Genomic DNA, 113,299 nt, shown 5'->3' with positions numbered 1-113,299 from the left:
ACCATGTCGTAGGTGTCGTCGCGCATCAGGACGTGGGTGAAGCTCACCCCCAGTCGGGCTGCCGTCTCCAATTCCTGTGCGCTGAACAGGAATCCGCCGTCGCCGGAGATCGACACCACGTGGTCTTCCGGTCGCACCAGGGCGGCCGCGATGGCCCAGGGCAGCGCCACGCCCAGGGTCTGCTGTCCGTTGGAGAACAGCAGCCGGCGCGGGGCGTAGGCGCGCAGGTGGCGGGCGGTGTAGATGTAGTTCGATCCGATGTCGCAGGCCACGGTGGTCTCATCGTCGATGAGCTCGCGGATCGCCAGTACGAGTGCGGCGGGGTTGACGCCGGCCTCGGTGTCGGGGCTGGCGGCGGCGTCCTCGTCGATGGCGGACAGCGCGGTTCGTTGCTCGGCGACGACCGCTGCCGCCGTCTCGGATAGAGCAAGCCCGGCGAGCCCAGGGATGAGGGCCCGCACGGTGGCGTCGATGTCGCCGCGCAGTTCGAGCGCGGGCTGATAGTGCGTATCGATGTCCGCGGCGATCTCGTCGAGGTGGATCAGGGTGCGGGCCGGGGCGTCGTTCCACAACCGCGGGTCATACTCGACAGGGTCGAAGCCCACCGCCACGACGACGTCGGCGCGCTCGAGCAGGATGTCACCGGGCTGATTGCGGAACAGTCCGACCCGACCGAGGTAGTGCTCCTCGAGGGTCCTCGACACCACTCCGGCCGCCTGGAAGGTCTCGACCACCGGGAGCTCGGTGACGCTGAGCAGGTCCCGCAGCGCCGCGCAAGCACCGGGGTCGGCCCCACGCATGCCGACCAGCACGACCGGGAACCGGGCCGCGCGGATCAGGTCGGCCGCCTGCGAGATCTGTTCGGGCGCAGCGGCACCCAGCCGTGCGGCCGGGGTCGGCGCGGCGATCGTGGCGGTGGTGGCTTCGGCGGCGACGTCGGCGGGGATCACCACCGCGGCAGCACCGTGCGGCACGGTGGTGGCCGCGCGTAGCGCATTGGTGATCGCCTCGGATGTGTTGTCCGGGTGCGTGATCTCGCCGGTGTACTTCGTGACCGTGGCCAGCAGTGCGGCGGCGTTCATCGATTGGTGGGTCCGCTTGAGGCGGTCGTCGCGGCCGACCGATCCGCAGATCGCGATCATCGGGTCCTGTTCGGTGTTCGCGGTGACCAGGGCGGTAGCCAGATTCGTCGTGCCCGGGCCGGATGTCACCAGTGCCACGCCAGGGATGCCGGTGAGCCGGCCCACGGCGGCGGCCATGAACCCGGCATTCTGTTCGTGGCGGCACACCACCAACTGCGGCCCGCCGTCGCGCAGCGCGTCGAAGACCGCGTCGATCTTGGCTCCCGGGATGCCGAAGATGTAGCGCACCCCGAATGCCGACAGGGTATCGACCACCCGCTGCGCGGAACGTGTTGTCGTCGTGTCCATCTCATCCCCCTTCGGTCCGGCGGATCTGTCCGTCGGCGTCGATATCGGTCAGGTCGGCCTGTTCGAACTGCGGGGTCCGCGGCAGGCTCAGGTGTAGCTCCGAGCCGACGCCGACCTCGACGGTGCCGCGCAGCAACCGGTAATCCAGCGCGTGGCCGCCGCGGGTGCGGCCGGCGTCGATGAAGTGCGCGTGATAACCGGCCACCGAAATGCCCTGTACCCACTGCGGCATCCGGAACCCGCCGAGCGTTCCGCTGATGTCGGTGAAGGCCACCTCATGCTGATCGCGGGTGGCCTCGGTGAACGGCCGGTAGGGCGGCTGTTGCCGGCTGACCGTGCGGGTGCGCATCGTCTCGAACTCACCGGTGACCCGGACCGTCACCATCAGGTTGGGGCTGCCCACCGCGGCGTCGACGAGGGCGGTGAGCTGGGCGCGATCGTGTGGCTGGGCCACCTCGATGGTCTGCTGGGGCCGGAATCGGGTCACCACCGCGAAGGGAACGAGTTCGTCCGCGCTCGCCAGGGCAGCGCTGCCATCCGAACGCAGCTGGTAACACGCCGCGTCGAGCATCAACAGTTCCCCGTCGAGACCGTTGAAGGTGCCCAGGCCGAAATCCCCGTGGCCCAACAACTCCCGGATCCTCACGTCACCGTCGTAGATGCCGCCCAGCAGGGCTTCCATCGTGGCGACCTGGTAGATCTCGCTGATCTCGTCGGGACCCATGCGTCCATCCTGCCGAAGTCCCGCGCGCGGGGCGTCGACGCTAACCCCCAACCAGGCTTCCGGCGACCACCATTGCGCGACGGCGGCCGGCCTGGTAGGCGGTGGCCCGGGTCAGCGGGTGACGAACGCGACGACGGCTCGGCTGAAAGCGTCGTTGTCGTCGCCGGCGGCGGTGTGGCCGGCGTCGGCGAGCTCGACGAACTCCGCCCGCGGCACCTTGGCCAGGAAGTCGGCGACACCCTCACTGCTGACCACGTCGGAGAGCTTGCCGCGGATCAGCAGAATCGGAATGGTCAGGTTCACCGCAGCCTGCTCGAGGCGATCCACGTGGACGAACGGGTCGTCCTGGTCGGAGGGTGCGGTGAGAAACGCCGGATCCCAGTGCCAGTACCACCGGCCGTTGCGGTGCCGGAGGTTCTTCTTCAGGCCGTCGAGGTTCTTCGGACGTCGGCGGTGGGGGAGGTAGGCGGCGATGGCGTCGGCGGCCTCTTCCAGCGTGTCGAACCCATGGACGTGGCTGAACATGAAGTCGCGGATGCGGGCGGTGCCCTCGTGCTCGACCCGGGGCACGACGTCGACGAGGACGAGTTTGGTCACCGCGTCCGGGCCCGCCTTCTCGGCCACCGCGATCCCCGTCAGGCCGCCCATGCTGGCCCCGATCAACACCACCGGGCGGTCGATCTGCTCGAGCACCAGCAGCACGTCGGCGCACAGGGTGTCGACGGTGTATTCGCCGTTGGGCGCGCGGTCGCTGTCACCATGGCCGCGGGCGTCGAGCGCGACTACATGGAAACCGGCCTCGGCCAGCACCTGACCGGTGTTCTTCCAGGAGAAGCGGTTCTGCCCGCCGCCGTGCAGCATCAGGATCGTGGGGCGTTCGGCCGCGGCGGGCGCCCCGCGGTTCCACTCGTCGGCCACCAGGGCGAGATCCTTGTCGCCGCGGAACTCGACGGTCTGCGGACCGCTCTTCGTGCTGCTCACGGGCATCCTCTCGGCCGAACCTGGAAAGCACGTTACCGGTCTGCCGCACCGCTGTGCGTCTGGGGCGCCGGCTGTGCGTCCAGGGCGGGATTGGCACGAAAACGCCACCGTGGAGGCACAGCGGATGCCGTCACCGCACAGTCGGCGGAGTCAACCCGTGACCGCTCTCACAGCGGCTACCGGTAGCCTTTCGCCCCAGTGCGGGTGAAACGGCCCGTAGCGCCGCAGAGGAGAGATATGGCTGACGAGCCTGCCGTGCCCGAGGACGAGGCCGGCACCGCAGTCGACGCCGAAGCCGAAGCTGCCGACGACGCCGACGAGATTGTGGACGACGAGATCGTGGAGGAGACGGCGGCCGACGATGCGCCGAAGGAAGCCGCCGCGAAATCGGAGCGGTCCCACGTCCGGCTGGCGCTGATCGTCGGGGTGGCGGTCGTCGTCGCCCTGGGTGCGCTGACCGGCTGGCTGGGCTACCGGGCCTATGAGGCCCGTGCGGCAGACCAACTCGACGAGTTGCTGGTCGGCGCCGGTCGCCAGGGTGCTATCAACCTGACCACCATCGACTTCGAGCATGCCGACGCCGACGTGGCGCGCATCCTCGACTCGGCGACCGACCAGTTTTACGATGACTTCGCCAAGCGGTCCCAACCCTTCGTCGACGTCGTCAAGCAGGCGCAGTCCAAGTCGGTGGGCACCGTCACCGAGGCCGGGCTGGAGTCGGTGACCGGTAACGAGGGTCAGGTGCTGGTGGCGGTCACCGTCCAGACGTCCAATCGTGGTGCGCTCCAGCAACAACCGCGGTCATGGCGGATGCGGCTGACTGTCAAGAAGACCGGCAATGATGAAGCGAAGGTCGCAAAAGTGGAGTTCGTACCGTGACGACTGACGACAAGCCCGAAACTCCCGATCCCGAGGTCGTCGAGGCGGAGACGACCGCGGTCGAGCTCACCGACAGCGAACCGGTCGACACCCCGGCCGCGGCGCCGAAGCAGGGTTTTAGCCTGGCCCGCGCGGTGGCTTTCGGGGTGCTGCCGCTCCTGGCGCTGCTGCTGGCCGCCGGGGCGGGGTACTTGAAGTGGCAGGACTCCTCGCGCCGGGACGCCGACACCGCCCGCAGCCAGTCCGTTCAGGCCGCCAAGGATTCCACCGTCGCGCTGCTGAGCTACAAGCCCGACACCGTCGAGAAGGATCTCGGTGCGGCACGCGACCGGCTGACCGGGAGCTTCCTGGACGCCTACACCCAACTGGTGAACACCGTCGTCATCCCCGGCGCCAAGGAGAAGAAGATCTCCGCGGTGGCGCAGGTGCCCGCCGCCGCATCGGTGTCGGCCAAGCCCGACCACGCGGTGGTGCTGCTGTTCGTGGACCAGACCGTCGTCGTCGGTTCCGACGCGCCGACCAACACCGCCTCCAGCGTCCGGGTGACCCTGGAAAAGGTCGGCGACCGCTGGTTGATTTCGGGGTTCGATCCGATCTAGGAGGGGGCCCGATATGACCGAGCCACGCTGGATTGAGGTCTCGGCACCGGCAGTGCAGCTCCGGGCACTCACCTGGGGGCCCACTGACGGCCCGATCGCCCTGTGCCTGCACGGTTTTCCCGACACCGCGTGGGGGTTCCGGAGGCTGGCGCCGCATCTGGTCGCCGCAGGATACCGGGTCATCGCCCCCTTCATGCGCGGCTACGTGCCGTCGTCGATTCCCACCGACGGCAGCTACCACATCGGGGCGCTGATGGATGACGCACTGCAGGTGCGCGCCGCCAGCGAGCCCACCGACCGCGACATCGTCATCGGCCACGACTGGGGTGCCATCGCCGCGATCGGGCTGGCCGCGATGCCCGACAGCCCGTTCGCCAAGGCGGTCATCATGTCGGTGCCGCCGTCGGCGGCGCTGCACCCGTCCGACGGCCCGGTGGCCAACCGCGGCCGCCTGCTCCGGCTGCTGCCCGCCCAGGTTCTGCGCAGCTGGTACATCAGCTACTTCCAGTTGCCGGTGCTGCCGGAACGCTCGCCGTCCTGGATCGTGCCGCTGCTGTGGCGGCGCTGGTCGCCCGGGTACGACGCGGCCGAGGACCTGCGCCACGTCGACGCCGCGATCGGTTCCCCGCAGCGTTGGCGCGCGGCGCTGGGCCCCTACCGGGCGACCATCCGCAATACCCGCCCGCCGGCGCGCTACGCCGAGCTGCACCGTTGGTGGACCGAACCGCCGCGGCTGCCCACCCTGTACCTGCACGGAAACGACGATGGTTGTATGACACCGGAATTCACGCCGTGGGTGTGCGACGTGCTGCCAGCCGGCAGTGACGTTGCGATCGTGGAGCACGCCGGGCATTTTCTGCAGCTCGAGCAGCCCGACGCGGTGAGCCGGCGGATCGTGGATTTCCTGGGCGCTACTTCTTGAGCCCGGGGTGGGTGCGGGCCAGCAGCGGCAGCAGCAGCCGCCGCGGCGCCAGGTGATACACCGCGGAGGCGGCCCGGTTGAGCCGTCCCGGCACCACCACCGCTCGGCCCGCGGCCAGCCCGTCGACCCCTGCTCTGGCGACGTCTCGTGCGGACACCCACAGCGGCTTGGGTAACGCGGCCTCGGCGTCGGCGGTGGAGAACCCCGCGGCCTCGCCGAATCCGGTGTGTACCGGGCCGGGGCACAGCGCGGTGGCGGTGACGCCGCTGGGCTTGAGTTCCTCGCCGAGAGCGTGGGTGTAGGACAACACGAAGGCTTTGGCCGCGCCGTAGACGGCCTGCCCCGGCAGCGGCCCGAAGGCGGCCACCGAGGCGACGTTAAGCACCGCCCCGCGCCGCCGGCCGGCCATGGCGCCCACGAAGCGGGTGCACAGATCGACCACGGCGGCCACGTCGACCTCGATCACGTTGAGTTCGGCTTCGGGGTCGGCGGCGGCCACCGGCCCCATGGTCGTCAGCCCCGCGTTGTTGACCAGGATGTCGATCTCCAGGCCGAGCCCGGCTACCCGCTCGGGTAGGGCGGCACGGTCGGCTGGTCGTGAAAGGTCGCTCACCACAACCGAACTGGATCCGGGCAGGTCGGCTGCGAGTGCTTCGAGCTGGTCGCCACGGCGGGCCACCAGCACCACGTGGTGTCCGCGCGCCGACAATTCCCGGGCGATCTCGGCGCCGATGCCCGACGAGGCGCCGGTGATCAACGCGGCACGGTTGGGGCCGGGGGACGGCAGCACGGTTGCCAGCCTAGGACAATGACCGGCATGCCTGCCAGCAGAGCCATGACGGCGGTGGACGCGCAGATGCTGTGGATGTCGGCCACGATTCCCAACGACCAGTTCCTGCTGTATGCCTTCGGCGGTGCGCTCGACGACCCCGACGCTGCTGCCGACGAGCTGCGCCTGCGGGCCCGAGCCCGCGACGAGCTGCGTCTTCGGGTGGTCGAGCAGGGTGCACTGCGCTACCCGCGCTGGCACCGCGGTGCTGTCGGCGACGACCAGTTCGCGGTGCATGCGAGCGGGGGAGTGGACTGGGCCGGCTGCCTGGACGCGACGACGAGGTTGGCGCACGATCAACTCGACCTTCACCAGATGAGCTGGCGCGCACATATTTTCCCCCGGGTCACCGGTGTCCCGGGGGTGGACGGCACCGGTTCGGTGGTGGTGGTGCAGATCGGCCATGCGCTCGGGGATGGTAACCGCTCGGCAGCGCTGGCCGGTGCGTTGCTCGGCCGCACCCGGCCGGTGCCGGTGCCTGCCGGGACCCGGCGCGGGTTCCTGCCGGTGCGCGCGGTCGAGGCCGCGCGCGCTCACCGTCAGCTGGTCCGCGACATCGAGGCCGGCATCATCGCGCCGCCGATGCCGCCGCGCCCGGTGCTCAGCGTCAATCAACGACCCCGCGCCATCCCGGCGATCCGGACGATTGCGCTGCGTCGCGACCAGTTGGGTGGGCCCACGGTGACCGTCGCGGCACTGGTGATGATCGCCGAGGCGTTGGCCGGCTATCTTCGCCGCCGCGACGAGGACACGTCCCGGCTGGGTGCCGAGGTTCCGATGGCGGGCGAGCCGGTGGCTTTCGCCCACAACAATTTTCGCAACGTCGGGATCGGCCTGTACCCGGAGCTGGACCGAGCCCGGCGCGCAGCGGCCATCGCCGCCGAGCTGTCCGTGCAGCGCCGCCGCGGACAGCATGCGGCGATGCGTACGTCGGCGGCCGCTTTCGCGGCGGTGCCCGCACCCCTGTTGCGCTGGGGGGTGCGTCAGTTCGATCCCGACGCCCGCTCGCACAACGTCACCGGCAACACCGTGGTGTCCAGCGTGAACCGCGGGCCGGCGGATCTTTCGGTGGGCGGCCGGCCGGTGGTGCTCACCGCCGGATTTCCCGGGCTGTCCCCGATGATGAGCCTGACCCACGGCGTGCACGGCATCGGCGAGACGATCGCGCTCAGCGTGCACGCCGACCCGGACACTGTTGACGTCGACGACTATCTCGCCGGGTTGCGGGCCGCGCTAGGTTTACCTGCGTGACTGCTTACGACGTGGGATTGCTCATCATCCGGTTGGTGCTCGGCCTTACGATGGCCGCCCACGGCTACAACAAATTCTTCGGCGGCGGGCGGATCGCGGGAACCGCAGGCTGGTTCGACAGTATCGGGATGAAGCCGGGCGCCTTCCACGCCCGAGTGGCGGCGAGCACCGAGCTGGCCGCAGGGCTGGGCCTGGCGGCGGGCTTGCTCACCCCGGTCCCGGCTGCCGGGTTCGTGGCGCTGATGGTGGTCGCGGCCTGGACTGTCCACCGGCACAACGGGTTCTTCATCGTCAAGGAAGGCTGGGAGTACAACCTGGTGCTGGCCGCCTCGGCCGTTGCGATCGCCGCGACGGGTGCGGGACGGCTGAGCCTGGACTACGCCCTGTTCTCCGGCACCGCGTGCTACGACCTGTTGCACGGCTGGTCGGGCTTGGCCATCGCGGTGGGTCTGGGCCTGGGCGGCGGCATCGGCCAGCTGGCGATCTTCTACCGCCCGCCCGCCCAGGCCTGAGCCATCCGCGGGGAATTTGCTTCCGCAAGACTAGAACACGTTCTAGTCTTGCGCGCATGGGATTTCTGAAGCAAGAAACGCCCGTCCTCGACTTCGAGACGTGGAGCCAAGGCACGCGTGCGGAGAAGATCAAGCCGATGGCGCGGCACTGGGCCGAGGTGGGCTTCGGAACGCCGGTCGCCCTGCACTTGTTCTACGTCGTGAAAATCCTGCTCTACATTTTCATCGGCGCGCTGTTCGGTCTGGCGACCAAAGGTATCGACGGGCTGACCAACATCGGTTCGTGGTGGTCGGAACCGATCGTGTTCGAGAAGGCCGTCCTGTACACGATGCTGTTCGAGGTCGTCGGCCTCGGGTGCGGCTTCGGACCGCTCAACAACCGGTTCTTCCCACCGATGGGTTCGATCCTGTACTGGTTGCGGCCCAAGACGATCCGGCTGCCACCGTGGCCCAACCGGGTGCCGTTGACCAAGGGGGATGCCCGCGGTCCGGTCGACGTCGCGCTCTACGCGGCGCTGATCGTGATGCTGGTGGTGGCGCTGTTCTCCGACGGCACCGGACCCATTCCGGAGCTGGGCACCACCGTGGGCCTGCTGCCGAGCTGGCAGATCGTCGCGGTCCTGGTGTTGCTGGCGCTGGCCGGCCTGCGCGACAAGGTGATCTTCCTGGCCGCCCGCGGCGAGGTGTACGGCGCCTTCGCCGTCGCTTTCCTGTTCGCCGGGGCCGACATCATCGTGGCCGCCAAGCTGGTGTGCATGGTGATCTGGATCGGCGCGGCGATCTCCAAGCTCACCCGGCACTTCCCGTTCGTCATCTCCACGATGATGTCCAACAGCCCCGTGATGCGCCCGAAATTCCTTAAGCGGATGTTCTTCGCCCGCTTCCCCGACGATCTTCGGCCCGGGCGGATGTCACACGTGCTGGCACACATCAGCACGGCCATCGAGGCGCTGGTGCCGCTGGCGCTGTTCTTCTCCCATGGCGGATGGCCGACGGCGATCGCCGCCTTCGTGATGGTCTGCTTCCATCTGGGGATCCTGTCGTCCATCCCGATGGGCGTGCCGCTGGAGTGGAACGTCTTCATGATCTTCTCGGTGCTGTCGCTGTTCGTCGCGCACGCCCAGATCGGCATCACCGACATCACCTCGCCCTGGCCGATCCTGCTGTTCCTGGTGCTGGCCGGCACCGTCACGCTCGGGAACCTGTTCCCGCGCAAGGTTTCCTTTCTTCCGGGCATGCGCTACTACGCCGGTAACTGGGACACCACGCTGTGGTGCATCAAGCCCTCCGCCGAGGCGAAGATCGAACAGAACCTGGTCTCGATCGCCAACATGCCGGCCGCCCAGCTGGAGAAGTTCTACGGCAGCAAGGAGGCCGCCCAGATCCCGATCTACATGGGCTATGCGTTCCGGGCGTTCAACACCCACGGCAAGGCGTTGTTCACCCTCGCCCACCGCGCGATGGCCGGACAGAACGAAGACGACTACTCGATCACCGACGGCGAACGCATCTGCAGCATGGCCATCGGCTGGAACTTCGGCGACGGGCATATGCACAACGAGCAGCTCATCGCGGCGATGCAGCAGCGCTGCCACTTCGAACCGGGCGAGGTCAGGATCGTGCTGCTCGACGCCCAGCCGATCCATCGGCAGCGCCAGGAGTACCGGCTCGTCGACGCCGCCACCGGCCAGTTCGAGACCGGCTACGTCGCCGTCGCCGACATGGTCACCCGTCAGCCCTGGGACGACACCCTTCCGGTGCACGTCACCAGCGGTCAGTAAGCGACTAACCGAACGGTTGGTTGACCCCGCTGCGCGGCAGGCCGAGGGCCGGTGCTAAGAATCGAAGACCAACTATTCATCTCACCCAAGGAGAAGGCCGATGGCTGAAGCGGTCATTGTCGAGGCTGTACGTTCGCCAGTCGGAAAGCGCAACGGCGCACTGTCCGGAGTGCACCCCGCCGAGCTGTCGGCCCAGGTGCTCAATGGTCTGGTCGAGCGGGCCGGTGTCGATCCAGCCCTGATCGACGATGTCATCTGGGGTTGCGTCATGCAGGCAGGCGAGCAGGCCCTCGACATCGCCCGCACCGCGGCGCTGACCGCGGGCTGGCCCGAAACCGTTGCCGGCGTGACCGTCGACCGCCAATGCGGTTCAAGCCAGCAGTCGCTGAACTTCGCGGTGGCCGGCGTCATCGCCGGTCACTACGACGTCGTCGTCGCCGGTGGCGTCGAGTCGATGTCGCGGACCCCGATGGGCGCATCGCTGGCCAACGGCGGCTACCCCTACGCGGAGAGCTTCAAGGCGCGCTACGCCAAGACCCCGAACCAGGGTGTCGGCGCCGAGATGGTCGCCGAACAGTGGGGCTTCAGCCGAACCGAGCTCGACGAGTTCTCCCTGCGCTCGCACGAAAAGGCCGCTGCCGCGCAAGACGCCGGTGCGTTCAAGGATCAGATCGTCGGCATCAAGACCAAGGACGCCGACGGTAACGACACCGTGGTGCTCGAGGACGGCGGTATCCGCCGCGGTGGCACCATCGAGTCGATGGCAAAGATCAAGCCGGCGTTCTCCGAGGACGGCGTGATCCACGCCGGCAACTCCTCGCAGATCTCGGACGGTTCGGCCGCACTGCTGATCATGTCGGCAGAGAAGGCCAAGGATCTGGGCCTCGAGCCGCTGGCCAAGGTGCACACCGCGACGTTGGCCGGTGCCGATCCGGTCATCATGCTGACCGCGCCGATCCCGGCCACCCAGAAGGCCCTCAAGAAGTCCGGCCTGACCGTCGACGACATCGGTGTCTTCGAGGTCAACGAGGCGTTCGCGCCGGTTCCGATGGCCTGGCTCAAGGACATCGGCGCCGACGAGAAGAAGCTCAACCCCAACGGTGGCGCGATTGCGCTCGGCCACCCGCTGGGCGGCTCGGGCGCCCGCATCCTCACCACGCTGCTTTACCACATGCGGGACAACAACATCCAGTACGGCCTGCAGACGATGTGTGAGGGCGGCGGCCAGGCCAACGCCACCATCCTCGAGCTGCTCTAGTGTCAGACGTGCAAGCCCCCGCCGCTCTCTACGAGCGGCGGGGCAACGTCGCGCTGATCACCATCAACCGGCCTGAGGCCCGCAACGCGGTCAACGGTGCGGTGAGCACCGCCCTTGGCGATGCCCTGCAGCAGGCGCAGGACGACGCCGAGGTGTGGGCGGTGGTGATCACCGGTGCCGGTGACAAGTCGTTCTGCGCCGGCGCCGATCTGAAGGCAATCTCGCGGCGGGAGAACATCTTCCACCCCCAACACCCGGAGTGGGGATTTGCCGGCTACGTGCGGCACTTCATCGACAAGCCCACCATTGCCGCGGTGAACGGCACCGCGCTGGGCGGCGGCACCGAGCTGGCGCTGGCCAGCGACCTCGTCGTCGCGCAGCAGAGCGCCACGTTCGGGCTGCCCGAGGTCAAACGCGGTCTGGTGGCCGCGGCCGGCGGTGTGTTCCGCATCGTCGAGCAGCTGCCGCGCAAGGTGGCCATGCAGTTGTTGTTCACCGGTGAACCGATCACCGCCGCCGAGGCGCTGCGGTGGGGCCTGATCAACGAGGTCGTGCCCGACGGCACCGCGGTGGACGCCGCGCTGGCTCTGGCGCAGCGGATCACCGTCAACGCGCCGCTGGCCGTGCAGGCCAGCAAGCGTGTCGCGGCCGGTGTCGATGACGGGACCATCACCGCCGACGAAGCCGGCTGGACCCGCACCATGCGCGAGATCGGACCGCTGATGAAGTCCGCCGATGCCAAGGAGGGCCCGCTGGCCTTCGCCGAGAAACGTCAACCGGTCTGGCAGGCGCGCTGACTAGGCGGTGTCAGACGTCGGTCCGGATCGCTGTCGCGACCGCGCCCGGAGCTTCCGACTGCGGGTAGTGGCCGACACCGTCGAGCTCGATCACCCGGCCGCGCGGCAGGAGCCGGGTCGCCGCTTGCAGGACATGTTGGCCTGACACCGGATCGGCAAGACCCCAGACCAGCTGCAGCGGGCCGTCCCAGGCGGCAAGAGCCGACTCCCACCGCTGGTGATGGCGCGCCCGCTCGGTGTTGTAGCGGATGAGCAGGTGAGCTTCTACTCGAACTTCGAGTCCAAGGACGAGTTGTTCGTTGCCCTGCTCGGCCGCCATCTCGACGCTGAGGTCGAGACCCTGGGCCGAGCCCTCGAACGGATCGCCACCGCCGAAGATCTCGCACCGGCGATCGAGCGGCGGTACCGCGTTCTGGGCGAGGACCCCAGCTGGTGTCTGCTGACCACCGAGTTTCAGCTGTATGCGATGCGCGGCGGCAGGATGGCCGAGGAGTTCGCGGCCATCTACGAGTCCTACCGGCAGCGCCTGGGCAGCCTCATCGAGACCCACTTCGACCGCCTGGGAATTGCGTCGACCCTGACCCCCTACGAGTTCGGCGTCGCCCAACTGGCGCTGTCGCACGGTCTTGCCCTGCAGCGTGCGGCCAACAACACCCTGGCATCCACCCTGCCGGCGCGGGCACTGGCCACGTTCGTCCGTGGCGCGTTGGCCGAGGGTTCCGGCCGGCGCTGAACTAGGCGCTCGGCCCGGCGGAACTCGGCGCGGCGGAAGGCGGCGCCGCGGAGGTCGGCGTCGTTTCGGTGGTCGACGTAGTGGTGGTCGACGTGGTGGTCGACGTGGGCTTCGTGTTGGGCTGCGGCGCATCGGCCGGGTTGAGCACGGTGTCGATCATGTAGATGTAGGCGCCGCGGGCGGTGTAGTTGCACACCACCTTCGCGGTGTCATTGATCTTGATGTCACCGCCCTTGCCGGTCACCGAGATGGTGCGGCCGTCCTGCGTCGGCATCTTGCCGTCAACATCGTCGGGGCCGAGATAGCCCAGCACCATGTGGTAGTAGAGCGTCGGCAGCAGCACCGCCGGGTCGTTCTTGAGCTGGTCCAGGGTGGCCGGATCCAGCTTGGCGAACGCGTCGTTGGTCGGGGCGAAGACCACGTAGGGGCCGCCGTCGAGGACGCTGGTGACGTTGACGGCCGGGTTCAGCTTTCCGGAGATTGCCGCGCTGAAGGTGCTCAGGTCCGGGTTCGCGGCGATGGCCTCCGAGGCCGGCTGATTGCCCATGCTGGCGAACGAGCCGGTGCCGGTGGGCACCTTGCTCTTGTAGGCGTCGCAGCCCGGACCCTGCGGGTCGGGCAGCTGGCTCATGCTGGGTACCGGGATCCCGGAGGTCGTCGTCGGCGCCGCCGGGGTGGTGGTGGTCGTGCTGGGATCGGCGTAGGCCTGCACGGCTGTCGGAATAGCGACGGCGATCGCGGCGAGGGCAGCGGCAACACCGAGGGTCTTGGTACGAGTGCTCACTTCGGCTCCTTGAGTCTTCCGTGGAGTGGGCATGTCGCGGGTCCCCGGGTGCCGCGACGCCGGACGAATCGTACTGGCAGCAAAGCGTCAGGCTCAAAACGAGGCCGGAAAGGCCAGCTCAGAGCCCCGGGCGTCGGACACGCCAGCACAATGCCGCTGCGACGACACACAGGGCGGCAGCCAGCCGGAACGCCAGGTCGTAGGTGCCCTGCACATCGCGAAGCCAGCCCGCACCGGCCGCGGCCACCGCGGCGCCGAGCTGGTGAGCGGCGAACACCCAGCCGAACACAATGGGGGAGCGCGAGCCGAAGTACTCGCGGCACAACACAATCGTCGGCGGCACCGTCGCCACCCAGTCCAGCCCGTAGAAGAGGATGAACACCCAGGTACCCGGCTCGGCGTGCGGGGAAAGCAGTGTCGGCAACACCATCAGCGAGACGCCGCGGCCGAGGTAGTAGACCACCAGCAACAGCCGGGGATCGACCCGGTCGGTGAGCCAGCCGGACAGCACCGTTCCGGCGACATCGAGGATGCCGACGGTCGCCAGCAGCCCGGCCGCGACGGTGGTGGGCATCCCGTGGTCATTGGCCGCCGGGATGAAGTGGGTGCCGATCAGGCCGTTGGTGGTCATGCCGCAGATCGCGAAACTGCCGGCCAGCAGCCAGAACGCCGGGACGCGCGCGCCGATGCGCAGTCCGTCGACGGCGGCGCGGAAACTCGACGCGGCAACGAGCTGCGGTGCACCTGCGGTGGTCGCTCCATAGGGCAGCAGACCCTTGTCCGCGGGGTAGTTGCGCATGAGCAGCAGCACCGGCGGCACCACGGCCAGCGCCGCGCCGGCGACGATCAGTGCGGCCCACCGCCAGCCGTGCCGTGTGGTCACCTCGGCGACAACGGGCAGGAAGATCAGCTGCCCGGTCGCGCTGGCCGCGGTGAGCACACCGGTGACCAGTCCCCGACGCTGTTCGAACCAGCGGACCGCGATGGTGGCGACGAAGCCCATCGAGATCGCCCCGGTGCCGGCACCGACCAGCACACCCCACAGCAGCACCAGCTGCCAGCTCGCGGTCATCAGCACGCTGGCCGCCGAACCCGTCGCGATGAGCACCAGCGCTGCGGCCAGGACCGGGCGCACCCCGAATCGGTCCATCAGGGCGGCGGCGAACGGAGCCGTCAGCCCGAACAGCGTCATGTTCACCGACATGGCCAACCCGACGGCACCGTGTGACCAGCCGAACTCGTGGTGCAGCGGATTCATCATCACGCCGGGCACCGAGCGGAAGCCGGCCGCTCCGAGGATCGCCACGAAGCTGACGCCCGCCACCACCCAGGCCCAGTGCAGGCCGGTACGGGTGGGCGGGGTCGTTGAGGTGGACGTGGATGTCACCGGACCACTCTGTCGGATCGCCCACCGCATCAGCTAGTGGCAAGAGAGACACTATCCGTCAAAAACATGCCACACTGACGTATGCATCGGGTGGCGGTCCTGCTGGTGGAGCCGGTGGTCGGATTCGACGCGGGCATCGCTCCCACACTCTTCGGCGCGGCCGCCGACGCCGACGGCACATCGCTCTACGACGTGGTGACCTGTGGGCTGCACCGCGGTCCGGTCGCCACGACGAACGGCTACGCGATAGTGCCCGCGGCTGGTCCGGAGGTACTGGCGACCGCCGATACCGTCGTCGTTCCCGGCACCCGGTATCGGCCCGCCCGCACCGACGGGGTGCTGGAACCGCACCTCGCACGGGCACTGGCCTCGATCCGGCCCGGCACGCGGTTGGTGTCGATCTGCACCGGGGCGTTTGTGCTGGCCGCCGCCGGGATCCTCGACGGCAGGCCCGCCACCACACACTGGCGTTTCGCCGACGACCTGCGTGCGCTACATCCCCAGGTCCGGCTCGACGAGAACGTGTTGTTCGTCGACGACGGCGACGTGCTCACCTCGGCTGGGCTGGCCGCCGGAATCGACTTGTGCCTGCACATCATTCGGCGTGACCACGGTGCCTGGGTGGCCAATGACGTGGCGCGGTACTGCGTGGTGCCGCCGTGGCGGGAAGGGGGACAGGCCCAGTTCATCGAGCGGCGGGCGCCCACGGATGACGCGTCGACCGCGGCCACCCGGCAATGGGCGCTCGACCACCTCGACGAGCCACTGTCGATCGAGCAACTGGCCCGGCATGCCCGGATGAGCGAGCGCACCTTCTCCCGCCGATTCCGTGACGAGACCGGGCAGTCACCGGGGGCGTGGGTTCGCACCCGGCGGGTGGAGCTGGCGCGGGAACTGCTGGAGACCGCAGACCTGCCCGTCGACGAGGTGGCCCGCCGCGCGGGCCTGGGCTCCGGCGGCAACCTCCGTCACCACCTGCGTCGCGGTCTGGGGATGTCACCGTCGAGCTACCGCAAGGTGTTCCAGGGCGCCTGAACCCGCCCGCCTACGATGACGGCCATGGCTGAGCCACTGATCATGTCCGTTGCCGGACGCGCCCCCCAACTTCACCCCGAGTCCTGGGTCGCCCCCAATGCGGCGGTGATCGGCCGGGTCGTGCTCGGCTCGCGGGTCAGCGTCTGGTACTCGGCGACGCTGCGCGCCGAGGCCGAGTCGATCGACGTCGGCGCGGGCAGCAACATCCAGGACGGGGCCACCGTGCACGTCGACCCGGGCTTCCCGGCCCGGATCGGCAGCGGCGTGACGGTCGGACACAACGCGGTGCTGCACGGGTGCACGGTCGAGGACGGCGCCCTGGTCGGGATGGGCGCGATCGTCCTCAACGGCGCGGTGATCGGGGCAGGTTCGATCGTCGCGGCCGGTGCGGTGGTGCCGCAGGGCATGGTCGTGCCCCCCGGCTCGCTGGTGGCCGGGGTGCCGGCCAAGGTCCGGCGTGAGCTCAGCGACGACGAACTGGCCGGCAACCGCACCAACGCCGCGGTCTACGAACACCTCATCGACCTGCATCGCGCCAGTGAGGGACCCATCTCACAGTGACGTCAGGTTTGCGTCACCTCCAGACGGCCGATATTTCGTACCGTGGAGTCAATGCGGATGCTGGTCACCGGTGCTACCGGATATGTCGGTTCCCGACTGGTGGCCGCGCTGGTCGACCGGGGGCACGACGTTGTCGCTGCCACCCGCGACCCGGAGAAGCTCGGCCGCTTCGGCTGGTGTGACGACGTGACCGCGGTTCTCCTCGACGCCGACGACCCGTCCTCGGTCGAATCGGCCTTCGCGGTCGCCGGGCCCTTCGACATCGTCTACTACCTGGTGCACGCCATCGGCCAGCCCGACTTCCGCGACCGCGATAACGCCGCCGCCGCCAACCTGGTGGCGGTAGCCGCGGCGACCGGTGTGCGGCGCATCGTCTACCTCGGCGGGTTCGTCCCCGACGGCGAGGCGCTGTCCGAGCACCTGGCCGGCCGCGCCGAGGTCGCCTCGGCGCTCGACGTCGACGGCGGGCCCGAACTGGTCTGGCTGGGTGCGGCGGTCATCATCGGCGCCGGGTCGACGTCCTTCGAGATGGTGCGCTACGTCGGCGACCGGTTCTGGCTGATTCCGTTGCCGCCGTGGGCGGACAACGACATCGACCCGATCTCGATCCGCGACGTGCTCTACTACCTGCTCGCCGCCGCGGACGCCGACCGCGTGCCGCCCGGCGGGTACGACATCGTCGGGCCTGCCACGACCACCTACCGCGAGTTGCTGCAGACCTATGTCGACGCCGCCGGTGAACTCCGCGCGGGCTTGCCGGTACGCGACATCGTGCCGCGCAGCATCGTGGCGCGGGTGGCGGGTCTGGCCGTGCCGGTGCCCACCGGACTGGCCGCTGATCTGATCGCGTCGCTGGATCATCCGATGACCGCCTCCGGCACCGTGCTGGCCGACCATGTGCCCGATCCGCCCGGCGGGCTCACCGAACTCGAGGACGCCGTCGCCGCGGCGGTGCTGAGCCCACCGGCACGGCCGGTGGACGAACTGGCCGACCCGCACCACCTGGCCGACAGCGATCCGGTCTGGGCGGGCGGGGACGCGTTGCGGCTGCGGCGGCTAGCCGCAGCGGTGACTCCGGTGGCCGCGTGGCCGGCGTTGCGCATGCTCGACGCGGTGCCCGGCCCGCTGGCCGGCGTCCTGCGCACCGGCCTGGATCTGCTGTTGAAGGCCCGCCGGCCATGACCGTGCTCACCGAGATCCGTGCGGCGGCAGCCAAAGTTGCCGTGCCGCACCAGGAATGGCCGTCAGTGGTGCGGCGGCGCCGCATCGTGGTGTGCGTCGTGATGGTTGTCGGTGCGGCCTTGCTCGGCTACTCGCTGACCCGCACCCCCGGCGACACGACGTTCTACTGGTTGACGCTGGGTCTGGCGGCGGTGTGGGCGCTGGGCACGGTGCTGTCCGGCCCGGTGCATCTGGGTTGTATCCGGTGGCGGGGGCGCAACCAACGCCCGGTCGTCACCGGGCTTGCGGTTGGGCTGGCGCTCGGTGGCGTGTTCGTGGTGGGCGGTCTGGCGGCTCGGGAGATCGGGCCGGTGGCCGAGCGGATCACCCGGGTGTTGGAGTTCGCCAACCACGGCAGTCTGGTTCTGGTCGTGGTGATCACGTTGGTCAACGGTTTCGCCGAGGAGTTGTTCTTTCGCGGCGCCCTCTACACCGCCCTGGGTGGGTTCCACCCGGTCGTGATCTCCACGGCGCTCTACGCGGTGGTCACCTCGGCCAGCGGCAACCCGATGCTGGGGTTCGCCGCCATCATCCTCGGCACGGTATGTGCGTGGGAACGCCGAGCCACCGGCGGAGTGCTGGCACCCGTGCTCACCCACGTGGTGTGGGGTCTGATCATGGTGCTGGCACTGCCGCCGATGTTCTGGGGTTAGCGCAGCGGGTGGGCGATCTCGTCGCGCGGCATGCGGGCCGCGATGAGTGCGATCGCGGCCAGTAGCACCGGCGCGATGCCGGCCACGGCGAAGATGAGCTCGATCGGCACCACCTTGGACAGTGGGCCGGCGACCGCCATCGACACCGGCATGAACGCCAGCGAGACGAAGAAATCCAGGCTCGACACCCGGCCCAGCATCTGTGCCGGCACACGGCGCTGTAGCAGCGTGCCCCAGATGACACCCGCCCCCTCGGCCAGACCGACGACAAACAGGGCGATGAGCATCAGGGGCAGGGAGGACGTCGTGCCGACGATCACGAACGGCAGCGAGCCCACGCCCCACATCGTCATCATCACAGTGAGGTAGCGCCGCGGCAGTGGTCGTGAGGACACCGCGACCGCGCCGATCGCACTACCCAACCCGAACGCGGCGAGCATCAGGCCGTACACCTGCTCACCATGGGCGAACCGGCCGCGGGCGATGAACGGCAGTAGCACCTCGATCGGGCCCATCGCCAGGAACACCCAACAGCTGGCGAACAGCAGCGTCCAGCGCAGCCACGGGGTGCGCACCACGAAGCGCAGGCCGTCGCGCAGATCGGTGAGCACGTGCGGCTTTTCGCGCTCGACGGTCATGTGCTCGCCGTGTCCCGGGCGCATCGCCACCAGCAAGACCAGTCCGATCACCATGAGCACGGTCACCGTCACCGAACCCAGTGCGGGGAAGGTGAGCCCGATCAGCGCACCGGCCGCGGCGGGACCGATGGCCTGCTGCAGGGTCGGGCGGATCGCACCCTCGAGGCCGTTGGCGGCCAGCAGGTGTTCGGGCGGCAGGATGCGCGGCAGGTACGAGTTGTAGGCGGGGAAGAAGAAGGCCGCGCCGATGCCGAGAACCGTTGCAGCGACGGCCATATGCCATAGTTGGAGCTTGCCGACCAGGCCCAGGACGGCCACCGCGCCGGTCGCGACGGCGTTGGCGGCCTCGACGGCGATGATGACGGCGCGCTGCGGAACCCGGTCGGCCACGATGCCGCCGACCAGGATGAAGGCCAGCATGCCGCCGGCGAGGCAGGTGGCGACCAGGGACAGTGCTGCGGGATCGTCGGCCAGGGCGATCACCTGAAGCGCCATCACGACGGTCCACATGCCTTCGGCGAACAGGAACAGCGACATCGCCGCGATGAGCAGACGGAATTCGCGGAATTCGAACGGTGCGAGCACGCGCCAGCGGCCGGTGGTCGGCACCGGCTCGCCGATGTCGCAGGGCGTGCTCATGGCCTCGATGCTCCCTGACCGAAGGGGCCACGTCCAACGAATTTCGAGCGCCGAGACTGTAGTCAGTACAGTCAGGGCTAAGAGTCAGTGAAGCTCGGCGACCGGTGCTCCTGGAATGCCTTGGTGCCCTCGCGAAAATCCTTCGACGCCAGCAAGATCAGCTGCCCTTCGCTCTCGCGGGTGATGGCGGCATCCAGCTCGGTGAGGGTCGCGGCGTTGATCGCCTGCTTGGTCTTGCGCAGCGCGAGGGCCGGACCGGACACTAGCTTGTCGATCACCGCCGCCACCGCGGCATCGAGATCCTCGGCCGGATGGACCGCGCTCACCAACCCGAAGTCGTAGGCCTGCATGGCCGAAACCCGTTCTGCCAGAAGCGCCATCCGCATCGCGCGGATCCGGCCGACGGCAGCGGCCACCAACGCCGAGGCACCCCCGTCGGGCATCAACCCGATCTTGGTGAAGGCGAGCAGGAAGAAGGCCTTCTCCGAAGCCACCACGACGTCGCAGACCAGCGCCAGTGACACGCCCACCCCGGCGACGGGCCCCTGCACCACCGCCACCACCGGCTTGGGCAGGTTCGCGATTGCGCGCACCGCCCGGTTGGCCTCGATCAACACGTCGTCCTCGGCCGCGGACGCATCCGGGTGGCTGTCGGCACTGATGTCGGCACCCGAGCTGAACCCGCGTCCGGCCCCGCCGAGTCGCACCACGCGCACCCGCGGGTCGTCGGCGGCGCGGTCCAGGGTGTCGGCCAGTGTCCCCAGCATCGGCGCGGTCAGGGCGTTCAGGCTCTCGGGGCGGTTCAGCGTCACCGACAGCACTCCGTCGTCGAGCGATGCCGTCAGCTCGGGGATACCTGCATACGTATCGGTGGTCGTCATGGGCTGCACCTTAAGCGTCGACGGGGGCCCGGCCCGCGGAGGGGCGGCACGGGTGTAAATAGTAGAGCGGCGATCAATCAACTGGAGGGTAGGGAACTATGGCGGGACCACTGCACGGTTTGCGCGTCGTCGAATTGGCCGGTATCGGCCCGGGCCCACACGCGGCGATGATCCTCGGTGACCTGGGCGCAGACGTCGTGCGGATCGAGCGGCCCGGCAAGGGGCCGGGCATCCCGACCAAGGCCAGCAACGACTACCTGATGCGCAACCGCCGCTCGGTGGCCGCCAACCTCAAGGGTGAGCAGGACCGCGAACTCGTGCTCGGACTGATCGCCAAGGCCGACGTGCTCATCGAGGGCTACCGTCCCGGTGTCACCGAGCGTCTGGGTCTGGGGCCCGAGGACTGCGCCAAGGTCAACGACCGCCTTATCTACGCGCGGATGACCGGCTGGGGCCAGACCGGCCCACGCAGCCAGCAAGCCGGCCATGACATCAACTACATCTCGCTCAACGGCGTGCTGCATGCCGTCGGGCGGGTCAACGAGCGCCCGGTTCCGCCGCTGAACCTCGTCGGCGACTTCGGCGGCGGGTCGATGTTCCTGCTCGTCGGCATCCTGGCCGCGCTGTGGGAGCGGGAGCGCTCCGGGGTGGGCCAGGTCGTCGATGCCGCGATGGTCGACGGTTCCAGCGTGCTGGCCACCATGATGTGGGCGTTCCGGCACATGGGCATGTGGAGCGACGTGCGCGGCACCAACATGCTCGACACCGGTGCGCCGTACTACGACACCTACGAGTGTTCCGACGGGCGCCACGTCGCGGTCGGCTCGATCGAGCCGCAGTTCTACGCCGAGCTGCTGGACAAGCTCGGCCTGGCCGGTGCCGACCTGCCTGACCAGAACGACATCACCCGTTGGCCCGAGCTGCGGGCCATCCTCACCGCGAAGTTCGCCGAGCACGACCGCGACCACTGGGCCGGGGTGTTCGCGGGTAGCGACGCCTGCGTCACCCCGGTGCTGTCGTTCGCCGAGGTGGAGTCCGAGCCGCACAACACCGAGCGCAACACCTTCTACTCCGAGAACGGCTCGCTGTTCCCGGCGCCTGCTCCCCGGTTCTCTCGCACGGTGCCCGATGCGCCGACCGCGCCGGGCGTTCCGGGAGCCGACACCGAGGCCGTCCTCCGCGACTGGGTATAGTCCCCAACCAACCAGTAGGTCGACCAACCGAAAGGAAGCACATTCGTGGAGATCAAGGACGCCGTAGCCGTTGTCACCGGTGGTGCCTCGGGCCTGGGCCTGGCCACCACCAAACGACTGCTCGACGCCGGGGCATCGGTCGTCGTCATCGACCTCAAGGGCGAAGAAGTGGTGGCCCAGCTTGGTGATCGCGCGAAGTTCGTCGCGGCCAACGTCACCGACGAGGAGTCGGTCGGCAAGGCGCTCGATATCGCCGAGTCGCTGGGCCCGGTGCGCATCAACGTCAACTGCGCGGGCATCGGCAACGCCATCAAGACGCTGGGCAAGGACGGCCCATTCCCGCTCGACCAGTTCAAGAAGGTCGTCGAGGTCAACCTGATCGGCACGTTCAACGTGCTGCGCCTTACCGCCGAGCGGATCGCCAAGACCGACCCGATCGGCGAGGAGCGGGGCGTCATCATCAACACCGCGTCGGTCGCGGCGTTCGACGGACAGATCGGCCAGGCCGCCTACTCGGCGTCCAAGGGTGGCGTGGTGGGGATGACCCTGCCGATCGCGCGCGACCTGTCGCGCAGCCTGATCCGCGTCGTCACCATCGCCCCCGGTCTGTTCAAGACCCCGCTGCTCGGCTCGCTTCCCGAAGAGGCGCAGAAGTCACTGGGCCAGCAGGTGCCGCACCCCGCCCGCCTCGGCGACCCCGACGAATACGGTGCCCTGGCGGTGCACATCGTGGAGAACGCGATGCTCAATGGCGAGGTGATCCGCCTCGACGGCGCGATCCGCATGGCTCCGCGGTAACCGGGGCCGACATGACGATCACGACCAAATTCACCGAGGTCTTCGGGGTCGAGCACCCCATCGCCCAGGGTGGTATGCAGTGGGTGGGACGCGCGGAACTCGTTGCCGCCGTTGCCAATGCGGGTGCGCTCGGCTTCATCACGGCGCTGACTCAGCCGACCCCGGCGGATCTGGCCAACGAGATTGCTCGCACTCGTGAGCTCACCGACAAGCCGTTCGGGGTGAACCTGACGATCCTGCCCTCGATCAACCCGCCGCCCTATGACGAGTATCGGCAGGTGATCGTCGACTCGGGCATCAAGATCGTGGAGACCGCGGGCTCCAACCCGGCGCCGCATCTGCCGATGTTCCACGACAACGGCATCAAGGTGCTGCACAAGTGCACCTCGGTGCGCCACGCCGTCAAGGCGCAGAGCCTGGGTGTGGACGGCATCAGCATCGACGGTTTCGAGTGCGCGGGGCATCCGGGCGAGGACGACGTCCCGGGCCTGGTGCTGATCCCGGCGGCCGCCGACAAGATCGAGATCCCGATGATCGCCTCCGGCGGGTTCGCCGACGCCCGCGGTCTGGTGGCCGCGCTGGCGCTGGGCGCCGACGGCATCAACATGGGCAGCCGGTTCATGTGCACTTCTGAGTCCTGCATCCATCAGAACGTCAAGGACGCGATCGTGGCCGGCAACGAGTTGGGCACCGAGCTGATCTTCCGCAGCCTGCACAACACCGCTCGGGTGGCCTCCAACGTGGTCTCCCGTGAGGTCGTGGAGATCCTCAAGGGCGGCGGTCAGTTCGAGGACGTCAAGGATCTGGTCGCCGGAGTGCGCGGCCGGCGGGTGTTCGACGAGGGCGATGTCGATGCCGGCATCTGGACCGTCGGCACCGCGATGGGCCTGATCAACGACATCCCGACGGTCGCCGAGCTGGTCAGCCGCATCGTCAACGAGGCCGAAGAGATCATCAGCGGGCGGCTGGCCGCGATGCTCGCGCCGAGCCAAGACGCAAAAGTGCCCGCCTGATCCCAGGCGGGCACCGCTCACGCACATCAACCCCGGAGGGCGCCTCGCCGCAGTTACGCGGCGGTGGCGCCCGTCGGCGTTGTGCTCAGCTGGCGTTGGCGAGCGGGGGGAGATCCTCGAACTGCTCCGAGGTGTCACCCTCCACCAACAAGTCGCCGTGATAGAGCGCGTCGAAGTCGACTTTGATGACATCGGCACTGGTGTCGTCGATCCACATACTCAGGACTCTATGGGTAACCATTAAGGATTCATTGAGTCACGTTTCGGAAAACCCTGGCAATTCTTACTCCCGAGTCAGGTCGGCCACCGCCGCGCCAGACGTCACGCTTGCGTCATTGATTCCCCGACGTCCGGCCGACCACTGCCGGGAAGGATGGAACCGTGCTGCAAACCATCGCTCACCTGGCCATTCGCGCGCCGAAGCGAATCGTCGGCATCGCGGTGCTGGTGATGGTGGCAACCGCGGTGTTCGGTATCCCGGTGGCCGGCAGCCTCTCGGCGGGCGGCTTCGTCGACCCGACCTCGGAAAGCAGTCACGCCGCGCGGCTGCTCGACCAGAAGTTCGGCCAAAGCGATCAGCAGTTGCTCATCACCGTCACAGACTCGGCCGGTGCCACCGGCCCCGCGGCGCGAGCCGTCGCCACCGGGATCGTCGGCACCTTGTCGGAATCGCCGCATGTGATCAGCGTCAGCTCGGCGTGGACGTCGCCGCCGGCCGCGGCGGGGGAGCTGCTGAGCAAGGACGGCAAGACCGGACTGATCGTCGCGCTCCTGAGGGGCGGGGAGAATAACGCCCAGAAGTACGCCAAGGCGCTGGCCAACCAGGTCGTCCGGGACAGCGGCGGCGTCACTGTTCGAGCCGGCGGCACCGCGATGATCTACTCGCAGATCACCGAACAGACGATGCGCGATCTGGTGCTGATGGAGTCCATCGCGGTGCCGTTGAGCTTCGTGGTTCTGGTCTGGGTGTTCGGCGGACTGCTCGCCGCCGCACTGCCTCTGGCGGTCGGGCTGATGGCGATCGTGGGCTCGCTGGCGGTGTTGCGGTTGATCACCTTCTTCACCGACGTGTCCATCTTCGGGCTCAACATCACCACCGCGTTGGGCCTGGCGCTGGCGATCGACTACACGCTGCTGATTCTCAGCCGCTACCGCGACGAGATCGCCGCCGGTGCCGACCGCCAGAGCGCACTGGTGCGCACCATGGCCACCGCCGGTCGTACGGTGCTGTTCTCGGCGACCACGGTGGCGTTGTCGATGGCGGCGATGATCCTGTTCCCGATGTACTTTCTGAAGTCCTTCGCCTATGCGGGCATCGCCACCGTCACATTCGCTGCGGCTGCCGCCGTGATCGTCACCCCGGCGGCCATCGTCTTGCTGGGTGACCGACTGGACTCGTTCGACCTTCGCCGGCTGCTGCGCAGAATGTTCAACCGGCCGGAGCCCGCTGCCAAGCCGCTGACTGCGCTGTTCTGGTACCGGTCGACGAAATTCGTTATGCGGCGGTCGATTCCGATTGGCACCGCGATCATTGTGCTGCTGCTGTTGCTCGGTGCGCCGTTCCTGCGGGTGCAGTTCGGCAACCCCGACGACCGGGTGCTGCCCAAGAGCGCTTCCACCCACCAGGTCGGCGATCAACTGCGCACCGATTTCGCCAGCAACTTCAACACCGCCGTGGCCATGGTGATCCCCGACGCGGACGGCATCACCCCGGCCGCGATGGAGCGCTACGCCGCCGACCTGTCCCGGGTGCCCGACGTCTCGCTGGTCTCCGCGCCCACCGCCACGTTCGTCGACGGCCGCAACGTCGGCCCGCCATCGGCGCCTGCGGCCGTCGCCGACGGCAGCGCCTTCCTGACCGTGCGCAGCACCACCACATTGTTCTCGGCGGCCTCCAAAGCCCAGCTGGACGCGTTGCACGCGGTGCCGCCACCGGCCGGCCACGACGTCCTGATCGGCGGCGGCGCCCAGACCAACCGTGACAGCGTGCAGGCCATCACCTCGCGAATGCCGTTGGTACTGGGCCTGATCGGGGTGATCACCTTCGCGCTGCTGTTCTTGCTGACCGGCAGCGTGGTGTTGCCACTCAAGGCGCTAATACTCAACGTGCTCTCGTTGTCGGCGGCATTCGGTGCTCTGGTGTGGATTTTCCAGGAGGGTCACCTGGGTGCCTTCGGCACCACCCCGACCGGCACGCTGGAAGCCAATATGCCGGTTCTGCTGTTCTGCATAGCCTTCGGGTTGTCGATGGACTACGAGGTGTTCCTGGTCGCCCGGATCCGCGAATACTGGCTGGCGTCCGGAGCCGCTGGGCCGGCGACATCGGGCCGAGCGAAAACCCGTGCCGACAACGACGAGAGCGTGGCACTGGGGTTGGCCCGCACCGGGCGGGTGGTCACCGCCGCCGCGCTGATCATGTCGATCGCCTTCGCCGCCCTGATGGCCGCGCAGGTGTCGTTCATGCGCCTATTCGGGGTGGGCCTGACGCTGGCCGTCCTCGTCGATGCCACCCTGGTGCGGATGGCACTGCTGCCGGCGTTCATGCACGTGATGGGCCGATGGAACTGGTGGGCGCCCACACCGTTGGCGCGCCTGCACGAGCGGATCGGGCTCAGCGAAGGGCCGCCGCAGCCGACGGCGGCCGGTGTCGCCGCGTCCGGCGGGACGCCACCGGTTGTGACGGTGTGACTAGGCTGGTTCCGCGGCAGGAAGGACACCACGGACATGGCAGCACAGACCTTCGATCACCCGTTGTTCGCGCGGATCTGGACGGTGATGTCCGCTCACGAATCCAGGGCCATGCGTGAGCTGCGGCGGGAAAACCTCGCCGGGCTCAGCGGCCGGGTGCTGGAGGTTGGCGCGGGCACCGGAACGAACTTCGCGTTCTATCCCGAGACGGTCAGTGCGGTCATCGCGCTCGAACCCGAGACCCGGCTGGCACCGCTGGCCATCGATGCCGCCGCGGCGGCACCGGTACCGGTCACCGTGCTGGAGTCCACGATCGAAACGATGCCGGACACCGAACCCTTCGACGCGGTGGTGTGCTCGCTGGTGCTGTGCTCGGTCGAAGACCCCGACGGGGTTCTACGCCAACTCCATTCGGTGCTCAAACCCGGTGGCGAGCTGCGCTACTTCGAGCACATCGCCACCGGCGGCTGGCGCGGCGGGCTGCAGCGGGTGGCCGACGCGACGATCTGGCCGCGGATAGCCGGAAACTGCCACACCCACCGCGACACCGAACATGCCATCGCCGGCGCCGGTTTCGCCATCGACACCGCGCGGCGCGAGGCAACCTTCCCGGCGTGGGTTCCGCTGCCGGTGCAGGAGGTCGCGCTGGGGCGGGCCCGCAAGGGCGACTAGCCTTCCAGCAGGGCGGGTAGCTCCTGCAGCAGACGCGGCAGGGCGGTGCTCGCCGACTCCCTGATCGAGATCGTCGCATTGGCCGTCAGCGGGGTCGCCTCCGGGTTGACCTCCACCACGACGGCGCCGCGGGCCAGTGCCACCTCGGGCAGTCCGGCCGCCGGGTAGACGATGCCGGAGGTGCCGACCACCACCAGGACGTCGGAGGTGGCCACCGCCTCTACCGCGGCCTGCCACGGCTCATCGGGCAGCTGTTCGCCGAACCACACGATGCCGGGACGGATCAGCCCGCCGCATTCGCAGCTCGGCGGCATCTTCTCCAGTTCGGGTTCGGGCATGTCGGGCAGCGGGCCGTGGTAACGGGATCCGCAGGTGTCACACCAGAACTCGGCGAGACTGCCGTGCAGGTGGTGCACCGGTCTGCTGCCGGCTCGCTCGTGCAAGTCGTCGACGTTCTGGGTGATCACGGTGACCTCGGCGCAGTCCTGCCAGGCCGCCACCGCTCGGTGACCGTCGTTGGGCGTCGTCTGGTCGACCAGGTGGTGACGCCACAGGTACCACGCCCACACCCGTTCGGGATGGCTTTGCCAGCCCTCGGTACTGGACAGTTCGTAGGGGTCGTACTTGGCCCACAAACCGGTCTTGTCGTCGCGAAATGTCGGCACCCCGCTTTCGGCGGAGATCCCTGCTCCGCTGAGCACCGCAATACGCACATCCACCAAAATAGCCGGTCTAGGCGATACTTAGCGTGTGTCGGAGTTGGGGGATTGGTTGCGCGTGGATGGGCAGGCGGCGCGGCCGCTGTTCGACCAGCTGAGAACACAGGTCATCGACAGCGTCCGGGATGGGCGGTTGCCGCCGGGCACCCGGTTGCCGACGGTGCGGGAGCTGGCCGGTCAGCTGGGGCTGGCGGTGAACACCGTGGCGCGTGCCTACCGGGAGCTCGAGACCGCCGGCATCGTCGAAACCCGGGGCCGGTTCGGCACCTTTGTGGCACGTGCCGACCCGGCCGACGCCGCGATGGCCGCGGCGGCCAACGCCTACGTGGAGGCCGCCCGCGCGCTCGGCCTCGCCAAGCACGAGGCCATGCGGTATCTGGACTCGGCGTTCGGCTAAGACGTCAGCCGAATTCCAGCAGGGTGTAAGACCCGCGCAGATTCCTGACCGGGTGAAAACCCCATACCGCCGGAAACACCTTCTGGAAGAAGAAGCCGCGGCCCGTGGGCATCGGGATGTCGTGCACGGCCTTCACGCCGGGCATGGTGTTGGCCAGGGCGGCTAATTGGTCGGCGGTCAGGCTGAACGGCATGGGCGGCACCCGGTAGTGCTTGGATGACCGCAGACCCTTCGGGGCGAGCTTCTTGACCAGCACCGGCGGCAGGTCGAAGAACATCTGGCCGCCGGGAAAACGCTTGGCGCACTGGGTGATCAGATCCATCGCGTCATGCGGCTGCAGATACATCAGCAGGCCTTCGGCGGTGATGAACACGCCGTTGGAGCTGTCCACCTGATCCATCCAGCTGTAGTCGAGGGCGGATTGCGCCAGGTTCGTGATCCGCGGTGAGGACGGCAGCAGGCGCTCACGCAGCTCGATCACCGGGGGCAGGTCCACCGACACCCAACGAAACTGGGGATCGGCCAGCGCGTCGTTCACCCGCCAGAAGCTGGTCTGAAAGCCCTCGGCGAGCGCGACCACGGTGGCCGTGGGGTGCGCGCTCAGATACCGCACCGCGCAACCGTCGACGGCTAATGAGCGCAGCGCCATCTCCTGGCCCTTGCGGCCGAATTTGTCGAAGTCGAAATCGATCGAGTCCACCAGCTCGATGGCCATCGGATCGTGCAGGATGGCGCCCGGCAGGCCGGCCTGATGGGCGCGACCGTTGAGCGTCAGCAGCGCGGTCTCGGAGACACCACCGAGCTGGCTGGCGTCGATCTTGGGGCTGTTCATGTCAGTACCTTCGCTAGGGTGCGCAGATTACGGGTCGTGGTCGACGACTTGTAGCGCTTCTTGCCCATCGTCTTGCCGATGGACGAATCCAGTGTGGACGACTTGGGCACCTGCCAGTACAGGACGCCGTCGCCGCGGGCGATCTTCTCGTCGGGCCCGGCGTCGTCGGCCAGCGCCGCGAGTTCATCGAGAACCGCCGGATCGCTGACGAAGGTGACATACGAGTGGTGGCCCTCGACCTCGGGGGAGAACGGGTAGTCCGCGGCGATGGTGCGCACGGTGTCGAGGTCGTACACCAGCACCCACGCCTCGTAGCCGAACGCATCGCGCAGCGCCGCTTCGGCCTTCGTGCGCACCGAGGCCCTCGTACCGTCGGCGTCGAGGAGGACGTTGCCGCTGGCCAGGATGGTGCGCACGTTGTCGAACCCGGCGTCGGTCAGGGCCGCGGCGACGTCGGCCATCTTCAGGGTCACCCCGCCGACGTTGACTCCGCGCAGGAAAGCCGCGTAGCGCGTCATGTCGCCGATCTTAGAGCGGTCAGGCACGGGGGTCGTGGACCTGATCCGGCACCGAACTCGCGGCTTTCCTCGTGAATCGGGGTCATTCAGCCGCGCGAACTGGGCGGACATACAGCGGGTAGCAGTCCGATGGCGGTGGCCATCGCGCTTTGGTTTTGGCAGGCCGTTTGGCCGGAGTCGGGTGGGGTGTTTGCGCCTTGGGTGGCTGGGCAGCGGGTGGGTTGTAGGCCGATGGCGGTGGGCATGGCGCTTTGGTTTTGGCAGGCCGTGCTGCCGGAGTCGGGTGGGGTGTTCGGGCCTTGGGTGGCTGGGCAGCGGGTGGGTTGTAGGCCGATGGCGGTGGGCATGGCGCTTTGGTTTTGGCAGGCGGTGCCGCCGGAGTCGGGTGGGGTGTTCGGGCCTTGGGTGGCCGGGCAGCGGGTGGGTTGTAGGCCGATGGCGACGGGCATGGCGCTTTGGTTCTGGCAGGCCGTGCTGCCGGAATCTGGTGGGCTGTTCGTCGTTTGACTGGCGTCCGGAGCGGAGCCAGACGATCCGGTCCCGTTCTGACCTGTGCCCTGCGAGTTGTCGGCGCTCGGAGTGGAGTCAGACGATCCGGTCCCGTTCTGATCTGTGCCCTGCGAGTTGTCGGCGCTCGGAGTGGAGTCAGACGATCCGGTCCCGTTCTGACTGGCGTCGCCGGCTTTCGGTGCGGTGGTGGTGCACGGCGGCGGGTTGTAACCACCGCGCTGAAAGCAGTCGGCAACGACGGTACCGGTCGGCGGGACGGCGTGGACGACGCTGAACCCGACCGCGACGAGCAGTGCCGACGCGAGCGCGCACCGGCTCCAAACATGCTGTCGTGTCGGCAACTTCGCCATCATGCGGCTCGGACGGGCATCCTGGACACCATCGGTGGTTCAGTTATCGTCCGGCTGGCCGGTTCGACTGGGGCAGAGACGTCTCAGGACATGCATAGCGCTGTGGGATGGCAGCCATCTCGGGTTCCGTTTCGATTGCTCGGCGTGGGTGGCCGCTCGATTATGCCCGGACCTGGGGTTGAGTGCGTGTCGGGCGCCGATGAAGGCCGCCATCGGAACCTGACGCCGGCCACGAGGCCAGCCTCGACTTCACCGCGTAGGCTCGAGACCATGGCGCGTCAGGTGTTCGACGACAAACTTCTGGCGGTGATCGCGGGCAACTCCCTGGGTGTTCTGGCGACCATCAAAGGCGACGGCCGCCCGCAGCTGTCGAACGTGACCTACCACTTCGACCCGCGCACCCTCGTCGTACAAGTCTCGATCACCGAGCCGCGGGCCAAGACCCGCAATCTGCGCCGCGATCCCCGTGCCTCGATCCTGGTCTCCTCCGACGACGGCTGGTCCTATGCAGTGGCCGAGGGCAACGCGATCCTGAGCCCGCCCGCGGCCGCGCCGGACGATGACACCGTCGAGGCGCTGATCGCCCTCTACCGCAATGTCGCCGGGGAGCATCCGGACTGGGACGACTATCGCCGGGCCATGGTCACCGACCGGCGCGTGCTGCTGACCCTGCCGATTTCGCACGTGTACGGGATGCCGCCGGGTATCCGCTGAAAAGCTCACGACGTTCGGCCGGACGGCGGGATAGGCTTCCGCCATGGCCAACGACGAGTCCGACCCGCAGGACGACGACACCAAGCGCAAGTTTCGGGAAGCGCTGGAACGCAAGAAGGCGAAGTCGGCCGGCTCAACCGGGCATAAGGACGCGGGGAACAAGCAGCCGCGCGCCCACGGCCCGGTGGAGAGTCGCCGGGAGTTCCGCCGGAAGAGCGGTTAGCCGGAAAGCCCTGCTGCAACGCGTCTTCCGGCCAGTGGCTAACGCGGTGGGTTCCCCGTTCAGCTGACGGTGCGCAACAGTTCGGCGGTGGCGTTCCATAGCCGTGCCTCACGATCCCGGTCATGGGCGATCGGAAGCACGTCACGTTCCTTGTTCTTGATCACGAAGGCACCGTCGCGTAGCCGTGCCCATCGGTCGTCGAGCACGATCGACGCCAGTGCCGCACCGGATCGCTTCGGCGTGGAGACACCGGGCAGCCGTTCGATGATTCGCCCGACCTGCTGGACCGCAGGCCCGTGGTCGCGCCCCAGGCCGGTGCCCGGCATGAACCCAGGTTCGAAGACGGCGACGTTGACCCCTGTTGGTGCGTGTCGCTGCAGCGCGTGGGCGAAGTAGAGGATGGCGAGTTTTGAATTCGAGTACGCGGTGCCGCTGCGTTTGATAGACGGTGAAACATCAGCGGCATCGGGGCGCGCCAGCTCTGTCGGGTCGCGCCAATCGGCCGGTGCGACGCTGAGAATTTTGCGGAATATGTTCTGGTGGTAGGTGTTCGATCCGAGCAGCACGACCCGTGCCGGGGTGGCCAGTGAGCCGAGCAGGTCACCGATGAGTTGGGCATGCGCCAGGTAGTTCACGGCGAAGGTCAGCTCGAATCCATCAGCGGAAGCCTTACGGGTGTCGGCGACCGTCACACCGGCATTGGCCACCAGGCCCCGCAGCGGCGGCACAGCGCCGCTGCCGACCAGCTCCTTGACACGCTTCCCCGCCGCCCGGACATCAGCCAACCGGGCCAGATCACAACCGATCTCGAACACCCCGGCGCCCGCGGACCGGACCTGGGTGGCCACCTCGGTCAGGGCCGGGCCGGCTCGACCAACCAACAGCAGGTCCGGCCGCTCGCCTGCCGAGCGATCGGCCATCGCCAGCGCGGTGGCGCGGCCCAGGCCTCCGGTCGGGCCGGTGATCAGCACGGCGCCAGCAGAACTCGGGTTCATTGACCACTCCTTGGATTCCTTGATCGCCGACCCGCTCGGCGGTGCCGGGGGCGGGACCCAATAGTGGCCGCATCGGCGGGGATCACCCAGGGCCCCGGTTGTCGTAGGACTGACAGGGCCAGGTCGACGAGGTCCGGGTCGTGCAAGAGTGAGGCGGTGGACCCATCGGAGTTCGGCCGGCTGGTACGACACCGCCGCGATGGCGTGGCGCCCGCGGCGGTCGGCATCTCGGTCGGTGGGCGACGGCGGGCAACGGGTTTGCGCCGTGAGGAGCTCGCTGCCCTGGCCGGGATCTCCGTCGACTACCTGACCCGACTCGAGCAGGGACGGGCCAGATCACCGTCGGTACAAGTCGTGGAAGCACTCGGCCGCGCGTTGCGGGTTTCCGATTCCGACCGTGATCTGCTGTTCCGCCTGGCCGGACACATCACCCCCGGCCGCGAATTGGTGTCCGCACGCATCACCCCCAGCGTGCAGCGCTTGCTCGACCGTCTGGCCAATACACCCGTCGTGGTCTACGACGCCATGTGGACCCTGATTGTGGCCAACGCGCCCTACGACGCACTGATGGGTCCGACCACCAGTTGGACAGGGATCGAACGCAATGCCTTGTGGCGCCAACTCGTCGGACCCGGCACCCGAGCGGTGCACACGGCCGAGGAATTGGCCGACCAGCAGGCTGAACTGATTGCCGACCTGCGTCTGACGGCCGCCCGGTATCCCGCAGATCCTCGACTGCAGGCGTTGATCAAGGAATTGTCGGCGCAGAGCCCGCGCTTCGTTGAATGCTGGACATCCCAGCCGCCGCGACGTCACGAAGACTACGGCCGACACAAAGTCATTGCCCACCCCGACGTCGGGCCGATCACACTGGCCTGCGACACACTCATCGTCGCCGCCGACGACTTGCGGATCATGATCTACACCGCGGAATCCGGAAGCGACGACGCCGCCCGCCTCGATCTGGCACTCGTCCTCGGCACCCAGTCCCTAGCCGAATAAGCCGGGTTCCGCTCGGGTTGTGGTCCGCGACTCCTGCCACAGGATCGCTGCCAGGCAGCCCAGCGCCAACACGCCGACGGCAGTCGCGAACACGGTGCCGGCGGTGCGAAGCCCCCACGCCTGGGCGGCGAATCCCTCGCCGATGACCGGGATGGAGATGGCGATGTAGGCCACCACGAAGTAGGTCGAGCTGACTTCCGCCCGCCGCTGCGCGGGGGTGCACTCGGCGACCGCGGCCAAGCCACGGCTGAAGCTGATGCCTTGCCCAACGCCGGAGACCACCGCGGCGGCGATCAACCCGGCCAGCGACGAATAGTGCAGGGCCACAGCCAGAACGCCCATGCCGGCGGTGAGGATCGCGCAGCCCAGCGCGACCGCGCGGCGCGCCGGGATCCGGGCACCGCCGATCTGGGCGATCGCTGAGGCGCCGAAGATGGAACCGGCCATCAACCCGGCCAGGGCGTGGTCACCGATCCCGATGACGTTGGTCAGCAGCGACGGTGCCACCGAGGTGAACAGGCCGGTGACCGCGAAGCCGGCGAACGCGGCAAGGGCGGCGGTGACGAACACCGGGCGCACGGCAGGTGGCACCGAAAGACGTTGCAAACCAAGCTTCCCGGATCGACTCGAGGTTTCTGGGACCAGCACGATGGCGATCGTGGCCACCACAACCAGCACAATGTGGACCGCGAAGGCCAGCGTCAGCGGAGCGGGGGCGTACTGGGCCAGGATTCCAGCCACGACCGGTCCAGCGCCCAGGCCGCCGATGTTGGCGATCGTGGCCACAGCGGGGGCACGGGTACGCCAGCGCGGCGGCGCGGCTTCGATGACCGCCGCGGTCGCGGTTCCGGTGAACAGACCGGCCGACAATCCGGACAGCACCCGACCGACGAGCAGCTGTGGCACCGAGTCGGCGGCCAGGAACACCACGGCGCTGGCCAGTGCGCAGACGGCGCCGGCCAGCAGCACCGGCCGTCGGCCGATGGCATCCGACCAGCTGCCGAACACCAGCAGGGCCACCAAGACCCCACCGGCGTAGGTCGCGTAGATCACCGTCGTGGTCAGGACCGAGAAGTGCATCTGCGCCGAGTACAGCGCGTACAGCGGGGTGGGCAGGGTGGTGCCCAGCATGATCACGACGAACGCGTACGCCAGCAGGGCGAAGGCGAAGTCTCGCCGGGTGCGGGTCACGTGGCCCGACCGGTCAGGAGCCGAGCGAGCTGGGGTCATGTCGTCGTCAACGTCATCGGCACGGCTCCACCATTCCCGCACTCGGCGAGATCCTCACCTCATTTAATGGTGGGTGGCCTTCTCCGCACCCACACCGGTCAGCGAGCGGACCTCCATCTCGGCGTTGAGCTCCGGGTCGCCGGAGTCCGAGGACGTCAGCGTTCCGACGATGCCGAGGATGAACGCCAGCGGAATCGACACGATGCCGGGGTTGGCCAGCGGGAACCAGTCGAAGTTTGCGCCGGGGATCATCGCGGTCTTGTTGCCCGAGACGGCCGGGGAGAACACGATCAGCACCAGGCAGCTGATCAGGCCGCCGTACATGCTCCACAGCGCGCCGCGGGTGTTGAACCGCTTCCAGTACAGCGAGTAGACGATCGTCGGCAGGTTGGCCGAGGCCGCGACGGCGAACGCGAGCGCCACCAGGAAGGCGACGTTCTGGCCGTTGGCCAGGATGCCCAGGCCGATGGCGGCCACGCCGAGCACCACCGCGGTGATCCGCGATACCCGCACCTGCTCGTCCTCGGTCACCTTGTGGCCCTTGAGCACACTGGCGTAGACGTCGTGGGCGAACGACGCCGAGGCGGTGATCGTCAGGCCCGCCACCACGGCCAGGATGGTCGCGAAGGCCACCGCCGAGATGATGCCGAGCAGGATCACCCCGCCGAGTTCGAAAGCCAGCAGCGGCGCCGCGGAGTTCTGCCCGCCGGGTGCCTTCAGAATGCGGTCCGGTCCGACGATGGCGGCCGCGCCGTAGCCCAGCGCCAGGGTGAACAGGTAGAAGGCACCGATCAGGGCGATTGCCCACACCACCGAGCGCCGCGCCTCCTTGGCGGTGGGCACCGTGTAGAAGCGCATCAGCACATGCGGCAAGCCTGCGGTGCCCAGCACAAGCGCCAGGCCCAGCGACAGGAGGTTGATCTTCGAGGTGGTCGACGCGCCGTACTGGGCGCCGGGGGCCAGCACGTCGCGGCTGGCGACGCCCTTGGTGGTGGCCTGGTGCACCATGTTCTGCGCCGAGCCGAGGATCTCGGAGAAGTTCAGCCCAAACTTGGCCAGTACCAGCGCGGTCATGACCGCCGCACCGGCGATCAGCAGCACTGCCTTGATGATCTGCACCCACGTGGTGCCCTTCATGCCACCGACGAGCACGTAGACGATCATCAGCACGCCGACGACCGCGATCACCAATGACTGGGCACTGCGGCTATGGACGTCGAGCAGCAGCGCCACCAGCCCGCCGGCCCCGGCCATCTGTGCCAGCAGATAGAACAGCGACACCGTCATCGTCGAGGTGGCCGCTGCCAGGCGCACCGGGCGTTGTTTGAGCCGGAAGCTCAGCACGTCGGCCATGGTGAATTTGCCCGTGTTGCGGAGCAATTCGGCCACCAGCAGCAGCGCCACCAGCCAGGCGACCAGGAAGCCGATCGAGTAGAGGAAGCCGTCGTAGCCGTATACCGCGATCGCCCCGGCGATGCCCAGGAAGCTCGCCGCAGAAAGGTAGTCGCCGGCGATGGCGATGCCGTTTTGCGGGCCGGAGAACGCGTGGCCGGCGGTGAAGAACTCGGTGGCGTTGGTGTTGGAACGGCCGGCCCGGATCACGATGAACAGCGTGATCAGGACGAAGCCGACGAAGATGCTGATGTTGATGACGGGATTGCCGATCCGGGTGCTTTCGGCCAGCAGCGTGGTCATCGCGCGGTGCCTTCCATCTCGGCGCGAATCGCTTCTGCGCGCGGGTCGAGATCGCGGTTGGCGAACCGCACGTACAGCCCGGTGATCAGGAACGTCGTCACGAACTGGCCCAGCCCGAGGAGCAGCCCGACGTTGACGTTGCCCCACACCTTGGTGGCCATGAAGTCGTGGGCGAACGCCCCCAGCAGGACATAGAGGGCGTACCAGATCAGGAAGAACGCCGTGGTGGGGAACACGAACCGGCGCAGGGTGCGGCGCAGGTCCTGGAACTCGGGGCTGGCCTGTACGGCCAGGTACTGGGCACCGCTGGGGTGGGTCTCCCGCGGCGGGATGTCTGTTGAGGGCACCGGCGCGCTCCTAGCGTTCAGGGGTTGTGAACTGGGATCGATCTCACAGCGTATTGAGAGGTGCGTCACAGCCCTAGGGCCTGCGAGGTGAAATGTCGCAGCGTGCGGTGAACGGTCGCCGCCCGGCGCTGAACGGTTGCCCGATCCCCGGGGTCAGCCGGTTCGATCCCCGGGTCAGCCGCGCGGCACCCGCTCCACGCCCATGCCCAGTCGCTCCGGGACATGCATCCGGGCGAAGATGCGGGCAACGTCGGGGGGCACACCCGCCGGCGAGAGCCGGCTGGCCACGATCATGGTGGCGAACGCCAGTGGCACGGTCAGCGCGGCGGGGTAACCCAGCAGCGTGGCTGCCCAACCGCCGAGTGCGTCGTCATCGACCCAGCCGGTGATCGCGACCAGGATCGCCAGCCCCGAGGCGAGCGCACCGACCACCAGACCCGCGATAGCGCCCGCGGCGGACAGTCCGCGCCACCAGATCCCGAGTATCAACAGCGGGCACAACGTGGAGGCCGCCACCGCGAATGCCAGCCCCACGCCCCGGGACAGTTCCAACACCGGGGCGATGAGCGACAACGGAAGCGGGATGAGCCCGCCGATGAGGGCGGCCAGCCGGAAATCGCGAACCCGACCGCGCAACACGTCGGTCGCCAGCGCACCGGCGATGCTGACCAGCAGTCCCGACGACGTCGCCAGGAACGCCGCGATCGCACCCGCGGCGACCAGTGCGCCCACCAGTTGGCCCGGCAGACCGCCGATGGCCGCCGACGGCAGCAGCAGCACCGCCGCGTCGGCCTTCCCGGTGACGAGCAGCTGTGGCACATAGAGCCGGGCCAGCACCCCGAGCAGGGCGGGGAACAGGTAGAACACCGACAGTAGGGCGATCACCGCCAAGGCGGTGCGCCGCGCCGCGCGCCCATCGGGGTTGGTGTAGAAGCGCACCAGTACATGGGGCAGGCCCATGGCCCCGAGGAAGGTGGCCACCATGATCGAAAACACTTGGTAGAGCGGATGTTTTCCGCCGAGCCCGCCGCCGGAGGCGATCCATGTGGACCCACGTGCCGGCGCGCCGGTCACCACCGGGGTGTGGGCTCCGGCGGCCAGCGTGAGGGTGGTTCCCCGGGCCAGCTGGTACTGGCCGGGCCCGGGTAGTGCGCCGCTGTGGCCCGGTCCGTTGACCGTCACCCCGGTGGCGTCGCCGACCGAGACCACCACGTCGGTTTCGACGGTCACGGTGGTGGTCGCCTCCACGGTGGGCGGCAGCGGCCCGCCCAGGTCGGCCCGGTGCGCACCGGACAGGGCCAGCATGAGCGCGGGCACCGCGACGGCGGTCAGCTTCAGCCAGTACTGGAACGCCTGCACGAACGTGATCGAGCGCATCCCACCACCGACGACGTTGACGATCACGATCGCACAGACGGCCAGCGGGCCGATCCAGACCGGCACGCCCAGAAGCGCTTTGAGGGCCAGCCCGGCGCCCTGATATTGCGGTACCAGGTAGAGCACACAGATGGTGACCACCACCAGCATCGCCACCTGGCGAACCCGCGCCGAGCCCAGCCGGAACTCGGCGAAGTCGGGCACCGTGTAGGCGCCGGACCGGCGCAACGGTGCCGCGACGAACAGCAGCAGCCCCAGGTAGCCGGCGGTGAAACCCACCGGGTACCACAGTGCGTCGGCGCCGTACTTGGCGATCAGGCCGGCAACGCCGAGAAAGGAAGCGGCGGAAAGATATTCACCGGAGATCGCGGCGGCGTTCCAGTTCGGGCCGACGGTGCGGGAAGCCACCAGGAAATCGGAGGTGGTGCGCGACAGCCGAACCCCGTAGGCGCCGACGGCGACGGTCGCCACCGCGGCGGCCAGCAACCCGCCGGCCGTCAGGGCCGTGGCGGTGCTCACCGGGGCCCGTCATCGTCGACCACCCCGATGAAGTCGCGTTCGCCCTGTTCGGCCAGCCGGATGTAGAGCCGGCCGACGCCGTAGAGCGCCGGGTAGACCAGCACCGCCAGGGTCAGCCAGTTCAGTCGCACCCCGAACACCGTGGCGCCGGACAGCTCGGGAAAGACAGCGTTGATCAAGGGGAGCGCGACCATCCCGCCGGCCACCACCGCGGCCAGCCGCAGCGCCAGCCCGAGCTGGGCCCGCACCAGGCCGCGGACCAGTGCGTCGCCGACCTCGGTCTGCTCCTGCACCTCGACGCGGGTGTGCACCGCGCGTGTGCCGCGCCGGTGGGCGAGGACCACCCGCTGGCGTTGTGGGCGTCCCGGTCTAGTCATTGCCGCCGCCGGGCTTGAAGGTTCGCATCGGATCCCGGATCAACCGGTCGCGCAGCTCGCGGGCCTGACGCCGGCTGACCGGCAACTCGACAGGCGGTGAGCTGCCGTTCGCCCGCAGCCGCACCATGGTCGCGGTCCCGGAGGTGCGCAACCCGGTGACCATGGTCAGCGCGACCAGATAGGACCGGTGCACGCGCTGGAAGCCGCGGCTGCGCCAGCGATCCTCCAATGTGCTCAACGGAATTCGCACCAGATGCGAACCGGACGTGGCGTGCAGCCGGGCATAGTCACCCTCGGCCTCCACCCATCCGATGGTGTCGCAGCGCACCAGTTTGGTCACCCCGCCGAGTTCGACGGGGATGGTTTCGGCCGCCGGTTCCTCCGGCTGCTGCGTCGGCTCCGCTGCCCGGGCGGCCACCACGCGCCGGATGGCTTCGTCGAGGCGCTCCTTGCGGATCGGCTTGAGTAGATAGTCCAGTGCACCGACCTCGAAGGCGGCCAGCGCCTTGTCGTCGTGCGCGGTGACGAACACCACCGCCGGTGGCCGCGCGAAATTGCCCAACAGGCTGGCCAGTTCCAGCCCGGACAGGCCCGGCATGTTGATGTCGAGGAAGATCGCGTCGATGGTGCGCTCATTGATGATGCGCAGGGCCGAGGTCGCGTCACCGGCGCCGACGACTTCGGCGACGTCGGGATGCTCGCCGAGCAGATAGGTCAGCTCGTCGAGGGCGGGGGCTTCGTCGTCGACCGCCAGCACCCAGAGCTGCGTTGCCATCGCCACCTCCGCTACGCGCGCACACCCGCCCGGAACTTGGGCACCCGCATGATCACCTTCGTACCTGCCTCCGGGGCGGTCTCGACCACCAGACCGTAGTCGTTGCCGAACGCGGCGCGCAGACGATGGTCGACATTGCTCAGACCGACGTGGGCGGCCTGCTCCCCGTCGCCCAGGACGTCGCCGTGCCCGGACCGCAGGATCTCCGGGTCCATGCCGATCCCGTCGTCCTCGACGCTGATCACACAGTCGGAACCTTCGTTGCGAGCGACGATTTCGATCGATCCGCCCTGGCGGCCAGCCAGGCCGTGACGTACCGCGTTCTCGACAAGGGGCTGCAGGGCCAGGAACGGCACGACGACGGTGAGCACCTCGGGGGCGATCTGCAGGGTCACCGTCAGGTTGGTGCCGAAGCGGGCGCGCTCCAGGGTCAGGTAGCGGTCGATATTGCGCAGTTCGTCGGCCAGCACCGTGTACGGGCCCGCGGAGCGGAACGAATAGCGGGTGAAATCGGCGAACTCCAGGATCAGGTCGCGGGCGCGGTCGGGGTCGGTACGAACGAACGAGGCGATGGTGGTCAGCGCGTTGTAGATGAAGTGCGGGCTGATCTGGGCGCGCAGGGCCAGCACCTCGGCTCGGTCGAGGCGGGCCCGGGACGCGTCGAGTTCGGCGAGTTCGAGCTGACTGGCGGCATAGCGGGCGACCTCGGCGATGGCGCCCAGCATGCCGGGCGAGGGTTCGTCGGTGCTCACCACGGCCAGCACACCGATGACTGCGCCGTCGTCATCGAGCAGCGGCTGGGCCACCACCGCGGGGGTCTGGTCGCGGGCTAACACCCGGCGCTGGCCGGTGATCGACTCCCGGGCCAGGTGGTGACAGGTCTCTAAGGCTCTCGGCGTCCACAGCGGCGCCTCGGGCGGGTCGAAGGCCAGCAACGTCCCATCGCTGCCGTAGAGCGCGACCCCGTCGGAGCCGGTCAGGCCGCGCAGGTGGGGGGCGGCGCCGGCGGCGGAGTCGGCGTCGAGCCCCTTGCGCAGCGAACGGGCCGCCTGCGCGGCGGTGTGCAGGGCGGCGTGCACCGTGCGCTCGGCCGGGGTGGTGACCACCCGACGGGTCAGCACCGCGACGGTGCCGATGATCAGTGCCACCGCCGCCAGCGCGACCGCCAACGTGAGCGCGACCGCACCCGACATCTTCCTCTCCTATCCTGCCGCGACCATTGTCGTTCCTGGCTGCGCGCCTAAGATGTCGCCATGGCGCGCCTACAGCTCACCCAGGATCCCGCGTCCGACGAGCTGTTGAGTGAGGATCCGTTCGCCCTGTTGACCGGGATGTTGCTCGATCAGCAGATTCCCATGGAGACGGCGTTCGCCGGACCGCGCAAGATCGTCGAGCGCATCGGGGGGATCGACCCGCGGACCATCGCCGACTACGACCCGGATGGATTCGCCGAGATGTTTGCGAAAACGCCTGCGGTTCATCGCTTTCCGGGTTCGATGTCCAAGCGCGTACAGGATCTTGCCCGGACCATCACCGACGAGTATGGCGGCGACACCGCCCGGCTGTGGCTGGACGGCGACCCCGACGGGGCCGAGGTGCTGCGCCGGCTCAAGGCCCTGCCCGGGTTCGGAGAGCAGAAGGCAAAGATCTTCCTGGCCCTGCTGGGCAAGCAGTACGGGGTGACGCCGACAGGCTGGCGGGAAGCGGCCGGTGACTACGGCAAGGCCGGCACTCACATGTCGATCGCCGATGTGGTCGACAAGGGGTCGCTGGACGAGGTACGGGCGTACAAGAAGAAGATGAAGGCGGCCGCTAAGGCCCGATGACTGGAGGCAGCATGAAAACCCACATCAATTGTCCGTGTGGCGAGGCGATCAGCGCCAAGGACGAGGACGAACTCGTCGACCTCACCAAGGCTCATCTGGCCGCGGCGCATCCCGGCATGGACTACGGCCGGGATGAAATCCTGTTCATGGCCTACTGAGCCGGCAGGCTAGGACACGCCGACAGCGGCCTCCAGTTCCGCCAGGGCTATTTCGGTCAGCGGAATGAGTTCGTCGATGTCGGCCACCACATCGCGGTCGGCCACATAGCCGACCCCGATCCGGTCGGCATACGAGCAGACCGTCACGTTGAGCGCCATCCCGTCGTAGACCACCGACACCGGATAGATCTCGTCGACCCGCGCGCCGTTGAAGTACATCTGCTCGGGCGGGCCGGGAACGTTGGAGATCGGCAGGTTGTAGCTGGGCGGCACCCACGACGTCAATGGCAGTTGCGGAAGCAGCACCGTCGGCCCGATAGCCGGCATCAGTACCACCAGGTTCGCGCCCGGTCCCTGCGCCGCGACCTGATGCTTGACGTTGTCCATCGCGTGGTGGATCAGGCTCAGCCGCTGCGCGGCGTCGTCGATGTTGGTGCCCAGCGGGCACAGTCCGAGACCGAATTGGTTGCCGTGCTCGTCGGCCGCGGCCGAATCCCGGTCCCGCACCGTCACCGGGCAGATCGCCACCAGGGACTGGCGGGGCAGCTCGTCCTGCTCGGCCAGCCAGCCCCGCACCACCCCCGAGACCACCGCTGTCACCACGTCGTTGCCGGTCACGCCGGCAACCTGCTGGACGGCCCGAATTCGCTTGCGGTCCAGACTTGTTGCCGCGACCGCCCGGTGCGGCCCCAGCTTGGTGTTGAAGCGGGTGTGCGGCGCCCCGAACGGCGGCGCGACACTCCGGGTGGTCAGGCTGCCGACGATAGTGGCCAATTCGCCGGCCGCCACATGGCGGGCCAGGTTCAGACCCGACAACGCGGTTCCCGCGATGCCGCGCACCACCGACAGTGGGTTGGGCAGCCGACTCGAGCGGCTCGGTGCGGGCGGATCGTGGGGTGCCGACGCGGCGTAGAACGGTGGCATCGAGCGCTGGGCGGGATCGGTGCTCAGCGAGTCGCCGATCAGCTGCAAGCCCGCCACACCGTCGACGAGGATGTGGTGCACCTTCAGGTAGAGGGCGAACCGGCCGCCTTTGAGGCCGTCGATCGTGTAGGCCATCCACAGCGGTGCCGAGCGGTCGAGCCGCTCGGCGTGCAACTGGGAGATCAGCTCCCAGAGTGCTTCGGTGCCCGAACCCCGCGGCAGCGTCCGCCGCTGCAGGTGGTGGCGCAGGTCGAGATCGTCGACATCGCGCCACACCCACATGCCGCCGGTATCCACCCCGCGGTGCGGGCGACGTCGCAGGCGGGGGTCGATCTCGTCACCCGCGGTCAGGCTCTGCTCATACAGGTCGTCGACGAAGGCCTGGCTCTTGACACCCTTCGGCGGGCTCATGATCAGCACCGCGGCGACATGCATCGGACTCGACAGCAGTTCGCCGGTGAGCATCAACGCATCGATGGGGTCGAGCGTCTCCATGCCGAACCCACCCTTCGCCGGGCTTGGGATCTCTCAGACTAACGCGGCGGCCGGGGGTTTCAGGGCACGACGGTCGAACCGATGGTCGGCATGAAGGTGCACTGCTTGTCCACGGTGGTCACCTGGCCGAAGATCGTCGACATGATGCTGCCCGAGCCGGTGTCGGCGATGGCGGTCAGTGTGGTCGGGCCCTGCGGGTTGATGCCCGGATTGGGCTTCAACGTCGCACTTCCCGACTTCCCGGTGGTCAGATTGACCCAGGTGACGTTCAGCGGGAGCTTCTGCTCGGCGGCCGGCGCGGGGGTGCCGACGGCGGTGAAGACGTAGGCCGTCTGGCCCGGACCCGGTCCGGGCGTCGGGATCTTCGCAGGCCCGGCGACCGACAGCGCGGTCGCGATGACGTTTCCGCCGTCCTGGAGGCAGCCGTTGCTGATCGACGGGTACATGAAGTCCTGGGTCGGCGGGGTGGCCGGGTCGTAGTTGGGCGCGGCCGCGGCCGCGGGGGCGGGTGCTGGTGTCGCGACGTTGATCGAGTTGCCGGCCGGCGTCGCAGCCGGGGTCACCGACGTCACCGGGGTCGGGACCTCGGGCATTGCGTCGGGCACCGGACCGACGGCGTGCGCCGGGTCGATGCCGGTGGGCAGATGCGCGTCGGCGCCGGGAACGGCGCCGGGGACGCCAGCGTCGGGCAGATGTTGGGGCAGGGGGACGGGGCCGTTTCCGGTACCGGGCGTCATCAGCGGCGTTGTGCCGTGTGCGACGCCGGCCAAGGCCTGCGCGGCGGGGGGAACCGACGCTGGCATTGCGGCCGACGGGCCGGCGGCCCCGCCCTCCTGCACGAACTTGGTGACCTGCTCGGCCAGCGCCGCCGAACCGGCCGGCGTGGTGGCGTTACCGGCCAGCTGCGACGCTGCCGCGAGCAACAGCGACTGCGCCGATGAGGGGTTCCCCGCCGCCTGCTGGATGATCGGGCTCAGGCTCTGCACGGCGTCGAGGCCAGGAAGTTGCCCAGGATCCAGCGGAATCGTCGGGTCGGCGAACGCAGCCGGGCTCGACACCAGGCTGGTCGACACGACGACTGCGGCGGTGGTCAGCAGAAGAGCCAACTTGGCGATCTGCGGCACGGTGAACTCCCTCATCGGGTGGTGGGTGGTCAGGGCAGGGCGGACAGCGGCAACAGCTGGCCGAGACCAGCACCACCCGGGGTGGTCGGAGCAATCGCCGGGTTGCTGGCTGGCGGAACCCCGGCCGGCCCGGCTACCGGAGCGGGCAGCGGGGCGACCGGCGGGTTGCCGACGGCCAGGCTGTCGCCGACCTGTACCGGGAACGGCATCCCCGACGGGGTCAGGTTCGCCAGGTCACCGGGCACGCCGAGCTGGTTCAACAGCGGGATGATCGGTCCGGCCAGGCCACCGCTCGCTGCGGGGGCAACGGGTGCGGTGGCGGGCGCGCCGGGCAGCGCCGGGGAGGCCGGGGCACCGGCGATCGGCGAGACCGGCATGGTGGCCGGCGCACCGGCGAGCGACGACGCGCCGCCGAGTGCGGTCGCGGCGGTCTGCAGCAGCGCCGCGGCGCTGGCGGGATTCGTGGCGAATTGCTCCAACATGCTCAGCCCGGGCACGCCGGGAACAGCCGGCGACACCCCGGGGTCGGCTGCCGCCGACGGGCTCAGTGCGAGCGCGGCCGAGCACAGGCCGGCGGCCGCAATCGCGTTGGCGGCGAACAACTTTGTGATACGTGGCATGGTTATCCCAATCCCTCGAGTGCAGGTCTGAACCCGAAGGTAGTCCGTTACTAGAGTTACTCAAGTGACACGTGTGGTGGTTATTCAACCGTTACGGACGTGATGGCCAACGGTGATGCGCGGGCTTGAGTGGCCGGCCGGGGATTGGGCGCGCTGGCGTGCGGCAGCCGCACGTCAGCGCGCCGAAGTTGTGGGCGTCGCTACAGTCGCACCGTGGACACGAGCGCCTCGGTGGCCCGGCGAGCCTGGCTGGCGCCGGTGTTGCTCACCGCCAGCGTGGCCGCCCGGCTGGCCTGGACCTACCTGGTGCCCAACGGAGCCAACTTCGTCGACCTGCATGTCTACCTCGGCGGGGCAGGGGCCCTCGACCATCCGGGCACGCTCTACTCCTACGTCTACGCCGACCAGACGCCTGACTTCCCGCTGCCGTTCACCTACCCGCCGTTCGCGGCTCTGCTGTTCTACCCGCTGCACCTGTTGCCGTTCGGCGTCGTGGCGTTCGGCTGGCAGCTCGGAATCGTTGCGGCGCTCTACGGCGTGGTGCGGGTCAGTCAGCGGTTGCTCGGCGTGCCCGCCGGGGACGGCCACCGCCTCGCGATGCTGTGGACCGCCGTCGCCATCTGGATCGAGCCACTGCGCAGCAATTTCGACTATGGCCAGATCAACGTCGTTCTCGTGCTGGGCGTGTTGTGCGCGGCCTACAGCAGCCGGTGGTGGCTGTCGGGTCTGCTGGTGGGCCTGGCCGCCGGAGTCAAACTGACCCCGGCCATCACCGGGCTGTACTTCCTGGGCATGCGCCGATGGGCGGCGGCGGTGTTCTCGGCGGTGGTCTTCGTCGCCACGGTCGGTGTGTCCGTCGTGGTGATCGGCCAGCAGGCCCGCTACTACTTCACCGATCTGCTCGGCGACGCCGGCCGGATCGGGCCGATCGGAACGTCGTTCAACCAGTCGTGGCGCGGCGCCCTGTCGCGCATCCTCGGCCACGACGCGGGCTACGGACCGCTGGTTCTGGCCGCGATCGCGGTGACCGCGGTGCTGGCGCTGCTGGCTTGGCGAGCGCTGGGCGGCGACCGGCTCGGCTCACTGCTGGTGGTGCAACTGTTCGGCCTGTCAATCTCGCCGATTTCGTGGACGCATCACTGGGTGTGGTTGGTGCCGTTGATGATCTGGCTTCTGAACGGGCCGTGGCGGACACGTCCGGGCGCGCGCTGGCTCGGGTGGGGTTGGCTCGTGCTGACGCTCATCGGCGTGCCATGGCTGCTCAGCTTCGCCCAGCCGACGATCTGGCAGATCGACCGGCCGTGGTACCTGGCGTGGGCCGGCCTGATCTACCTGGTGGCCACGTTGGCGACGTTGGCCTGGATCGTGGCTACGGGTCGCCGACAACCCCGACCCCGCCTTCGGAGTGCGTGACGAGGACGAAAGTGGCTGTCCGCCAGTGGATGTCCCAGTGCAGCCGAACGGTCACTGGTCGAGGCGCCACCGTGGCAAGATCGGGCCCCAGAAATCACGACGAGTGAATTCCTAGCGAATAACGGTGCGCTAGCCGCTAAGTATCCTTATGCTGCTTGACGTCTTGTCTGTGCTCCATTGCGACAAGGGCAGCGACATTCAGCTAACAACGAGGGGATCCCAGATGCGCCTGACCGATGATTCCAAGGGTGGCCAGCGGCGCACGGCGGTTTCCGGTTGGTTGCGGGCACTGCCCGTGGAGTTCGGGGGGCTGGCAGTACTGAAGCCCGACGTCCGTGCCGCCACCTGGATCGGCGCGTCGGCGATCGCCCTGGGCATCGGCGCCGCTCTCGCCTCCACACCCGCGGTGGCCTCCGCGGACTCGACCGGGTCGGCAGGGGCGGCGGGGTCTGCTTCCAGCGGCGCGTCGAAGTCGACGGGGCATCACAGCCCGTCGCGTTCGGGAGCCCAGTCCGCACGCAAGGTGTCGGCCGCGGCCGCGGCCGCGGCCGCCAAGAGTGATACCGCCAAAGTCTCTGCCGCGGGGACGGTTTCGGCGACGTCGACCGCGTCGGCGACCTCAACCGCATCAGTGGCCAAGACACCGAAGTCGGCAGCGGTGGCCAACCCTTTGCAGTCCGCGGTGAGCTTCTTCTTCGGCGACGGCACCGCCAGCCATCCCAATGGCGGGATCATCATCGGTAACGGCTACTCGTGGACCGATGAAACGTGCGATTCCGGATCGGCCTGCAACGGCGGCAACGGCGGGATCCTCGGCAATGGCGGTAACGGCTACAACGGCGGAAATGGCGGCTCGGCCGGCTGGTTCGGCAATGGCGGCGACGGCGGCGCCGGAATCGACGGCAGCAAGGGCGGCAACGGCGGAGCCGGGGGGCTGATCCGCGGCAACGGCGGCAACGGTGGCGCAGGAAGCGAAACTACGAGCGGAACAATGGGTTCTGCCGGTGGTCGTGGTGGTTCGGCCGGGCTGGTCGGCAATGGCGGAGACGGAGGGGCCGGCGGCCGCTTCTCGCCGTTGGACAATGAGGTCGAGGGCTCCACCGGTGGTGCTGGCGGGGTCGGTGGCACCGGGGGTTTGTGGTACGGCAACGGTGGGCACGGCGGTGCCGGCGGGGACGCGGTCCCCGAGGGTGGCACCGGTGGGAGCGGTGGTCGAGGTGGCAGCACCGGACTGTTGTCGGTATTCGGAACCGCCGGCAATGGTGGATCCGGCGGTCGCGGCTATACCGGTGGGGCCGGCGGCAGTGGTGGCTCCGGTGGGGTGTTCGCGCTGTTCACCAACGGGGGTGCCGGGGGTGACGGTGGGGAAGGTCCGATTGGCGGCGCGGGCGGTCACGGCGGCACCGGGGGTCTGTGGTCGGGTAACGGCGGTAACGGCGGTAACGGCGGCCAGGGCGGTGGCAACGGCGGTAACGGCGGCAGCGCCGGGGTGTTGTCGGTCTTCGGATCAGGCGGCGACGGAGGTAACGGAGGTACCGGTGCCACCGGCGCAGCCGGCCTCCAGGGCAGTGCTGCACACCCCGACGGCGGAACCGGCAGCGTCGGTGGGGCCGGTGGCTCCGGCGGCGCCGGGGGCAATGGGAGTTGGGTCTTCGGCTTAGGTGGTTCCGGCGGCTTCGGTGGCAGCGGCGGCAACGGCGGTAACGGCGGCAATGGCCTGCAAGGTGCCAATGGCGAGGACGACGGCAGCGACGGTGATCCTGGCGCCAAGGGTGGTGACGGTGGCGCCGGTGGGGCCGGTGGCGCCCGCGGCGGCGACGCCGGCACAGGCAAATACTTCTTCCTGATCAGTGCGAACGGCAGCGCCGGTGCCAGTGGTGCGGGCGGCAATGGCGGAACCGGTGGCAATGGCGGTTGGGGCGGCGCCGCAGACGGTGATGACGCCGCCGGTGGCGCCGGCGGGGCCGGCGGCAATGGTGGCGACGGCGGCACCGGCGGTGCCGCGAACAATGCCGCCGGGGCTGGCGAGGGCGGCAACGGCGGCGCCGGTGGGATCGGCGGCACCAGCGGGGCCAGTGGCAGCAATGTCACCGGCACCACCGGTGGGGCCGGTGGCAACGGTGGGTTGGGCGGCAGCGGCGGCAGCGGGTCGACGGCCAAGGCCGGTGCCAGCGGTGGCGTTGGCGGCGCCGGCGGTCAAGGTGGTGCGGGTGGCGCAGGTGACGAGGGTGGCACCGGCGGAGTCGGTGGCAACGGCGGTGGTGGCGGCGCAGGTGGCGCCGGTGGTGGCGGCGGTGGTTTCGGCGGCGCGGGGGGTGAAGGCGGCGACGGCGGTACCGGCAGCAACGAGGACAACAACGGCGAGGACGGTGACGACGGCACCGCGGGCAGCCAGGGGACCCCGGGTACGGCGTCGTCCGTGACGGCGTCGGCAGCGGCGGGCACCCCCGTCGGCGCTCTCAGCGCGGAATCGCGATCAGTAAGCGCGTCGGCGTCGGAGTCATTGGCCTCGACCCTGGAGACGTGGTGGTCTGGACTCGCCAACGAGCTGTCGTACATCTTCTTCAACCGATCCCCAAGTGCGTCGCCCACGCAGGGCCCGCAGGCCGAATCCGGCAAGGCGATCAGCGGCCAGATCAACGGCCAGAGCAACAACGCTTACGACGTCACCTACTCGGTGGTGAGCGGGCCGAAGTACGGCACCCTCGATCTGGACGAGGAGACCGGCGAGTACACCTATACGCCCGACCCGAGCCTTGTCGAGCCCGGAATCACCGACCACTTCACGATCGCCGTCGACAATGGTGCCGGGGCAGCACTGTCCGGTGAGTTGGGAATGGTGCAAAATGCGCTGCACGCGTTAGCGATTCAGCTGGGGCTGGCCCAGGCCGATACCACCGATGTGGCGGTCACCGTCGCGGTGACCGGCGACGGGGTCTACGGCGATCTGGAGAACAGCAAGTGGTGGTATTCCCAGAGTTACAACAACTGCATTCTGGTGGCCGCGACCATGGCCATCGGCCAGGTCACCGGCGTGGCGCCGACCGAGGCCGACATCACCGACCGGGCGAAGGTCACTAACAGCGTCGTCGTCCCTGGAGAGAAGATGTACCTCAGCCAGAACATCGACCAGGGAGCCCGCACCGGCGATGTCGAGGTGCTGATGAACAGGTACTACAACGTGTCGGCCAGCACCAAGACCTACGACGACACCCCCGAGGCGGGTCGGACGGCTCTGGCTGACCTGGAGGCGACCCTGGCCAAGGGCGACGCGGCGATGGTCGCCGTCAACAGTGAAATCCTCTACACCCAACTCGAAGCGGAGAACCCTTCGGGAGTACCCCACTACACCTCCGCCGGTCATTCTGTGGTGGTGATTGCCGTGGATCTCAAGCTCGGCTTGGTCTACGTCAACGACAGTGGCCTCTGGGAAAACGAGGAGGGGAAAGGTATGGGGGTATCGATCACCACCTTCATGTCCGCCTGGCAGACCGATGGGTACGAGCTGACCACAGTCGCGGCCAAGTCCTGAGCGTGTGAGTTGGGTGAGGATCGTGGCTACTGGTTGCCGACAATCTCGTTGATCTCGCGGGCCATGTCCACATCCTTGTCGGTGATCCCGCCTTCGGAATGCGTGACGAGGACGAAAGTGACTGTCCGCCAGCGGATGTCGATATCGGGGTGGTGATCTTTGCGCTCGGCGGCCTCGGCGACGCGGCGGACCGCGTCGATGCCGTCGAGGAACGAGGGAAGCTTCACCGAGCGCCGCAGTGCGCCGTCGGCATATTCCCAGCCGGCTAAGTTTCTTACGAATGTGTCAATTTCGTCGTCGCTCAAGATGCCCATGCGCCCAGTGTCCTCCTTCTTGTTCGTGTCGAGAGTGGGCGACGTGGCTAATTAGCGGATTAGTCGGTTTCCATGTACACGACAGTTAATTAGCTTTATGCTCCTTTCGGCATAGCAGGGTCGGAGCATCGCACCAGCGAGGGCTGTTGCGACGGCGGGGGGGTTAGAGCATGGGTTCTGTTCGCATGTCCACGCAAGGGGCTCGCATTTCGAGCACGCGGGACGTCGGAGTCGAATTACGCACGCTGCCAGTCAAATTCGGTGGACTGGGGGTAGCCAAGTCATCGCCGTCGGGTCACGCCCGGCTGGTCACGTGGGTCGGTGCCTCGGCCATCGCCCTGGGCATCGGCGCCGCTCTGGCCGCCACGCCGGCGACAGCCTCCGCGGACGCGACCGGTTCGGCTGACGCGGGATCGAGCAGTGCGACAGCCAAGGGTGCGGCAAAGGCGACGGGCAGTCATCGGACGACAACCCCACGACCGTCGAGCACGGTTTCCTCGTCGGGATCAGACGGAGCCGCTCCGGCAGCTGCCGCGACCGTTAATCGCGCTGTCTCCGGACATGGTTCGCGATCGTCGGTAAATCGGATTCACGCCCCGAGCGCGTTGAGTGCCGCCACCGTGGACAGCGATACCCAAACGGCGGACTCGGTCACCCCGCCGACCGCCGTGAAGAAGGCGACGACCGCTTCGGCAGTCGGCGCCATACCGGACTTCGGCCCGCTGGTCGGTTTCTTCATCGGCAACGGCACCGCCGACCATCCCAACGGCGGCATCATCATCGGCAACGGCTACTCATGGACCGCCGAGACGTGCGACGCGGGCGCCGCGTGCAAGGGCGGCAACGGCGGCTTGCTCGGTAACGGCGGCAACGGATTCAACGGCGGAAACGGTGGCGCCGCCGGCTGGTTCGGCAACGGCGGCGACGGCGGCGACGGGGTGGCCCTGGTTAACGGCGGCCGCGGCGGCAACGGCGGCGCGGGCGGGCTCATCAGCGGCAACGGCGGTTATGGCGGTGCCGGCGTGGCGCTCGTGACCACGGGGGCCACCGGGGGTGCCGGTGGCTCGGCCGGGTTGTTCGGCGACGGTGGCGGCGGCGGCGCCGGTGGAGCAGCCGCGAACAGCGTGATCCACGGCGGCACCGGCGGTACCGGCGGGCGCGGTGGCAACGGTGGCTTGCTGACCGGCAGTGGCGGCGCCGGCGGTGGCGGCGGGGCGGCGATTCCCGAGGACGGTACCGGCGGCACCGGCGGTAGCGGCGGCAATACGGGCTTGTTGTCGTTCTGGGGTACTGGCGGCGAGGGCGGGTTCGGTGGCAACGCCGCTAACGGCGGCCGGGGCGGCGACGGCGGCAGCGGCGGAACATTCTCGCTGTTCGCCAACGGTGGCAAGGGCGGTGAGGGCGGTAACAGCCCCCTACAGGGCTACGGGAGCTACCACGGTGGGCATGGCGGCAACGGGGGCACGGGCGGCCTCTGGAGCGGTAACGGTGGCGAGGGCGGTAATGGCGGCAACGGCGGCGGTGATGGCGGCAACGGCGGCAACGTCGGGTTGCTCTCGGTGCTCGGCGCCGGCGGTGGCGGCGGTGATGGCGGCGTCGGTCAGGCCGGCACCCCAGGCAGTAACGGCGTGGTCGATCGCATTCAGGGACTTGACGGCGACCCCGGTGGTCAGGGCGGCTCCGGCGGCAACGGTGGGGCGGGCAGTTTTGTCCTAGGCACCGGCGGCAATGGAGGCAACGGTGGATCCGGGGGCGACGGCGGCAGCGGCGGCAAGGGTTACAACAACGGAGATTCCGATACGACCACCTCTGGTAACGGCAAACCTGGTGGCGACGGAGGCAACGGCGCTCGTGGTGGCGATGGTGGCGCCCTCGGCGGTAGTGGGGGGGCGGGCCGGTACTTCTTCGCGATTCCGTCGAACGGACTGACTGGCAGCGCTGGTGCGGGCGGCGCGGGCGGTGCCGGCGGAGAGGGCGGAGTTGGCGGGGCGGCCACCGCGGTCAATGCGGTTGGCGGCCTTGGCGGCTCGGGTGGAGACGGCGGTGCCGGTGGTAACGGTGGAGCTGCGACAGACGTCAGTCCCGCCGGTGAGGGCGGACGAGGCGGCGTCGGCGGCGCCGGAGCTGCCGGTGGCACAGGAACCCGGACCGGCGGTGAAGGTGGTGCCGGCGGAGACGGTGGCGGTGGCGGCGCGGGCGGCGCTGGCAATGCCACCAGGCCCGGGGCCGACGGTGGTGCCGGTAATGCGGGCGGCCTCGGCGGTGTCGGCGGCGACTCCGAAATTCGCTCTAGCGGAGGCGGTGCGGGCGGTGTCGGCGGTGGCGGCGGCAAGGGAGGCAATGGCGGTAACGGCGGGGCCGACGGCGGCGCTGGCGGAGGTGACGGCGGGGTGGCCGGTGATGGTGGCCAGGGCAGCCAGGGCGGCACCGCCGGAGCAGGCGGCGCCCGAGCGCAGCGCGGCGCCAACGGAGCCAATGGAACGGGCGGTAATCCAGGCACTGCCACACCGGTCGCGGCGGCGGTGGCGGCCGTCTCCACCCCGAGCGCGCTGGCATCGGCGTCGGCCTTCCTGACGTCGCTTCAGTCGATATGGACCGATCTATCGGACCGGCTCGACTACATCTTCTTCAACGACTCACCCACCCTGTCCAATGATCCGAATCCTCAGGATCCGGCGACCGGTGCGATCAGCGGGCAAGTGGACGGCCAGAGCCACAACGGCTATGGGCTGACCTATTCGGTCACCCGTGGTCCTAAGTACGGCACCCTCGTGGACTTCGACCCGACGACAGGTTCCTACACCTACGTCCCGAACTCACAACTGGTCATCCCGGGCGTAACCGACAGCTTCGTCATCACCGCGGACAACGGGACCGACGCGCAACTGCCTGGACTGCTGGGGCTGATGCAACAGGCCCTGCACACCGTGGCGATCGGGCTGCAGCTAGCCAGACCCGACACCACCAGTGAGACATTCGAAGTCAAGGTGCTTGGAGACGGCCAGTATGGCCTGCTGAGCAACGCGGACTACGCAATCGTCAACCAGAGCTACGAAAACTGCACGCTGAACGCGACAGGGGCAGCGGTAGCCCAGGCAACCGGCGGAGCCAAGAAGCCGACCGAGCGGGACATGGTCGAGCTCGCGCAGCAGAACAATAGTGTCGTGCGGCCCGGGGCCAAGATGTACCTCGACGAGAACACCGCCGACGGCGTCGCAGTGGCCGACGCTGTGGTGCTGATGGCGCGGGAGTTCGGCTTGAGTGCAACGACCACGCATTACGACGACAGCCCGGACGCCATGGGGGATCTGCAGGCCAATCTCGCCTATGGCAATGCCACGATGGTTACCGTTTCGGCAGCCCTGATCTGGAACTCCGTTCCCGAGTCGGCAAAGCAGGCTAACCCCAGCTACACCCAGCTCAACCACGAGATCGTGGTGATCGCCGTCGATTTGACGAATGGCGACGTGTACGTCAATGACAGCTCGGCGGTCAATACCGACTGGAAGGCGATCGGCGCCGGCATGAAGGTCCCGCTGGGTGCCTTCCTGTCCGCGTGGAAGACCAGCGGCTACGAGCTGACCGTCGTCGACAAGCAGGTGACCCCCGACGACCAGGCGCAGGACGGTGCCGACGTCGCGGAGTGATCGCGGTCGACCGGATACCGTTGCACCCCATGCCCACCCAGACCGTCGTCGCCGGAGCGCTGATCTCCGGCGCGACGGTCCTGGTGGCTCAGCGGCAACGCCCGGCCGAACTGGCCGGGCTGTGGGAACTACCGGGCGGCAAGGTAGCGGTGGGGGAGAGTGACGCCGACGCGTTGACCCGTGAACTGCGTGAAGAACTCGGTGTCGAGGTGGTCGTCGGCGAGAGGCTCGGTGTTGACGTTGCGCTTGGGGAGTCACTGATGTTGCGCGCCTACGTGGTCGCCCAGACCGGGGGCACACCCCATCCGCACGATCATCGCGCGCTGCGCTGGGTGGGCGCAGCCGAGCTCGAATCGCTGGACTGGGTGCCCGCCGACCGGGCATGGCTGCCGGAGCTCGCGAAACGCCTTGGGGCGTGAGCACATCGCCCTATGATCGGGGCGTGCCCACGGACGTCACCGCCGACGTCGACCTCACCGACGGCCGGTTCTACGCCAGCGGCGCAGCCCGCGAGGCCTACCGCTGGATGCGCGCTCACCAACCGGTTTTTCGGGACCGCAACGGGCTAGCCGCCGCGGCGACCTACCGAGCGGTGATCGACGCCGAGCGCCAGCCCGAACTGTTCTCCAATGCCGGTGGCATCCGGCCCACCACCCCGCCGCTGCCGCACATGATCGACATGGACGACCCGGCGCACCTACTGCGCCGCAAACTCGTCAATGCCGGGTTCACCCGCAAGCGGGTCACCGGCAAGGCCAAATCCATCGAGACACTGTGCGACACCCTGATCGACGCGGTCTGCGAACGCGGCGAGTGCGACTTCGTCCGCGATCTGGCCGCCCCGCTGCCGATGGCCGTCATCGGCGACATGCTCGGCGTGGCTCCCGAAGACCGGGCCACCCTGCTGGCGTGGTCCGACGACCTGGTGGTGGCCCTGAGCTCGACAGCGTCGGAGGAAACACTGGCCGCATCCGTTGCGGCGCTGCTGGCCTACAACGACTTCATGGGGGCCACCATCGCCCAACGGCGCCGGCAGCCCACCGACGACCTCGTCAGCGTGCTCATCGCCGCCGAGGTCGAGGGTCAGCGGCTCACCGACGAACAGATCACCGCCGAGACCCTGCTGATCCTGATCGGCGGCGACGAGACCACCCGCCACACCCTGTCCGGTGGAACCGCCGAACTGACCCGCCACCCCGACCAGTGGCAGGCGCTGTGCGCGAACCCCGAGTTGATCGCCGGCGCCGTCGAGGAGATGCTGCGCTGGACCTCGCCGGTGAAGAACATGTGCCGAACCCTGACCGCCGACAACGACTTTCACGGCACGAGTTTGCGCGCTGGCGAGAAGATCCTGCTGCTGTTCGAATCGGCGAACTTCGACGAGTCGGTGTTCGGCGACCCCGATCAATTCCGCATCGACCGCGCGCCGAACAACCACGTCAGCTTCGGTTTCGGCACCCACTTCTGCCTCGGCAACCAGCTGGCTCGCCTGGAGTTGACCACGATGACCCGGCGGGTGTTGGCCCGCCTGCCGGATCTGCGGCTGGCCGACGGCGCGCAGCTGCCGTTGCGCCCGGCGAACTTCGTCAGCGGTCTGGAAGCCATGCCCGTCGAATTCACGCCGACGGCACCGGTGTACCGGTGAGTCAGTATTTGAGTCGGTCGCGCACCACCCGTACGTCGGCGAACCGACGTGGGTGGTGCGCGGCGTGCACCGGGTGCAGCAACACCGGATGCCGACAATGCGGACAAGTCTGCGGCTGGGCACGCTCCGCGGCCACCGTCAGGTGGTGGCACCCGGCGCAGCGGACGATGTAGGCCCCGCCGATCCAGTTCAGCAGCCCCAGATAGATGGCGGCGGTGGCGGCGGTGCCCAGCACGACGATGAGTGCGATGGTCAGTACTTCATAGACCGTCATGACGACCTCCCAATTGACGGTGCGGATTCCAGGCTAACTCCGCTGGGTTTGCATCGGGTGTGGATCGCCTGTTGGAATGCCGGGTGTGGGGACTCTGGTGACCCTGTCGCGGCAATGCTGGTTGTTCGCGATCGGCTCGGCCTTCTTCGCCGCGGCCACCCTGCCCGGCTTCTCAGCCGTTGCCGGTGCGGGCGCCGCCAACGCGCTGTGCTTTGTCGGCTCCTGGTTCTTCACCACCGCCGCGTGGATGCAACTGATGCTCGCGCGTCCACCGCTGAACCTGGAATGGTTTTCGGCGGCAATCCAATTCGTGGGAACCGTGCTGTTCAACATCAGCACCGGTACGGCAGTGTGGGCGCATGCGACCGGGGTGCGCCTGCATTACGTGTGGACGCCGGACGCCTTGGGTTCGGTTGCCTTCCTGGTGAGCGCCGCGCTGGGGGTGGCCGCCGCCACGATCGCGATAGGCCTGATCGCGCTGGGGTCGCGCGACTGGCAGGCGGAGTGGATCAACATGATCGGCTCGATCGCCTTCGGGGTGTCGGCGGTGGGGGCGTTCGTCCGGCGCAATGGGGCCACCGAGGACGCGTTGCTGGCGAACCTCGGGACCTTCCTCGGGGCGCTGTGTTTCCTGGGGGCGGCGCTGCTCGTACTTCCTCGTTTTCGCGAATCGGGCACTGCGCTGAGACAATCACCAGCGTGAACAAGCCCGACTTCCGCAATGTGGCCATCGTGGCCCACGTCGACCACGGCAAGACGACACTGGTCGATGCCATGCTCCGGCAGTCCGGCGCCCTGACCCACCGCGGTGACGACACCGTCGAGCGGTTGATGGACTCCGGTGACCTGGAGAAGGAAAAGGGCATCACCATCCTGGCCAAGAACACGGCCGTGCACCGGGTCAACGCCGACGGCACCACCACGGTGATCAATGTCATCGACACCCCGGGCCACGCCGATTTCGGCGGTGAGGTGGAACGCGGCCTGTCGATGGTCGACGGGGTGTTGCTGCTGGTCGACGCCTCCGAGGGACCGCTGCCGCAGACCCGTTTCGTGCTGCGCAAGGCGCTGGCCGCGCACCTGCCGGTGATTCTGTGCGTCAACAAGACCGACCGCCCGGATGCCCGGATCGCCGAAGTGGTCTCCGAGAGCCACGATCTGCTCCTCGACGTCGCCTCCGACCTCGACGACGAGGCCCAGAAGGCCGCCGAGGACGCTTTGGGTCTGCCTACCCTCTACGCCTCAGGCCGCGCGGGCATCGCCAGCACCACCGAACCCGCCAACGGCGAGAACCCCGACGGTGACAACCTCGACCCGCTGTTCGACGTGTTGCTTGAGCACATCCCCCCGCCCAGCGGCGACCCGGAGGCCCCGCTGCAGGCGCTGGTGACCAACCTGGACGCCTCGGCGTTTCTGGGCCGGCTGGCGCTCATCCGCATCTACAACGGCAAACTGCGCAAGGGCCAGCAGGTGGCATGGATGCGCGAGGTCGAGGGCGTACCCGTGGTCACCACAGCCAAGATCACCGAGCTGCTGGCCACCGTCGGCGTCGAGCGCAACCCGACCGACGAGGCCGTCGCCGGCGACATCGTCGCCGTTGCGGGCATGCCCGAGATCATGATCGGCGACACCCTGGCCGACACCGAGCACGCCCACGCCCTACCGCGCATCACCGTCGACGAGCCGGCCATCTCGGTGACCATCGGCACCAATACCTCTCCGCTGGCCGGCAAGGTGTCGGGGCACAAGCTGACCGCACGCATGGTCCGCAGCCGCCTGGACCAGGAGCTGGTCGGCAACGTGTCCATTCGGGTGGTCGACATCGGCCGCCCCGACGCCTGGGAGGTGCAGGGCCGCGGTGAGCTGGCCCTGGCCGTCCTGGTCGAGCAGATGCGCCGCGAGGGCTTCGAGCTGACCGTCGGCAAGCCGCAGGTGGTCACCAAGACGATCGACGGCAAGCTGCACGAGCCGTTCGAGGCGATGACCATCGACTGCCCCGAGGAATTCGTCGGCGCGGTCACCCAGCTCATGGCCGCCCGCAAGGGCCGCATGGAAGAGATGGCCAACCACGCCGCCGGATGGGTCCGGATGGACTTCATCGTGCCCAGCCGTGGGCTCATCGGCTTCCGCACCGACTTTCTGACGCTGACCCGCGGCACCGGCATCGCCAACGCGGTGTTCGACGGTTACCGGCCGTGGGCCGGGGAGATCCGGGCCCGCCACACCGGCTCGCTGGTGTCGGATCGCTCCGGAGCGGTCACCCCGTTCGCGATGATCCAGCTGGCCGACCGCGGCCAGTTCTTCGTCGAGCCGGGTGACGACACCTACGAGGGCCAGGTCGTGGGCATCAACCCGCGGGCCGAGGACCTCGACGTCAACGTCACCCGGGAGAAGAAGCTGACCAACATGCGGTCCTCGACGGCGGACGTGATGGAGACGCTGGCCCGCCCGCTGGAGCTGGGACTCGAGCAGGCGATGGAGTTCTGCGCCGAGGACGAGTGCGTCGAGGTGACGCCGGAAATCGTCCGGGTCCGCAAGGTCGAGCTCGACGCGACCAGCCGCGCGCGGGCCCGGTCCCGGGCCAAGGCCACCAATCGAAGCTGACCGGGTGGCGGGGCGCCGTATCGCTACTCTGAAGGGCGTGCCGGACCGACAACGCCGCCTTCAAGCCCTGGCTGTGTTGGTGTCGGTGCTGGTCACAGCCTCGTGCACGGTCAAACCGCCGCCCGCCCCGCAGAGCACCGAGACGTCGAATTCGCCGGCGCCGCTGCCGCCGAAGGCCACCCAGATCATCATGGGCATCGACTCCATCGGTGCTGGTTTCAACCCGCATCTGCTCTCCGACCAGTCTCCGGTCAACGCGGCCATCAGTGCGTTGGTACTGCCCAGCGCGTTCCGGCCGGTCCCGGACGCGGCCACACCGACCGGCTCGCGCTGGGAGATGGATCCGACGTTGCTGGTGTCGGCGGAGGTGACCAACACCGACCCGTTCACCGTCACCTACAAGATCCGTCCCGAGGCGTCCTGGACCGACAACGCCCCGATTGCCGCCGACGACTTCTGGTATCTATGGCGCCAGATGGTCAGCCAGCCCGGGGTGGTGGATCCTGCGGGCTACGACCTGATTACCGGTGTCCAGTCCATCGAGGGCGGCAAGACCGCGGTGGTGACGTTCGCCCAGCCGTATCCGGCCTGGCGGGAGCTGTTCAGCGATCTGCTGCCCGCCCACATCGTCAAGGATGTGCCGGGCGGATTCCCGGCCGGCCTGGCCCGTGCCCTTCCGGTGACGGGTGGCCAGTTCCGGGTGGACAACATCGACCCGCAGCGCGACGAGATCCTGCTCGCTCGCAACGACCGGTTCTGGGGGCCGCCAGCCCACCCCGACCAGATCCTGTTCCGGCGGGCCGGGGCACCGGCCGCGCTGGCCGACTCGATCCGCAACGGCGACACCCAGGTGGCCCAGGTGCATGGCGGTGCGGCGGCCTTCGCGCAGCTGTCGGCGATCCCGGATGTGCGCACCGCGCGGATCGTCACCCCCCGGGTGATGCAGCTGACGTTGCGCGCCCAGGAGGAGAAGCTGGCGGATCCGGCGGTACGCAAGGCGATCCTGGGTCTGCTTGACGTCGATCTGCTGGCCTCGGTGGGGGCGGGCAGCGACAACACCGTGACCCTGGCGCAAGCTCAGGTCCGCTCTCCGAGTGATCCCGGTTATGTACCGACCGCCCCTCCGGTGCTGGGTAAGGAGCGTTCGCTGGAACTGCTCGAACAGTCCGGCTTCCAGGTCGACCGCACGCCGACCGAGGCGCCGGTGCAACCGCCGCCGTCGGCAGGATCGCGCACCACATCCCAACAGCCGGGGCCGCCCGAGATCACCCGCGGGCGGATCAGCAAGGACGGCCAGACGCTGTCGCTGACGATCGGGGTCGCTGCCAACGACCCGACGTCGGTGGCGGTCGCCAACACCGCCGCCGACCAACTGCGCAGTGTCGGAATTGCCGCGACCGTGCTGGCCCTGGACCCACCGGTGCTCTACGGCGATGCGCTGGCCAACAACCGGGTCGACGCGATCGTCGGCTGGCACGCTGCCGGCGGGGACCTGGCCACGCTGCTCGCGTCCCGCTACGGCTGTCCGGCCCTGGAGGCCACCGCGGTCTCGACGGCGGCGGCGACCACCGCCACCACGAGCACGTCGCCGCCACCCTCGCCGTCGTCATCCACGCCGCCGCCGCCGAGCGCCACCACCACGGCGACCTCCGCGCCGCCACCGGCCCCGGAGAGCGGTCAGTTGGTGCAGGCACCCTCGAACCTCACCGGCATCTGCGATCGCAGCATCCAGCCGAATATCGAAGCCGCCCTTGATGGCTCGGCCAAGATCGACGACGTGATCAATCTGGTCGAGCCACGGCTGTGGAACCTGGCGACCGTGTTGCCGATCCTGCAGGACACCACGATCGTGGCCGTGGGCCCCAGTGTGCAGAACGTGAGCCTGAGCGGAGCAGTGCCGGTCGGCATCGTCGGTGACGCCGCCCGCTGGGCCAAGACGGCCCAGTAGCGCGCTAGTCGCCCGAGGCGGCCTTGTGCTGGCGTTTCGACCCGCCGACCCCGCTCTTCGGGGTGGACTGCGATGCGGCGCCCGAGTCGTCCGCCGCATCCGCCGAGCCGTTGTCGTCGGTGGCCGCAGCTGCGCGGGCCGTCGTGCCGGGAACGGCCTTCACCGAGTCGACCACCTTGGTCACCGGGCCGGTGGCCGCGGACGGTGCGACGTCGTCGGTGGGCGGCGGGACGGTCGGGATCGGCGACGTGGCCACGGTGGGCGGTGCCGTCAGATCGGCGTAGACGCGCGCGCGCCCCGTTTCAATGTTGATGGTGAGGTCGCTGAGTGCGGCATTCACCGACTGCTCGATGGGTGCCCGGCCGGCATTGAGCGCGCTGATGACGTCGCCGGTCTGGGCGAGGGTGCCGGCGAAGGCGGTCACACCGGTAACGACACCCCCGATCACCGTGACCGGGCCGGTCACCAGGGCCTGGGCCACGATGTTGTAACCGGCGACGAGGGCGTCCCGGGAGGCGGTGAAGACGCGCTGCAACGCGGCCTCGAGGGCGAATCCGCCCAGCGGAACCCGGGGTGCCAGGAGCAGGTTGAGCGTGTTCTGGATCGGTACCTGGATGTCCAGCAACGCCACACCCAGGGCTTGCCCGACGTCCTTGCCGGATTCCAGGGCCTTCACCAGCGCGATCGGGCTGGTGATCAGCCCGGCGCCGAGGCCGATGAGGCCCCAGCCGGTGAACGGCGCATAGGTGGATGCGGGGGCGGGGGTGTTCGGTCCCAGGCACACGGTTTGGCATTGCTCGGTGCTGCCGATCACGATCGGCGCGAGAGCCAGGATGTTGCCGAGCACGTTGATGCCGATCTGGTACGGGATCGCCCCGATGGCCGGGATCGGCAGGTCGGCAAGCTGAATCTGGGGAAGGCTGACGGTCCGCGGCGCCGTGTCCTGTGCCGGGATCAGCGGGCCCGCAGCGATGGCCGCCGCCGCAGCCAGCGCGATGCTTGTGGTGTATGCAGACCTGACAGCGGCCATTTCGGGCTCCTTCGCCGTGGGTACCGGACGGGGCAGAACTTACCTGAGAACAAGCTGAGGAAAGGTTAGGTTGCCGCTAAGTCGCCCGGGGTTGGTTGATTTCGCAACCATGGCGCTGCCGAACCCGCCCCGGGGGAGCAGGTCAGCAACGTCACTGGCTGCGGCTTTGAGGCCGCCGTGGCGCGGGGTTCGGATGGTGCCGGCCTGTCGCAGCCGTTAATTCCGCCGGAGTGCGGTGCCGGTGTGCGCCAGTCGGCGCGGTCAGTCCGCCGCGGAGCCGGATGCGGCGCCGGGCCGCAAGTCCCGCTGCGAGCCCGATGCTGCATCGGGTCGGGCGGATCCCGCCTTGGGGGCCTCGCTGCCGGTGGCGGCCGACTGGGGCACGGGCGGGCTCACCGCATCGGCTGACGCGGCGTGCGTCGCCACCTGGCCTGCCGCACCCCCGGCGCGCGACTTCGGCGACGAGGTCGTTGGGCGAAGAGCGATCAGCGACTCGGTCGCCGCCCGCTTGCGGGCGGAACCGCCGTTCCCGGTGCGGCCCGGAACCGCCGGCGCGTTGTCGGCGTCTGCTGCCGGTGCCGGATCGGGGCTGGTCGGCTGATCGGTGCCGCCGGGCAGGGTCACACCGCCGGTGTCGGCAGCGGTCTCAGCCGCGGCTGCTGCCGGCAGCGGTGGCAGGTGTTGCTGGATGATGTCCCTGATGCCATCGAGGATGATCAGTCCAGGGCCGAAGAAGGCCTGGATCGCCGACTTGGCGACGGCCAGAGCTCCGGCGACATCCCCGTGGAGCAACGCCAGGGCCGCGGCGATGACGGCCTCTGGCACCCGGATGATGACGTCCACCACGGCGTATGCGGCTTCGACGACCTTTCCGCCCAGGTAGGACGTGTCCGCGACCAATCCCGACACCACGGCTTGCACGGCGGGGTTGGTGAGCGGCGGTGCGAGCCCGGTGATCGATGCATCAGGCGTGGCGCCCACGGACTCGACCAGCGGGTTGTCGGTCGGCGGACGATAGGTCGACAGCTCGGGCGCGGCTGCCGTGGTCGTCTCCTCGACAGCCCCCCCGGAGTTGACCTCGCGGCTGATGCGATCGGCGTCAGCGGCCAGGGCGGCCAAGATCTGTGCCAGCGCCGGACCGATCCCGGCCGGCGGGAACTGCGGCACGATCGCATTGAGCAGGGACTTGTCGAACGGTGTGAGCATTCCGGGGCTTGTCGACAACTGGGTGGTCGAGATCTGCATGTCCCGGGACGGCGGCGTGAGGGGGTTGGCGACGACTACAGTCGCCGCCACCAATGCCACCCCTGTGGTCAGGAATGGCCCCATCGCCCGTCGCATTGCCGTCTCCCTCCGCCGCCATCGGCGGCACCGGCTAAGTGGACGATACCTGAGAGCAGCCTGATAAGGCTAAGGGCTCTTCCTGAGAATTTCGGCCCGCTGGGGGCTCCGGCCGGGCGCATGGCCGGAGAAAAGCTTTGGGGGCCAACCCAACCCGGCAGGTCAGCCGACTTAAGAACGTCTCAGCGACTTCGCAGCTGCACTTGTCGGCTAAGTTCCGCGCGATAGCGCTGGGGTGACCCCCGCCACTGTAACCGGCGTCACACCTGGGGGATGTCCCAATCCGGGCCTACTCCCGGGTGCGCTCTGTGCGATTTCGGCAAACGGCCGTCAAGCCCGAATGGAATTGCCATAGCCGATAGTTTTTCGCATTTGTCAATTGTCGATGATCCGTTTGCCTCTGATCTATGGCGGGTTATCGGACTGATCGCCAACCGCAAGCATTCGGCGGCCACCGGGTGCCGGTCGACAACCAATCTCAGCGACGACTTCTTCCTGAGGAGATGCTGATAAAGAGGCTCGACAACCTGGGGTGGCAGCGCGATACGCGCTCATGGCAAACACGTTACAGATCCGTAAAAAGCCTGCATGACGAGGTAAAAAAGGGCGCCGGGGCGCAGCTCGGCAGCGAACAAGGATGCCGACATGCTTTTCTCAGCACACCCTTGCATAAGGAATAATCGGCTATTTTCGAGGCGAAAATAAACACATTGAGTGCGGCAAGAAATATCGCGCTTTCGCAACCCATGGTGTTACGTTGCTGCTGCTTGGATTTCGAGCACCATCGAAGGGGGTTCTTCCTACATGTCCATCCATTCAGAGAAAGTCACCAGCAAGCGAGGTACCGGTTCACGGCGCGCTCGTCCACTGGTAGCCACGGCAGCCGTCATCGGCGGTGCCGGCATGGTCCTCGGCGCTCCCGCCGCAGGGCTGCTGCTCGCTCCGGCTGCGCAGGCTGCGCCGCCGGTGCAGTTCGCGCAAGCTCCGCTTGACGACCTGCTGGGCAGCTTCGGCAGCATCTTCGGTGGCGGCCTGTCCTCGGCCACCCCGAACGGGCTGCTGGCGGCGGCCGTCGATCCGTTCAACCAGATCGCGAACGGGTTCTTCGACATCGCCGGTGCCATTCCGTTCGTGAACATCTTCATCGGCAACGGGGCGGACGGCAATGCGCTCCATCCCGACGGCTTCGACGCCGGGCTGTTCGCCGGTAACGGCGGCAACGGTCTCAACGGCTCGTTCAACTCGGTCACCGGGACGTCCACCAACGGGGGCAACGGTGGCAACGCCGGTCTGTTCTTCGGCAGTGGCGGCAACGGTGGCAGCGGCGTCAGCGGCGGCTACGCGCCGTCGGTGCTGCTCCCCAACGGCGATCCCGCCAAGCCGGTCGAGGCCACCAACGGTGGTAACGGCGGCAACGCCTCCTTCTTCTTCGGAAACGGTGGCAATGGTGGCGCCGGTGGTGCCGGTCGTCCTGGCATCAACGGTGGATTCCTCGCCGGTCCGGACTCCATCAACCCGCCGCTGGTCAACCTCGTCCCAGGGGCTGACGGTCTGCTCAACCAGAACGGCGGCAACGGTGGCGACGGCACCGGTCAGCCCGGTGGCGACGGCGGCCCCGACGGTGGCAGCGGTGGCAACGGCGGCTCGGGTGTCCCCGCCATCGGCGGCAACGGTGGTAACGGCGGCAACGCCCTGGCCAACGGTGGCAACGGTGGCAACGGCGGTGCCGGCGGCACCCAGATCACCCCCGGCAAGGCGGGCGGCACCGGTGGCAATGGCGGCAACGGCGCCGATGCGACCTCCAACGGGACCAACGGTGGCGTCGGCGGGACCGGCGGCAACGGCGGGACGGGCGGCTTCCTGTTCGGCTTCGGCGGTAGCGGCGGTGTCGGTGGTGTCGGTGGCGACGGCGGCGCCGGTGCGTCCGGCGGCAACGGCGGCAACGGCGGCCCCGGCGGCGGTGGAGCGTTCGGGCTGGGTGCCATCAACGGCGGCGACGGCGGCAACGCCGGCAACGGCGGGAACGGCAGCAACGGCGGCAACGGCGGTGCTGGTGGTCCCGGCGGCAAGGCAGGCTCCGGCGGGTTCATTCCGTTCTTCACCGGTGGCGGTCTGCCCGGTGCGGGTGGTGTCGGCGGTAACGGCGGTAACGGCGGCGCTGGCGGCAACGCGGGCACCGTGGGTGCTGGCGGCATCGGCGCCGGTGGCGGAACTGACGGCAAGGCCGGCGCGGTTGCTGGTACGCCGGGCAAGGGGGGAACCCCTGGTACGGCCGGCAAGGGTGGCGCCAACGGCGGCGGCGGAAACGCTTCCGACGGCAAGGCCGGCACCCCGGGCGCACCGGGTACGGGCGGCGCATAACCGCTTGATCCCCGTTGGGGTCTGGGAGGAATCCCAATGTGGATCGACCCCGGGGGCGTCGGTGATCCCGGCGCCCCCGGGAGTCCCCACCAGCACTGACGCAGGCACCGGGTCCATCACGGACCCGGTGCCCTGCGTTGATCGAACGACACGAGGGGGAGAGGTTATGACGTCAGGCACGGTCACCGTTAATGGCAGCCGATCGACCATCGAGTATCCGGTCAGCCGCGAAGAGCTGCCGACCAGGGACATCGGCAGGCTGCTCCTGCGCTGCGCCGACCGGCCGGGTCTGGTCGCCGCGGTCACCGCGTTCCTGGCCAGCGCCGGCGCCAACATTGTCTCGCTCGATCAGCATTCCACCCAGCAGACCGGTGGAATGTTCATGCAGCGCACGATCTTTCACCTACCGGGCCTGACCGCGGCGCGCGACGCGCTGGAGCGGGACTTCGCGGTCTGGGTGGCCGCACCGTTCGGGATCGACTTCCGGCTCACCGAGGCCGCCAAACCCAAACGGGTCGCGATCCTGGCCTCGAAGGAGGACCACTGCCTGCTCGACCTGCTCTGGCGGAACCGCCGCGGCGAGTTGGACATGGCGGTGGTGATGGTGCTGGCCAACCATCCCGACCTGGCCGACCAGGTCAGGCCCTTCGGCGTTCCCTTCTTCCACATCCCGGCGACCAAAGACATCCGTGAAGACGCCGAGCGCCGTCAACTCGAACTGCTGCGTGGCAACGTGGATCTGGTAGTGCTGGCACGGTACATGCAGATCGTCACGCCGCGCTTCCTCGGCGCGGTGGGCTGCCCGCTGATCAACATCCACCATTCCTTCCTGCCGGCCTTCATCGGCGCCGCGCCGTACCGGCGGGCCAAGGAACGGGGGGTCAAACTCGTGGGCGCCACGGCGCATTACGTGACTGCGGACCTCGACGAGGGGCCGATCATCGAACAGGATGTGGTCCGAGTCGACCACCGCCACAACGTCGAGGACCTGGTCCGTCTCGGTGCCGACGTCGAACGTGCGGTGCTGTCCAGGGCGGTGTCGTGGCACTGCGAGGACCGCATCATCCGCGACGGCAATCAGACCGTCGTCTTCTGAAAAGCCGTCCTGGTCAGCCGATCCCGGGCCCGCTGACCGGATCCGGCTTCTGGTAGACCAGCCAACGCATCTCGATCGGCCGGTCCTCGCGCGCGACGTCGAAGACATCCTGGCCGCTCACCCACTCGGCATACCAGCTCGTGGGCGGCCATGCCCCTGCCGGTAGGTGTGCCTTCTCGTAGTCGTACACCGACATGTCCGAGATCAGGACCAGGGAAAGGCCGGTCAGTGCCTGCGTCATCTGGGGCTGGGTGAAGATACTGGTATAGCACTGCTGACCGAGCTGCAACGCAGCATCATCGGGCGTGTAGTCACGATGTGCGACAAAGGCATTGAAGATCAGGCGGCCACCGGGGCGCAGGCAGTGCGCGGCGAGTTCGAAGATGGCGCGCAGTTGGTCGACCGAGCGGAAGTCCGACACCACCTCCGACAACAGGATCAGCTGGTAGTCGCGGCGCAGATCGTCCAGTGTCGCGAAGATGTCACGCTGGAACACTCTTACGGCCAACGATTCTCGCTGTGCCTCGGCGCGGATGCCGTCGGCGAACGATGCCGTCATCTCCACCACGTCGACAGGGTGGCCGCGCCGGGCCAATGCCAGCGCATTGCGGCCCGTCCCGGCGCCCAGATCCAGAATCGGGAAAGCCGCTGGGTCGGTGGTCTCGTGGGCCAGTGCCCACACCCGCGCGTCGGGCTCGGAGCCGAACAGCGGCGGTTCACGAGTAGCGATCCAGTTCTCATAGGCCCCCTCGACCGACCACCACTGCGCCCTGACGTGGTAGTTCAACACCGTGCCCACCGGCGCCTGGTAGGAGATGACGATCTCCGAGCGCGGCGACTCCGCGAAGGCCTCGGCCAATTGCTCCCGCAGGATGAGCCGAAGGCTGCCGAGCTGCTCGGCGGTGAACTCCCGCCCCAGGCTGCTGAACACGTTGGCGCAGATGCTCACATACTCGTCCAGCATTCCCGGCACGGCGGGCAGTCTCATTTCACCGGTGGCGATGGCCCGCCGTTGGAGCCGCCGGGCCATAGCGCGTTGCAATGGGGGGTCGGTGATCGACGTGAGCGACGAGTTCTCCACTGAATTCTTCTACCCGATGCGACGTACCGTTGTCAGTGCGCGCGCGGAAGACATTTGACTACGGAATTGCTTCAGTGACCGTTGGCAAATAACGGTTTTCAGCCGTTGCGCTGCCGGGCATTCGCGTCGTTCGACGCGGAAAGGGTTGGCGTTGTTTCCGGTAGTCGCCGCAAGCGTCATGCTGGCTATTCCGAAGAAACGTCTCAACGGATGAGATACGTTGGCGTTATTTAATTTTCGGTGGCGAAAATCTGGAAAGGCCGGTGGTAACCGCGTTGCGGGCCGATATAGTCGGTCCATGCCGGATACCACCGAAGACGTCCAAGTTCGTTCTGCGTCAACGTTTACCGTACCGACAATTGGTCAGCGGCTGGCGCGCTGGGCCGCACCGTTCGCAGTCCTGCTCGGGGTGATCGCTGTTGCCCTGTCGATCTGGGCAGTGGTAGCCGCGTCGTCGAAGGGTGCTGAATCCGCCGCGCTTCCCGGTGATCCGAAGATGCGGGTATGCAACGCGTTCGAGACGGTGTCGCGGGGCGTGGCGCTGCAGACCCACAACGATCTTGGCCCCGACCCGATCGCCCAGGCCGCGGTGGCCAGCAACGCGCGGCTTGCGCTGGTCGGCGGCGGCGACTATCTGCTGCGCCAGCTGGACACCAAGACTCCCGAGGCGCTCGCCGACGCGGTCCAGGCCTTCGCCCGCGACCTGCAGGACATCGGGATGAATGCGCTCGCCGGTGTGCAGAACAGCGATCCGGGGCAGGCCGCCCGGCTCGCCGAGGGAGACTCCGCGCGCAAGCAGGTCGCCGACCTCTGCAAGTAAACTCATTGCGGCGCTGAGCATTCCGGCGTCTCCCTGTGCCGATTGCCGCCGCGGCCCCGGACCAAGCCGTCGAGCAGATTGGCCGCGGCGGCTGCCGCGGCGAACACGATCAGCAGCCACAGCGGCGGGTGCGCCAGTTCCCACACGAACAGTGCCGCCCACAGGGGTGCGCCCTGGGTGATCGCCAAAACGCCCGCCGCGCACGCCAGGGAGGCCGCGGGCACGTTGACGTGCAGCGGTGTCCAGGCATTCACCGTGAGCGCCACCACCGAACCCGTCGCCGCGCCGGTGGCCAGGGCGGGCGTCAGCATGCCGCCGACCGCCCCGGCGCGCAGGAACACCGCGGTGAGCAGCGGCTTGAGGAGCAGGATCGCCAGCGCCGAGGTCAGCGTCAGCCCGCTGCCGATGCTCACGGTCAGCACGCTCTTGCCGTTGCCCGGCAGCTCGGGCCACCAGTGCGAGCAGACACCGACCAGAAGGCCCGCGCCGGCCACCGCCGGGATCAACAGCCACGAGTCGGCGAGCCGGTGGGCTCGGGCGCGACTCATGAGCCGGTTGAATGCCGTTCCCACCGCCAGCGCCAGCGGGGAGATGATGATCGCGAACCCGGTGAGCAGATAGGACAGCTCAGGATCGGGCCAGTGCAGCGGGACTTCCAGACGGGTGACCGGGGCGGCCACCGCGACCGCGAGGCTGGAGGTGATCAGCGCGGTGCCGACCGCACGCACACTCCAGCTGCGCAGCACGATCTGTATCGCGAACAACGCTCCGCCCAGCGGCACGCTGTATACCGCCGCCAGGCCCGCGCCCGCCGCGCAGCCGAGCAGAATCCGGCGATCGGCGGCGGTCAGCGTCCACCGGGAGGTGCCCAGATCGCCTAGTGCGGCGGCGAACTGACGCGGGGCGCCCTCGCGGCCCAGCGAGGCGCCGGTGCCCACCAGCAGCACCTGCAGGCCCGCATCCAAGGACAGCGCCAGCCGCGGCAACGGTCCCGGTTGCTCGATGGCATCCGACAGCGCCGGCACCCGGGTACGCCGGCGAAGCAGCCACCAGCCCAGGCCGGCCAGCGCACCGCCGATCATCGGGCCCACCGCCCGCCGGACCGGGCTCGACCCGGTGACCCCGTCCAGCAACGTGCCGAAGCTGTAGTGGTAGGTGAGGTGCTCGACGAGGTGCAGTAACACCGTCGTCGCGGCGCCGGCGAGGCCCGCAAGTACGCCGATCGCCATGACCGCGCAGCCGAATTCCAGGTCGCGCCGGCTCACGGGGAAAATCTATGTCACCGACGACGCCCGCGACGGACAACCAGGGTTCTGCCGATGGGTAGGGTGGCCGGGTGGCTACGCAGGAAACTCCGCGGTTGTTGTTCGTGCACGCCCATCCCGATGACGAGACGATCAACAACGGCGTCACCATCGCTCGCTACGCGCAGCGCGGCGCCGAGGTCACCGTCGTCACGTGCACCCTCGGCGAAGAGGGCGAGATCATCGACGACCACTGGATGCGGCTGGGCGTCGATGAGGCCGACCAACTCGGCGGCTACCGCATCGGCGAACTGACCACCGCGTTGCGCGCGCTTGGCCTGCAGCAGCCACGGTTCCTCGGTGGTGCGGGCCGATGGCGCGACTCCGGGATGCCCGGCACTCCGGCGCGCCGCCACACCAGGTTCGTCGACGCCGATGTGGAAGAAGCCGTCACGCTGCTGGCAGAGGTGATCGACGAGCTGCGCCCGCACGTCATAGCCACCTACGACCCCGACGGCGGCTACGGCCACCCCGATCACATCCAGACCCACCGCATCACCACCGCCGCCGTCGCCGCCGCGACCTGGGAGGTGCCCAAGTTCTATTGGGCGGTCATGGGCGCCAGCGCTTTTCGGGCCGGCGTGGCCGCGCTCAGTGACGACGACGTACTGCCGGACTGGATCTGGCCCCCCAGCGACATCGAGTTCGGCTTCTCCGACGACCGCATCACCGCCGTGATCGAGGCGCCCGAACAGGTGGCCGCCAAGACCGCCGCCATCGCCGCCCACGCCACCCAGATGCTGGTGGGTCCCACCGGGCGCGCATTCACCCTGTCCAACAAGCTCATCCTGCCGGTGCTGGCCGACGAGCACTATGTGCTCGTCGCGGGCACGCCGGGCCCGCTCGACGAGCGTGGTTGGGAGACCGACCTTCTGGCCGGTCTCGACCTCGACCGGTAATGGCCGGCCGGAACGCCGGTCGCGCTGAGGTCCCCGATGATCCGGGCGCGACCGATCCCGCCATCCGCACCGTCATCCTTGTGCTGCTTGCGATCGACGGCGTCATCTCGGCGGTGACCGGTGCGCTGCTGCTGCCGTTCTATCTGGGCTCGGTGCCGTTTCCGCTCAGCGCGCTGATCAGTGGGCTCGTCAACCTCGCCCTGGTGTGGGCGGCGTCGTACTGGACGGACTCCGCCCGACTGGTCGCCGCGCCGCTGCTGAGCTGGCTGGTCACCGTCGCCGTACTCACCTTGGGCGGCCCGGGCGGCGACATCGTCTTCGGCGGTCCCGGCGTGATGGCCTACTCGGTGCTGGTGTTCCTGTTCCTCGGCGCGCTGCCGCCGGGCCTGCTGCTGTGGTGGCGCAACCGCGCGGCCTGAGCCGGACCCGTTAGTCGCTGGCGCGTGTCTTCTGGTTGTGACCGCGCGCGGAGCCGGCCGTCGAGCGGGTCTGCTTGGCGGTGTCGCGGGCCGGCTTGGCATCCCCGCCGGTGGCCCGTTTCTGGACACCGCTCGGTGCGACGGGCGAATCCTGCGTCGCGGCCTTGACGTCGCTGGCGGTCACCGCCTCGGCGGCCGGCGCAGCTTCGGACGGCGTAACGACAGCGCGCTGCCGGGCCGAATGCCCGGTGCCGGAGGAAACGGCCGGGGTGGCGGACTGGGGTTCGGCCGCAGGCTCGGTACCCGACGTGGCCGCCGCAGTCTTGGCGGCCGCAGTCGCGGCGGCGGCGAACGGCAGTGGCGGGAACGGCAGTGGCGGCAGCGGCGGGATGATCCAGCCGATGAAGTAGTTGAACTCTGCGACGGCCGTGTTCACCAGCGCGGTGGCCGTCGTCTGGGCGACGATGGTCAGCCCGGCTGACCACACCGCCGGGTTCAGCGGGTCGTTGAGCACCGGAGCGATCAGGCCGTAGACCATCGCGTCGCCAATCGGTGAACCGAGGTTGTTCCAGAGCAGGGGCGCCTGGTCGCCGATGACGCTCAGGGGCCAGACCCAACCCAGCACGTACTGCGTGAGACTGGCGGCGTAGCTGATCCAGTAATCGGCCCAGTTCCAGGCGGAGATCACCCAGTCGCTGGCGGCGCTGTTGGCGCTCGCGGCTGCCAGTGCGGTCCGCGCAGACGTGGAACTCGATGACTCCGAGGAGGTCGCGCCCAGGACCGCCGCAGCGGCAACGGGGCTCACCAGCGGCTGCACCGCGGCGCTGAGCCGGACGGCGGCTGCCGTGACCGGTGCGGGTGCCGACGGCTGGACCGGCGCGATCACCACAGCGCTCGCGGCCAGCGCCGCGACCCCTGCGGTGAGATACGAACGGGCGGACACGGTCATGGCGGGAACCCCCTGGTGGTGTACAGCTAACAATGACAATTTACGTTGCCGCCAGGCCGGCGTTACAAAGCGTGCGCAGTGTGTCGTGGTTGCTGACCGCGCCCGCACGGCCACAGCCACCCCACCAGCGGTGAGGACTACTGTGTCGATCATGTCGGTCGCCCGAGTTTCAGATTGTGAGACGCGCGGATGATTTCCCAGCTGTCGGCGGTTACGGGGGAGTGGCCCTGAATCCGCAGCCCAGCAGTCCGTTGCCCATTCCGGTGGTTCCGCCCCGGACTGAAGCCCCCTCACCTGCGGCTATGAGGCGCGTCCTGCGCCGTGCCCGCGACGGGGTCGCGCTCAACATCGACGAGGCGGCGATCGCGATGACCGCCCGCGGTGCGGACCTGGACGATCTGTGTGCCAGCGCGGCGCGGGTGCGCGACGCCGGCCTGGAGTCGGCCGGGCGGCGCGGTGCCGACGGACGGCTGCCGGTGACCTATTCGCGCAAGGTGTTCATCCCGGTGACTCACCTGTGCCGCGACACCTGTCACTACTGCACATTCGTCACGGTGCCCGGAAAGCTGCGGGCCGAGGGCCGCGGGATGTACCTGGAACCCGACGAGATCCTCGACATTGCTCGGCGCGGTGGCGAGTTGGGGTGCAAGGAGGCCCTGTTCACCCTCGGTGACCGGCCGGAGGCGCGGTGGCCGGAGGCCCAGCAGTGGCTCGAGGAACGCGGGTACGAGTCGACGCTGGACTACGTGCGGGCGATGGCGATCCGGGTGCTGGAGGAGACCGGGCTGCTGCCGCACCTGAATCCCGGGGTGATGAGCTGGGCGGAGCTGTCGCGCCTGAAGCCGGTCGCGCCGTCGATGGGCATGATGCTGGAGACCACGTCGCGGCGGCTGTTCGAGACCAAGGGGCTGGCGCATTACGGCAGCCCCGACAAGGATCCCGAGGTTCGGCTGCGCACGCTGACCGACGCCGGCCGGCTCTCGGTTCCCTTCACCACCGGACTGCTGGTCGGCATCGGCGAGAACCTGGCCGAACGGGCCGACACGTTGCACGCGATCCGGCGGCTGCACAAGGAGTTCGGGCACATCCAGGAAGTGATCGTGCAGAACTTCCGGGCCAAGGACCACACCGCGATGGCCGGGAGCCCCGACACCGCGTTCGAGGATTTCGTGGCCACGGTGGCCACCGCCCGGCTGGTGCTGGGCCCGGGCATGCGGATCCAGGCACCGCCGAATCTGGTGTCGCGCTCGGAGTGCCTTGCCCTGCTTGGTGCCGGGGTGGACGACTGGGGCGGGGTGTCGCCGCTGACGCCCGACCACGTCAACCCCGAGCGGCCGTGGCCGGCGCTCGACGAGCTGGCGGCGATCACCGCCGAGAGCGGTTTCGACCTCGTGCAGCGCTTGACGGCACAGCCGCGCTACGTGCAGGCCGGTGCCGCCTGGATCGATCCGCGGGTGGCCGGCCATGTGGCGGCCCTGGCCGATCCGGACACCGGCTTCGCGTTGGACGTCAACCCGGTCGGGCGGCCGTGGCAGGAACCCGACGAGGCCGCCGAGTCGCTGGGGCGCACCGACCTGCATTCGGCGATCGACTCCGAAGGCCGCAACACCGAGACCCGAAGCGATCTGGATAGCGCATTCGGCGACTGGGAGTCGATCCGCGACCAGGTGGAGCAGCTGGCCGCCCGCGCGCCCGAGCGCATCGACACCGATGTGCTGGCCGCGCTGCGCGCGGCCGAGCGCAATCCCGGCGGCTGCTCCGACGACGAATACCTGGCGCTGGCCACCGCTGACGGTCCGGCGCTGGATGCGGTTGCGGCCCTAGCCGATTCGTTGCGCCGCGAGGTCGTCGGCGATGACGTGACCTTCGTGGTGAATCGCAACATCAACTTCACCAACATCTGCTACACCGGCTGTCGGTTCTGCGCGTTCGCCCAGCGCAAGGGCGACGCCGATGCCTTCTCCCTGTCTACCCAGGAGGTGGCCGACCGCGCGTGGGAGGCCCACGTCGCCGGCGCCACCGAGGTCTGCATGCAGGGCGGCATCGACCCCGAGTTGCCGGTGACCGGCTACGCCGACCTGGTACGCGCGGTCAAGGCCCGGGTGCCCTCGATGCATGTGCATGCCTTCTCTCCGATGGAGATCGCCAACGGGGTGACGAAGAGCGGCGTGAGTGTGCGGGAGTGGTTGACCAGCCTGCGCGAGGCCGGACTGGACACCATCCCGGGAACCGCGGCCGAGATTCTCGACGACGAAGTGCGCTGGGTACTGACCAAGGGCAAGCTGCCCACCTCGATGTGGATCGACATCGTCAGCACCGCCCACGAGGTGGGGCTGCGGTCGAGTTCGACGATGATGTACGGCCACGTCGACACGCCCAAGCACTGGGTGGGTCATCTCAACGTGCTGCGCGCGATCCAAGACCGCACCGGCGGCTTCACCGAGTTCGTCCCGCTCCCGTTCGTGCACCAGTCCTCACCGCTGTACCTCGCGGGGGCGTCGCGGCCGGGCCCGACGCACCGCGACAATCGCGCGGTCCACGCGCTGGCGCGGATCATGTTGCACGGCAGGATCTCCCAGATCCAGACCAGCTGGGTCAAACTCGGCGTTGAACGCACGCAGGTGATGCTCAACGGCGGGGCCAACGATCTCGGCGGCACGTTGATGGAAGAGACCATCTCCCGGATGGCCGGTTCCGAGTACGGGTCGGCCAAGACGGTGGCCGAGCTGGTCGCCATCGCCGAAGGCATCGGCCGCCCGGCGCGCCAGCGCACCACGACCTACGTCAAGCGCGCGGCCTGATCTCAGCCCGTCAGATTCTGGGCCTCCAGCCAGGTCAGCGCTACATCGGCTACTTCGCGCAACGTGGCTGACATTCGTGTCGCCCGCGCCGGGTGTAGGTGGCTAATATACGCAACGTCTAGTATCAGTAACCACGCGAAACGCTTGAATAACTGGGTATGGGGAAGACCAAGTTAGGGCACACTGAGTCGGCAATCCGCTAACCGGCATCGGATACTTAGCCTTCCCTGCACCGCGCGAGAACACAGCCCCACCGAATAGCAGATCGAGGAGAACCTTCGTGACGTACACGATTGCCGAACCCTGCGTCGACATCAAAGACAAGGCATGTATCGAGGAGTGCCCGGTCGACTGCATCTATGAGGGTGCACGCATGCTGTACATCCATCCCGACGAATGCGTCGACTGCGGTGCGTGCGAACCGGTCTGCCCCGTCGAGGCGATCTACTACGAGGACGACGTCCCGGACCAGTGGTCGCAGTACACCCAGATCAACGCGGACTTCTTCGCCGAACTCGGCTCGCCGGGCGGCGCCTCGAAGGTCGGCCAGACCGACAACGATCCCCAGGTGGTCAAGGATCTGCCGCCGAAGGAAGAGGACTGACACCGCGCGTTCCGCTGCGGGCACGCCGCCGGCCGCTGTCGGCGGCGTTGCCGGTGTTCCCGTGGGACACCCTGGCCGCGGTGACGGCGACGGCGAAATCCCATCCGGGTGGCATCGTCGACCTGTCGGTGGGCACCCCGGTGGATCCGGTGGCCCCGGTGATCCGCGAGGCCCTCGCCGTGGCCAGCGCGGCATCGGGCTATCCGACCACCGCAGGTACCGCGGCGTTGCGCGCGGCGGCGGTGGCGGCGTTGAACCGCCGCTACGGTGTCACCGGGCTGGCCGAGGATGCGGTGCTGCCAGTGATCGGCACCAAGGAATTGATTGCCTGGCTGCCGACCCTGTTGGGGCTCGGCGCCGACGACGTGGTGGTGGTTCCCGAGCTGGCCTACCCGACATACGAGGTGGGGGCGCGGCTGGCTGGTGCGCGGGTGCTGCCGGCCGATTCGGTGACGCAGCTGGGCCCGGAATCACCGGCGGTCGTATTCATCAACTCGCCGAGTAACCCGACGGGCGCCGTGCTGGGCCGCGACCATCTGCGCAAGGTCGTGGAATGGGCCCGGGAACGCGGCACCCTGGTGGTGTCCGACGAGTGCTACCTCGGGCTGGGGTGGGAGGAAGTGCCGACCTCGGTACTGCATGCCTCGGTCAGCGACGGCGACCACACCGGACTTCTCGCGGTGCATTCGCTGTCGAAGAGTTCGTCACTGGCGGGGTACCGGGCCGGATTCGTTGCCGGCGACCCGGACGTGGTCGCCGAGCTGCTGGCGGTGCGCAAGCACGCCGGGATGATGGTGCCGAGCCCCGTCCAGGCCGCGATGGTCGCCGCGCTCGACGACGATGCGCACGAACAGGAGCAGCGGCAGCGCTATGCACGCCGCCGCGAGGTGCTGCTGGCCGCGTTGCGGTCGGCGGATTTCACCGTCGACCACTCCGAGGCGGGACTGTATCTGTGGGCGACGCGCGGCGAGCCGTGCCGGACGACGCTGTCCTGGCTGGCCGAGCGTGGCATTCTCGTCGCTCCCGGGGAGTTCTACGGGCCCCGGGGTGCGCAGCATGTTCGGGTTGCTCTGACCGCAACTGACGAACGAATTGCCGCCGCGGTGGAGCGGTTGAGCTAGGACCAGCTCAACCGCCCCACCCGAGCGGGGGTCAGCCGTGTGTCAGTTCATGTTCCAGGGTTCGCCGTAGGTGGTGACGCTGTCGCCGGCCTTGGAGATCAGCCGGGCGAACGGGCGCAGCAGCACGCCGCCGGCCGCACCGGTCACGGTGCCGTGGGCGTTGGCCACCGCCACCGAGCCGTTGGGGCCCGAGACGTCGACGGAGAAGGTGGCGACTTCCTGGATGCCGGGGCCGTTGCCCAGGTCGGCGCTGATCGAGACACCCGGGAACAGGTTCGGGGTGATCACCGAGCCCAGCGGGTTGAAGCCCGTGGGGGAGATGTCGGCGTCGTCGAGCAGGATGTTGGGCGTGGTGTAGCTGAAGTTGATGCCCACACCCAGCGACCACGGGAAGCCGACCTGGTAGCCCAGCTCCAACGTGCCCGCGAACTCATCGGCACCCGGGCCGACGACGCTGTAGACGGCCTTGCCGGAGTGGAACCACTCCCGGGTCAGCCGGTTGCGGTCCAGGGGGAACACGCCGTTGAGGAAGGTGTCCCACTGCTGAATCGTCATCGTGCGGCCACCGCCGTCGACCAGACTCAGCTCATTGTCCAAACCCGCATGTGACGTGCCCGTCCCGACGAAGAGTGCGGCGAAGGCGGCGATCATCGCCACCAGCACTCGACCCATGTATTTCATACTGACCCCTTGGTGCTCAGTGGTTTCTTGGATGCCCGGACGGGGGTGCGCCCCGGCGCGGGATTACCGCGTGACAGGGCTCACAACCAGTCATGACAACAGCCTCATCGGCACCAGAAGCCACAGCGTTACCAAGTCGTGAGGATTTTTTTCCACGGTCGTGCGGCGCGGCTACTTGACGGCCATCAGGCCGTCGCGCGAAGGCTCAGCGCGAGCACCAGCCGCACGTCGGGGTCGGCCAGCGACGTGGCCATCACCTGCTCGATGCGCCGCACGCGGTAGCGCACCGTATTGGGGTGCACGTGCAGCGCGGCCGCGGCGGCCGTGATGTCGCCGAAGCTGTCCAGGTAGACCTGCAACGTCTGTGCGAGCGCAGGCTCATTGTCGCGCAGCCGGCGCACCCGCGGGTCGACGAGCCGCTCGTCGGCGGCCACCAGCATGACGATCTCGTCGAGCAACACCGTGGTGCGTGCCTCGGCCAGGTGGGTCACCGTCCCCAGGGCGGTGGGGTGGCGCTCGGCGCTGTCCAGGGCGCGGTCGATCTCGCGGCGGGTGGCGGCCACGTCCGCCAGCCCGGCGATCGGAGTCGCGATCACCGCGTGCAGATCCAGGCCGAGTTCGGCGCGCAGCGCGGCGATCGTACCGCGGATCCACGACACCACAGCGGCGTTGCGGCCCGAGTCCGGCAGCACCACATAGACCCGCGAGCCGTTCGCGGCCACCTGGGCGTCCGGTCGAAAAGCGCTGGCGCTCAACGCAAGAACATCGGCCAGTCGCGGGTGCGGGGTCTTGGTGGCGAAACCGATCACCGCCGCCCGTCCCTCGAGGGCGATCCCGAGTTCGCGCGCCAGGCTCGCCACATCCGTGCCGCCGGCGTCGGCCAGTCCCAGCACCTGCTGGACGGCCAGCAGGTGCGCCGAGGGCCGGGTCGCGAGCCGAGTCATGATCCGGGCGGCCAGCACGGCTGCGCCGCGCAATACCTCCTCGGCGTCCTCGGCCAGTGGCCGAGATCCTTGCTGCACCCAGATCGTCCCGTCGAAACCGGGTCGGCCGTCCTGGCGGTGGATCCCGATCGCCAGTCGCGGCCGCAGCCCCAACTCGGGGCGCTCGGCCACGGCCACCACGTCGGGACCGGCCCGAAGCCGGTCGAAGATTCCCCACTGGGCGATCCAGCGCAGGTGCTCGGGTGGGCCGGCGCGGCCCAGGATCGACAGCCGGCGCAACTCGTCGGCCTCGTCGTTGGAGGCCGAGTACGCCAGCACATGTGATTGCGCGTCCTCGATGCTGACCATGCCGTGAGTCCGGTCGGCGATCGACTGCGCCAACGCGAACAGGTCGGTGCCGGAGTCCGACTGCGGGTCGGCCCGATGCTCGAAAACATGATTGACCAGCCGGTACAGCCGCTCCCACCGGGCCTTGGGGTCGACGGCGACCACAGCGGTGCCCCCGGCGGCGGCGCGGGCGATCACCGTCTCGGAAGGTTCCTTGACGAAGATCGCCGCCGGTGGCCCGTGCGCGGCGCGCTGGCGGTCCAGCCACCGGCTAATGTCGGCTTCGCCGACGCCGAGCAGGAAGAACACGTCGGCAGATCCGGCGCTGACCGATAATCCCAGCCGCACATCGTCGGAGTCGATGAGTGCCGCGGAGCGCACCGGGCGGTCCAGCCCCCGCGGCGCCTCGACGAGTCGGACCAGCGTCGCGTCCAGGGCCAACACCAGCTGACCCAGCCCCACGCCGGTAGCGCGCATGTTGTCCGATTCTACTAGTCGGATCACCAAGTGCTGTCTGATCGGCTAACAGATTCGCTGGCGGTGGCGGCCATCCTTAGGGGCATGGATGCCCGCACCGACGTTCCCGCGCCCGCCAACGAGCCGATCCACGATTACGCCCCCCGCACCGCCGAGCGGACCCGCCTCACGGCGGCGCTGCACGATCTGGGCGGCAACCCCATCGACCTGCCGCATGTCATCGCCGGGCGCCACCGGCTCGGCGACGGCGAGCGCATCGATGTGGTGCAGCCGCACCGGCACCGCGCCCGGCTGGGCACGCTGACCAACGCCACCACCGCCGACGCCGCCGCCGCGGTCGACGCGGCGATGGCCGCCAAAGCCGAGTGGGCCGCGACCCCGTTCGACGAACGCGCCGCGGTGTTCCTGCGTGCCGCCGACCTGCTGGCCGGGCCGTGGCGGGAGAAGATCGCCGCGGCCACCATGCTCGGCCAGTCCAAGACCGCCTACCAGGCCGAGATCGACGCCCCCTGCGAGCTGGTCGACTTCTGGCGCTTCAACGTCGCCTTCGCCCGCCAGATTCTGGGCCAGCAGCCGGTCAGCGGCCCCGGCGTCTGGAACCGCACCGACTACCGGCCGCTGGACGGGTTCGTCTATGCCATCACCCCGTTCAACTTCACCGCGATCGCCGCCAACCTGCCCACCGCCCCGGCGTTGCTGGGCAACACCGTGGTGTGGAAGCCCTCGATCACCCAGACCTTCGCCGCCTACCTGACGATGCAGCTGCTCGAGGCGGCTGGGCTGCCGCCCGGCGTGATCAACCTGGTCACCGGTGACGGGTATGCGGTCTCCGAGGTGGTGCTCGCCGACCGTCGGCTGTCCGGCATCCATTTCACCGGCTCCACCGCGACGTTCCAGCACCTCTGGCGCGAGGTCGGCACCCGCATCGCCGACTACGACAGCTACCCGCGACTGGTCGGCGAGACCGGCGGCAAGGACTTCGTCCTGGCCCATCCGTCGGCGAACCCGGATGTGTTGCGCACCGCGCTGATTCGCGGTGCGTTCGACTATCAGGGTCAGAAGTGCTCGGCGGCATCTCGGGCGTTCGTCGCGCGCTCGGTGTGGCAGAAGATGGGCGACGACTTCCTGGCCGCCACCGAGGCGCTGAGCTACGGCGACGTCACCGACCTGTCGAACTTCGGCGGAGCCGTCATCGATGAGCGCGCGTTCGCCAAGAACTCGCAGGCCATCGAACGGGCCAAGAGCGCGCCGGGGGTCACCATCGCGGTGGGCGGTGGATGTGACGACAGCGAAGGCTATTTCGTCCGCCCGACCGTGCTGCTGTCCGACGACCCGACAGACGAGTCCTTCCGCACCGAGTACTTCGGACCCATCCTGGCCGTCCACGTCTATCCCGACGACCAGTTCGACGCCGTCCTCGACATCGTCGACGGCGGCTCGCGCTACGCGCTGACCGGCGCGGTGATCGCCGACGATCGGGCCGCGGTACAGCGGGCCGCCGAGCGGCTGCGGTTCGCCGCCGGCAACTTCTACGTCAACGACAAACCGACCGGCGCCGTGGTCGGGCAGCAGCCGTTCGGCGGCTCACGGGCCTCGGGCACCAACGACAAGGCCGGTTCACCGCTGAACCTGCTGCGCTGGACCTCGGCCCGCTCTATCAAAGAGACCTTCGTCCCGCCGACCGGCCACACCTACCCGCACATGGAGGTGGACTGATGAGTGGCCTGTTCAACCGCATCGCGCGGCCCGCAATCCTGACCGCCAGCCGCTCGGAACTGTTGCGCCGCAACGCCGAACGGATGCCGCTGACTCGCAACGTCGTACACCGGTTCGTTCCCGGCGAGACCGTCGACGACGCCCTGTCAGCCGTGCGGGGCCTGCGCGATTCCGGGCGGCTGGTCAGCATCGACTACCTCGGTGAGGACGTCACCGACGCCGACGCGGCCGAGGCCACCGTCAAGGCCTACCTGCAACTGCTGGACGCCCTGGGTGCCCGATCGGAGAGCGCCCAGTCGGCGGTGCGACCGCTGGAAGTGTCGCTGAAGCTGTCCGCACTCGGCCAGGCGCTGCCCAGGGACGGCGCCAAGATCGCGCTGGAGAACGCCCGGGCCATCTGCGAACGCGCCTACCAGGTCGGTGCGTGGGTGACCGTCGACGCCGAGGATCACACCACCACCGATTCGACGCTGTCCATCGTGCGCGAATTGCGGACCGAGTTCCCTTGGCTGGGAACGGTGTTGCAGGCCTATCTACGGCGCACCGAAGCCGACTGTGCCGACTTCGCGCGGGAGGGCGCCCGGATCCGGCTGTGTAAGGGCGCCTACGACGAACCGGCGTCGGTGGCCTTCCGTCATCCCAACGAGGTCACCGATTCCTACCTGTGCTGTCTGCGGATCTTGATGGCCGGTGCCGGCTACCCCATGGTGGCCTCGCACGACCCGGCGATCATCGCCGCCGTTGCGGGTCTGGTGGGCGAATTCGGCCGCGATACCGACGGATTCGAATATCAGATGCTCTACGGAATCCGCGACGACGAGCAGCGGCGGCTCGCCGACGCGGGCAACCACGTGCGGGTCTATCTGCCGTTCGGCACCCAGTGGTACGGCTATTTCGTCCGCCGACTTGCCGAACGCCCGGCCAACCTGATGTTCTTCCTACGAGCACTGGCGCACCGGTAGGACGCTGCTGCCCTCCTGCCCGCGCGGAACGAAGGGACCCTCGCTGAGCGCACTGGATGCCCTCACCCTGGTCATCGCCGGTGTGCTTGGGGGATTGACCGGCAGCATCGCCGGTTTGGCATCGGTGGCCACCTATCCCGCGCTGCTGGCGTTCGGCCTGCCACCGGTGACGGCCAACGTCACCAACACGGTGGCCCTGGTGTTCAACGGCATCGGCTCGGCCTGGGGATCGCGACCCGAGCTGGCCGGGCAGGGACGCTGGCTGATTCGGATGGTGCCGGTGGCCGTCGGCGGTGGCGTCGCCGGCGCGGTGCTGCTGCTCACCACCCCGGCGGGCGCTTTCGAGAAGGTGGTGCCGGCTCTGCTGGCTGCCGCCTCGCTGGCGATCCTCGTGCCGCGCGGCACTGGGCATCCGGGCCGCCGGCGTCGAGCGGTGGTGGTTGCCGAGATCGCCGCGATCTTCGGGATCTCGCTCTACGGCGGCTATTTCGGCGCGGCGGCCGGGGTGCTGTTCCTGGCATTGCTGCTCAACGCCGGAGCGGACAGCCTGGCCCACGCCAACGCCGCCAAGAACGTCCTGCTCGGGCTGGCCAATCTGGTGGCCGCGGTGCTGTTCGCGCTCTTTGCGCCGGTGCACTGGCTGGCCGTGATCCCGTTGGGTGCGGGTTGCCTGATCGGGTCGCGACTGGGTCCGATCGTGGTGCGCCACGCGCCCGCCACCGGACTGCGCATCCTCATCGGGATCGCCGGGCTGGCACTGGCGGTCAAGCTGGCGATCGACGCCTACCGGTGACCGCAGGGGCCAGCGCCACCAGCGCCACGCCCAGGATGAACCCGGCAGTCGTAGCGAGCGGAAACCGGCCCCCGGGGGCGAACCCGAGTGAGGCGAAGACCGTCAGCGTGACGGCCAGCGCAAACGTGCCCGCAAACAGCAGCACCTCGGCCAGGCGCGGCGGGAGGGCTAAGGCGACGGTGGGCAGCGGTGCGGAGAAAAGCCTGCGGCCCCACCACAGCAACGCCAGTTCGGCGGCGGCCACCACGGCCAGCATCGCCACCCATTCCAGCCGGAACAGCCACCACGCCGCCGAGCCGAGCACCGGCTGCGGCAGCAGACCGGTCGGATAGCCCGCCACGGCCACGATGACCACCGGCACCATGTGCCACAGATACAGCGCCATCACATTGGCGTTGGCCACCGCCAGAAGGCGTTGTGCGTGAGGCGCTTTCAATGCCCGGTCGACAGCGGGCGCGGCGGCCAGTACCAATCCGGCCTGAACGCCGCCGAGGGCCAGGAGGGCCAGATTGGGCGGGCCGGTGTTGTTGATCACGGCGCCTGGCACACCGATCATGCTCACCGGGTAGGGCCCGACGCCGACCAGCAGGGCCAGCGCGACCGCCGAGCCGGCGGCCACCAGCAGTGCCCGGCGGCGGGCCAACATGCCGTCCTGCCAGGCGATGCCGAGCTGATAGAGCACCGCCCACACCAACAGATAGTTCAGCCAACCGGCGTAGGGGAGGCCGACGCCGATGGTCGCCAGGTCCAGCGTGGCCACCACGGCCACCATCGCTGCGGGCACCCACAGGCCCCAGCGCTGGTGCGCGGCCACCGCGACCGGAGTCAGCGCCACCACCAGGACGTAGATGCCCAGGAACCACAGGTGCATGGCCACCGCCCAGGCGCCGAAGTCCAGTTCGGAACCGGCCACCCCGGCCGCCCCCAGCCCCGCCACCACCAGCAGGACGAACACCACATAGACCGTTGTCGGTCCCAGCGGCCGGACCAGCCGCCGGCGCAGCCAGTCCTGCCGGGATTCGCCGTCACTCCGGTGCCGCCATGACACCGCGCTGGCATATCCGGCCACCACAAAGAACACCGGCACCACCTGGAAGATCCAGGTCAGCCATTGGGTCCAGGGCAAGTCGACCAGCGGGTTCTCCCGCCAGAACGCCCCGTCGGAGAACGTCAGCGCGGCCGCGATCCAATGCCCCACCACGATCAGGAGTAAGGCACACACCCGATAGAGGTCCATCGAGTGGTTGCGCACCGACGTCGCCGTTTCAGTCATCGATCTCCATTGTGCGGAGTTTCGGCGCGGCAGGCTCAGGCGGGCAACGCCGCGACCGGCATGACGACGCTGCCTCGGCAGGGGCCCTGGGCGATATCGGTGTGCCAGGTGCCGCGCAGTGACCCGTCGGGCTGTGGTGTGTAGAACGCCCACGACGTGGCCGGGCTCCATTGCTTCTGGTAGCCGTCGCCCAGGAAGCAGTCCCACACCCAGTCATAGGTGGTGGCCCACTCGGTGCCGTTCCAGGTGTAGCGCGTCGGCTGCGGAATGGTCGGGTTGCTCGGCGCGGGACCGTCGACGACGGTGGCCACACAGCCGCCGCCCGAGCATGCGGTCGACAGCGTGAACGTGGCGCCGAAGTCGTTCTCTTTCTGCCGCGTCGCCGGACTGGTGCCGGCCTTCTGCGACGCGTAGGTCACCATCTGGTAGCGCCCGCTCCAGGCTTGCGGCTGGCCGTGCGCGGAGGCCGGGCTGAGCAGGCCCGCAGCACAGATCGTCGCCACGGCCAACAACGTGACACCCAACCGGCCGGTCCCCATAACCCCTCTAACGTCGGTTCCTGCGAACAATCAGCCTAGGGGTCGGTGACCGCCGCACCGGGTCTGCGCCCGGTGGTGTCACACCCGATCGTGACCCAAACCTGACGAGACCGTTACCGGCCCTCGGCCAGCAGCAACTGGGTGTACGCGGCGATCGACTGGGCGTCGGTGATCTCCCCGGAGCGGATCATCGCCTCGAACCGGGTCCGGGCGAACCACGCGAAGTGCATGTCCTGCTCCTCGTGCTCGCGGTCGGGATCGCCCTCGGTGATGTCGGTGGCCAGAAACACCCAGCCCCGCTGACTGCTCATGCCCGCCGCGATGTCGAGGCTGCCCAGCAGCATCAGCGAGCCGGCGCTCAGCCCGGTCTCCTCGCGTAGCTCACGGGCGGCCAACTCGGCGGGCTCGAGTTCGGCCCGATCCGGGGCGGTGCCCTGCGGGAACTCCCAGCGGCGTTCCCCGAGCGGATAGCGGTACTGCTCCACCAGGGCCACCCGGTCGCCGTCGACGGCGATGACCAGCGCATAGGCCGGTTTGTCGATCACGCCGTAGATGCCGGTGGAACCGTCCGGGCGGCGAATGACGTCCTCACGTACGGTCAACCAAGCGTTGCGGTAGACCTCGCGCGATGAGATCGCAGTGATGGGCTGCACCAGGCCAGTATCGGGGTAGCCTCGCTGGCGTGCTGCTGGCCTCGTTGAATCCGGCCGTCGTGGCCGGCGGAGCCGACATCGGCGACGCCGTGCGCATCGACGGCGCCGTGCTCTCGCGTAGTGATCTTGTCGGTGCGGCCACGTCGGTGGCCGAGCGGGTCGGCGGGGCCCATCGGGTGGCGGTGCTGGCCACCCCCACGGTGGCCACCGTGCTCGCTGTCACCGGGTGCCTGATCGCCGGGGTGCCGTTCGTGCCGGTGCCCGCCGATGTCGGAGTGGCCGAACGGGCGCACATCCTGACCGACTCCGGTGCGCAGGCCTGGCTCGGTGCGCGGCCGGCCGACCTCGGCGGCCTGCCGCACGTCCCGGTCCGGGTGCACGCCCGATCGTGGCATCGCTACCCCGAGCCGCCGCCGCACGCCACCGCGATGGTGATGTACACCTCGGGCACCACCGGGCTGCCCAAGGGTGTGCTGATCAGCCGCGAGGCGATCGCCGCCGACATCGACGCCCTGGCCCAGGCCTGGCAGTGGAGCCCGGCGGACACCCTGGTGCACGGGCTGCCGCTGTTTCACGTCCACGGTCTGGTGCTCGGGCTGCTCGGTTCGCTGCGGGTGGGAAATCGCTTCGTCCATACCGGCAAACCGACACCGGCGGGTTACGCGGCCGCGGCGGGCACGCTGTACTTCGGTGTGCCCACGGTGTGGTCGCGGGTGGTGGCCGACACCGAAGCCGCCGCCGCCCTGGCCTCGGCGCGGCTGCTGGTCTCGGGCAGCGCGCCGCTGCCGGTGCCGGTGTTCAGCGCGCTGGCCGAACTCACCGGCCACCCGCCCGTCGAACGGTACGGCAGTACCGAATCGTTGATCACGCTCAGCACCCGGGCCGACGGTGAGCGTCGGCCCGGCTGGGTCGGGCTGCCGCTGGCCGGCGTGCAGACCCGGCTGGTGAACGAGGACGGCTCACCCGTCCCGCACGACGGGGAAACCATTGGCAGCCTTCAGGTTCAGGCGCCCACACTGTTCGACGGCTACCTCAACCGGCCCGACGCGACCGCCGAGGCGTTCGACCCGGACGGGTGGTACCGCACTGGAGATGCCGCCGTCATCGACGCGGGCGGCATGCACCGCATCGTGGGCCGCGAGTCGGTCGACCTGATCAAGTCCGGCGGCTTCCGGGTCGGCGCCGGTGAGGTGGAGACGGTGCTGCTGGGCCATCCGGGGGTCGCCGAAGTCGCCGTCGTGGGCCTGCCCGACGAGGACCTGGGGCAGCGCATCGTCGCGTTCGTGGTCGGTGACGCCGATCCGGCCGAGCTGATTCAGTTTGTCGCCGAGCAGCTTTCGATACACAAGCGGCCCAGGGAGGTGCGGCTGGTCGACGCGCTGCCGCGCAACGCCATGGGCAAGGTGGTCAAGAAGGAGCTCATGACATGGGGATGAGATTCACCGAGATCTGCATCGACGCCCACGACATCAACGCGCTGTCGTCGTGGTGGTCGACGGTGCTGGGTTGGCCGGCCGAAGCGACCGACGACGGCGACGTGGCGCTGCGGGCCCCGGCCGGTGCCGGACCGGACTGGTTGTTCCTGGCGGTGCCCGACGGCAAGGTGGTCAAGAACCGCATCCACTTCGACTTCACCCCCGACGATCAGCAGGCCGAGGTGGACCGGGTGCTCGCCCTGGGGGCGCATCCGGTCGATATTGGTCAGGGCGAGCAGAGCTGGGTGGTCCTTGCCGACCCGGAGGGCAACGAATTCTGCATCCTGGCAGCCGAATAGCGCGCCGTGCCCCGGGTCAGCGCCGGAAGGCCGCGGTGATCTCGGCGACCCGCGGGTCTGCACGCAACTGCTCGAGGGTGGCCGTCAGCGGCAACCGCCAGTTCGGATACTCGTCGATGGTGCCGGGCAGATTGGGCTGGCGGATTTCGCCGATCACGTCGTAGGGCGAGATCAGCTTCAGTCGGCTCGGCGTGGAGGCCAGAAACCGGTGCATCGCAACGATGATCGCCGAGTCGTCGGGATCGGGGTCGGTGAGCAGTCCTTCGGTGCGCAGCAACGCCAGCCACTCGGCGCGTTCCCGCTGCGCAGTCTCCTCTTCGGCCGGCACGTCGTCCAACAGTCCCAGATCGGCGCGCGCCCGGACGTGTTCGCCGCGCAGGAAGCCGGCCGCGGTGGGCAGATCGTGGGTGGACAGGCTCGCAGCGGCCCGGGCCGGCCAACTGGCCGAGGCCAGCAGCGGCTGGCCCGGTGCCGACTCGTCGCGGGTGAACCACGAGACCGCCGAGCCCAGCATTCCGTTGGCGGCCAGCGCTTCGGTGACCTCCGGCTCGACGGTACCCAGGTCCTCGCCGACGACGACGGCCGACGCCCGGTGCGCCTCCAGTGCCAGCACCGCGAGCATGACCTCGGCGTCGTAGTGCACGTAGGTGCCGCGGTCGGGGGTGTCGCCGGGCGGCACCCACCACAGCCGCCACAATCCGGCGACGTGGTCAATCCGCAGGCCGTCGGCGTGGGAAAGGATGGCGCGCAACATGTCCCGCAATGCGGAGTAGCCGGTGGCGGCCAGCCGGTCCGGGCGCCACGGCGGCAGGCCCCAATCCTGTCCGCGTGGGGTGAAGTTGTCCGGCGGTGCGCCGACGCTCACCCCGGCGGCGAGCACGTCGGCCAGCGCCCACGCGTCGGCGCCCTCCGCGTCGACACCGACCGGCAGATCGTGGAGCACTCCGAGCGCCATACCCGAACCGCGCGCGGTGGCCCGCACCCTGGCGAGCTGCTCGGCGCACTGGGTCTGCACCCAGGCGTGGAAGTCCATTCTGGGCGCCAACTCCCGGCGTGCTTGGGCTACCGCCGGGCCGTTGACATCGCGCAGCGGTGCGGGCCATCTGGTCCAGCGGCCGCCGTGCCGCTCGGCCAGTGCGCAGTAGGTCGCCCAGTCGGCCAGGCCCGGCGGCGCTGCCGGCCCGACCAGCGGGGTGGGCCGGCCCACGCTGCGCCACAGTGCCGCCAGCGCAGCGTGTTTGGCCGCCCACACCAGGTCGTGGTCGATCCGCTCGGTCTGGGCCGAGACCCGCAGCGCATCCACCTCGGCGCGGGTGTCGGGATCCGCGTGCCGGTAGCCGTCGAGGTCTTCGATGCGCAGCGCCAGCGGGTTGGCGAACCGCCGGCTCGACGGGGTGTAGGGGGAGGGCTGCACCGGATGGGTCGGCCCGGGTGCGTGCAACGGGTTGAGTAGCACCGCGCCCGCTCCGTGCTCGGCGGCCGTCCAGTCGATGAACGCCCGCAGATCGCCCAGATCACCAATGCCCCAAGAGTTTTCCGAGCGCAGCGCGTAGAGCTGCAGCATCCAGCCCCAGGTCGCCGGGGTGGCCGGCACCTGCGGGGGTGCGGCGACCAGGATGATCTGCTGGCCGGTGTCGGTGTGCAGTTGGTACCAGCCCGGCCGCAGATCGGCGGGCAGCTGCCCGCGCAGCTCGCTTCGGGTGCCGTCCTCACCGATCAGCAGGACCGCACCCGGCACCGGTCGCGGCTGTCCGTTCAGCCGCACCGCGATGGTCGGCGGCAGCAGAGCCGCGCGGTCGCGCTCGGCGAGCTTGTCCAACTCGGCGCGCCGGCCGGCGTCGGTGCCGGCATCGACGTCGAGCAGACCCAGCACGCGGATCACCACATCGGCGTCGACCTGCACCGGCTCCCGCCGCTCATTGCGGTAGGACGTGGCCACGCCATGCGCCGCGGCCAGCCGACGCAGCTCCTCCGGAATCGGTTTCGGGTACAACACGCCTGCTGCTATACCCGGGTCGGCGGCTTTCACACCGGCGCCGGCCGCTAGTTGGCGTGCAGTGCCTCGTTGAGGGCGATGCCGGTGCCGTCGCGGGCCACCACCTCCACCGCGCCGGTCACCGAATTACGGCGGAACAGAAGGTTGTTCGCACCGGACAGCTCGCGGGCCTTCACCGTCGTCCCGTCGGGGGTGCTGACCTTGGTTCCCGCGGTCACATACAGGCCGGCCTCGATGATGCAGTCGTCGCCCAGTGAGATTCCCAGGCCGGCGTTGGCGCCGAGCAGGCACCGCCGGCCCACCGAGATCACCTGGGTGCCGCCACCGGAGAGCGTCCCCATGATGGAGGCGCCGCCGCCGATGTCGGAGCCGTCACCGACGACCACCCCGGCCGAGATCCGGCCCTCGACCATCGACGCGCCCAAGGTGCCGGCGTTGAAGTTCACGAATCCCTCGTGCATGACGGTGGTGCCCGGGGCCAGGTGTGCACCCAGCCGTACCCGGTCGGCGTCGGCGATCCGCACCCCGGTCGGCACCACGTAGTCGACCATCCGCGGGAACTTGTCGATGCCATAGACGGTCACCGGACCCCGGGCGCGCAGCCGCAGCCGGACCTCTTCGAAACCCTCGATCTGACACGGCCCGTAGTTGGTCCACACCACGTTGGTCAGCGCACCGAAGATGCCGTCGAGATTGGCCCCGTGCGGCTCGACGAGCCGGTGTGAGAGCAGGTGTAACCGCAGGTAGGTGTCGTAGGTGTCGGCCGGTTTGTCCTCCAGCGCGGCGATCACGGTGCGCACCACGACGGTCTCGACGCCGCGGGCGGGATCCGGGCCGGCCAGGGCGGCCAGCTCCGCGGGCACCTCGGCGACCGACAGCCGGGTCGTCCCGGCCGGCCCGAAGGACCCCAGCTCGGGGGCGGGAAACCAGGTGTCCAGGACGGTGCCGTCGTCGGTCACGGTCGCCAATCCCACACCAGCAGCAGCAGTCACGCTGCTAGAGGTTAGTGCATGCCGGTGAGCAGCTAACCTGGTCAGTTGTGCCGGACCCGTTGCTAGACCTGCGCGCTGACCCGATCGCGCTGACCGCCGCGCTCGTCGACATCCCGAGTGTGTCGCGCGAGGAGGCCAGAATTGCCGATGCGGTGGAAGCGGCACTGCGCGCGCAGACCCGCGGCTACGAGATCGTGCGCAACGGCAACTCAGTGCTGGCGCGCACAAACATGGGCCTGCCGTCGCGGGTGGTGCTGGCCGGGCACCTCGACACCGTGCCGATCGCCGACAACGTGCCCTCGACTTTCGACGGGGATCACCTGTTGGGCTGTGGTACCTCGGACATGAAATCCGGGGACGCGGTGTTCCTGCACCTGGCCGCCACCGTCACCGAACCGCGCCACGACATCACGCTGATCTTCTACGACTGCGAGGAGATCGAGGCCTCGGCCAACGGGCTGGGCCGCATCCAGGCCGAGCTGCCCGACTGGCTGCAGGGCGACGTTGCGATCCTGGGCGAACCGTCCGGCGGCTACATCGAGGCGGGCTGTCAGGGCACGTTACGCGTGGTCATCACGGCTGCCGGTACCCGGGCGCACTCGGCCCGATCCTGGTTGGGCGACAACGCGATCCACAAACTCGGCGCGGTACTGGACCGGTTGTCGGGCTACGACGCCCGGATCGTCGACATCGACGGCTGCACGTATCGGGAGGGCTTGTCGGCGGTGCGGATCGAGGGCGGCGTGGCCGGCAACGTCATCCCCGACGCCGCCGCGCTCACCGTCAACTTCCGGTTCGCCCCGGACCGCTCGCCGCAGGACGCACTCGCCCATGTGCGGGAGGTGTTCGACGGGCTCGACGTGCACCTGAAGCAGACCGACGTGGCCGCCGGCGCACTGCCCGGGCTGACCCACCCCGCGGCGGCAGCGCTGGTGGCCGCCGCCGACGGGCTGGTGCGGGCCAAGTACGGGTGGACCGATGTGGCACGGTTCGCCGCGCTGGGCATCCCCGCGGTCAACTACGGGCCCGGTGACCCCAACCTGGCCCACCGGCGCGACGAGCGGGTGTCGGTCGCGCAGATCACCGCGGTGACCGAGACGCTGCGCCGCTACCTGACGGGTTAAGCCTCGAGGTGCTGAGCCTGCCGCGAGGCATCCGCGGCAACGCCCGCCATCCCGATGCCGTCGAAGCCCGCCGACGCCGCGAGTAGGCCGGCGGCGTCGCGCGCACGCAGCGCCCTGGCGTAGTCGACGGCCAGGCGTCCAACGACGGTGTCGATGGTGAGCCGGTCCAGTGCGTCGGCGGCCTGGGTGTCACCCAGGCGCACCGCGTCGAGCAGTGCGCGTAGCGCCACGGCTATCTGCCCGCCGCGCTCGGCGGTCCTGGCGGCCTCGCGCGCCGCGAGGATCGCCTCCGGGCCGTCCCGGCGGGCGGCGGCTGTCCACGCTCTCGCCAGCCCCAGTTCCGGTGCGAACAGCATGGACTTCAGGCCGTGCTTGGACTCCGCACGGGCGAGGATCCGGCCGGCATCGGCCAGGCGGCCCGCCTGGGCGACGGCGCGGGCCAGCAGCATCCAGGCCAGCGGTCCCCAGGAGTAGCCGGTCGGCGCCAGCGCGGCGGCCGACTCCTCGAGAAGGTCGGCGGCCGCCACGGGATCGCCGCGGGCAATCAGCACGTCGGCGACCAGCAGCGTGCCGATCGCGTGTGCGGGCTGGGCACCGTGGGCGTCGTCCACCAGCTGCTGGGCCAGCGCCTGCGCCCGATCCAGCTCGCCGCAGACCACCAGCGCCGTCGTCTGGCCGAAGGCGGAGGTGAACCGCAGCAGCCCGGGATGCCCGGCCGCGATGGCCCGGTCGGCGAGCTGGTCGACGTCGGTGAAGGTGCCCATCCGCGCGGTGCACAGCGCGGCCGCCGCGGCTGCCCACCCGACGGCCTGATCGTCGGCATCGGCGGACCCGAGCACGGCGCTGGCCAACTCCAGCGCCCGTTGCGGACTTCCCGCGTTCATCGCGAACGTGCCCAGTAGGGCGTCCAGGGTCGCGACCGCCGGGCCTGATGACACTCGACCGCGCAGGCTGCGCAGGAACGCCGTCGCGCGTTCGGGCTCGTTGAGCATCCAGAACTGATTGGCCGCCCGCGGCAGCGCCCACGCCATCAGCTCGGATTCGGTGAGGGTGGCCGGGTCGACGCCGGCCAGAACGTCAGCCGCCTCGCGTCCGAGGCCCTGCCATGCCAGCTCCTGCGCCTTGGCGAGCGTGGCTTCCAGCGACAGTGACACTGCCGAAGTGTATGGCTCAGCGGCCCCAGGGTAGGGCGAAATGCTGCGCGCGCCAGCGCTCATCGGCGCGCGCGGACTCTGCGCTAGGTTTCCGGGTGTGCAACCCGGATCAGAGAACCGTGACGACGAGTGGGCGGTGTGCGTCTATTGCGCGTCCGGCCCCCGCGACCCCGAGCTGCTTGAGCTGGCGCACCGCGTCGGTGCGGCGGTCGCCGACCGGGGCTGGACGCTGGTCTCCGGTGGCGGCAACGTCTCGGCGATGGGCGCGGTGGCCGCCGGGGCGCGGTCGCGGGGCGGGCGCGCCGTCGGCGTCATTCCCAAGGCCCTGGTGCACCGGGAACTGGCCGATGTGGAGGCCGACGAGCTGATCGTCACCGACACCATGCGTCAGCGCAAACAGGTGATGGAGGACCGCAGCGACGCCTTCGTGGCGCTGCCCGGTGGGATCGGCACGCTGGAGGAACTTTTCGAAACCTGGACGGCCGGGTACCTGGGTATGCATGAAAAGCCGGTGGTGCTCCTCGATCCCACCGGCCACTACGACGGCCTGCGTAGCTGGCTGTCCTCCCTCGTCGAAACCGGGTACGTCGCCCAGGCCGCGCTGGACCGGCTGGTCGTGGTCGACACCGTCGAGGCGGCCCTGGAGATTTGCGCAGCCGGGCGCGCCGCGGACCGGGGCTAGGCTGGCCGCCAACGGTGGCGGGCAACGATCGGAAGGTGGCAGCAATGTCCAGTGAATCCGGGCCGCGGGACTCGGCTGCCAAGCGGTCGGTCGGTCTGCTCGACATCGCCGCTGCGCTGCCCGCGGTGGTGATGGACGCTCCGGTGATCCTGCGCGGGGCGCTGACCGGTCTGCTCGCGGCACCGGGGTCGAAGGTCTCCATCGGCAAGGTGTTCCAGGACCGCGCGGCCCGCTACGGCGACCGGGTATTCATCCGCTTCGGTGACCAGAAGCTCACCTACCGCCAGGCCAATGAGACCGCCAACCGCTACGCGGCGGTGCTGGCGGACAAGGGTGTCCAGCGCGGTGACGTGGTGGGCATCATGCTGCGCAACTCGCCCAACGCGGTCCTGATGATGCTGGCCGCGGTCAAGTGCGGCGCGGTGGCCGGCATGCTCAACTACCACCAGCGCGGCGACGTGCTCTCGCACAGCATCGGTCTGCTCGACGCGACCGTGCTGGTCGCCGAATCCGATCTGATCGACCCGATCACCGACAGCGGTGCCAATGTCGCGCAGCTGATGACCGTCGAAGAGCTCGAGCAGCAGGCCCAGGGGAAACCGACCGGCAATCCCGCGTCGGCCTCGCAGGTCCAGGCCAAAGACACCGCCTTCTACATCTTCACCTCCGGTACCACCGGCCATCCCAAGGCCAGCGTGATGACCCACCACCGGTGGTTGCGGGCGCTGACGCTGTTCGGCGGGCTGGGCCTTCGGCTCAAAGCCGGGGACACCCTCTACTGCCCGCTGCCGCTGTACCACAACAACGCGCTGACGGTCGCGGTGTCGTCGGTGATCAACGCCGGCGGCACGCTGGCGCTGGGCAAATCGTTCTCGGCGTCGCGGTTCTGGGACGAGGTGATCCAGATGGAGGCCACCGCCTTCATCTACATCGGCGAGGTGTGTCGCTACCTGCTCAACCAGCCGCCCAAGGACACCGACCGCGCCCACAAGATCCGGGTCATCGCCGGCAACGGGCTGCGCCCGGAGATCTGGGAGGAGTTCACCCGTCGCTTCGGTATCGGCCGGGTGGCCGAGTTCTATGCCGCCAGCGAGGGCAACACCGCGTTCATCAACGTCTTCAACATCCCCAAGACCACCGGCATCAGCCCGCTGCCGCTGGCCTATGTGGAGTACGACCCAGAGACCGGCGACCCGGTGCGCGACGAGAACGGCCGGGTGCGCAAGGTCCCGCCCGGCCAGCCCGGTCTGCTGATCAGCCCGGTGAACAAGCTCTCGCCGTTCGACGGCTACACCGACAAGGAGGCCAGCGAGAAGAAGCTGGTACGCAACGCCTTCAAGGAGGGCGACGCGTGGTTCAACACCGGTGACGTGATGAGCCCGCAGGGGATGGGGCACGCCGCCTTCTCCGACCGGCTCGGCGACACCTTCCGGTGGAAGGGCGAGAACGTCGCCACCACCCAGGTCGAGGCCGCCCTGGCCGAGGACACGAGCATCGAGGAAGCGACGGTGTTCGGTGTCGAGGTGCCCGACACCGGGGGACGGGCCGGCATGGCGGCGATCAAACTGCGGGACCGGGTGGAATTCGACGGCAAGGCGCTGGCCGACACCGTGTACGCGAATCTGCCCGGTTATGCCGCGCCGCTGTTCATCCGGATCGTGGAGTCGCTGGAGACCACCTCGACCTTCAAGAGCCGCAAGGTCGATCTGCGCAAGCAGGCCTATGGCTCCGACGATGTGGAGATCAAGGACCCGCTCTACGTGCTGGCCGGCCGCGACGAGGGCTACGTGCCGTTCTACCCCGAGTACCCCAGGGAAGTCGCTGACGGCGCCCGCCCCAAATAGGTCTCTTCGCCCAAACCAACGTTTGGGCGAAGAAGTACGAGTAGATGCCGCCGTTTCGTCGATCTCGGCGCGGCCAGGCACCATGGTGGAGTGAGTTCGACGTTCTGCGGACGGCCGGTGGCCGGTGATCGCGCGCTGATCATGGCGATCGTCAACCGCACCCCCGACTCGTTCTACGACCGGGGCTCGACCTTCTCCGACGAGGCTGCCAAGGACGCCGCCCACCGCGTCATCGCCGAGGGGGCCGACGTCGTCGACGTCGGCGGGGTCAAGGCCGGCCCGGGAGCGGTGGTCGACGCCGGCGAGGAGATCGCCCGCGTGGTGCCCTTCATCGAATGGGTGCGCGGCGAATACCCCGACCAGCTGATCAGCGTCGACACCTGGCGATCCTCGGTGGCCAAGCAGGCCTGCGCGGCCGGTGCGGACCTGATCAACGACACCTGGGCCGGTGCGGACCCGGCTTTACCGGAGGTCGCAGCCGAGTTCGGGGCGGGGCTGGTGTGTTCGCACACGGGCGGAGCCGTTCCGCGCACCCGGCCTTTCCGGGTGAACTACGGGACCACCGTCACCGGGGTAGTCGACGACGTCATCGCCGAAGTGACCGCCGCCGCCGAGCGCGCGGTGTCCCTGGGGGTGGCCCGCGACGCCATATTGATCGACCCGACCCACGATTTCGGCAAGAACACTTATCACGGCCTTACTTTGTTGCGCCACGTAAAAGATCTTGTTAAGACCGGATGGCCCGTCCTGATGGCCCTGAGTAACAAGGATTTTGTCGGGGAGACTTTGGGTGTGGAGCTCACCCAACGCCTGGAGGGCACCCTGGCAGCGACCGCATTGGCCGCCGCCGACGGTGCCCGGATGTTCCGGGTGCATGAGGTGGGTCCCACCCGGCGCGTGCTGGAGATGGTCGCGTCGATCCACGGTGAGCGTCCGCCGACGCGGACGGTGAGGGGACTGGCATGACCGAACTCATCGCGAACGACACACTTCCCGGCGATACCTGGCTGTCCGACCACAGCTGGAGCCGGCCGAACTGGACGGTGCCCGAGCTGGTGGCAGCCAAGCGGGGCCGCACGATTTCCGTCGTTCTGCCTGCGCTCAACGAGGAGGAGACCGTCGGCTCCGTCATCGAGACCGTCCGCCCGCTACTTGGTGGTCTGGTCGACGAGCTGATCGTGCTGGACTCCGGATCCACCGACGACACCGAGATCGAGGCGATCGCCGCCGGCGCCCGGGTGGTCAGCCGCGAACAGGCGCTGCCGGAGGTCGAGCCGCAGCCCGGCAAGGGCGAGGTGTTGTGGCGTTCGCTGGCCGCCACCACCGGCGACATCATCGTGTTCATCGACTCCGACCTGATCGATCCGGACCCGATGTTCGTGCCACGACTGGTGGGCCCGCTGCTCACCGGCGACGGAATCCACCTGGTCAAGGGCTTCTACCGGCGTCCGCTGAAGGTCGGCAAGGGTGAGGACGCCAACGGCGGCGGCCGGGTCACCGAACTCGTCGCCCGCCCGCTGCTGGCCGCGCTGCGTCCCGAGCTGGGCTGTGTGCTGCAACCACTGGGCGGGGAGTACGCCGGCACCCGCGAGCTGCTGACCTCGGTGCCGTTCGCCCCGGGTTACGGCGTGGAGATCGGACTGCTGGTCGACACCTACGACCGGCTCGGGCTCGGCGGCATCGCCCAGGTCAACCTCGGGGTGCGGACGCACCGCAACCGGCCGCTGACCGAGCTGGGCGCGATGAGTCGCCAGGTGATCGCCACCCTGCTGTCGCGCTGCGGCATCACCGATTCCGGCGTCGGGCTCACCCAGTTCCTGCCCGATGGCGAGGACGGCTACCTGCCGCGGACCACGACGGTGTCGCTGGCCGACCGTCCGCCGATGAACAGCCTGCGCTGAATCGAGCGCTCGGCGCGGGGGTTGTCGGTCGGTTGAGGCAATATTTGTGACGTGAGTCTGATCCTGCTGTATCTGGTCGTGCTGATCCTCATCGGCGTCGTCCTGTTCGGGGTGGCCAGCCTGATCTTCGGCCGGGGGGAGGAACTGCCCCCGCTGCCCCGAGCGACGACGGCGACCGTTCTGCCGGCCTCCGGGGTCACCGGTGCCGATGTCGAGGGTGTGAAGTTCACCCAGGTGCTGCGCGGCTACAAGACCAGCGAGGTGGACTGGGTTCTTGACCGGCTCGGCGCCGAACTGGACCAGCTGCGCGGCGAGCTGTCGGCCGTGCGGGCGGCCGCCGGCCTCGACGAGCCGGTCGTCACCCACCATGCGGCGCCCGGCACCGAGGAGGAGCCGGCGTGAGCGAGGCTCGCGTGAGCGACGCCGACGCCGACGATGGCCGCATCCGGTGTGAATGGGCTCAGGGGGCCGTTTCGGGTCCCCAGCCGTCGCTGTACCGCGACTATCACGACCAGGAGTGGGGTCGCGCCCTGCGGGGCCGTATCCCGCTGTTCGAGCGGATGAGCCTGGAGGCCTTTCAGAGCGGCCTGTCCTGGCTGATCATCCTGCGCAAACGCGAGAACTTCCGGCGTGCCTTCGCTCGCTTCGACATCGAGACGGTCGCCGGCTACACCGACCGGGACATCGCCCGCCTGATGGCCGATGAGGGCATCGTGCGCAACCGCGCCAAGATCGAGGCCACCATCACCAACGCCAGAGCAGCGGCCGAGCTTGATGTCGACCTGTCCGACCTGCTGTGGTCCTACGCCCCACCGCCGCGTCCCCGGCCCGGAACTCTGGCCGAGGTGCCCGCGCTCAGCCCGGAATCTCAGGCCCTGGCCAAGGACCTCAAGAAGCGCGGATTCCGCTTCGTCGGACCCACCACCGCCTACGCGCTAATGCAGGCCACCGGCATGGTCGACGACCACGTCGCGTCGTGTTGGGTGCCCCCGGCTGGGGCCGCTTGACCGCCGGAATCGAGCCGCTCACTCGGGTCTTGCACATCCATGCCCGCCGATGAGGAACAATAGAGTCGAAAACAAGCAGTTCAGTGCCGGACGCAGCAGCCAAGTGCCGGCACGGATCGGGTCCATGAAGACGGGCCGGCTCGAACCTGGAGGGAGTACTCGATGGCGGCGATGAAGCCCCGGACCGGTGACGGTCCGCTGGAAGCAACCAAGGAGGGGCGCGGCATCGTGATGCGGGTACCGCTGGAGGGCGGTGGACGGCTTGTGGTCGAGTTGACGCCCGACGAAGCCGCCGCCCTGGGTGACGAGCTCAAGAACGTCACCAGCTAACTGATCCAACGTCGAAACCCCGCGTGACCGCGCGGGGTTTCTTCTCTGCGGTGTCGGCTTAGGCCGACACTTTGCGGTAGATCTCCAGAGTCTGCTCGGCGATGTGCGCCCAGGAGAACTCCTCGATGCAGCGCGCGCGCCCCGCCGCCCCGTAGCGGCGAGCCCGCTCCGGGTCACCGACAAGCGCATTGACCGCCTCGGCCAGGCCGGCCTCGAAGTCCGCCGGTTTCGCCGCGTCGTAGTGCACCAGCGTTCCGGTGACTCCCTCGTCGACCACCTCGGGTATGCCGCCTACATCGGAGGCCACCACCGCCGTGCCGCAGGCCATCGCCTCCAGGTTCACGATCCCCAACGGCTCGTACACCGACGGGCAGACGAATGCCGTAGCCGCCGAGAGGATTTCGCGGATCTTGCCGATGGGCAGGAACTCCTGTACCCAGAACACCCCGCTGCGCCGTTCGGCTAATTCCTGTACGGCGGTACTGACCTCGGCGGCGATCTCCGGGGTGTCCGGCGCACCGGCGCACAGGACCAGCTGGATGTCGGGATCGAAGCGGTGCGCCGCCGCGATCAGGTGCGGCACCCCCTTCTGCCGGGTGATACGCCCCACAAAGGCGACCATCGGCCGCGCCGGGTCGACGCCGAGTTCGGCCAGCACCGATTCGCCCCGCTCCGGGGGAGCGGGATACCAGACGTCGGTGTCGATTCCGTTCTTCACGACGTGAACCCGGTTGGGATCCAAGCTGGGATAGACGGACAGGACATCCTCGCGCATCCCGGAGCTGACCGCGATCACCGCGTCGGCGCCCTCGACGGCGGTCCGCTCCACCCACAGCGACACCCGATAGCCCCCACCGAGCTGCTCGGCCTTCCACGGCCGTAACGGTTCGAGGGAGTGCGCCGTCAGCACGTGCGGAATGCCGTGCAGCAGCGCGGCCACATGCCCGGCCATGCCGGTGTACCAGGTGTGGGAGTGCGCGACGGTCGCCTCGGCCGCCGCGTTGGCCATCACCAGATCCGCCGACAACGTCGACAGTGCGGGGTTGGCGCCGCGAAGCGCGGGATCGGGTTGGTGGACGAACGCTCCCGCCCGCGGGGCACCCATGCAGTGCACGTCGACCTCACACAGGCGGCGCAGCTGCGCAACGAGTTCCGTCACGTGCACGCCGGCCCCGCCGTAAACCTCGGGTGGATACTCCCGAGTCATCATCGCCACCCGCATACGCCCGACCGTAGTAGCAGCCGGGCGCTGGCGCAGCTTTGTGGTCAACGTGCTTGCGCGCGAGCACAAAATGCCCTTCCCGGCGCGACACAGCGACCTGCAAAAGTGCCAATGGCCTAGCCGACTGATGCCCGTGCCATTAGGTTTGCAGCATGAGGGAATTGCCACACGTGCTGGGCATTGTCCTGGCCGGCGGAGAGGGCAAGCGGCTGTATCCGCTGACCGCGGACCGGGCGAAGCCCGCGGTTCCCTTCGGCGGTGCCTACCGGCTGATCGATTTCGTGCTGTCCAATCTGGTCAACGCCCGCTACTTGCGAATCTGTGTGCTCACCCAGTACAAGTCGCACTCCCTCGATCGGCATATCTCGCAGAACTGGCGGCTGAGCGGTCTGGCCGGTGAGTACATCACCCCGGTGCCGGCCCAGCAGCGCCTCGGGCCGCGCTGGTACACCGGATCGGCCGACGCCATCTATCAGTCGCTGAACCTGATCTACGACGAGGATCCGGACTACATCGTGGTTTTCGGCGCCGACCACGTGTACCGGATGGACCCCGAGCAGATGCTGAAGTTCCACATCGAGAGCGGGGCGGGCGCCACGGTGGCCGGCATCCGGGTGCCGCGCGCGGAGGCGCACGCCTTCGGTTGCATCGACGCCGACGAGTCGGGGCGGATTCGGGAGTTCATCGAGAAGCCGGCGGACCCGCCCGGCACCCCGGACGACCCGGAGCAGACCTTCGTGTCGATGGGTAACTACATCTTCACCACCAAGGTGCTCATCGACGCCATCCGCGCCGACGCCGACGACGACAACTCCGACCACGACATGGGCGGCGACATCATCCCGCGGCTGGTCTCCGATGGCATGGCCGCGGTCTACGACTTCCGCAACAACGAGGTGCCCGGTGCCACCGAGCGCGACCACGGTTACTGGCGCGACGTCGGAACGCTGGACGCCTTCTACGACGCCCACATGGATCTGGTGTCGGTGCACCCGGTGTTCAACCTGTACAACAAGCGTTGGCCGATCCGCGGCGAGTCGGAGAACCTGGCTCCGGCCAAGTTCGTCAACGGGGGCTCGGCGCAGGAGTCGGTGGTCGGTGCCGGCAGCATCATCTCGGCGGCGTCGGTACGCAATTCGGTGCTGTCGAGCAATGTCGCCATCGAAGACGGCGCTATCGTCGAAGGCAGTGTGTTGATGCCCGGCGTTCGGGTGGGTCGCGGCGCGGTGGTCCGGCACGCGATCCTGGACAAGAACGTCGTCGTCGGTCCCGGCGAGATGGTCGGCGTCGACCTGGAGAGGGATCGCGAACGTTTCGCAATCAGCTCCGGTGGCGTGGTCGCCGTCGGGAAGGGCGTCTGGATCTAACCGGCTTCGGGGTTGTTGCGCGCGGCTCTGCGGCGTCGGCGCCGCCGTAGCAGCGCCACCGCTGCCCATCCCAAAGCGATCATCACCACGAGCACCAGCGCCGGAATCAGAATGGCGATGAACACGAGGGCAATGCTGGTGACGTCCTCGACGGTGCTCAGCACCGGTGCGGCGGTGCCGGCGGTGGCGACATTGGCCGCCGGGCGAACCGCCGTCTTCGTCAGGTGCACCACCAACGCCGTCAGCACACCGATGGCCACCGGGACCCACTGACCGGTCCGGGCGAAGTCCCCGGGGTCGGTGACCGCGGCCGTCTGCGCGGCCGTACCCGAGCCGAATACGATGCCGCCGGCGGTGGGCCGGACGAAGGTCTGCACCGCGTCGTTGACCGAATCCAGCGCCGGGACCTTGTCGGCAACGATCTCGACCGCCAGCAGAATCGCGACAATCGTGATGACCCAGCCGTTCTCCAGCCACGACCAGGCATGCGGCAGGGTGATCAGGGTGCTGAACCGTCCGAGCAAGCCCATGGCCAACAGCGGTATGTAGGCATTGAGGCCGGCGGCGGTGGCCAGGCCGAAACCGGTCATCAGCTCCACACGAGCCTCCTCATGGCGGAACTCGTTGGCCCGCCGCCCTACTCACCAGACCAATGGCACCAGACGGTAACGCACTTTCTGGGTGTATTGCCGGTAACCGTCCAACTCGGCAGTGAGCATCTTCTCCTCGTCGACGATGCGCACGGCCATCAGGAGCACCCCGACGAGTACCAGCAAAAGCGCCCAGTACGAGCCCAGGCCCAGGGCGATCCCGATCATCAGGATCACGTTCCCGGAGTACATCGGGTGGCGCACAATGCCGTACAGCCCGGTGCTCACCAGCGGCTGACCGTCTTCGACGGTGATATTGGCAGAGGCATAGCGGTTTTGGACGACCACCCACATCGCCAGGCCCAGCCCAACGGCCACCATCAGCACGCCGAGCACCGATACCCAGGCGGGAACGTGCGACCAACCGAACCGGTAGTCCAATGCCGGGACCACGAGTAGCGCCGTGAACGCGGCGAACGTCGCGCCGATCACGACTTTCTGCACGGCTCGGGTTTCGGCCCGCACCCCGGCGTGCCTGCGCCGCTCCACGGCTGCCGGATCGATTCGGGCCAGGTAGAGGGTCGGCCCCAAACTCATCACACTGAACACGGCAAGCACGGCCCAACCCTGCCAATAGTCCACAGTGCCGGCCGGCACGAACAACAGCACGGCGAAGACGGCGATACCCACGACCGCCGACACCAGGGTTCGCAGTGAGGTACTCATCGTGCTCCCGTCTCTTCAAGACCTAGACGACGTCGCGGTGGCGGTAGATGGATCCCGCGATCAGCGTGACGGCGACAGCGACGGCGACCATAACTCCCAGTGTCACAACGGAATACGAGGACGGAGCGGTGGTGCGGCCCACCGGCGAGGCGTCGATGAGCCATCGTGGCAGTCGCAGCAGAGCGCCCAGATAGAGCGCGGCCACGATGAACGTCACCGCCAGCCAGCCGATGGCGGGGCGTCGCATCGCCACCCCGAGTGCGGCGACGCCGGCCACGACGGCCATCGCCGGCAGGAACGCCAATCCGGCCACGGTGAGCCGGAGGATGGTCTGTGGTTGCCCCAGCGTCAGGGCCGCCCCCAGGCCGTTGCCCAGGCCCGCGCAGGCGAGAAGCACCGCCGCGCCCGTCAGTGCCGCGCCCACCGCCGACAACAGCCACGCCCACCGCGACACCGAGCCGGCCAGTACCGCCTCGGCGATTCCGGATTCCTCGTCACGGCTCAGGCGCACCACCACGCTGACCACGTATGCCGTCGTCGCCGCCGCCAGAAACTGCGTCATCGTCGTGTACACACCGTCGGTTCCCTGCGCGGTGAGCACCCGTGCCAGCAGCTCGTTGCCGCGCGCCGCATCCAGCAGCGACTTGGTCATCGAGCCGAAGGCCGCCCCGGCCAGCAGCAGCCCGATCGCCCAGCCTGCGGTGAGTCCGCGGTGAATCACCAGCTGCAAGCCGAATATCCCGCCGACCGGCCGAGCCCGCGGATGCTCACCCGAGGACGCCAGCACCCCCTCGTCGTACTGGCGCCTGCTCTCCAGCACGAGTGTGGCCACAACAAGTGCGATGGTCAGGATCACCAGCAGCGCCAATGGCCACCAACGCAGAGCGACGAACGGGCGCATCTGCTGGGCCCAGGCGATAGGGGAGAACCAGCTCAGCGGGCTCCCGGCGTTGTCGATCACGTCGCCGGCCCCGCGGACCAGCACGGCGGCGGCCAGTGTTGCCATCGCCGCGGCCGTTGCGGTGCGGGTCTGCCGCCATAGCTGAGCGGCGAGCGCGGCCAGTGCCCCGAAGACGCTGGCAACCGCGGTGATCCCCAGGCACATGGCCGCGGTGTCGACGACGGCGAAACCCGTTGTCGCCATGGCCAGTGTCATGGTCACGGTCAGGACCGCGTTGACGGCCAGCACCACCAGTAGCGCCGCCGCGGTGCGGGCATGGCGGCCGACGATCGAGGACAGCACCAGCTCGGCGGAGCCGTTCTCCTCCTCGGCGCGGGTGTGGCGCACCACGGTCATGATCGACAGGATGGAGGCCGCGACAATGAGGGTGAGCGTGAGCTCATTGGCCATCATGGCGCCGAGGTCGGTCTCGTTGCCCCCGAACATGGGACCGCCCAACATGATTCCGGCGGGGGTCTTGAGCAGGTTCACTCGCGCCTGGCGCTGCGCTTCGTCGGGGTAGGCCAGCTTTATCCCGTTGGGGGCGTAGACCATCATGAAGGTCAGCACCGCGACCCACACCGACAGCCGGATTCGGTCGCGCCGCAGCGCGAACCGAATCAACGCCGGCAGTCCGGTCAGTGATGAGGACGGCGACGCGGCCTCGTGCCGGCCGCGATGCGCAGTCACCGGCGCTGTCATCGTGCCGTGCTTTGGTATTCGCGCAGGAACACATCTTCCAGCGATGCCGGCGTGACGGTCAGGTCGGTGATACCCAACTGGCTCAGGTGCAGCATCGTGACGTCCAGCGCATCGCGGTCGACGGAGAACCGCAGCTGCCCGCCTCGAACCTCGACATCGTGCAGCCCGGGCCACCGGCGCACCTCGGCGGGGTCGCGCCGGGTGCGGACCGACACCGTCGTCCGCATCAGGTGACGCAGCTCGGCCAACGAACCGGACTGCACGGTGCGCCCGGCGCGAATGATCGTCACTGTCTCACAAAGCTTTTCAACTTCTGCCAGGATGTGGCTGGAGAGCAGCACGGCCGAACCGCGGTGCGCCGCCTCGTTGACACACTGCTGGAAGGTCTGCTCCATCAACGGATCGAGGCCGGATGTGGGTTCGTCGAGGATGTAGATGTCGGCGTCGCAGGCGAACGCTGCGACCAGCGCGACCTTCTGACGGTTGCCCTTGGAGTAGGTGCGCGCCTTCTTGTGCGGATCGAGTTCGAAGCGCTCGATCAGTTGATCGCGCCGGCCCGGGTCCGCACCGCCGCGCAGTCCGACAAGGAACTCGATGGCCTGTAGGCCGGTGAGGTTCGGCCACAATGTGACATCGCCGGGGACGTAGGCGATCCGGCGGTGCAGCGTGACGGCGTCGCGCCACGGATCGCCGCCGAGCAACCGCACGGTGCCACCGTCGGCCCGCAACATGCCCAGCAACACCCGGATGGTGGTGGACTTGCCCGCGCCGTTGGGCCCGAGGAAGCCGGCGACGGAACCGGCTCTGACGGTGAGGTCCAAGCCGTCGAGTGCCCTGGTGGTGCCGAAAGCCTTTGTGAGCCCTCTGATCTCTACTGCGGCGGTGTCAGATCGCACTATCGGTGCCGATATCGCTGCCATCAGCCTCTCCTTCGGTGGTGGACGCAAACGGACCCTGGGCCACGAAGCTGTCGAACATCGTCGAGTCAGTCAGCAGGCCCTCGGTATACAGCTCGAGGGCCGGCAGCATCATGTCGTTGGCGTAGTCGTGGAGCACGGCCCGGAGATCAGTCGGGGTGTCGTGCAGTTGCAGGTAGAGCAGGAATGCGCCACCACCTGCCATCCCCAGATATCGCGCCCGAGCGGCTGGATCGCGGCTTGGCTTGACCGTGCCGGCCCGGACGCCCTCGTCGAGGTAACTTTCGACATTGGCGAACATCGTGCGCCACAGATTCTTGGCCAGCTCGCCGCCGGTCTGCATGCTGCGCACCAGGTAGGCCATCATCGGCGCGTACGACTCGATCGCGGCGACCTGCGCCAGCCAGGTGGCCGGATCGGTGGAGCGGATGGTCTCGGACTTCCCGCTGCGGATCTCCTCGGCGATGAAGTCGTCGCAGGCCTTGCGCAGGCCGTCCTTGGAGCCGAAGTGGTGGATGACGAGCGCGGGGCTTACCCCGGCCGCCTCGGCGATGGCGCGCACCCCGACGTCGAAACCGCGTGAACCGAACAGGTCGATTGCCGCGTCACGGATCCGAGCCGCGGTCGTCCTGTCGTCTGAACGCATGTTTAAGATGCTAAACAGGCGTTCAGTCGGCGGTCAAGGGGGAGCGCCGACTGTGGTCGGGTGTGGTGTGGCGGTCAGGCCGCGCGGGGGATGGCCGCCAGGGCGGCGGACGGGCTGTCGATCGCCGCATGGCGCCCGCTGGCGCGGTTGAGGAGGATGGCGAACATCTGGGCTGCGGTGACCGTGCCGGGGGAGTGTGGCTGCGACCGCTGGATCGCTTCCCCATCGAGGCCGGTGATCGTCAGGAGAAGCCGATGGGTTCCGGGAGCATCACCCGGCGCGCCGGTCTCGGTCGCGGTAGCCTCGAGCCCGTCCAACGGAATTCGCCGGGCGGTCCGGTGGTAGCCCACTATGAGAAAGCTTCGCGTCATGCGGAGTTCGCCCCAGGTTGCCACGACACTCTCTGAACGATCGCGATTACTTTGCGATAGGCCCAGTACAACCGCCGCTACTAAGGCCAGTGCGAATGGCGCGATCAATATCGCCGCCATAACGGGGCTGATTCGTGGATCCATGACTTCCCCCGGAAACACCCTGCACAGTCGCACCTAACATGCCCGCAACCTGCGGGCAATATTCCTGCCTCACACCGTCTTTGGGTGACATCGACGATACAAGCAGAGCGGCTATTGCAAGTCCAATGACTGTTATTGATACGGGTCATTCTCAATTGCGATGACATCACGTTTGTAGATCAGACCTATTTAGCAACGAGATATGTACGCATCAGGAGAAATTTGCTAGTTTCCCATTACCTGCACATACAGCAAATTTTCGGCACGAGTGAGTTTGGTCTGATAAGTTCCTGTGGTGGAACTTCGCCAGCTGGAATACTTCCTCGTTGTCGCTGGTGAGATGAGTTTCTCCCGGGCGGCGGAGCGGGCCAACGTCGTGCAGTCTGCGCTATCGACCAGTATTAGCAAACTTGAGCACGAACTCGGCGTGCAATTGTTCGACCGCAGCCGTCAGCGCATCAAGCTCACCGTTGCCGGCGAGGAGTTCCGCGATCGGGCCGCCGATGTCTTGCGAGCGGCCACCGTCGCGAAGGAATCGGTGCTCGAGCTGACTGCGAGCTTCTCGGGCACCGTCGACTTCGGCATGCTGATCTCCTGGGGTCCGCTGGACTATGTCGCGGCCCTAGGTGACTTCGCCGAGGAGAACCCCCGAGTGCGGTTGCGCTCGCACATGTCGCAGACCGGTTCGTGGGCGTACCTGCCCGAGCTCATCGAGGGCACGCTGGATCTGGCCTTGGTCTCCGCGCCACAGCGGTTCCCACCCCAGCTCGAGATGAACCTGCTATTCGAGGACCCGCTCACCTTCGTCTGCCGTACCGACCATCCGCTTGCAGCGCGCGAGGCGATCGACATCGCCGAGCTGGCCGGGGAGGGCCTGGTGGGCTTCCCGCCGGGATTCGGTCTGCGCTCTCTCGTCGACGGGGCATTCCATGCGGTCGGGCTCGAGGCGCCGACCCAGCACGAACTGACCCTGGGCTTTCCCCAGTTCGCCGAGTTGATCCGTCGCGGGATCGGCAGCGCGATCATGCCCGACAGCGAGGCTCGGCGGGTACCCGACCTGCGCCGGATAGCGCTGGCCACGCCGGTGCTGTGGCCGGTTTATCTAGCCTCTCGCCCGCTGGCTGAGGTCAGCCGGGCGACGGCCCGGCTCTCGGAGATCATCCTGAGTGCACCCGGCTCTGTTCACCGCAACGGCAACCCGCTCCACAACGGCGACGCCATCCGCAACGGCGACGCCGCCGCGACCCGCACACCTAGTCGCGCGCCGCGATCAGCATCCCGTCGCCGAGGGGTACCAGCACAGGGGTAAGGCGCTCGTCCTCGGCGATGAGGCGCGCGGCCTCCCGCACGGCCGAGACCTCGGGGTCGCTGGCGGCCGGATCTCCGGCGCGTCCGCCGAGCGCCGAGCGGTGGACGACGATCGCGCCTCCCGGACGCAGCAGCCGCACTCCCTCGGCCACGAAATCGGCGTGGTCGGCCGGTGCGGCGTCGATGAACACCAGGTCATAGGACTCATCGGCGAGTCGGGTGAGGACCTCTTGGGCCCTGCCGGCGATCAGCCTGGTGCGCGACGGTCCGATTCCGGCCTCGCTGAACGCCTGTTTGGCGATGCGCTGGTGTTCGGGCTCGATGTCGATGGTGGTCAGGACGCCGTCGTCACGCATACCCGAGAGCAGCCACAGCCCGCTCACGCCGGCGCCCGTTCCAACCTCGACGACGGCTTTGCCGCCGGATAGCCGGGCCAAGACGCTGAGCAGAGCTCCAACGGCCGGTGTCACCGCCCCGGCGCCGGCGTCGACAGCCCGTTCCCGGGCGGCCGCCACGATGGTGTCTTCGGAGATAGACCCCTCGGCATGAGCGAGTATGCGGTCGGCGCGACTGGGCCCCGGCTGGCCTGATTGGTCCTCTGTAGTGGCCATTCTGAGCAGCGTAGAGCAACCGGATCGCCGTGCGGGCAGGCGCGCCCGGTACGGAACCGGTGCCCGGCCCCGGCGACACACCGATGCCAGGTCCCGAATCTCGCGGGTCGCACGCCGGTATCGGCCCAGCACAGAAAAGGTAACGAAAGTATTTCTCAGAGGACGCTCAGTTTGCTCACATGCCTCCCACACCGGTGTGGGGAACGGTAGCGGCATGGAACACTGGGAACGCTGGTCGGGGAATACGCCCGATGGCGCTCGTGTTGTCAGCTTCGATGCGGTCGACGGCAACGAGCCGCCGACGCAGATCAGCCAGGAGGATCCGACGACCACCACACTGATGGCTCCCGCCCACATGTCCCACGTCGAGCAGTTGAGCGACGCGGAGTGGGTTGAGCCGTCCGACGAGCTGCAGGGCACCGCGGTGTTCGACGCAACCGGCGACCGGACGGCCATGCCGTCCTGGGACGAGTTGGTGCGTCAGCACGCCGATCGGGTGTACCGGCTGGCCTACCGGCTGTCGGGCAATCAGCAGGACGCCGAGGATCTCACCCAGGAGACCTTCATCCGGGTCTTTCGCTCCGTCCAGAATTACCAGCCCGGCACTTTTGAGGGCTGGCTGCACCGCATCACCACGAACTTGTTCCTGGACATGGTGCGTCGTCGTGGCCGGATCCGCATGGAGTCGCTACCCGAGGACTACGACCGGGTGCCGGCCGAGGGGCCCAACCCCGAGCAGATCTATCACGATGCGCGGCTCGGGCCGGATCTGCAGGCTGCGCTGGATTCGCTGGCGCCGGAATTCCGCGCCGCCGTGGTCCTGTGCGACATCGAAGGACTCTCGTACGAGGAGATCGGCGCGACGCTCGGCGTCAAGCTGGGAACCGTGCGCAGCCGCATCCATCGCGGCCGCCAGGCGCTGCGCGACTACCTCGCGGCGCACTCGGGCCAGCGGGAGCTCGACGACTTCACCGCCGAGTCGGCTTAACCCGCCGGCCTGACCGCGGCAGCGGCCGCAAGTGGTCGTCATGTCATGTCCTTGCGGCCTGCGCGCGCTACATTCGACCTAGCGGCGCGAACTCTGGCGCGATCGAGAGGAGTCGGTGATGGTCGATCGTGGACACGTGTTCCGTCGAGCGTTCTCCTGGCTCCCCGCACAGTTTGCCTCGCAGAGCGACGCCCCGGTCGGAGCGCCCCGCCAGTTCGGCTCCACCGAGCATCTGTCCACCGAGGCCATCGCCGCCTATGTCGACGGCGAACTGCGCATGAAGTCCTACCTGCGGGCGGCGCACCATTTGTCGCTGTGTCCGCAGTGCGCCGCCGAGGTGGAAGGCCAGAGTCAGGCGCGCACCGCACTGCGCGACTCGCTGCCGATCAGCATGCCGAGCACGCTGTTGGGGTTGTTGTCGCAGATCCCGCAGTCCACACCGGACGAGCCGGTGGTACCCGAACGCCGGAGCCGTACCGGGGGCGACATCGAACCCGGACTCGCCGACCAGTTAGCTGACGGCACGGACCGTGGCCGGCGTAAGCGCCGGTAGGGTGGACGTGAACTCCAGCAGCGCCGTGCTCGGTCCCGTAGCGCGCGCTCTGAACTGAGCGCTTGGATAGAGGTTGAACTTGAGCCCCAATCAAGACAGTTCCGGCACCGGCCCCCGCCTGGCCCCGCGCCCGGTCTCGCGGCCGCCGGTCGACCCGGCCGCCACCCGCGCCTTCGGTCGTCCCTCCGGCGTGGACGGATCGTTCATCGCCGAGGAACTGCGCCCGGCCAAGTTCCGCGGCGAGGTTGAGTTCCAACCCAAGGACCAGCCGGCCGACCCGGTGCTGCACGAGGCGTTCGGCCGGCCCTACCCGGGCGGCGAATCGCTGCAGCGCCACCCCGCCGACGCCGGTGCCCTCGGCGCCGACAAGGACGAACCCGACGAGCCTGACGACCCGTGGCGCGATCCGGGCTCGGCCGCGGGGCTGGGCACCCCGGCCCTGGACGTGCCCGTGCGGGCCGTAAGCGCGGAGCCCACCGGCAAGCTCGGTGTGCGTGAGGTGTTGTTCGGCGGACGGGTGTCCTACGCGGCGCTGGCGGTGCTGGGCATCGTCGCTCTTCTGATCGGCGTCGCCGGCGGCTGGGTCGGCCGCAAGACCGCCGAGGTGGTCGAGGCGTTCACCACCTCCAAGGTGTCGCTGGCGACCAACAGCACCGGCGAGGTGCCGCCCGGCCGCTTCGCCAAGGTGGCCGCGTCGGTGGCCGACTCCGTCGTCACCATCGAGGCGGTCAGCGACGACGAAGGCGCCCAGGGCTCCGGCGTGGTCGTCGACGGCCGCGGCTACATCGTCACCAACAACCACGTCATCTCCGATGCCGCCACCAATCCGAGCAAGTTCAAGATCTCGGTCGTGTTCAACGACGGCAAGGCGGTTCCGGCCAACCTCGTCGGCCGCGACCCCAAGACCGACCTGGCCGTGCTCAAGGTGGACAACGTCGACAACCTCACGGTGGCCCGATTCGGCGACTCCGACAAGGTGCACGTCGGTGATGAGGTCATCGCCGCCGGCGCCCCGCTGGGCCTGCGCAGCACCGTCACCCACGGCATTATCAGCGCCTTGCACCGGCCGATTCCGCTGTCCGGTGAGGGGTCGGACACCGACACCGTCATCGACGCCATCCAGACCGACGCCTCGATCAACCACGGCAACTCCGGTGGCCCGCTGATCAACATGAACTCCGAGGTGATCGGCATCAATACCGCTGGAAAGTCGCTGTCCGACAGCGCCAGCGGCCTCGGCTTCGCGATCCCGGTCAACGAGGTCAAGGAGACGGTCGAAGCGTTGATCAAGGACGGCAAGGTTTCGCACCCGACGCTCGGGCTGTCGGCCCGTTCGGTCAGCAACGACCTCGCTCAGGGCGCCCAGGTGGCCAACGTCAAGGCCGGCAGCCCGGCTGAGAAGGCCGGCATCCTGGAGAACGACATCGTGGTCAAGGTCGGTAACCGCACGGTGGCCGACGCCGACGAGTTCGCGGTCGCGATCCGGCAGCTCAAGATCGGACAGGACGCTCCCATCGAGGTCATCCGTGACGGTCGCAAGGTCACGCTGACGGTGAACCCCGCGCCGGACAACTGACACGATGTTCGCCAACGTCGGGTGGGGCGAGATGCTCCTGCTGGTCGTGGTCGGGTTGGTGATCCTGGGCCCGGAGCGGCTACCGGGCGCCATCCGCTGGACGTCCAGCACGCTGCGGCAGGCGCGCGACTACATCAGCGGCGCGACCAGCCAGCTCCGCGATGATCTGGGACCTGAATTCGACGACCTGCGACAGCCGCTGAGCGAGCTGCAGAAACTGCGCGGGATGACCCCGCGGGCGGCGCTGACCAAACATCTGCTCGACGGCGACGATTCGTGGCTCACCGGTGCGTTCGAGGCACCCGGAGCCGCTGGGCCGGCGACATCCGGTAGCGACAAGCCGCACAGTGCCGGAGGACCCCAGCCCCAACTCCCGCCTGAGACCCCCAAACCGGTTTCGGACCCGTTGCCGCCCGGGACCCCAGCGCCGTTCGATTCCGACGCGACCTAGCGTTTCCCGCGATTCGGCGCGCTTTCGTTCGCCTAGCGACGTGTTCTGTTCGGGGACATCGCTGACAGGTGCATGTCGCGGGACATCGCTGACACCTGAGTAGGGCCGTGATGATGATTCATGGCCCAGAAGGTGACGGAGATGGACATTCGCATGGCTGCAGCGTTGGCCGGGCAGATCGAGAACGTGGCCCAGTTTTGCCGTGACAATCAGATCAGTCGGGAGACGTTCTACAAGTACCGTCGACGATTCCGCTACGGCGGCATCGAGGGGCTGCAGGAGCTCTCGCGGCGCCCGCGGACCTCGCCGGGTCAGACCCCGGTCGAGATCGAGGAAGTGATCGTGTTGCGGCGCAAGCAGCTGATCGAGCAGGGCCTTGATCACGGTGCGCAGTCGATCGTGTGGTCGTTGCAGCGCGACGGTATCGCCACACCCTCGGTGTCGACGGTGTGGCACATCCTTACCCGGCGCGGGGCGATCATCCCGCAGCCACAGAAGCGGCCGAAATCGGCCACCAAGCGGTTTTGCTTCGATCGGCCCAATGAATGCTGGCAGTCCGACTGGACCCAATGGGCGTTGGCCGATGACACCCTGGTGGCCATCGCCGGCACTCTCGATGACCACTCCCGGTATGTGCCCGGCCTGCTCGCCGCTGCCGGCGCGGGCACCCCGGAGTTGGTGTGGGAGGTGATGATGGCTGCTATCGCCGAGTGCGGTATCCCATCAATGTCGTTGACCGACAACGGACTTGTCTACACCGGACGGCATCGAAACTTCGAGTCGGCATTCGAGACCAACCTGCACGCGCTGGGCACCCGCACCATCAACTCTGCCCCCTATCACCCGCAGACCTGCGGCAAGATCGAACGGTTCTGGCAGACGCTCAAGCGATGGCTTCGCGCCCGACCAGCGGCGAGAACTCTCGACGAGCTCAACGAGCTACTCGCTGAATTCCGCACCTTCTACAACCACCATCGCCGACACCGGACATTGCGCGGGGCCACCCCCGCCGAAGTCCTCGCCGCAACCGGCCCGGCCCGGCCCGCTCAGCGCCCACTGCCGTCCGCGGTCTTCGTCAGCCGCCACATCGTCAGCGAAGACTCCGGCAACCTGTTCATCCCGCCCTACAAGGTCAACGTTGGACGACGCTGGGCTGGACACGACTGCCACTGCATCCGCGACGGCGAACACATCGCCATCTTCAGCGGCACGACTCTGGTCCGGTCCTTCACCGCCGACCCCACCCGCAGCTACCAGCGCGGCGACAAAACCACCCGAACCTACCGCAACCGCGAACCCAAACCGGCACCATGAGTGTCAGCGATGTCCCGCGACATAAGTGTCAGCGATGTCCCGAGACACCACAGTTCGCCTAGCGACGTGTGGCGCGCCGAAGTCGGTCAGCCGCGGCGGGTGGTGTCCAGACCCAGCGACATTCCGGCCAGCCCACGCCGCCGCGCGACGAGCTTGTCGGCGATGCCGCGCAATTCCTTGCCCGCCGCGGAATCGGGGGCCGAGAGCACCAGCGGAACCCCCAAATCGCCGGCCGACACCAGCGCCGGGTCCAGCGGAACCTGGCCCAGCAGCGGCACGTCGGCGCCGACTGCCTGGGTGAGTCGTTCGGCGACCTGTCGGCCGCCGCCCTCGCCGAAGATCTGCATCGTGGTGCCGTCGGGCATCAGCAGGCCGGACATGTTCTCCACGACGCCGACGATGCGCTGGCGGGTTTGCAGAGCGATCGCGCCGGCGCGCTCGGCGACTTCGGCCGCGGCGAGCTGTGGTGTGGTCACGACCAGGATCTCGGCGCCGGGAACCAGCTGGGCCACCGAGATGGCCACGTCGCCGGTGCCGGGCGGCAGGTCCAGCAGCAGCACGTCGAGATCGCCCCAGTAGACGTCGGCCAGGAACTGCTGCAACGCCCGGTGCAACATCGGGCCGCGCCACACCACCGGGGCGTTGCCCTGGGTGAACTGAGCGATCGAAATGACCTTCACGTCGTGGGCGATCGGCGGCAGGATCATCGACTCCACCTGGGTGGGCCGTTCGTCGGTGCCCATCATGCGCGGCACCGAATGGCCGTAAATGTCGGCGTCGAGCACCCCGACCGACAGCCCGCGCGCCGCCATCGCGGCGGCCAGGTTGACCGTGACGCTCGACTTGCCGACTCCGCCCTTTCCGGAGGCGACGGCGTACACCCGGGTCAGCGAGCCGGGCTGGGCGAACGGGATCACCGGCTCGGCGGCATCGCCGCGCAGCTGCTTGCGCAGTTCGGTGCGCTGCTCGTCGTTCATCACGTCCAGCGCGACGGTCACCGCACCGGTGCCGGGCACGTCGGCGACGGCCGCGGTGACTCGCTCAGTGATCTCGGTCTTCTTGGGGCAGGCGGCGGTGGTCAGGTAGATCTCCACGTGGATCGCGCCGCCGTCGCCGACGTCGATGCTCTTGACCATGTTGAGTTCGGTGATGGGACGGCGCAGTTCGGGATCGATCACCTTGGCCAGCGCCGATCGCACCTGACCCGCGAGCTCTGTGTTGTGTTCAGACATCACGGCTGAGTCTAGGCGGCACGGCATGGCCGTCTTCGCCGAGCATCACCCCGGGGAAGGTGCGAACTTCTCAGCTGGCCGGGCCGGGCAGTGCGCCGTGCACCGCGGGTAGCGGGGCGACAGGCGCTTCGGGGGCCGGTTCCATCGCGGGAGCCGGCGGGGGCGGCAGCAACCACGGCGGCTGCCAGGGCGGCGGTGCGGCATTGGGTGCGGCGTCGGCCGGCTCGGCGGCCACCGGCGGCGGGGCCTGCGAGCCCAGGCAGATCACCTGGCAGGGCGCCTGCGGCAACGCACCGACCGGCCCGGGCAGCGGGCCCAGGGCGAGCTGCCCGGCGGTCTCGCTATTGCCCAGGTTGATCTGGGCCAGCGGATCGGTCGACGGCAACCCGATCGCGTTCATCGGCAGACCCGGTCCCAGCCCTTCGGGGCTTTCCAGGTGGGCGTCGCCGATGGCCGGCGCCGGACCGACGATCGGCGGCAGGTCCACCGGCGCGACGCCGGTGGCGTAGGCGGCGGCCCAGCCCAGCACGTTCTGGGCGTAGGCCATCGAGTTGTTGTACCGCAGGATCGCGGTGAGTACCTGGGACTGGTTGCGCAGGTTCAACCCGCCGCTGCACAGATAGCGTGCGGCGGCCAGCGCCGCGTCATAGACGTTCTGCGGGTCGGCCTTGCCGTCGCCGTCG

General features: G+C 68.7%; 109 protein-coding genes and 1 pseudogene (2 of these 110 only partly in view). 61 read left to right on the top strand and 49 right to left on the bottom strand.

The features are described 5' to 3' along the window. The 3 genes from alsS to ADBZ9K_RS10610 form a co-directional block, all read right to left on the bottom strand. On the bottom strand, window positions 1–1,430 hold the 5' portion of the coding sequence (gene alsS / locus ADBZ9K_RS10620) for an acetolactate synthase AlsS (protein WP_526620076.1). Its footprint begins 241 nt before the window's first position; 1,430 of the gene's 1,671 nt are visible here — the first part of the coding sequence; it begins with the start codon at window positions 1,428–1,430; its stop codon lies off the left edge, out of view. A gap of 1 nt (window position 1,431) precedes the next feature. Beyond that, entirely contained in the window at window positions 1,432–2,154 is a 723-nt protein-coding gene (budA, locus tag ADBZ9K_RS10615) for an acetolactate decarboxylase (RefSeq protein WP_526620074.1), read from the bottom strand. A 111-nt stretch (window positions 2,155–2,265) separates the two neighbouring features. Continuing rightward, window positions 2,266–3,141, bottom strand: a complete 876-nt coding sequence (locus tag ADBZ9K_RS10610) for an alpha/beta fold hydrolase (RefSeq protein WP_526620073.1) — start codon at window positions 3,139–3,141, stop codon at window positions 2,266–2,268. Window positions 3,142–3,372: 231 nt separating this feature from the next. Here ADBZ9K_RS10610 and ADBZ9K_RS10605 point away from each other — a divergent pair, with 231 nt between their 5' ends. From ADBZ9K_RS10605 to ADBZ9K_RS10595, 3 genes are read left to right on the top strand one after another with little or no spacing between them, the layout of a single operon-like run. Further along, a complete protein-coding gene (locus ADBZ9K_RS10605; RefSeq protein WP_526620072.1) occupies window positions 3,373–4,014 on the top strand; it encodes an Rv1363c family protein in 642 nt (213 codons plus the stop codon). Next, the gene (locus tag ADBZ9K_RS10600; protein ID WP_526620070.1) at window positions 4,011–4,613 is read left to right on the top strand and encodes a hypothetical protein; all 603 of its coding nucleotides are present in this window, start codon (window positions 4,011–4,013) and stop codon (window positions 4,611–4,613) included. Before ADBZ9K_RS10605 ends, ADBZ9K_RS10600 begins: the two co-directional genes overlap by 4 nt. Window positions 4,614–4,626: 13 nt before the next feature. Further along, window positions 4,627–5,535: an alpha/beta fold hydrolase gene (locus ADBZ9K_RS10595; protein WP_526620068.1), complete on the top strand. Its 909-nt coding sequence runs from the start codon at window positions 4,627–4,629 to the stop codon at window positions 5,533–5,535. On the opposite strand, the gene ADBZ9K_RS10590 is transcribed toward ADBZ9K_RS10595, so the two are convergent. Next, window positions 5,525–6,325, bottom strand: a complete 801-nt coding sequence (locus tag ADBZ9K_RS10590) for an SDR family NAD(P)-dependent oxidoreductase (protein WP_526620066.1) — start codon at window positions 6,323–6,325, stop codon at window positions 5,525–5,527. The two genes, ADBZ9K_RS10595 and ADBZ9K_RS10590, sit on opposite strands and share 11 nt — an antisense overlap. A 27-nt stretch (window positions 6,326–6,352) precedes the next feature. Between ADBZ9K_RS10590 and ADBZ9K_RS10585 the strand changes: the two genes are divergently transcribed. From ADBZ9K_RS10585 to ADBZ9K_RS10565, 5 genes are all read left to right on the top strand, one after another. Beyond that, entirely contained in the window at window positions 6,353–7,615 is a 1,263-nt protein-coding gene (locus tag ADBZ9K_RS10585) for a WS/DGAT domain-containing protein (RefSeq protein WP_526620064.1), read from the top strand. Further along, window positions 7,612–8,127 carry a DoxX family protein gene (locus tag ADBZ9K_RS10580; protein ID WP_526620062.1) on the top strand — a complete coding sequence of 172 codons (516 nt, stop codon included), beginning with the start codon at window positions 7,612–7,614 and terminating at the stop codon, window positions 8,125–8,127. The genes ADBZ9K_RS10585 and ADBZ9K_RS10580 overlap by 4 nt, the downstream gene beginning before the upstream one ends. Before the next feature lie 56 nt (window positions 8,128–8,183). Then, the gene (locus ADBZ9K_RS10575) at window positions 8,184–9,908 is read left to right on the top strand and encodes a DUF3556 domain-containing protein (protein ID WP_526620060.1); all 1,725 of its coding nucleotides are present in this window, start codon (window positions 8,184–8,186) and stop codon (window positions 9,906–9,908) included. Between the two features lie 100 nt (window positions 9,909–10,008). Next, window positions 10,009–11,166, top strand: coding sequence for a thiolase family protein (locus ADBZ9K_RS10570; RefSeq protein WP_526620058.1), 1,158 nt, complete (start codon window positions 10,009–10,011; stop codon window positions 11,164–11,166). Further along, a complete protein-coding gene (locus ADBZ9K_RS10565; protein WP_526620057.1) occupies window positions 11,166–11,963 on the top strand; it encodes an enoyl-CoA hydratase/isomerase family protein in 798 nt (265 codons plus the stop codon). The genes ADBZ9K_RS10570 and ADBZ9K_RS10565 overlap by 1 nt, the downstream gene beginning before the upstream one ends. A 10-nt stretch (window positions 11,964–11,973) precedes the next feature. Here ADBZ9K_RS10565 and ADBZ9K_RS10560 read toward each other — a convergent pair whose 3' ends face one another. Next, window positions 11,974–12,111: an alpha/beta fold hydrolase gene (locus tag ADBZ9K_RS10560; RefSeq protein WP_526620055.1), complete on the bottom strand. Its 138-nt coding sequence runs from the start codon at window positions 12,109–12,111 to the stop codon at window positions 11,974–11,976. Between the two features lie 108 nt (window positions 12,112–12,219). Between ADBZ9K_RS10560 and ADBZ9K_RS10555 the strand changes: the two genes are divergently transcribed. Continuing rightward, window positions 12,220–12,696: a TetR/AcrR family transcriptional regulator gene (locus tag ADBZ9K_RS10555; RefSeq protein ID WP_526620053.1), complete on the top strand. Its 477-nt coding sequence runs from the start codon at window positions 12,220–12,222 to the stop codon at window positions 12,694–12,696. Window position 12,697: 1 nt separating this feature from the next. Here the strand turns inward: ADBZ9K_RS10555 and ADBZ9K_RS10550 are convergent, their stop codons facing one another. After that, window positions 12,698–13,480 (bottom strand): fasciclin domain-containing protein, encoded by a 783-nt coding sequence (locus tag ADBZ9K_RS10550; RefSeq protein WP_526620051.1) that lies wholly within the window; start codon window positions 13,478–13,480, stop codon window positions 12,698–12,700. Between the two features lie 118 nt (window positions 13,481–13,598). Further along, entirely contained in the window at window positions 13,599–14,897 is a 1,299-nt protein-coding gene (locus ADBZ9K_RS10545) for an MFS transporter (RefSeq protein ID WP_526620049.1), read from the bottom strand. A gap of 51 nt (window positions 14,898–14,948) precedes the next feature. Here ADBZ9K_RS10545 and ADBZ9K_RS10540 point away from each other — a divergent pair, with 51 nt between their 5' ends. The 4 genes from ADBZ9K_RS10540 to ADBZ9K_RS10525 are packed head-to-tail and all read left to right on the top strand — an operon-like array spanning window position 14,949 to window position 18,337. Beyond that, window positions 14,949–15,902, top strand: coding sequence for a GlxA family transcriptional regulator (locus ADBZ9K_RS10540; RefSeq protein WP_526620048.1), 954 nt, complete (start codon window positions 14,949–14,951; stop codon window positions 15,900–15,902). A gap of 24 nt (window positions 15,903–15,926) precedes the next feature. Beyond that, complete coding sequence (locus tag ADBZ9K_RS10535; RefSeq protein ID WP_526620046.1) at window positions 15,927–16,463, top strand: gamma carbonic anhydrase family protein; 537 nt, start codon at window positions 15,927–15,929, stop codon at window positions 16,461–16,463. Window positions 16,464–16,514: 51 nt separating this feature from the next. Continuing rightward, window positions 16,515–17,645 carry an NAD(P)H-binding protein gene (locus ADBZ9K_RS10530; protein ID WP_526620044.1) on the top strand — a complete coding sequence of 377 codons (1,131 nt, stop codon included), beginning with the start codon at window positions 16,515–16,517 and terminating at the stop codon, window positions 17,643–17,645. Then, window positions 17,642–18,337 carry a CPBP family intramembrane glutamic endopeptidase gene (locus ADBZ9K_RS10525; protein ID WP_526620042.1) on the top strand — a complete coding sequence of 232 codons (696 nt, stop codon included), beginning with the start codon at window positions 17,642–17,644 and terminating at the stop codon, window positions 18,335–18,337. The genes ADBZ9K_RS10530 and ADBZ9K_RS10525 overlap by 4 nt, the downstream gene beginning before the upstream one ends. On the opposite strand, the gene tet(V) is transcribed toward ADBZ9K_RS10525, so the two are convergent. Then, window positions 18,334–19,596: a tetracycline efflux MFS transporter Tet(V) gene (gene tet(V), locus ADBZ9K_RS10520; RefSeq protein ID WP_526620902.1), complete on the bottom strand. Its 1,263-nt coding sequence runs from the start codon at window positions 19,594–19,596 to the stop codon at window positions 18,334–18,336. The two genes, ADBZ9K_RS10525 and tet(V), sit on opposite strands and share 4 nt — an antisense overlap. 95 nt (window positions 19,597–19,691) lie before the next feature. Further along, window positions 19,692–20,495 carry an enoyl-CoA hydratase/isomerase family protein gene (locus ADBZ9K_RS10515; protein ID WP_526620040.1) on the bottom strand — a complete coding sequence of 268 codons (804 nt, stop codon included), beginning with the start codon at window positions 20,493–20,495 and terminating at the stop codon, window positions 19,692–19,694. Between the two features lie 98 nt (window positions 20,496–20,593). On the opposite strand from ADBZ9K_RS10515, the gene ADBZ9K_RS10510 reads away from it, so the two are divergent. Genes ADBZ9K_RS10510 through ADBZ9K_RS10500 form a run of 3 tightly spaced genes read left to right on the top strand, consistent with a single transcriptional unit; the run spans window position 20,594 to window position 23,499 of the window. Then, window positions 20,594–21,688 (top strand): CaiB/BaiF CoA transferase family protein, encoded by a 1,095-nt coding sequence (locus ADBZ9K_RS10510; RefSeq protein ID WP_526620039.1) that lies wholly within the window; start codon window positions 20,594–20,596, stop codon window positions 21,686–21,688. 45 nt (window positions 21,689–21,733) lie between these two features. Beyond that, window positions 21,734–22,486 (top strand): 3-hydroxyacyl-CoA dehydrogenase, encoded by a 753-nt coding sequence (locus ADBZ9K_RS10505; protein ID WP_526620038.1) that lies wholly within the window; start codon window positions 21,734–21,736, stop codon window positions 22,484–22,486. Window positions 22,487–22,497: 11 nt separating this feature from the next. Then, window positions 22,498–23,499, top strand: a complete 1,002-nt coding sequence (locus ADBZ9K_RS10500; protein ID WP_526620036.1) for an NAD(P)H-dependent flavin oxidoreductase — start codon at window positions 22,498–22,500, stop codon at window positions 23,497–23,499. Between the two features lie 85 nt (window positions 23,500–23,584). On the opposite strand, the gene ADBZ9K_RS10495 is transcribed toward ADBZ9K_RS10500, so the two are convergent. Then, entirely contained in the window at window positions 23,585–23,716 is a 132-nt protein-coding gene (locus ADBZ9K_RS10495) for a hypothetical protein (RefSeq protein WP_135427096.1), read from the bottom strand. A 164-nt stretch (window positions 23,717–23,880) separates the two neighbouring features. On the opposite strand from ADBZ9K_RS10495, the gene ADBZ9K_RS10490 reads away from it, so the two are divergent. Both ADBZ9K_RS10490 and ADBZ9K_RS10485 read left to right on the top strand, forming a co-directional pair. Continuing rightward, window positions 23,881–26,187: an MMPL family transporter gene (locus ADBZ9K_RS10490; protein WP_526620034.1), complete on the top strand. Its 2,307-nt coding sequence runs from the start codon at window positions 23,881–23,883 to the stop codon at window positions 26,185–26,187. A gap of 36 nt (window positions 26,188–26,223) precedes the next feature. Next, complete coding sequence (locus tag ADBZ9K_RS10485; protein WP_526620032.1) at window positions 26,224–26,859, top strand: class I SAM-dependent methyltransferase; 636 nt, start codon at window positions 26,224–26,226, stop codon at window positions 26,857–26,859. On the opposite strand, the gene ADBZ9K_RS10480 is transcribed toward ADBZ9K_RS10485, so the two are convergent. Further along, window positions 26,856–27,572, bottom strand: coding sequence for an SIR2 family NAD-dependent protein deacylase (locus ADBZ9K_RS10480; protein WP_526620030.1), 717 nt, complete (start codon window positions 27,570–27,572; stop codon window positions 26,856–26,858). The genes ADBZ9K_RS10485 and ADBZ9K_RS10480 overlap by 4 nt on opposite strands. A 37-nt stretch (window positions 27,573–27,609) precedes the next feature. On the opposite strand from ADBZ9K_RS10480, the gene ADBZ9K_RS10475 reads away from it, so the two are divergent. Next, window positions 27,610–27,975: an Rv1152 family transcriptional regulator gene (locus tag ADBZ9K_RS10475; RefSeq protein WP_526620028.1), complete on the top strand. Its 366-nt coding sequence runs from the start codon at window positions 27,610–27,612 to the stop codon at window positions 27,973–27,975. Window positions 27,976–27,979: 4 nt separating this feature from the next. Here ADBZ9K_RS10475 and ADBZ9K_RS10470 read toward each other — a convergent pair whose 3' ends face one another. Then, on the bottom strand, window positions 27,980–28,807 hold the full coding sequence (locus ADBZ9K_RS10470) for a class I SAM-dependent methyltransferase (protein WP_526620027.1): 828 nt from the start codon (window positions 28,805–28,807) through the stop codon (window positions 27,980–27,982). After that, on the bottom strand, window positions 28,804–29,325 hold the full coding sequence (locus ADBZ9K_RS10465) for a DUF1697 domain-containing protein (RefSeq protein WP_526620025.1): 522 nt from the start codon (window positions 29,323–29,325) through the stop codon (window positions 28,804–28,806). The genes ADBZ9K_RS10470 and ADBZ9K_RS10465 overlap by 4 nt, the downstream gene beginning before the upstream one ends. 129 nt (window positions 29,326–29,454) lie before the next feature. Between ADBZ9K_RS10465 and ADBZ9K_RS10460 the strand changes: the two genes are divergently transcribed. From ADBZ9K_RS10460 to ADBZ9K_RS10450, 3 genes are all read left to right on the top strand, one after another. Next, window positions 29,455–29,832 (top strand): hypothetical protein, encoded by a 378-nt coding sequence (locus ADBZ9K_RS10460; RefSeq protein WP_526620023.1) that lies wholly within the window; start codon window positions 29,455–29,457, stop codon window positions 29,830–29,832. 623 nt (window positions 29,833–30,455) lie between these two features. Beyond that, window positions 30,456–30,899 carry a PPOX class F420-dependent oxidoreductase gene (locus ADBZ9K_RS10455; protein WP_526620021.1) on the top strand — a complete coding sequence of 148 codons (444 nt, stop codon included), beginning with the start codon at window positions 30,456–30,458 and terminating at the stop codon, window positions 30,897–30,899. A gap of 43 nt (window positions 30,900–30,942) precedes the next feature. After that, window positions 30,943–31,122, top strand: coding sequence for a DUF5302 family protein (locus ADBZ9K_RS10450; protein ID WP_526620019.1), 180 nt, complete (start codon window positions 30,943–30,945; stop codon window positions 31,120–31,122). A 59-nt stretch (window positions 31,123–31,181) separates the two neighbouring features. On the opposite strand, the gene ADBZ9K_RS10445 is transcribed toward ADBZ9K_RS10450, so the two are convergent. After that, entirely contained in the window at window positions 31,182–32,117 is a 936-nt protein-coding gene (locus ADBZ9K_RS10445) for an SDR family NAD(P)-dependent oxidoreductase (protein ID WP_526620017.1), read from the bottom strand. Window positions 32,118–32,273: 156 nt separating this feature from the next. On the opposite strand from ADBZ9K_RS10445, the gene ADBZ9K_RS10440 reads away from it, so the two are divergent. Then, the gene (locus ADBZ9K_RS10440) at window positions 32,274–33,119 is read left to right on the top strand and encodes a helix-turn-helix domain-containing protein (protein WP_526620015.1); all 846 of its coding nucleotides are present in this window, start codon (window positions 32,274–32,276) and stop codon (window positions 33,117–33,119) included. On the opposite strand, the gene ADBZ9K_RS10435 is transcribed toward ADBZ9K_RS10440, so the two are convergent. The 7 genes from ADBZ9K_RS10435 to ADBZ9K_RS10405 form a co-directional block, all read right to left on the bottom strand. Further along, window positions 33,108–34,349 carry an MFS transporter gene (locus ADBZ9K_RS10435; RefSeq protein ID WP_526620900.1) on the bottom strand — a complete coding sequence of 414 codons (1,242 nt, stop codon included), beginning with the start codon at window positions 34,347–34,349 and terminating at the stop codon, window positions 33,108–33,110. The genes ADBZ9K_RS10440 and ADBZ9K_RS10435 overlap by 12 nt on opposite strands. Window positions 34,350–34,412: 63 nt before the next feature. Beyond that, a complete protein-coding gene (locus ADBZ9K_RS10430; protein WP_526620013.1) occupies window positions 34,413–36,044 on the bottom strand; it encodes a monocarboxylic acid transporter in 1,632 nt (543 codons plus the stop codon). After that, complete coding sequence (locus tag ADBZ9K_RS10425) at window positions 36,041–36,391, bottom strand: DUF485 domain-containing protein (RefSeq protein ID WP_526620011.1); 351 nt, start codon at window positions 36,389–36,391, stop codon at window positions 36,041–36,043. Before ADBZ9K_RS10425 ends, ADBZ9K_RS10430 begins: the two co-directional genes overlap by 4 nt. 174 nt (window positions 36,392–36,565) lie before the next feature. Next, window positions 36,566–38,287, bottom strand: coding sequence for a sodium/solute symporter (locus tag ADBZ9K_RS10420; RefSeq protein ID WP_526620009.1), 1,722 nt, complete (start codon window positions 38,285–38,287; stop codon window positions 36,566–36,568). Beyond that, window positions 38,284–38,664, bottom strand: a complete 381-nt coding sequence (locus ADBZ9K_RS10415) for a hypothetical protein (RefSeq protein WP_526620007.1) — start codon at window positions 38,662–38,664, stop codon at window positions 38,284–38,286. The genes ADBZ9K_RS10420 and ADBZ9K_RS10415 overlap by 4 nt, the downstream gene beginning before the upstream one ends. Continuing rightward, window positions 38,657–39,439 (bottom strand): LytR/AlgR family response regulator transcription factor, encoded by a 783-nt coding sequence (locus tag ADBZ9K_RS10410; RefSeq protein ID WP_526620005.1) that lies wholly within the window; start codon window positions 39,437–39,439, stop codon window positions 38,657–38,659. Before ADBZ9K_RS10410 ends, ADBZ9K_RS10415 begins: the two co-directional genes overlap by 8 nt. A gap of 11 nt (window positions 39,440–39,450) precedes the next feature. Next, complete coding sequence (locus ADBZ9K_RS10405) at window positions 39,451–40,632, bottom strand: sensor histidine kinase (RefSeq protein WP_526620003.1); 1,182 nt, start codon at window positions 40,630–40,632, stop codon at window positions 39,451–39,453. A 60-nt stretch (window positions 40,633–40,692) separates the two neighbouring features. Between ADBZ9K_RS10405 and ADBZ9K_RS10400 the strand changes: the two genes are divergently transcribed. Together ADBZ9K_RS10400 and ADBZ9K_RS10395 are read left to right on the top strand one after the other, a co-directional pair. Then, window positions 40,693–41,265: an HhH-GPD-type base excision DNA repair protein gene (locus tag ADBZ9K_RS10400; protein ID WP_526620001.1), complete on the top strand. Its 573-nt coding sequence runs from the start codon at window positions 40,693–40,695 to the stop codon at window positions 41,263–41,265. 11 nt (window positions 41,266–41,276) lie between these two features. Beyond that, window positions 41,277–41,423, top strand: coding sequence for a DUF1059 domain-containing protein (locus ADBZ9K_RS10395; RefSeq protein ID WP_094478574.1), 147 nt, complete (start codon window positions 41,277–41,279; stop codon window positions 41,421–41,423). A gap of 9 nt (window positions 41,424–41,432) precedes the next feature. Here the strand turns inward: ADBZ9K_RS10395 and ADBZ9K_RS10390 are convergent, their stop codons facing one another. The 3 genes from ADBZ9K_RS10390 to ADBZ9K_RS10380 are packed head-to-tail and all read right to left on the bottom strand — an operon-like array spanning window position 41,433 to window position 44,586. Then, a complete protein-coding gene (locus ADBZ9K_RS10390) occupies window positions 41,433–42,842 on the bottom strand; it encodes a wax ester/triacylglycerol synthase family O-acyltransferase (RefSeq protein ID WP_526619998.1) in 1,410 nt (469 codons plus the stop codon). 59 nt (window positions 42,843–42,901) lie between these two features. After that, window positions 42,902–43,981 carry an Rv1157c family protein gene (locus ADBZ9K_RS10385; RefSeq protein WP_526619996.1) on the bottom strand — a complete coding sequence of 360 codons (1,080 nt, stop codon included), beginning with the start codon at window positions 43,979–43,981 and terminating at the stop codon, window positions 42,902–42,904. Window positions 43,982–43,995: 14 nt separating this feature from the next. Then, window positions 43,996–44,586 (bottom strand): hypothetical protein, encoded by a 591-nt coding sequence (locus tag ADBZ9K_RS10380; RefSeq protein WP_526619994.1) that lies wholly within the window; start codon window positions 44,584–44,586, stop codon window positions 43,996–43,998. A gap of 153 nt (window positions 44,587–44,739) precedes the next feature. On the opposite strand from ADBZ9K_RS10380, the gene ADBZ9K_RS10375 reads away from it, so the two are divergent. Further along, window positions 44,740–45,999 carry a mannosyltransferase gene (locus tag ADBZ9K_RS10375; RefSeq protein WP_526620899.1) on the top strand — a complete coding sequence of 420 codons (1,260 nt, stop codon included), beginning with the start codon at window positions 44,740–44,742 and terminating at the stop codon, window positions 45,997–45,999. Window positions 46,000–46,222: 223 nt separating this feature from the next. Then, window positions 46,223–49,531 carry a C39 family peptidase gene (locus ADBZ9K_RS10370; RefSeq protein ID WP_526619992.1) on the top strand — a complete coding sequence of 1,103 codons (3,309 nt, stop codon included), beginning with the start codon at window positions 46,223–46,225 and terminating at the stop codon, window positions 49,529–49,531. A 26-nt stretch (window positions 49,532–49,557) separates the two neighbouring features. On the opposite strand, the gene ADBZ9K_RS10365 is transcribed toward ADBZ9K_RS10370, so the two are convergent. Next, the gene (locus tag ADBZ9K_RS10365; protein WP_526619990.1) at window positions 49,558–49,845 is read right to left on the bottom strand and encodes a 4a-hydroxytetrahydrobiopterin dehydratase; all 288 of its coding nucleotides are present in this window, start codon (window positions 49,843–49,845) and stop codon (window positions 49,558–49,560) included. Window positions 49,846–50,465: 620 nt separating this feature from the next. On the opposite strand from ADBZ9K_RS10365, the gene ADBZ9K_RS10360 reads away from it, so the two are divergent. Genes ADBZ9K_RS10360 through ADBZ9K_RS10350 form a run of 3 tightly spaced genes read left to right on the top strand, consistent with a single transcriptional unit; the run spans window position 50,466 to window position 55,137 of the window. After that, window positions 50,466–53,492, top strand: coding sequence for a hypothetical protein (locus tag ADBZ9K_RS10360; protein ID WP_526619989.1), 3,027 nt, complete (start codon window positions 50,466–50,468; stop codon window positions 53,490–53,492). A 29-nt stretch (window positions 53,493–53,521) separates the two neighbouring features. Continuing rightward, window positions 53,522–53,911: a (deoxy)nucleoside triphosphate pyrophosphohydrolase gene (locus ADBZ9K_RS10355; RefSeq protein ID WP_526619987.1), complete on the top strand. Its 390-nt coding sequence runs from the start codon at window positions 53,522–53,524 to the stop codon at window positions 53,909–53,911. 23 nt (window positions 53,912–53,934) lie between these two features. Next, window positions 53,935–55,137 (top strand): cytochrome P450, encoded by a 1,203-nt coding sequence (locus ADBZ9K_RS10350; RefSeq protein WP_526619985.1) that lies wholly within the window; start codon window positions 53,935–53,937, stop codon window positions 55,135–55,137. A gap of 1 nt (window position 55,138) precedes the next feature. On the opposite strand, the gene ADBZ9K_RS10345 is transcribed toward ADBZ9K_RS10350, so the two are convergent. Continuing rightward, window positions 55,139–55,411: a hypothetical protein gene (locus ADBZ9K_RS10345; protein ID WP_526619983.1), complete on the bottom strand. Its 273-nt coding sequence runs from the start codon at window positions 55,409–55,411 to the stop codon at window positions 55,139–55,141. A 76-nt stretch (window positions 55,412–55,487) separates the two neighbouring features. On the opposite strand from ADBZ9K_RS10345, the gene ADBZ9K_RS10340 reads away from it, so the two are divergent. The 3 genes from ADBZ9K_RS10340 to ADBZ9K_RS10330 are packed head-to-tail and all read left to right on the top strand — an operon-like array spanning window position 55,488 to window position 59,963. Beyond that, window positions 55,488–56,114, top strand: coding sequence for a hypothetical protein (locus ADBZ9K_RS10340; protein ID WP_526619981.1), 627 nt, complete (start codon window positions 55,488–55,490; stop codon window positions 56,112–56,114). Continuing rightward, window positions 56,111–58,015 (top strand): translational GTPase TypA, encoded by a 1,905-nt coding sequence (gene typA / locus ADBZ9K_RS10335; RefSeq protein WP_526619980.1) that lies wholly within the window; start codon window positions 56,111–56,113, stop codon window positions 58,013–58,015. Before ADBZ9K_RS10340 ends, typA begins: the two co-directional genes overlap by 4 nt. A gap of 28 nt (window positions 58,016–58,043) precedes the next feature. After that, entirely contained in the window at window positions 58,044–59,963 is a 1,920-nt protein-coding gene (locus ADBZ9K_RS10330; RefSeq protein WP_526620897.1) for an ABC transporter family substrate-binding protein, read from the top strand. Window positions 59,964–59,967: 4 nt separating this feature from the next. On the opposite strand, the gene ADBZ9K_RS10325 is transcribed toward ADBZ9K_RS10330, so the two are convergent. Both ADBZ9K_RS10325 and ADBZ9K_RS10320 read right to left on the bottom strand, forming a co-directional pair. Beyond that, entirely contained in the window at window positions 59,968–60,993 is a 1,026-nt protein-coding gene (locus tag ADBZ9K_RS10325; RefSeq protein ID WP_526619979.1) for a hypothetical protein, read from the bottom strand. Between the two features lie 261 nt (window positions 60,994–61,254). Beyond that, the gene (locus ADBZ9K_RS10320; protein WP_526619977.1) at window positions 61,255–62,334 is read right to left on the bottom strand and encodes a hypothetical protein; all 1,080 of its coding nucleotides are present in this window, start codon (window positions 62,332–62,334) and stop codon (window positions 61,255–61,257) included. A gap of 804 nt (window positions 62,335–63,138) precedes the next feature. Between ADBZ9K_RS10320 and ADBZ9K_RS10315 the strand changes: the two genes are divergently transcribed. Both ADBZ9K_RS10315 and purU read left to right on the top strand, forming a co-directional pair. Next, complete coding sequence (locus ADBZ9K_RS10315; RefSeq protein ID WP_526619975.1) at window positions 63,139–64,695, top strand: PGRS repeat-containing protein; 1,557 nt, start codon at window positions 63,139–63,141, stop codon at window positions 64,693–64,695. Window positions 64,696–64,861: 166 nt separating this feature from the next. Next, complete coding sequence (purU, locus tag ADBZ9K_RS10310; protein WP_526619973.1) at window positions 64,862–65,791, top strand: formyltetrahydrofolate deformylase; 930 nt, start codon at window positions 64,862–64,864, stop codon at window positions 65,789–65,791. 13 nt (window positions 65,792–65,804) lie between these two features. On the opposite strand, the gene ADBZ9K_RS10305 is transcribed toward purU, so the two are convergent. After that, complete coding sequence (locus tag ADBZ9K_RS10305) at window positions 65,805–66,821, bottom strand: class I SAM-dependent methyltransferase (RefSeq protein ID WP_526620895.1); 1,017 nt, start codon at window positions 66,819–66,821, stop codon at window positions 65,805–65,807. 349 nt (window positions 66,822–67,170) lie between these two features. On the opposite strand from ADBZ9K_RS10305, the gene ADBZ9K_RS10300 reads away from it, so the two are divergent. Then, a complete protein-coding gene (locus ADBZ9K_RS10300) occupies window positions 67,171–67,692 on the top strand; it encodes a hypothetical protein (protein WP_526619971.1) in 522 nt (173 codons plus the stop codon). 2 nt (window positions 67,693–67,694) lie between these two features. Here the strand turns inward: ADBZ9K_RS10300 and ADBZ9K_RS10295 are convergent, their stop codons facing one another. After that, window positions 67,695–68,957 (bottom strand): chloride channel protein, encoded by a 1,263-nt coding sequence (locus tag ADBZ9K_RS10295; protein WP_526619969.1) that lies wholly within the window; start codon window positions 68,955–68,957, stop codon window positions 67,695–67,697. 71 nt (window positions 68,958–69,028) lie between these two features. Between ADBZ9K_RS10295 and mshB the strand changes: the two genes are divergently transcribed. Together mshB and ADBZ9K_RS10285 are read left to right on the top strand one after the other, a co-directional pair. After that, complete coding sequence (gene mshB, locus ADBZ9K_RS10290) at window positions 69,029–69,895, top strand: N-acetyl-1-D-myo-inositol-2-amino-2-deoxy-alpha-D-glucopyranoside deacetylase (protein WP_526619967.1); 867 nt, start codon at window positions 69,029–69,031, stop codon at window positions 69,893–69,895. Further along, entirely contained in the window at window positions 69,895–70,314 is a 420-nt protein-coding gene (locus tag ADBZ9K_RS10285; protein ID WP_526619965.1) for a DUF6113 family protein, read from the top strand. Before mshB ends, ADBZ9K_RS10285 begins: the two co-directional genes overlap by 1 nt. 10 nt (window positions 70,315–70,324) lie before the next feature. Here ADBZ9K_RS10285 and ADBZ9K_RS10280 read toward each other — a convergent pair whose 3' ends face one another. Beyond that, window positions 70,325–71,263 (bottom strand): hypothetical protein, encoded by a 939-nt coding sequence (locus ADBZ9K_RS10280; RefSeq protein ID WP_526619963.1) that lies wholly within the window; start codon window positions 71,261–71,263, stop codon window positions 70,325–70,327. A gap of 221 nt (window positions 71,264–71,484) precedes the next feature. On the opposite strand from ADBZ9K_RS10280, the gene ADBZ9K_RS10275 reads away from it, so the two are divergent. From ADBZ9K_RS10275 to dapC, 3 genes are all read left to right on the top strand, one after another. Beyond that, window positions 71,485–74,064, top strand: coding sequence for a bifunctional FO biosynthesis protein CofGH (locus tag ADBZ9K_RS10275; protein ID WP_526619961.1), 2,580 nt, complete (start codon window positions 71,485–71,487; stop codon window positions 74,062–74,064). 280 nt (window positions 74,065–74,344) lie between these two features. Beyond that, a complete protein-coding gene (gene fdxA, locus ADBZ9K_RS10270; RefSeq protein WP_135427132.1) occupies window positions 74,345–74,668 on the top strand; it encodes a ferredoxin in 324 nt (107 codons plus the stop codon). A gap of 35 nt (window positions 74,669–74,703) precedes the next feature. After that, a complete protein-coding gene (gene dapC, locus ADBZ9K_RS10265) occupies window positions 74,704–75,789 on the top strand; it encodes a succinyldiaminopimelate transaminase (RefSeq protein WP_526620893.1) in 1,086 nt (361 codons plus the stop codon). A 42-nt stretch (window positions 75,790–75,831) separates the two neighbouring features. On the opposite strand, the gene mspA is transcribed toward dapC, so the two are convergent. Both mspA and ADBZ9K_RS10255 read right to left on the bottom strand, forming a co-directional pair. Then, window positions 75,832–76,470, bottom strand: coding sequence for a porin MspA (mspA, locus tag ADBZ9K_RS10260; protein WP_526619959.1), 639 nt, complete (start codon window positions 76,468–76,470; stop codon window positions 75,832–75,834). Between the two features lie 185 nt (window positions 76,471–76,655). Further along, on the bottom strand, window positions 76,656–78,218 hold the full coding sequence (locus ADBZ9K_RS10255) for a PucR family transcriptional regulator (RefSeq protein WP_526619957.1): 1,563 nt from the start codon (window positions 78,216–78,218) through the stop codon (window positions 76,656–76,658). A gap of 84 nt (window positions 78,219–78,302) precedes the next feature. Here ADBZ9K_RS10255 and pruA point away from each other — a divergent pair, with 84 nt between their 5' ends. The 3 genes from pruA to ADBZ9K_RS10240 are packed head-to-tail and all read left to right on the top strand — an operon-like array spanning window position 78,303 to window position 81,689. Next, window positions 78,303–79,934: an L-glutamate gamma-semialdehyde dehydrogenase gene (pruA, locus tag ADBZ9K_RS10250; RefSeq protein WP_526619955.1), complete on the top strand. Its 1,632-nt coding sequence runs from the start codon at window positions 78,303–78,305 to the stop codon at window positions 79,932–79,934. Then, entirely contained in the window at window positions 79,934–80,896 is a 963-nt protein-coding gene (locus tag ADBZ9K_RS10245; RefSeq protein WP_526619953.1) for a proline dehydrogenase family protein, read from the top strand. The genes pruA and ADBZ9K_RS10245 overlap by 1 nt, the downstream gene beginning before the upstream one ends. A gap of 43 nt (window positions 80,897–80,939) precedes the next feature. Further along, window positions 80,940–81,689 (top strand): sulfite exporter TauE/SafE family protein, encoded by a 750-nt coding sequence (locus ADBZ9K_RS10240; RefSeq protein ID WP_526620891.1) that lies wholly within the window; start codon window positions 80,940–80,942, stop codon window positions 81,687–81,689. On the opposite strand, the gene ADBZ9K_RS10235 is transcribed toward ADBZ9K_RS10240, so the two are convergent. The 3 genes from ADBZ9K_RS10235 to ADBZ9K_RS10225 form a co-directional block, all read right to left on the bottom strand. Continuing rightward, window positions 81,661–82,962: an acyltransferase family protein gene (locus ADBZ9K_RS10235; protein WP_526619951.1), complete on the bottom strand. Its 1,302-nt coding sequence runs from the start codon at window positions 82,960–82,962 to the stop codon at window positions 81,661–81,663. The genes ADBZ9K_RS10240 and ADBZ9K_RS10235 overlap by 29 nt on opposite strands. Window positions 82,963–82,997: 35 nt before the next feature. Then, window positions 82,998–83,501, bottom strand: a complete 504-nt coding sequence (locus ADBZ9K_RS10230) for an Rv2253 family sensor-like surface protein (protein ID WP_526619949.1) — start codon at window positions 83,499–83,501, stop codon at window positions 82,998–83,000. A gap of 113 nt (window positions 83,502–83,614) precedes the next feature. Continuing rightward, window positions 83,615–84,154, bottom strand: coding sequence for an NUDIX domain-containing protein (locus ADBZ9K_RS10225; RefSeq protein ID WP_526619948.1), 540 nt, complete (start codon window positions 84,152–84,154; stop codon window positions 83,615–83,617). 29 nt (window positions 84,155–84,183) lie between these two features. Between ADBZ9K_RS10225 and ADBZ9K_RS10220 the strand changes: the two genes are divergently transcribed. Next, on the top strand, window positions 84,184–85,590 hold the full coding sequence (locus tag ADBZ9K_RS10220) for an AMP-binding protein (protein ID WP_526619947.1): 1,407 nt from the start codon (window positions 84,184–84,186) through the stop codon (window positions 85,588–85,590). Beyond that, window positions 85,581–85,928 (top strand): VOC family protein, encoded by a 348-nt coding sequence (locus tag ADBZ9K_RS10215; protein WP_526619945.1) that lies wholly within the window; start codon window positions 85,581–85,583, stop codon window positions 85,926–85,928. The genes ADBZ9K_RS10220 and ADBZ9K_RS10215 overlap by 10 nt, the downstream gene beginning before the upstream one ends. 16 nt (window positions 85,929–85,944) lie before the next feature. On the opposite strand, the gene malQ is transcribed toward ADBZ9K_RS10215, so the two are convergent. After that, window positions 85,945–87,924, bottom strand: a complete 1,980-nt coding sequence (gene malQ, locus ADBZ9K_RS10210; protein ID WP_526619943.1) for a 4-alpha-glucanotransferase — start codon at window positions 87,922–87,924, stop codon at window positions 85,945–85,947. Window positions 87,925–87,971: 47 nt separating this feature from the next. Continuing rightward, window positions 87,972–88,961, bottom strand: a complete 990-nt coding sequence (gene dapD / locus ADBZ9K_RS10205) for a 2,3,4,5-tetrahydropyridine-2,6-dicarboxylate N-succinyltransferase (RefSeq protein ID WP_526620890.1) — start codon at window positions 88,959–88,961, stop codon at window positions 87,972–87,974. A 14-nt stretch (window positions 88,962–88,975) separates the two neighbouring features. On the opposite strand from dapD, the gene dapE reads away from it, so the two are divergent. After that, window positions 88,976–90,040: a succinyl-diaminopimelate desuccinylase gene (dapE, locus tag ADBZ9K_RS10200; protein ID WP_526620888.1), complete on the top strand. Its 1,065-nt coding sequence runs from the start codon at window positions 88,976–88,978 to the stop codon at window positions 90,038–90,040. Here the strand turns inward: dapE and ADBZ9K_RS10195 are convergent. Next, window positions 90,037–91,182: pseudogene (locus ADBZ9K_RS10195) on the bottom strand (AAA family ATPase); the annotation flags it as partial. The gene dapE and the pseudogene ADBZ9K_RS10195 overlap by 4 nt on opposite strands. 109 nt (window positions 91,183–91,291) lie before the next feature. Here ADBZ9K_RS10195 and log point away from each other — a divergent pair. From log to ADBZ9K_RS10160, 7 genes are all read left to right on the top strand, one after another. Then, complete coding sequence (gene log, locus ADBZ9K_RS10190; RefSeq protein WP_526619941.1) at window positions 91,292–91,876, top strand: cytokinin riboside 5'-monophosphate phosphoribohydrolase; 585 nt, start codon at window positions 91,292–91,294, stop codon at window positions 91,874–91,876. Window positions 91,877–91,920: 44 nt separating this feature from the next. Beyond that, window positions 91,921–93,720, top strand: coding sequence for a long-chain-acyl-CoA synthetase FadD6 (gene fadD6, locus ADBZ9K_RS10185; RefSeq protein WP_526619939.1), 1,800 nt, complete (start codon window positions 91,921–91,923; stop codon window positions 93,718–93,720). Window positions 93,721–93,861: 141 nt separating this feature from the next. Beyond that, on the top strand, window positions 93,862–94,686 hold the full coding sequence (gene folP / locus ADBZ9K_RS10180; protein ID WP_526620886.1) for a dihydropteroate synthase: 825 nt from the start codon (window positions 93,862–93,864) through the stop codon (window positions 94,684–94,686). Further along, window positions 94,683–95,621, top strand: a complete 939-nt coding sequence (locus ADBZ9K_RS10175; protein ID WP_526619937.1) for a glucosyl-3-phosphoglycerate synthase — start codon at window positions 94,683–94,685, stop codon at window positions 95,619–95,621. Before folP ends, ADBZ9K_RS10175 begins: the two co-directional genes overlap by 4 nt. 51 nt (window positions 95,622–95,672) lie before the next feature. Continuing rightward, entirely contained in the window at window positions 95,673–96,023 is a 351-nt protein-coding gene (locus tag ADBZ9K_RS10170) for a DivIVA domain-containing protein (protein WP_526619936.1), read from the top strand. Beyond that, window positions 96,020–96,628, top strand: a complete 609-nt coding sequence (locus tag ADBZ9K_RS10165) for a DNA-3-methyladenine glycosylase I (RefSeq protein ID WP_526619934.1) — start codon at window positions 96,020–96,022, stop codon at window positions 96,626–96,628. Before ADBZ9K_RS10170 ends, ADBZ9K_RS10165 begins: the two co-directional genes overlap by 4 nt. A gap of 162 nt (window positions 96,629–96,790) precedes the next feature. Further along, complete coding sequence (locus tag ADBZ9K_RS10160; RefSeq protein WP_005059648.1) at window positions 96,791–96,958, top strand: DUF3117 domain-containing protein; 168 nt, start codon at window positions 96,791–96,793, stop codon at window positions 96,956–96,958. Between the two features lie 58 nt (window positions 96,959–97,016). On the opposite strand, the gene glgA is transcribed toward ADBZ9K_RS10160, so the two are convergent. Then, window positions 97,017–98,180, bottom strand: a complete 1,164-nt coding sequence (glgA, locus tag ADBZ9K_RS10155) for a glycogen synthase (RefSeq protein ID WP_526619932.1) — start codon at window positions 98,178–98,180, stop codon at window positions 97,017–97,019. A 152-nt stretch (window positions 98,181–98,332) separates the two neighbouring features. Here glgA and glgC point away from each other — a divergent pair, with 152 nt between their 5' ends. Beyond that, the gene (glgC, locus tag ADBZ9K_RS10150) at window positions 98,333–99,547 is read left to right on the top strand and encodes a glucose-1-phosphate adenylyltransferase (protein ID WP_526619931.1); all 1,215 of its coding nucleotides are present in this window, start codon (window positions 98,333–98,335) and stop codon (window positions 99,545–99,547) included. Here glgC and ADBZ9K_RS10145 read toward each other — a convergent pair. The 6 genes from ADBZ9K_RS10145 to ADBZ9K_RS10120 form a co-directional block, all read right to left on the bottom strand. Then, a complete protein-coding gene (locus ADBZ9K_RS10145) occupies window positions 99,544–100,146 on the bottom strand; it encodes a DUF4126 family protein (protein WP_526619930.1) in 603 nt (200 codons plus the stop codon). The two genes, glgC and ADBZ9K_RS10145, sit on opposite strands and share 4 nt — an antisense overlap. A 42-nt stretch (window positions 100,147–100,188) precedes the next feature. Next, window positions 100,189–100,863: a methyltransferase family protein gene (locus tag ADBZ9K_RS10140; protein ID WP_526619929.1), complete on the bottom strand. Its 675-nt coding sequence runs from the start codon at window positions 100,861–100,863 to the stop codon at window positions 100,189–100,191. A 22-nt stretch (window positions 100,864–100,885) separates the two neighbouring features. Then, entirely contained in the window at window positions 100,886–102,505 is a 1,620-nt protein-coding gene (locus ADBZ9K_RS10135) for an ABC transporter permease (RefSeq protein WP_526619928.1), read from the bottom strand. Beyond that, complete coding sequence (locus ADBZ9K_RS10130; RefSeq protein ID WP_526619927.1) at window positions 102,502–103,425, bottom strand: ABC transporter ATP-binding protein; 924 nt, start codon at window positions 103,423–103,425, stop codon at window positions 102,502–102,504. Before ADBZ9K_RS10130 ends, ADBZ9K_RS10135 begins: the two co-directional genes overlap by 4 nt. Beyond that, a complete protein-coding gene (locus tag ADBZ9K_RS10125) occupies window positions 103,391–104,068 on the bottom strand; it encodes a TetR/AcrR family transcriptional regulator (protein WP_526619926.1) in 678 nt (225 codons plus the stop codon). Before ADBZ9K_RS10125 ends, ADBZ9K_RS10130 begins: the two co-directional genes overlap by 35 nt. Before the next feature lie 74 nt (window positions 104,069–104,142). Beyond that, on the bottom strand, window positions 104,143–104,418 hold the full coding sequence (locus tag ADBZ9K_RS10120) for a hypothetical protein (protein ID WP_526619925.1): 276 nt from the start codon (window positions 104,416–104,418) through the stop codon (window positions 104,143–104,145). Window positions 104,419–104,878: 460 nt separating this feature from the next. On the opposite strand from ADBZ9K_RS10120, the gene ADBZ9K_RS10115 reads away from it, so the two are divergent. Then, a complete protein-coding gene (locus ADBZ9K_RS10115; RefSeq protein WP_526619924.1) occupies window positions 104,879–105,892 on the top strand; it encodes a LysR substrate-binding domain-containing protein in 1,014 nt (337 codons plus the stop codon). Here ADBZ9K_RS10115 and ADBZ9K_RS10110 read toward each other — a convergent pair. Then, complete coding sequence (locus tag ADBZ9K_RS10110; protein ID WP_526619923.1) at window positions 105,837–106,502, bottom strand: O-methyltransferase; 666 nt, start codon at window positions 106,500–106,502, stop codon at window positions 105,837–105,839. The genes ADBZ9K_RS10115 and ADBZ9K_RS10110 overlap by 56 nt on opposite strands. 214 nt (window positions 106,503–106,716) lie before the next feature. Between ADBZ9K_RS10110 and sigE the strand changes: the two genes are divergently transcribed. The 5 genes from sigE to ADBZ9K_RS10085 all read left to right on the top strand — a co-directional run bounded on the left by sigE (window position 106,717) and on the right by ADBZ9K_RS10085 (window position 111,384). After that, window positions 106,717–107,490, top strand: coding sequence for an RNA polymerase sigma factor SigE (sigE, locus tag ADBZ9K_RS10105; RefSeq protein ID WP_526619922.1), 774 nt, complete (start codon window positions 106,717–106,719; stop codon window positions 107,488–107,490). Between the two features lie 118 nt (window positions 107,491–107,608). Then, on the top strand, window positions 107,609–108,043 hold the full coding sequence (rseA, locus tag ADBZ9K_RS10100; protein WP_526619921.1) for an anti-sigma E factor RseA: 435 nt from the start codon (window positions 107,609–107,611) through the stop codon (window positions 108,041–108,043). Window positions 108,044–108,122: 79 nt separating this feature from the next. After that, window positions 108,123–109,619 carry a serine protease HtrA gene (gene htrA, locus ADBZ9K_RS10095; protein WP_526619920.1) on the top strand — a complete coding sequence of 499 codons (1,497 nt, stop codon included), beginning with the start codon at window positions 108,123–108,125 and terminating at the stop codon, window positions 109,617–109,619. Window positions 109,620–109,623: 4 nt separating this feature from the next. Then, the gene (gene tatB, locus ADBZ9K_RS10090; protein WP_526619919.1) at window positions 109,624–110,070 is read left to right on the top strand and encodes a Sec-independent protein translocase protein TatB; all 447 of its coding nucleotides are present in this window, start codon (window positions 109,624–109,626) and stop codon (window positions 110,068–110,070) included. Between the two features lie 120 nt (window positions 110,071–110,190). Beyond that, a complete protein-coding gene (locus ADBZ9K_RS10085) occupies window positions 110,191–111,384 on the top strand; it encodes an IS481 family transposase (RefSeq protein ID WP_526619918.1) in 1,194 nt (397 codons plus the stop codon). 86 nt (window positions 111,385–111,470) lie between these two features. Here ADBZ9K_RS10085 and ADBZ9K_RS10080 read toward each other — a convergent pair whose 3' ends face one another. Next, window positions 111,471–112,643, bottom strand: a complete 1,173-nt coding sequence (locus ADBZ9K_RS10080; protein ID WP_526619917.1) for a P-loop NTPase — start codon at window positions 112,641–112,643, stop codon at window positions 111,471–111,473. Between the two features lie 43 nt (window positions 112,644–112,686). Beyond that, window positions 112,687–113,299, bottom strand: partial view of a lytic transglycosylase domain-containing protein gene (locus ADBZ9K_RS10075; protein WP_526620884.1) — the 3' portion only. 572 nt of this gene lie beyond the right edge of the window; 613 of the gene's 1,185 nt are visible here — the last part of the coding sequence; its start codon lies beyond the right edge, outside the window; the stop codon is at window positions 112,687–112,689.

It is taken from the genome of Mycobacterium sp. (assembly GCF_965229265.1).
Classification (GTDB): Bacteria; Actinomycetota; Actinomycetes; order Mycobacteriales; family Mycobacteriaceae; genus Mycobacterium.
The sequence above is the reverse complement of the archived record's forward strand: the minus strand, read 5'-3'. Positions and strand labels throughout refer to the sequence as shown.

Coding starts and splice junctions, on each gene's coding strand:
- ADBZ9K_RS10085 (WP_526619918.1), top strand. CDS start 110,191: ATGGCCCAGAAGGTGACGGAGATGGACATTCGCATGGCTGCAGCGTTG.
- ADBZ9K_RS10460 (WP_526620023.1), top strand. CDS start 29,455: ATGGCGGTGGCCATCGCGCTTTGGTTTTGGCAGGCCGTTTGGCCGGAG.
- ADBZ9K_RS10495 (WP_135427096.1), bottom strand. CDS start 23,716: ATGTGGATCGACGACACCAGTGCCGATGTCATCAAAGTCGACTTCGAC.
- mspA (WP_526619959.1), bottom strand. CDS start 76,470: ATGAAATACATGGGTCGAGTGCTGGTGGCGATGATCGCCGCCTTCGCC.
- ADBZ9K_RS10585 (WP_526620064.1), top strand. CDS start 6,353: ATGCCTGCCAGCAGAGCCATGACGGCGGTGGACGCGCAGATGCTGTGG.
- ADBZ9K_RS10280 (WP_526619963.1), bottom strand. CDS start 71,263: ATGACCGTGTCCGCCCGTTCGTATCTCACCGCAGGGGTCGCGGCGCTG.
- ADBZ9K_RS10125 (WP_526619926.1), bottom strand. CDS start 104,068: ATGCGTTCAGACGACAGGACGACCGCGGCTCGGATCCGTGACGCGGCA.
- folP (WP_526620886.1), top strand. CDS start 93,862: ATGGCGATCGTCAACCGCACCCCCGACTCGTTCTACGACCGGGGCTCG.
- fadD6 (WP_526619939.1), top strand. CDS start 91,921: ATGTCCAGTGAATCCGGGCCGCGGGACTCGGCTGCCAAGCGGTCGGTC.
- ADBZ9K_RS10465 (WP_526620025.1), bottom strand. CDS start 29,325: ATGACGCGCTACGCGGCTTTCCTGCGCGGAGTCAACGTCGGCGGGGTG.
- sigE (WP_526619922.1), top strand. CDS start 106,717: ATGGAACACTGGGAACGCTGGTCGGGGAATACGCCCGATGGCGCTCGT.
- tatB (WP_526619919.1), top strand. CDS start 109,624: ATGTTCGCCAACGTCGGGTGGGGCGAGATGCTCCTGCTGGTCGTGGTC.
- ADBZ9K_RS10535 (WP_526620046.1), top strand. CDS start 15,927: ATGGCTGAGCCACTGATCATGTCCGTTGCCGGACGCGCCCCCCAACTT.
- ADBZ9K_RS10445 (WP_526620017.1), bottom strand. CDS start 32,117: ATGAACCCGAGTTCTGCTGGCGCCGTGCTGATCACCGGCCCGACCGGA.
- ADBZ9K_RS10415 (WP_526620007.1), bottom strand. CDS start 38,664: ATGACTAGACCGGGACGCCCACAACGCCAGCGGGTGGTCCTCGCCCAC.
- ADBZ9K_RS10215 (WP_526619945.1), top strand. CDS start 85,581: ATGGGGATGAGATTCACCGAGATCTGCATCGACGCCCACGACATCAAC.
- ADBZ9K_RS10235 (WP_526619951.1), bottom strand. CDS start 82,962: ATGACTGAAACGGCGACGTCGGTGCGCAACCACTCGATGGACCTCTAT.
- ADBZ9K_RS10340 (WP_526619981.1), top strand. CDS start 55,488: ATGCCGGGTGTGGGGACTCTGGTGACCCTGTCGCGGCAATGCTGGTTG.
- ADBZ9K_RS10300 (WP_526619971.1), top strand. CDS start 67,171: ATGCCGGATACCACCGAAGACGTCCAAGTTCGTTCTGCGTCAACGTTT.
- glgA (WP_526619932.1), bottom strand. CDS start 98,180: ATGCGGGTGGCGATGATGACTCGGGAGTATCCACCCGAGGTTTACGGC.
- ADBZ9K_RS10315 (WP_526619975.1), top strand. CDS start 63,139: ATGTCCATCCATTCAGAGAAAGTCACCAGCAAGCGAGGTACCGGTTCA.
- ADBZ9K_RS10575 (WP_526620060.1), top strand. CDS start 8,184: ATGGGATTTCTGAAGCAAGAAACGCCCGTCCTCGACTTCGAGACGTGG.
- ADBZ9K_RS10610 (WP_526620073.1), bottom strand. CDS start 3,141: ATGCCCGTGAGCAGCACGAAGAGCGGTCCGCAGACCGTCGAGTTCCGC.
- ADBZ9K_RS10515 (WP_526620040.1), bottom strand. CDS start 20,495: ATGACGACCACCGATACGTATGCAGGTATCCCCGAGCTGACGGCATCG.
- ADBZ9K_RS10540 (WP_526620048.1), top strand. CDS start 14,949: ATGCATCGGGTGGCGGTCCTGCTGGTGGAGCCGGTGGTCGGATTCGAC.
- ADBZ9K_RS10245 (WP_526619953.1), top strand. CDS start 79,934: ATGAGTGGCCTGTTCAACCGCATCGCGCGGCCCGCAATCCTGACCGCC.
- ADBZ9K_RS10525 (WP_526620042.1), top strand. CDS start 17,642: ATGACCGTGCTCACCGAGATCCGTGCGGCGGCAGCCAAAGTTGCCGTG.
- ADBZ9K_RS10135 (WP_526619928.1), bottom strand. CDS start 102,505: ATGACAGCGCCGGTGACTGCGCATCGCGGCCGGCACGAGGCCGCGTCG.
- ADBZ9K_RS10485 (WP_526620032.1), top strand. CDS start 26,224: ATGGCAGCACAGACCTTCGATCACCCGTTGTTCGCGCGGATCTGGACG.
- ADBZ9K_RS10325 (WP_526619979.1), bottom strand. CDS start 60,993: ATGGCCGCTGTCAGGTCTGCATACACCACAAGCATCGCGCTGGCTGCG.
- ADBZ9K_RS10230 (WP_526619949.1), bottom strand. CDS start 83,501: ATGGGGACCGGCCGGTTGGGTGTCACGTTGTTGGCCGTGGCGACGATC.
- purU (WP_526619973.1), top strand. CDS start 64,862: ATGACGTCAGGCACGGTCACCGTTAATGGCAGCCGATCGACCATCGAG.
- budA (WP_526620074.1), bottom strand. CDS start 2,154: ATGGGTCCCGACGAGATCAGCGAGATCTACCAGGTCGCCACGATGGAA.
- ADBZ9K_RS10405 (WP_526620003.1), bottom strand. CDS start 40,632: ATGTCGGGTGCGGTCGCGCTCACGTTGGCGGTCGCGCTGGCGGCGGTG.
- ADBZ9K_RS10450 (WP_526620019.1), top strand. CDS start 30,943: ATGGCCAACGACGAGTCCGACCCGCAGGACGACGACACCAAGCGCAAG.
- ADBZ9K_RS10410 (WP_526620005.1), bottom strand. CDS start 39,439: ATGGCAACGCAGCTCTGGGTGCTGGCGGTCGACGACGAAGCCCCCGCC.
- ADBZ9K_RS10320 (WP_526619977.1), bottom strand. CDS start 62,334: ATGCGACGGGCGATGGGGCCATTCCTGACCACAGGGGTGGCATTGGTG.
- ADBZ9K_RS10400 (WP_526620001.1), top strand. CDS start 40,693: ATGGCGCGCCTACAGCTCACCCAGGATCCCGCGTCCGACGAGCTGTTG.
- ADBZ9K_RS10130 (WP_526619927.1), bottom strand. CDS start 103,425: ATGGCAGCGATATCGGCACCGATAGTGCGATCTGACACCGCCGCAGTA.
- ADBZ9K_RS10080 (WP_526619917.1), bottom strand. CDS start 112,643: ATGCCGTGCCGCCTAGACTCAGCCGTGATGTCTGAACACAACACAGAG.
- ADBZ9K_RS10285 (WP_526619965.1), top strand. CDS start 69,895: ATGGCCGGCCGGAACGCCGGTCGCGCTGAGGTCCCCGATGATCCGGGC.
- ADBZ9K_RS10140 (WP_526619929.1), bottom strand. CDS start 100,863: ATGAGTACCTCACTGCGAACCCTGGTGTCGGCGGTCGTGGGTATCGCC.
- ADBZ9K_RS10530 (WP_526620044.1), top strand. CDS start 16,515: ATGCGGATGCTGGTCACCGGTGCTACCGGATATGTCGGTTCCCGACTG.
- ADBZ9K_RS10305 (WP_526620895.1), bottom strand. CDS start 66,821: ATGGCCCGGCGGCTCCAACGGCGGGCCATCGCCACCGGTGAAATGAGA.
- ADBZ9K_RS10160 (WP_005059648.1), top strand. CDS start 96,791: ATGGCGGCGATGAAGCCCCGGACCGGTGACGGTCCGCTGGAAGCAACC.
- ADBZ9K_RS10395 (WP_094478574.1), top strand. CDS start 41,277: ATGAAAACCCACATCAATTGTCCGTGTGGCGAGGCGATCAGCGCCAAG.
- rseA (WP_526619921.1), top strand. CDS start 107,609: ATGGTCGATCGTGGACACGTGTTCCGTCGAGCGTTCTCCTGGCTCCCC.
- ADBZ9K_RS10595 (WP_526620068.1), top strand. CDS start 4,627: ATGACCGAGCCACGCTGGATTGAGGTCTCGGCACCGGCAGTGCAGCTC.
- ADBZ9K_RS10510 (WP_526620039.1), top strand. CDS start 20,594: ATGGCGGGACCACTGCACGGTTTGCGCGTCGTCGAATTGGCCGGTATC.
- ADBZ9K_RS10370 (WP_526619992.1), top strand. CDS start 46,223: ATGCGCCTGACCGATGATTCCAAGGGTGGCCAGCGGCGCACGGCGGTT.
- ADBZ9K_RS10365 (WP_526619990.1), bottom strand. CDS start 49,845: ATGGGCATCTTGAGCGACGACGAAATTGACACATTCGTAAGAAACTTA.
- ADBZ9K_RS10175 (WP_526619937.1), top strand. CDS start 94,683: ATGACCGAACTCATCGCGAACGACACACTTCCCGGCGATACCTGGCTG.
- ADBZ9K_RS10110 (WP_526619923.1), bottom strand. CDS start 106,502: ATGGCCACTACAGAGGACCAATCAGGCCAGCCGGGGCCCAGTCGCGCC.
- ADBZ9K_RS10345 (WP_526619983.1), bottom strand. CDS start 55,411: ATGACGGTCTATGAAGTACTGACCATCGCACTCATCGTCGTGCTGGGC.
- ADBZ9K_RS10545 (WP_526620049.1), bottom strand. CDS start 14,897: ATGCGGTGGGCGATCCGACAGAGTGGTCCGGTGACATCCACGTCCACC.
- ADBZ9K_RS10570 (WP_526620058.1), top strand. CDS start 10,009: ATGGCTGAAGCGGTCATTGTCGAGGCTGTACGTTCGCCAGTCGGAAAG.
- glgC (WP_526619931.1), top strand. CDS start 98,333: ATGAGGGAATTGCCACACGTGCTGGGCATTGTCCTGGCCGGCGGAGAG.
- ADBZ9K_RS10470 (WP_526620027.1), bottom strand. CDS start 28,807: ATGAACAGCCCCAAGATCGACGCCAGCCAGCTCGGTGGTGTCTCCGAG.
- ADBZ9K_RS10385 (WP_526619996.1), bottom strand. CDS start 43,981: ATGAGGGAGTTCACCGTGCCGCAGATCGCCAAGTTGGCTCTTCTGCTG.
- pruA (WP_526619955.1), top strand. CDS start 78,303: ATGGATGCCCGCACCGACGTTCCCGCGCCCGCCAACGAGCCGATCCAC.
- ADBZ9K_RS10390 (WP_526619998.1), bottom strand. CDS start 42,842: ATGGAGACGCTCGACCCCATCGATGCGTTGATGCTCACCGGCGAACTG.
- ADBZ9K_RS10605 (WP_526620072.1), top strand. CDS start 3,373: ATGGCTGACGAGCCTGCCGTGCCCGAGGACGAGGCCGGCACCGCAGTC.
- ADBZ9K_RS10500 (WP_526620036.1), top strand. CDS start 22,498: ATGACGATCACGACCAAATTCACCGAGGTCTTCGGGGTCGAGCACCCC.
- ADBZ9K_RS10435 (WP_526620900.1), bottom strand. CDS start 34,349: ATGACCCCAGCTCGCTCGGCTCCTGACCGGTCGGGCCACGTGACCCGC.
- ADBZ9K_RS10355 (WP_526619987.1), top strand. CDS start 53,522: ATGCCCACCCAGACCGTCGTCGCCGGAGCGCTGATCTCCGGCGCGACG.
- ADBZ9K_RS10380 (WP_526619994.1), bottom strand. CDS start 44,586: ATGCCACGTATCACAAAGTTGTTCGCCGCCAACGCGATTGCGGCCGCC.
- ADBZ9K_RS10430 (WP_526620013.1), bottom strand. CDS start 36,044: ATGACCACGCTGCTGGCCGAAAGCACCCGGATCGGCAATCCCGTCATC.
- ADBZ9K_RS10455 (WP_526620021.1), top strand. CDS start 30,456: ATGGCGCGTCAGGTGTTCGACGACAAACTTCTGGCGGTGATCGCGGGC.
- ADBZ9K_RS10255 (WP_526619957.1), bottom strand. CDS start 78,218: ATGCGCGCTACCGGCGTGGGGCTGGGTCAGCTGGTGTTGGCCCTGGAC.